Genomic DNA, 115343 nt, shown 5'->3' on the forward strand with positions numbered 1-115343 from the left:
CGAGATCACCACCAGCGACACGATACCCGTTGCCGCTCAACGGCTTACGGGACATCCCTTAGGCGACATCGGCCTGGCTAGGCGGCCGAATCTGTCCGGCGTCGCCTCGACGGCGGGGCGGGTTGTCAGGCGAACACGCGTCGCATACCTGCGGCAGGATGCGTTTTGATCGGTGGACACCACGCCGGTGAGATCGTCTCGGTTGCCCGGATAGTTCACGCTGGCAAGCGCGGGTCCGGTCCCGCGAGCGTCGGCCGCGGTCACGCCGTAGCTGCGACGGCGGAGTTCTCGGACCGTGGCGGCGCCGACTCCGCGGCCACTGCTTATGCGATACATGGGCGGCCTCGCCCGGCCCAGGAGACGGTGCGTGATGCCGCGACGGCACCTAGCTGGTAGACCAGCGCAGCTGCAATCGTCGCGACTACCGTGCCCGAGTGACCCCAACGCTGGCCAGCAAAGCACCAACCGCCCAACCCGCAGCGCAAGAGCCCGAAAACCCAGCCGCGCCAGCGATCTACGCCATATCCGCCCGAAATTCCGCCGATGCTACGGCTACCCCGATTATCCCGAATGCCCGGGCTGAACTCACGTACACAAAATGGTCGGTGGAATGGCAGACTTCCCTGGCATGGCCGATACCCATCCAACGCCCCAACCCTCATCTGTGGTGCTCGTATCCGTACCCAATCCGAAGCCCTACGGCGCGCAGGGCGGCTCGGATCGGCAATCCTTGCCGCTGGAATCGACCGCGGTGACAAATACGTCATCATGGCTCGCAACGACCTCGAGTTTCTCGAAATCTCGGTCGGCATCGCTGCTACGGAGCCAACCCGCTGCCGATCAACACCCGATGGACCGCGAGCGAGGTTGCCTACCGAGATCGTGGCCGCGCGCATCCTGTCCCGTGCCGGCGCGAGCCTCACCGCCGATACGGCGGGCGAAGCGCTCGTCGGCTATCTCGCGGACTACCAAGTGCCCGCCCGCATCGAAGTCGTGGACTCCCTGCCCCGTGACGACAGCGGCAAGGTCTACCAGCTGCAGGTCCGAAACCGTTGCACCGCAGAGGTATCCGTCGAATCCGGCGACGGGGTGCAAGGACGTTCGAAGTCACCGCTTCCCCTGGTCAGGCCCGCGGCAGGCCGAGCACCCGTTGGGCGATGATGTTGCGCTGGATCTCCGAGGTGCCGCCCGCGATGGTCCCGGCGAAACTGCGTAGGTATCGCTCGAACCAACTGCTCGTGAAGCACTCCAGGTTCAGTGGGTTCGGTGGCGCGCTCACCGCGGGATGGGTCAGGCCGTCCGGGCCGACGTTGTCCAGGGCACGTTCGGCGGCCGACTGCACCGCCTCGGAGCCGAGCACCTTGAGTACGGACAGGGTCGGCACATCCTGCTCGCCGCGTGACTCCCTGCCCAACGCGGCCGAGCCGAGCAGCCGTAGCGCGAAACTGTCCATCACCAGTCGGGCGTAACCGTCGTTGTCGAGTGCGGTGCGCGGGTGGAAGTCGACGAGCATGTCTTCGAGGCGGTTGGCGAAACTGAGCCAGAGCAGCGTGCGTTCGTGTCCGAGCGAACCGTTGGCCACCGACCAGCCCTCATTCTCCGGCCCCACCCGGTTGGTCACCGGTACTCGGACGCCCTCGAAGTAGACCTCGTTGAAATCCAGGTCATCAGCTGCGCACGCCGACGCGAACGGCCGCACCGTCACGCCCGGGGTGTCGGTCGGGATCAACAAGACGCTGATCCCCTTGTGCTTGGGTGCGTCCGGATCGGTGCGCACGAACGTGAGCAGTACGTCGGCATCATGGGCACCGGACGTCCAGACCTTCTGACCGTCCACGACATAGTGGTCCCCGTCGCGCACCGCCCGGGTGCGCAGCCCTGCGAGATCGGACCCCGCTCCGGGTTCGCTCATTCCCAGTGCCGCGGTGAGCTCGGCGCGCAGGATCGGCACGGCCCAGTCCCGCTGCTGTTCTTCGGTACCGAACGACAGCAGCGAGGCGGCGATGATCCCAACGCCCTGTGGATTGAAACTGTGGTAGATCCGCCGCTTCGACAGCTCCTCGAGATAGACGTATTGCTGCAGGACCGAGGCGTTGCGACCACCGAACTCCGGTGGGTTGGTCGGCAGCAGCCAACCGCTGTCGAACAGCAGCCGTTGCCAGCGCCGCGCCCACTCCGGGACGTGCGCGCTGGATTCGGACCGCTGGGTCGCCTCCGCCTCGCTCGGCAGGTGCTCGGTGAGGAACCCGACGAACTCGGCTCGGAATTCCTCGACATCCGGATCAAAGGTGAGTTGCACGGTACTCCTCCGCCACGATGGCCCGATGCTCGGCCGCGCCGCCGAGCATCAATTCGCCGGCCTTGGCGCGCTTGAGCGCGAATTGTAGGTCGTTCTCCCAGGTGAAACCCATGGCTCCGAACAGCTGGACGCCGTGCTTGAAGACGAGCGACTGGCACTCTCCCGCAGCGGCTTTGGCCATGGACGCGGCCAGCTGCCGCCGGGGGTCGTCGGCGGCCAGGCACAGCGCGGCGAAGAAGCCGAGCGCTCGCGCCCGTTCGATCGCGACGTGCATGTCGGCCGCCTTGTGCTGCACCGCCTGGAACGAGCCGATCGGTACACCGAACTGGCTGCGGCCGCGCACGTGCTCGAGCACCAGGTCCAGGATCCGTCGACAGGCGCCGACGGTGGTCAGCGCCATGCCGGTGATCGCGCACTGGCGAGCGCGCGCCACGTCGGTGTGAACCCGGTCCGACGCTGCCACCGCCACGGCGTCGAACGTCACGTCGGCCAGGTGCAACACCGGGTCGAAAACCGGTGTGCGGCGGGCACTTACCGCGTCGGCATCGACAACGAACACACCGGCGTCGGTGACCACCGCGAGTCGCGCGGCACGGTCGCCGTCGAGCACATGCTGCGCGGTGCCGTGCAGGCGCCAGCCCGCGCCATCGTGCGCGGCAGAAATCCCGCTGTAGATGGCCGCGCCCGGGCGATCCACCCGGCCTGCTTCCGCGATCAGCGGGGCGAACTGCGACATCGTCGCCAGAAACGGGGTGGGGTCGGTCGCCCTGCCCAGTTCCTCGAACACGATGCCCAGCTCGACCGCCGCGGCAGGCTCGGCGAGTTCGGTCCAGCCGAGGCTGACGTAGGTCTGCCACAGCGTGGCGGGATCGGTGCCTTTGTCGACGACGTCCCTGATCAGCGGTGGTGCGCACTCCTTGGCGGTGACGTCACGGACGATCTCGCGCAACAGCCGCTGATCGGAATCGAACTCGAACAGCATCCCGGCCTCCGCGCTACTTGAGCATGCTGCCGGCGTCGACCGGCAGCGATACGCCGGTGACGAATCGGGCCTCGTCGGAAACCAGGTAGAGCACGGCATTGCTGACATCCACCGGGTCCACCCACGGTGTGGGCAGGGTGTGGAACATCCGGCAGATCGGCTCGAGGTCGGCCGGGCCCGGGTTCTCCAGGTCGGGGCGGAACAGCTTGTAGGTGCCCTCGTTGAGCAACATGGAGGTGCTCACGTGCGTGGGATGCACCGCGTTCACCCGGATGGACTGATGCCCGTGTTCCACTGCGAACGTGCGCATCAATCCGACTACTCCGTGCTTGGCAGCGACATAGTGCCCGACGTTCGGGTAGGCCTTGAGCCCACCTACCGAACCGGTCAAAACGATCGCGCCGCCACCGGCGGAGACCAGATGCGGCACACCGGCTTTCACGCTCTTCCAGACTCCGCCGAGATTGACGGCGATCATGTCGTCCCAGAGCGTCTCGTCGAGGTCGACCAGTGCACCGCCCTCGTTGCCGATTCCGGCGTTCGCGACGATGATGTCGAGCTTGCCCAGCTGCTCCACACCGCTGTCCACGGCCTGCTTCAGCGCGTCGAAGTCGCGCACGTCGACCTCAGCGGTCACGACCCGCCGGCCCTCGGCCTTCACCAGTTCCGCGGTTTCGGCCAGGTCCTCGGGGGTGGACATCGGAAAAGGAACATTGTCGAGCTGCTTGCAGACATCGATGGCGATGATGTCGGCGCCCTCCTGAGCCAGCCGTACCGCGTGGCTGCGACCCTGGCCGCGCGCCGCACCGGTGATGAAGGCGACCTTGCCGTCGACCCGTCCGGTCATTGTGAACCTCTTCTCGTTCGTGGGAATTCAGGGATTGGGAGTGAAGGTGATGTGCAGATCGCTGAGCCCGCGCAGGATGAACGTCGGCTCGTAGCGGTAGGTCCGGTCATCGGGCGCGCCGTGGTGGGCTTCGTCGATGCCGATGTCGAGCATCCGGTCCAGAATCCGCTCGATCGACACCCGGCCCTCGACGCGCGCCAGCGGGCCGCCGGGGCAGGAGTGCACGCCGCGCCCGAACGCCATGTGCTCACGGAAGTTGGCGCGGTCGAGGCGGAACTCGTGCGGGTCGTCGAATCGGCGCGGATCCCGATTCGCCGCGCCGGGGCAGAACATCACCGTCGAACCGACCGGGATATCCACGTCGCCGACGGTGGTGGCGCGCGTGGCCAGCCGGAATCCGGACTTGACGGGCGAGTCCATCCGCAGTGTCTCTTCGATGAAGGTAGGGATCAGGCTCCGGTCATCGCGCAGCGCCTGTTGCACTTCGGGATGGTCGGCGAGTACCCGCATCGCGGCGCTGAGCAGTTTGGCGGTGGTCTCCTGCCCGGCGGCGAAAAGGAAGGTGGCCGAACGCACTACGTCGATCACCTCGGGGGTGGAGCCGTCCGGGTATTTCGCCAGCGCGAGTGACGTCAGCACATCGTCGCGCGGATTGTCGCGACGTTCGGAGATGTAGCCGACGAACTTGTCGTCGAGCCATGCGAGGGGGTTGGTGGCCAGGGATTCGCTGTCGAGCGCGCCGACTCGCTGGCCGGGTTGCGCCGCACCGAGCACGATCCGGAACTGCTGATGGTCTTCCTCCGGCACGCCGAGCATGTCGGCCACCACCAGCAGCGAGAACGGTTTGGCGTACTCGGACAGGAATTCCGACTTGCCCGCCGCGAGGAACTCGTCGAGCTGGCGGTCGGCCAGCCGCCACATGAAGTCCTCGTTCTCCTTCAGTCGCGCCGGGGTGAGCAGCCGGTTCAGTACGGACCGCGCGAAGGTGTGTCGCGGCGGATCCATGGTCACCATGTGTTCGAACATCGGTAGTTGCGCGCGATGCTGCTCGATGAGATCGGTGATGTCGTCACCCTCGATCGCGAAAGGCAACGGCGGGAATGGACCGCCGACCGCAACGGCCGAAGAGAACAGGTTCGCGTCGCGCAGAACCTCCACCGACTCGTCGTAGCCGGTGACCGCGTAGACCCCGTAGTGCGATTCCTTCTTGACTGGACACTGGGCCCGCAGGTGGTCGAAATAGGGGTGCGGATCCGGCACCAGGTCTGGATCGGCGAAATAGTCGACGGTGTCGAAATCGGTCATTCGGATCCTCCTTGAAAACTGCATTGTCTATACATGAGAATAGCATTCTCATATGGTTATGGCAGGGCGCGGGCAAAATGAATGCCCATCAATTCAGGGCAGGTAGACCCGGCTCGCCAACCAGCGTCCATCGATGAGCTGCATCGTCATCAAGACACGACTACGATCGACCCGTGGATCGGTGGAGGCGGCGTTGGTGACCGTCTGGTCGATGAAAAGCAGCACCTCGACCTCGGTTTCGGTCGCCGACTTCACCGCCGCGTCCAGGACCGCGCCTTTGCCGGTCGCCTTGTTCTCTTGCAGCAGCTGGCGCAACTGACCACTCGAACGGGTGTACATGTCCCGGAATTCGCCGGTCGACCCGTCCAGCACCGCGGTGAAGTCGCGATCCAGATTGTTGGAATCGACACTGGTCAGGGTTACCGCGTACGCGCGGGCAGCTTGCAGTGCCGCCTCGGCCGCGCTGTCCACCGCCCGCTCCTCGCGCAGTTGCCAGCCCAGGACGCCGACGCCGACGAGCGCGGCGACTGCGACCAGTGCGAGCGCGGGAACGGCCGCGCGACGCGCGACGCGCGCCAGTCGTATTCCGCGAAAGTGCTGTTCGTCCCTGGACTCCAGCCCTGCGGCAGCTGGGGCCGCTTCCGCGGCGGTGGCGTCGCCGGACTGCTTCGACGTGGGCGAATCCTGTTTGTCGGCAGGCTCTTTCACGTCGTCGGTCGGCAGGTCGGCTACAGCAGTCTCGGTATCACTCATGGTGTCGTTCCTCGCAGTAGGGATCGGGCTGGGTTGGCTGTCTTGTCCGGTCATCGGTGCGGCGCGGGAGGCGGGTCCGGCAACGGCGGTCCTGCGAAGGTCAGCGGCAACGACAGCGGTCCGACCGGTGTCTGAATCGTCTGCCGGACCGCGGGCTCGCCGGGCGGCGGGAGCCCGGGGATCGCGGCACCGGGCGGGCGCGGAGCATTGGCGGCGCCACGGATCAGCACCGACGGGTCGGTATTGGGGCAGTACGTGTATCGGTACGGCTCGGGAAAATCGGGCAGCGACGGTGACCGGCGGGGCAGGTCGTAGTCACAGGAGTAGCGGGGATACAGGTTCACCAACCCCCAGACACCACCGTCGTGGAAGGCGACCGCGATCGCGTCGAGGGTGGATCCGCCGCGCTCGGTCGGGAAGAAGAATTCCTGGAAAGCCGGCACGCGGGCGCCGGTGATATCAGCGACGACACCGAGGTTGTCGAGCAGCTTCGTGCCGCGGTCGGCGTTCTGGGCGAGCACGGCGTCCAGCGCGCGCAACGTTCCCGGCGTCGCGTCGAGCAGGGCCGCGTACCCACCGGATTTCGCGCTCACCCCCGCCAGCACCTGGTTCATGCCGGTGGCGAATTCGCCGAGGCCGGGGGCGAAGTCACGCATGGTCCCGAGCACCTGCTTGCTGTCACGCAGCAGGCTCACCGTCTGCGGCAGCACCGCGTCGAGAGTGGAGATCAGGAAGATTCCGCCGTCGATGAGGTCGGCCAACTTCTCAGGTCCCTGCGGTCCGACCCCGAACCCGTCGACGACTGCCGCCAGCTGAGCCGGATCCACTTGGGCCAGAGTGGAATCCATCTGACTGAGGGTTTGCCACAGTGGGGTCGGCGTGCTGGTCCTTTCCACCGCGATCTCCGCGCCGTCGGCCAGGTAGGGACCATCGTCGCCGGTGGGCCGGAAGTCCAGGTACTGCTCCCCCGCCAGCGACAGGCTCGCCACCCGGACCTCGCCGTCGGCGGGCAGCGCGGTATCCGCGTTGATCACCGCTACCGCGACGAGCCCGGTTCCGGTGAGTTCGACCGACTCCACGGTGCCGACCGGAACCCCACGCAGGGCAACGGTCCGGCCGGTCAGGAGCCCGCCCGAATCGGCGAGATGGACGCGAACCCGGTAGGTCGACGCGGCGGGATTCATCCCTAGCGCGCCGAAAGTCAGATAGCCGACACCGATCACCAACGTCACCACCAACGACACTGCCGAGGCCGCTGCCCGCCGTGCGCGGACCGCGCCCACCGCGTTCACCAGCAAGCGCGCCGAGGCCTCACCGACCCCGCCCGTCATCGGCCCGCTCCGGTGATCCGGCCCTGCAGTCGAAGCAAGGTGTAGGTGAGCGTGCCGACGAAGTTCGTCCAGTCCCTGGCGTCCGGCAGCCTGCTCTCCGGATCGCCGGGGTGGTTCACATCAGGCAGCACACCCACTGCCAGGTCCTGGAAATCCGCATCGGTGCTGGCGGCCGTGCTGGTGGTCACCGCGATGACCGGGCCGAGCATCGAATTCATCGCCGCCACACTGGCATTCGGGTCGATCGCCGCGGCGTTGAGCTGCTCGGCGATCCGATTGATATCGGCGATCATGCCGGTGGTCTCGGTGCCGTCGAGACCGGGCAACCGTGCGAGCTGCTCGGAAATTCGACCGACCTCACCGACCAGGGACAGTGCCTGGTCGGAGTTGGCGCGCAAGGTGGTCAACGCGGGTCCAGCGGCGGCGAGAACCTCATCGATCGTGCCGGACTGTGCTTTCACTGTGCGAGCGAGCTGATCGACCTCCGCCAAGGTGATGCGGATGTCGGCCGAGCGGGCGGCGAGCCCTTGCACTACCCGGGTCGACTGCGCGATCAGGTCCGCCATGCGATCACCCCGGTCCCCGACCGCGTGGCCGAGTCCATTGACAATCGTCGTGAGATTGCGGAGGGCACCGCCATTCACCAGCAGCGATGCCGTGGTGAGCAGTTCCTCGACGGTCGCCGCGGCGGCGGTGTGCTCCCGGGCGATGCGGTCACCGTCGGCCAGGGCCGGCGTCGCGGGCGTTGCCTCGGCGGGTGGGGTCAGCGAGACGAAGATGTCGCCGAGTGGGGTGGCCGAGCGTAGTTCGGCGGTGGATCCCAACGGCAGCCGAACCCCACGCCTGATGCTCAATGTCACCACCGCGGTGTAGTCGCGCACCACCATCTCGGTCACTTCGCCGACGTCGGCGCCGGACAGCCGAACCTTGGCTTTGGCGGGCAAGTTCAGCGCATTCTCGAATTCGGCGCGCACCGTGTAGTTTTCGCCGCCGCCGCCGGGAGCGGGCAGTGGCAGGTCGCCGAGCCCGACCGCGCAGCCGGTCCCGAAGGCCGGCGCAGCGAGCGCGAGCGCCGCGATGCGCGACAGACGCCATGCGATCATCGCGGCAACCTCGACATCGCCTCGAGCATGTCGGTGATCCCGAAGTCGGGCCCGAAATCCTGCAATGTCCCTGTCGCGCAGCCGAGTTGGCGCAGACCGAGGATATTGCAGAATTCCTTGACCAGCTGGCCGTCGAAGAAGACCTTGTCCAGCAGTGCGTGCACACGGACACCGCGGTAGTCGAAGTCGACAGCGTTGTAGGCGTTGTTCAGTAGCAGCGGTGTGACGTCGATGAATTCGGCGAGCTCGCTGCGGTAGTCCGCCATTGCCTTGGTCACGGTGGCGCCGTTGGACAGCGTGGCCGACAGGGTGCCCGCGTTGGCGGTGAGCAGCGCGTCGGTCTGGCGCATGATCTCGACGATCTGGGCCCCCGTGTTGCCGGTGCCGATGCCGAGATCGGCCACCACATCGCCGAGTTGCCCTGTCGCGGTGCCGAATTCACGGACGACACGGTCGTTTTCGGCGGCGGCGCGCAGCAGTTCGGCGAGTTGGTTCACCAACTGGGTGATCGTCTCGCGCGTGGCGTCCCCGCCGTCTTCGCCGAGCTTCAGCGCCACCGCGAGCTGATCGAGGGTCTCGCGCAGTGGCGCACCGCTGCCGGTGGCGATCGCCGACGATGCGGTGAGCAACCGCGCGACCGGACCATCACCGGGCCGCTCGCCTTCGAGTTCGCCCGCCATGCGATCGGCGGCACCGAGCAATCGGTCGAACTCCACGGGTGTGCGGGTGCGGTCCAGGCCAAGGCGCGCACCGTCGGACAGCGTGGGCCCACCTCGGTAGACGGGTGTGAGCTCCACGTGGCGGTCGGTGAGCACGGAAGTCGACAGGGTGACCGCCCTGACATCGGCGGGGATCGAGACCTCACGGTCGAGGGCCAAGGTGACCTCCACCTGGGAGCCCCGCGGCTCGACCGAGGTGACCTCCCCCACCGGCATGCCGAGCACGGCAACGGCATTGCCCACATACAGGCCGGCGGCGTTGTCGAACATCGCGGTGACGGTGGCCCTGCGCTCGCCCCGGATCGGGCTGTCCGCGTATCCGGCCGCGACCCCGATCCCCAACACCACTGCGGCGGTCAGCAGCGCACGTCCGGCTCTCATTGACAATCCTTGAAGTAGGGGGGCAGGTTGGCGATCTCCGCGCGCCCGCTCAGCGCGCACATCCATGAATCGATCAGCGGCCCGGCGGGCGCGGTGAAGTCGACTTCGTTGGCGGTGCCGGAGGCATTGGCGAAGTTGCGCACCGGAATCGGCAGGATCTCGAGCGTGCTTCGCAGGAGCGCTTCGTTGCGCGCGAGACTGCCGAGCAGTCCTTCGAGACCGTTCAGCAGGGTGTCGACGGCCGGGCGGTCGTGCACCACCAGGGTGCGCACCTGATCGGCCAGGTCGCGGGTCGCGGTCATCAACTGCACCACCGCGTCGCGACGAGCCACGATCTCGTTGAGCAGGTCGCTGCCCTGGGTCATCACGGCCGCGAGATCGGCTTGCTGGCCGTGGATCACCGAGGTGAGTGTCGCGGTACTGGCCAGCAGTGCGCTGGTCTCTCCGCGCCGTTCACCGATAACGGCGGCCAGCGCGCGCACGTTGGCCAGCATGGCAGGAAGTACCGACGGCATTCCCTCCAACTGCCCGGCCAGGGTGGTCAGCGAGTCACCGATCTGGGCGGTGTCGATCCGTTCGAAGGTGACGGTGGCGTTGTCCAGCGCGGTCTGTAGGTCGTAGGGAACCTCGGTGTGCTCCAGGGTGATTCGCCGGCCGGGTAGCGCGCCCTCGCCTGCGGGGCGAAGCTCCACATATCGTGCACCGAGCAGGGTGGTCAGCTTGATCGCCGCCCCGGTCCCGGAGCCGAGCGGCACCGCGGAATCGATGTTCAGCGAGACCAGCACTCGATCGCCGACCAACCGCGACCCGCCCACCGTGCCGACCGCGACTCCCGCGATGGTCACCGCGTCCCCGCTGCTGACCCCGGCCGCCTGGGCGAACTCCGCCTCGTAGCGCACCGTGCCGACGCCGAACGCGCTGACGCCGACAGCACCGACGGTCGCCGCGAGCAGAATCACAACCGCGATCAGCCCGAGCAGCCCACGAGGATGCTCCTCGATCGGCTGCTGCGCCAATCGGATCCACTGTCGTACAGATCGTTTCATCGTCGCCTCACCGGCAGATCGGGGAATACTCGGGTTGCCCGCTCGGCGAGGCGAGGCCGACGATTGTCGGAACCAGCGCCTTCAGCGATGGCAGCATGGTGATGTTGAAGTTGCACAGATAGGTGCTCAGGTACGCGCCTTCCTGGCTGACCCTGGCCAGCCCTTTCATCAACGCGGGCAGGTTGAAACCGAGGTAGGCGAAGTTCTCCTTGTTCTCCTCGAAGTGCCGGGTGAAGCCGGGCTCGCGGTAGAGCATGGCGTTCAGTTCCGGCTCCACATCGCGGAGCAGTCCGGCCATCCGGTTGGTGACCAGCGCCGTCGAATCCAGCGTTGCCAGCAGTTCGTCGCGGTGCTCGGCCAGCCCGCCGATGATCACCCGCGACTGGGTGATGAGTCCGCTCACCTCACCGCTGTGGCGCGCCAGGTCGCCGACCACCGAATTCAGATTCCCGATCACCGCGCCGAGCACCTGGTCGGGTCCGGCGAGCGACTGCGCCAGTTCCGATACCTGCTCGATCAGCAGCACCAACGAGGTCTGATCACCTTGCAACGCCTTGATCAACGCGCCGGTGACGTTGTCCACCTGGGCGGGATCCAGGCCGCCGAACAACGGCTCGAAGCCGTTGAGCAGCGCGGAGATGTCGAAGGATGGTTCGGTGTGTTCCACCGGAATCTCCGCACCCGCAGCTAGTGGCGTTCGAGCACCGAACTCGGCGAGCGCGAGACCGAGGTAGCGCTGCCCGATGACATTCTGGTAGGTGATCGAGGCTTTGGTGTCGCCGTAGAGCACTTGATCGTCTTCCACCCGGAACCGCACCCTGGCCTGGATTCCGGCCAGCTCGATTCCGTCCACCCGCCCGACCCTGACCCCGGCCATCCTTACGTCATCGCCGACCCGCAAACCGCTGACATCGGTGAAAACCGCCGAATACCGATGCGTTTGCCCATTGATGTCACGGTCGAGGGTCACGTAGGTCACCCAGATCAGCGCCATCGCGACCGTCACGAACAGACAGACCCCGATCAGCGAACGGCGGTAGCTCATCGGGTACCCCCCATGGGAAATGGGCCGTCGGCCAACAGCGGCACGAGCACGGACTCGGCACCGTTCTGGTTCCCGCGCAGAGCTCGCTCGATCAGTGCGGTGATCTCGGGCGGCAAACCGGCGGCGACCCCGGGGTCCGACGGGTACGTTCGCGGGTCCATGACCGGCGGTATCTCCTCGATCGGCACCGACGTGGGTGCCGTCGAGCAGCTCGGGCCTGCCAGCTCGCCGTAGCGCGGGCAGTCGGCGCGGGTGTAGGGCGTGTGCGGGGTCATCCGGAACTGGAACTTGCCCCGCCCGCGCGGGCTGTCGGCGTTCCAGAATTCCTGGTACCACAGATCCGACAGCTTCCGGATGCTCACCACGATCTGGCTGAATGCCGGTGAGCCTGCCGCGAACACGTCGAGGACCGGACCCATGTTGTCAGTGATGTCAACGGCCTGGTCTGTTCGGCGGTCCAGAGTGGCGCCGACCGTGCCGATCGTGGTGCCACCGGCGGTGAGCAGTCCCGCCAGCTGGCCGTTCTGTTCGGCGAAGGTCCGCATCGGGAGCACCGAGTGGTGCAGCGCGTCGAGCAGTTCCGGGGCCGCGGCGGTCAGGCCACGGATCGACTCGGCGAGCATCGTCAGGGTGGGTGGGGCGCCGTCGGGGGTGAGCAACGCGTCGAACTCCTCGGTGATGCGTTCGAGTCGAGCACCGGCACCGACCAGGTCTGTTCCGCGCCGGTCGGTCGCCTCGGCGACCGCGGCGAGCACACCCACCGTGTCGGCGGTCCCGATCCGCGCGGTGGCGGCGATGATCTCGCGCAGTTTTGTCAGCGCGGTCTGCAGCTGAACCGTGGACAGGCTGGTGTCCTGCCGGATCTCGGAGTTCGCCGTGAGTGCCGGGCCTGGACCGTTGTCGACCAGCTGCACCGAGGAGACCGCGAACACATTGCTGGGGACGACCCGCGCCGTGACAGTACGCGGAATACGTTCGGCGACAACAGGATCGAGCAACAATCGGACTCGGTTGGCCGAGCCCCCGCCAGTCGTGGACACCCCGGCGACGATGCCGACCAACATCCCACGGAACTTCACGTCGGAACGGGCGGGTAGGCCGTCGCCGAGTTGTTCCAGAACCGCTGTCACCTCGACCTTCTCGTCGAATCGCCCGATCGACTTCATCAACAGCAAGGTGATCCCCAACGTCACCACCACGATCACCACGACTCCGCGCAGGAGCAATATCCATCCGGCGGGACCACGGCCGTCCTTCTCGAAGAGCACAGACATCGGCTCAGCCCCCCAGCCTGGCACTGGCACCGATACCCCAGAGCGCGACCGTGAGCAGCAGATTGACCACAATCATCAGCGAGATCGCAGCGCGCATCGCGCGTCCTGCGGCAACGCCGACGCCCTGGGGCCCACCCGCGGCGTAGTAGCCGTAATAGCACTGCACGGTCGAGGTGATGATCACGAAGAGAACAGCCTTGCCCAGCGAGTACGCGATATCGGGCCCGTTGAGTACCAGTTGGAAATAGTGCTGGTAGGTGCCCGCGGAGAGTCCGCCCGACATCCCGACGACCGCCTCGACCGCGAGATAGTTGGCGGCCAGGCAGACGAGGTAGAGCGGGATCATCGCCACGATCGACGCCAGCAATCTGGTGCTGACGAGGTAGGGCACCGAACGAATGGCCATCGATTCCATAGCGTCGATCTCCTCGGCGATGCCCATCGCGCCCAGCTGGGCGGTGAACCGGCAGCCGGCCTGCGCCGCGAATGCCAGCGAGGCCATGATCGGTGCCAGTTCCCTGGTCGAGGCGGTCGAGGCGATCAGGCCGATGGTCGGTTCCATCCCGAGCAGGTGCAGGGCGTTGTAGCCCTCCAGCCCGACAATCGCCCCACCTGCCGCGCCGAGCACGATGATCACTCCCGCGGTGCCACCGCCCACGACAATCGAACCGTTGCCCCAGGTGATGTCGGACAGGATGCGCAGGAATTCGCCGCGGTAGTGCCGCAGCATCACCGGGATCGAGTACAGCGCGCGGAACAGGAAGGAGAACATGTGCCCGATGCGCATGATCGACACACCGGCATGCCGCGAGACCCGGATGACGGTGCGCGTGCCGCGCGGACGGTATGGGGTCGCCATCACAGTCCCTGCCGTGGGAACAGAATCATGGCCAGCTGGGTGAACACGACGTTCACGAGCATCAGCAGCAGGATCGAGGAGACCACCGTCGAGTTGACGGAATTCGCGACGCCGGCAGGCCCGCCTTCGGTGTGCAGGCCCTTCTCGCAGGCCACGACGGCGACGATCATTCCGTAGATCACGGCTTTGACCAGGGTCAACCACAGATCACCGACGGTGGCGAACGAGGCGAATGTGGTGACGAAACTGCCCGGGGCACCGTTCTGCGCGAAGACGTTGAACAGGTAGCCGGCCAGAAATCCCACGAAGCACACCACACCGGTGAGCGAGACACCGACCAGCACGGCCGCCGCCACGCGCGGCACCACGAGGCGCCGCACGATCGAGACGCCCATGACTTCCATCGCGTCCAGCTCGTCACGGATCTTGCGGGAGCCCAGGTCGGCACAGATCGCCGAGCCCACCGCCGATGCCATCAACAGCGCGGCCACCATGGGCGCGCCCTGGCGAATCACCGCGAGCCCGCTGGCGGCACCGGCCAGCGAGGTCGCGCCGACCTGACCGGCCAGCAGGCCGAACTGGATGGACAGGGTGACCCCGATCGGGAGTGAGACGAAGATGGTCGGCAACACCGCCGCCGAAGACATGAACGCCGACTGCCTGACGAACTCCCCGAACGCGAAACGTTTCGTGACGATGTCGGTGACGAGGTATTGGACCGCGCGGACACCGAGGATGAACTGCCCACCCACCGTCTCCAGTGCGGCGACCGGATGACGCTTCAGGTAGCCGTGCCACCACGCGACGATCGCCCGGGTCGCAGGCTTTGCCTGCGGAGTCCGGGCATCGCCTTCCGGGGTTTCCCGGGCCGCGGCTTCGCGGTGGATCGTCATCGCTGGTCTTTCGGGTCGGTCGGTCCGCGCGATACAGCGCGGCGAGAAGGAGCGGACATCCGCTGCACCACTACCAGGGAAACATGCTTCTCCATTGTGACCATCATTACTAGCGTCAGTCAAGAGTATGTTCTGCCCTATCGGAGAATGCCATTCTCGCAAGGTGTTGACCGGCCGTGGACAGCAGCGAGTGCCGACCCGCCCACAGATGGCCGGATACGCACCGACGCGCCAACCTTGCCGCACTACCGCACGTTGCCGCTTTTCGACGCGGCCGAAACAACTCCCGCCGACATCAGTCGGCGGCAGTGATCGCAGCCCGAGCCGTCAGGGCCCGGCCGCAGAAACTCTCGCTACCCAGGCGGCACGAGGTCGCGCATCTTCTCCCGGAAGGAGGGGGGAAGCAGAGTACCGGACTGGAAGGACTCGATCGGCGACACCGCCTCACCAGGGGACCCGGCGGCAGCCAGAGCGCACGACTTGAAAGCCTGCGCGGCCACACTCACGCGATGACAGGACGCGCCCACCCGCGCTGCCAATTCGTCGGGAAGGTCCTCACCCCAGATCGCGACCTCCGTCAAACCGTTGTCCAGGCAGTCGAGCACGCCCTCGCGCACCGCGCGTTCGGCCAGGTAGCTACGCACGGATACCGCGACGGCTGTGGGCCACAGGTCGTGGTTCGAATCCATCAGCGACGGTCGCAGATCCAGCACAGTGGCACCGAGAATCTGCAACGCGCCCACATTGTCGAGATCGGAGACGAGAACGGTGACCTCCCACCCCGCCGCGGACCGATCGAACAGCCAGCCACCCGCGTGCCGAACGACGTCGGCGGCGTCGGGCCCCACGACCGCCAATCGGTGACGCAGGGGGTGCCGGTGCGCATGCGCGCGCCACCGAATCGCGGAATCGACGGACCGTGTAGCCATATCTTCCATCCCGTTATCGCATACAGAAAGCCGAACCGGTCGCCTGGCGAGTGATCTGGCAGCGCCCAGCCTGGGCGGCACCGCGCTACCAGTCTCGCGGAACGCGACTGCTGCCCACAGTAATTTGATTCTCCTCGGCGCGATGAACATTCTCCAAGAACGTCAAAATGTGACCCAGACCACTTTTCCGATGCGACCGCCACACGCCGCGCTGCCGCGCCTCCAGACCTTGTTCACTTCTAGGTAATATAATTCTCTGTTTAGGAGAACCGTGAAATCGGGGTCACCCCACCTGCCGGAGATGGAGTTCGACGATGCGCACGATCCCACCAGACCTGGTCCGTCACTACCGGGAACAGGGCTGGTGGACCTCGGAGACACTCGGCGACCTGCTGACGAGCGGGCTCCGCACCGCCCCCGATACCGCTTTCCGAGTGCATTCCGCAACCCGGCCGTGGTCGGGCACCTTCGCCGACGTCGAACAGAACGCCCGACAGCTCGCGGCGGGCTTGCACCGCCGCGGCGTCGGACCCGGCGATGTCGTCGCCTTCCAGCTACCGAATTGGATGGAGGCCGCGGCGACCTTCTGGGCGTCGGCGTTCCTCGGTGCCACCGTGGTTCCAGTGGTCCACTTCTACGGCAGGCGAGAACTGACCCACATTCTCGAGACCGTTGCGCCCAAGGTCTTTGTCACCGCCGACCGGTTCGGCAGTCAGGATTTCCCACCGGAGGTCTATCGCGATGTCCCCATCGTCGGCGTTGTCGGCCGCGATTTCGACGAACTGCTCGACGACGAGGCGCTGCCGGGCACGCTGCCGGTGGAACCGGACCGCGCGGCGCTGATCGCGTTCACCTCCGGCACGACACGAGCCCCGAAGGGTGTCGTGCACAGCCATCACACTCTTGGGCACGAGACACGGCAACTGGCCGGGATCTATCCCGACGATCGCGGCGATCAGGTCACCGCCGCCCCGGTCGGTCATTTCATCGGCATGATCAACGCCTTTCTGATCCCGGTGCTCGATGGACAGCCGATCAACCTGGTCGACGTGTGGGATCCGGCCGGCATCCTGCGCCTGATGACCGCCGAAGGACTCTCCGTCGGTGGCGGCGTTCCGTACTACGTCACCAGCCTGCTCGACCATCCCGGCTGGACCGACGCACACCTGCCGTACCTGCGCTACGCCGGACTCGGCGGTGCCGCCGTGCCCGCCGCGCTCACCACCCGCCTGGCCGACGCCGGTGTCACCGTCTACCGCTCCTACGGCAGCACCGAGCACCCGTCGATCACCGGCTCGCGACATACCGCACCGGCGGACAAGCGATTGTTCACCGACGGCGAGGCACTGCCCGGCGTGCAGATCCGACTGGCCGAGGACGGAGAAATTCTGAGCCGTGGACCGGATCTCTGCCTGGGCTACACCGACCCCGAGCTCACCGCCGCGGCCTTCGACGCCGACGGCTGGTACCACACCGGCGACATCGGCGTACTCGACGACGACGGCTACCTGACGATCACCGATCGCAAGTCGGACATGATCATCCGAGGCGGCGAGAACATCAGCGCGCTCGAGGTCGAGGAAATACTGCTGACGATGCCAGGGGTCGCCGAAGCAGTCGCGGTCGCGGTGCCCGATCCACGACTCGGCGAGCGGACGGCCGCGGTCCTGCGCCTGCTACCCGGACATTCCGTACCCACACTCGAAGAACTGCGCGCGCACTTCGCCACGGCGGGCATGGCCAAGCAGAAGTGGCCCGAGCAGGTCCACGCCGTCGCCGATTTCCCGCGCACCGCCAGCGGCAAAATCCAGAAGTTCGTGGTGCGCGCAGACCTGGCCATACGTGACGAGAGCATTGCGGTCGCGCCATGAAGAGAATACGATTCTCTCAAGCGAATAAGGAGGATTCCATGACGAAGATCGAGCTTCCGTACCAGCTCTTCGATGCCGACAACCATCTCTACGAGACCAAGGAAGCACTCACCAGGCATCTGCCCAAGGAGTACGCGGGAGCCATCCAGTACGTGGAGATCAACGGCCGAACCAAGATCGCGGTGCTCGGCCAGATCAGCGAGTACATCCCCAACCCCACCTTCGACGTGGTGGCCCGCCCTGGAGCCATGGAGGACTACTTCAAAAACGGCAACCCCGAGGGCAAGAGCAAGCGCGAGATCTTCGGCAAGTCGATGAAGGCCATCGACGCTTTCCGCGACCCGCAAGCCCGCCTGAAGGTCATGGACGACCTCCAACTGGAACGCGCGTTGATGTTCCCGACGCTCGCCAGCCTGGTCGAGGAACGGCTGCGCCACCATCCCGAGCTGATCCACGCGGTGGTCCACTCGCTGAATCGGTGGATGCTCGAGGAGTGGGGCCAGGACGGCAACTTCGTCCACTCCGATCGGATCTTCACCATCCCAGTGATCACCCTGCCGATCGTCGAGAAGGCAATCGAGGAACTGAACTGGGCGGTAGTCGAGCACGGCGCGAAGGCGATCCTTGTTCGCCCTGCCCCGGTGCCCGGGTTCAAGGGGATGCGCTCGTTCGCGCTGCCCGAGTTCGATCCGTTCTGGAAGCGGGTCGTCGAACTCGACGTACTGGTCACCATGCACTCCTCCGACAGCGGCTACTCGCGCTTCGACGCCGAGTGGGACGGCAACCAACTGGAGATGCTGCCGTTCAAAACCAACACCTTCGCCATGACGAACCAGTGGCGCCCGGTCACCGACGCGGTCGCATCCTGGGTGTGCCACGGCGCGCTCAACCGATTCCCGGATCTGAAGATCGCGGTCATCGAGAACGGCTCCGCGTGGCTCGAGCCGCTGCTGCAGCAGTTGACCGACGTCTACAAGAAGGCACCGGAGGGTTTCGGTTTCCGCAACCCGGTGGAGGCCATCAAGCAGAGCCTCTACGTCAGCCCGTTCTGGGAGGAGGATCTGCAACGACTCTCCGATGTCATCGGTGTCGATCACGTGCTGTTCGGTTCCGATTGGCCGCACCCGGAGGGTCTGGCCGAGCCCGCGCGCTATATCCACGAGATCAAGGAGATGCCGCTCGCGAACCAGGCGAAGATCATGGGCGGCAACCTGGCACGGCTGCTGAACGTATGAGCTGGGAATCCATCCCGCAGATGGTCCTGAGCGCGGCGGACCGCTTCGGCGATGCCGAAGCGGTCGTCGACGGCGATCTGCGGTTGAGCTTCACCGAACTGGCGGCCCGGATTCGCCAGGCCGCGGGGGCGTTCGCCGAGGCGGGCATCGACACAGGCGACCGGGTCGCGCTGTGGGCGCCCAACTCCGCGGAGTGGATCATCACGGCGTTCGGCCTGCTCACCGCGGGCGGCGTTCTGGTTCCGGTGAACACCCGGTTCAAAGCCGAGGAAGCCGGAGACATCATCGGCCGCAGTGGTGCCAAGGCGGTGGTCGTGGAACAAGGCTTCCTCGGCACCGACTACACCGGCGTCACCGATGTGCCGATGATCGACCTGAAATCCGGTTTCCTCGACAGCGGGCAGCCGCTCGAACGCAGGGTCGCCGGCACCGAGATCGCCGACATCATCTTCACCTCGGGTACTACCGGCCGTCCCAAGGGCGTCATGATGAACCACCAGCAGACGCTGCGGCTGTACACGGAGTGGTGCGACCTGGCGGATCTGCGGGAGGGCGACCGTTATCTGATCGTCAATCCCTTCTTTCACATCTTCGGGTACAAAGCTGGGCTGGTGGCCTCGCTCATTCGAGGCGCGACCATCCTCCCGGTCCGGGTCTTCGATGCCGACACGGTCATGGACATCGTGGAACGTGAGCGCGTGACGATGCTGCCGGGGCCACCCACCCTGTACCACTCGCTGCTGGAGGCGAAGAGCACACGGGACCTGTCCTCGCTGCGGGCGGCGGTCACCGGTTCCGCCGACATCCCGGTGGAACTCATCCGCAGGATCGCCGAAGAACTACCGTTCCAGTCGATCATGACCGGCTACGGCCTCTCGGAAGCGGGCACGGTCACCGCCTCGCGGCCCGGCGACAGTTTCGAACAGATCGCGACCACCGTGGGTAGTCCGTGCGCGGGGGTCGAGGTCAGCATCGCCGACGACGGCGAGGTGCTGGTCCGCGGCTACTCGGTCATGCTGGGCTATCTGGACGACCCCGACGCGACAGCCGCCGCGATCGGTCACGACGGTTGGCTGCGTACCGGCGATCTCGGTGAGCTGGACCCCGACGGCAGGCTGCGCATCGTCGGACGCAAGAAGGACATGTTCATCGTCGGCGGATTCAACGCCTACCCGGCCGAGATCGAAGGCTTTCTGCTCGAACATCCCGCGGTAGCCCAAGCCGCGGTCGTCGGCGTGCCGGACGAGCGACTCGGCCAGGTCGGCCGCGCATACGTGGTGGTCAAGGCTGAAATCACCGAGGATGAGCTCATCACCTGGAGCCGTGATCGGATGGCGGGATTCAAGGTGCCCCGGTCGGTGCGCTTCCTGGACGCCTTGCCGCTCAACGCGACCGGCAAGGTGATAAAAGACCAACTGCGCTGAAAGGCGACGTGATGACCGACTTCCCCGATTTCACCGCGCTTCGAGCCGCAGTCGGCACGGAGATCGGGGTGAGTAACTGGATCGAGATCGACCAGTCCCGCATCGACCGGTTCGCCGAGTCGACCGGCGACGCCCAGTGGATTCACGTCGACCCTGTGCGGGCGGCCATCGGCCCCTACGGGCGCACCATCGCGCACGGCTTCTTGACCCTGGCCTTACTGGCACCGATCGCGCAGCAGGTGATGACCGTCCGCTCGGCGCGGATGGCGATCAACTACGGCTTGGACAAAGTGCGTTTCCCGACCCCGGTGTCCGTCGGTAGCCGGGTGCGCGGCACGCTCATCCTCGCCGATGTCACCGACATCCTCGGCGGGGTGCAGGCCATGCGCGATATCACCATAACCGCAGAGGGATCGACCAAACCGGCCTGTGTCGCACGCCATCTCGTGCGATATCTGAACTGAGCGAGCGGCGGTGAATCGTCCCGGAGCACGTCGAGGACTGATCCGCGGCGCCACCGTCTTCGGCCGCTCGTGCACCGATGTGCGCTGGTCGGACGGGCGCGTCACCGCCTGTGGTACCGGTTTGCGCGCCGAGCGGGGTGAACCGGTGATCGAGGCAGGTGGCGGCTGGCTGCTGCCAGGTCTGCACGATCATCACATCCACCTGCGCGCCCTCGCGGCCAGGGGCGGGTCGGTCCCGCTGGGGCCGCCGCAGATTCGCGGCCGGGAGGGATTCGAGGCGGCGATACACCGGGCTTGTGCGCGTCTCCCTCTGGACGGCTGGCTGCGCGGTGTCGGATACCACGAGAGCGTTGCCGGACCGCTGGACCGCGATGTTCTGGACCGGCTGGCACCGGACCGCGCGGTGCGCGTACAGCATCGTTCGGGGGCGCTGTGGGTTCTGAACTCGGCGGGCTGCCGGGCTGCCGGGGTGGACTCGTGCTCGTTGCCCGGCATCGAACGCGATACTTCTGGACGAGCCACCGGACGACTATGGCGGTTGGACAGCTGGCTCGGCGCCAGAGTGGACGGGGGGCCGGTCGATCTTGGCACGCTCGGGGCGGATGCGGCAGCCGCCGGCATCACCGGATTCACCGATGCCACACCGGATCTCACGGTCGATGCGATCGACACCATGGCCACCGAAATCACAGCCGGTGCACTTTTGCAGCGCGTGCACTGCATGGCACCGCCGCAGACTCTGCACCGAACCGCGCCCCGATTCACCCTCGGCCCCACCAAGATCTTGCTGGATGACACCGACCTGCCCACGCTGCCCGACTTCACCGCACGCATCCGGGCCGCGCATGCCGCCGGGCGGCCGGTGGCCGTGCACTGTGTCACTCCAGTGCAACTGGTGCTCACCATCGCCGCCATCGACGAGGCCGGGGCACTGCCGGGCGATCGCGTCGAGCACGGCGCCCTGGTCCCCGCCGACACCCTGCCCTGGTTGCGTCGCACCGCGATCACGGTCGTCACCCAGCCGCACTTCCCGGTGGAACGGGCCGCGCAGTACGCCGCCGAGGTCGATCCCACCGACCGCGCAGACCTGTGGCGGCTCGGCTCACTGATCGCCGCCGGGGTCGGCGTCGCCGCCGGAACCGACGCACCGTTCGGCGATGCCGACCCATGGGCAGTGATCCGTGCCGCCACGGAACGCGCGGAGCCGGAGCGGATTTCGCTGACCGCAGCCGTGGGTCTCTTTCTCGGCGAGCCGAAGCACCCGGCTCGCCCACGCCGGATCACCGTGGGTGCGCCGGCCTACCTCACGTTGCTGCGACTGCCACCACAGGACATCACCATTCCGAACCGGGACCTCGTCGGCGCCACGGTGATCGATGGAGATGTCGTCTTCACCGCGTAACGCTGACGACTACGGAGCCGCTCTGGTCGCCTCGAACGGCGGCGAGGTCCTTGCACCGGCGCCTACTCCGACCGCTCCAGAACCACCGGAGTCACTGTGCCGATTCCGCGAATCTCCGTGAGATTCATCGGTATCAGTCGGAATCCGGGCGTGCCGGACAGCGCAGCCGCGAGTCCGGGGGCGACGACAATCGTGCCGGGCGCGGCGAGGCCGGTGAGCCTGCTGGCGAGGTTGACCGTGGTGCCGAACACGTCACCGAGTTGACGGATCAACGGACCCCACGCGGCGCCCACGCGAACACCGGGAATGTCGGGATCGGCGGCGAAGGCATGCACCAACCCGACGCCGATCTCCGCGAGCGAGGTGGCGGAGTCCGTGGTGAACAGGATTTCGTCGCCGAGCAGTTTCACCACACTGCCGCCATGCGCGGCGACCACATCGATGGAACGGTGTTCGAAACGCGCCACCACGCGCAGCAGATCAGCGGCGCGGCGGTCACGACTCAGCTCGGTGAACCCGACGATATCGGCGAACCCGACGCCGCTGTCCCGCACGCCAGGCGCGTCGTCCGACGGATCGAACAGGTACAGCGTGTCCTCCAGTTTGCGCCGCCACACCTGACCGAGCAGCCACTGAACTTCCGGTAGCCGCATCGCCAATGCCGTGACGGTGTCCATGGATTCCGGCGCCCGATGCAGCTGTCCCGCCACGATGTCGACCTGCAATCGGGCGAGCTGCGCGATCGCCCTGGCGAGGACGCCGAGCAGGTGCAGCGCCGCCGATTCATCGATCATGCCCTCGTCGACATACCCGGTGAGCAAGCGAAGCAACCGGACATCGGAGTCAGCGAAGTCCACGGCTCTGTCGTCGACCTCCGGGTAGCCCAGCGCGCGCCAGAACCGCCGTGCCCTGGCCGGGACGATCCCGGCCGCGTGTGCCGCCTCGTCGCCGGTGAGCCGACGCGGCTCGCCGAAAGCGACAGGATCCGCGGCCTCCCGGCCCGCGATGCGCGCCAGTGCCTCGGCCACCGTGTGCACCGCGTCCGTCTCGCGGGCTATCACCGGCGGCACGTTGTCCGCGGAGGCGGTCGACGATTCATCGTTGTGTCGGCGACCGATCGGGTGGGTCGAATTCGCCGAGCTGGAACGCCCGTCATCGGTGTCTTCTGGTCGCATAGCCGCGCCGCGCTCAGTCGGGGCGCGCGACCGCCGGTGCCGCTGGGCATCCGGCGGCGCGTACGTGGTCGAGCGACGGGGAATGCCGCCAGATCTCGATGAATCCACCCTCATCGCGCACGGTGCCGACCGGCGGCACCATGCGCGCCATCGGGCAGGCGTACACCTCGCCGAACGCGTCGATCAGGCAGATGTCGGCTCCCCCGCCGCAGTTCTCGGCGAGGTCACCGGTCGGGTGGATACCGAGCATCACCTCGTCATGGTGCTTGTCCAGCCAATCCGCCAGTGCGCGGCGCTGACTCACGTCGGGCGCGACTTCGGGCGGTCGATCACCGGTGAGGCGCAAGCGGACGCCGAACAGGCCGGCGACCGCCAGGAGCCCATCGAGGCGGTCGGCACTGTGTCTTGTCAGCGGCACCGAGACCTCGAATTCGTAATCACCGGTGGAGGCGAGCAACTCCATGGCTCGAAGGCTCGCGCGGAACGCGCCGCGGCCACGCACGGCATCGTCATCGGCCTCGGTAGCCGCGGCCAGCCGGACCCTGGCTGTCAGTCGGTGGTCACCGGCGAGCCTGCGGGCCACCGCCGGGGTCATCCTGGTGCCGTCGGTGTCGAAGGCGAGGGAAATCCCGCGCTCACGCACCCGGTCGGCGATGTCCCAGAAGTCGGCGCGTGCGGTGGGTTCGCCCCCGCCGATCTCCACACCGAGTACCCCGAACCGTGCGAGGTCGTCGATCACCGCAAGACACTCGTCGGTACCGAGCCGGTGCCGTGGACTCGGCCTCCGATGCCGAACCTGGCCGCCGGGCCAGGCGGTGTCGAGCTCCCAGAAGACAGCGGTCGGCGGCGAGGCGGCGATCGAGTCTGTCCCGGACAGACACAGCTGAGCATCCATTCGACCTCCATAGGAGAATCTAATTCTTATAGAAGGCTAGGCTATACAACCCGCACTGAACAGCATTTAGATCGAATCGGCAGACAGATCCACCAACGAACAAGGCGAGACTCTTGCGCTACCATTACCTCATTGAGAGAATTTGATTCTCGTCAGGATTATCGCGCAGACCGATCGCGCGGCCGCCGCGCAGCACATGACAGACCGAGGAGTCCAGTGAAGACCGACGACCTGATACTCGTGAGCATCGACGACCACGTGGTCGAGCCACTCGACATGTTCGACCAGCACGTCCCCCGCAAGTGGGCCGACTATGCGCCCAAGGTGGTCGCCGACGACAAAGGCGTGGACCACTGGATCTACCGCGACCGCCCGACCGGTGTCGCCGGGCTCAATGCCGTGGTCACCTGGCCGGCGGAGGAATGGGGCCGTGACCCGGCCGGCTACGCGGAGATGCGCCCCGCGGTCTACAACGTGCACGACCGCGTACGCGACATGGACGTCAACGGCGTGCTCGCGTCCATGTGCTTTCCCACCTTCACCGGCTTCAGCGCGGGGCATCTGAGCCGCGGCGGTCAGGACGAGATCACCGTCGCCATGATCGCGGCGTACAACGACTGGCACATCGAAGACTGGGCAGGCGCATACCCCGGCCGCTTCATCCCGATCGGCATTCTGCCCATGTGGGATCCGCAACTGGCGGTTGCCGAGATCGAGCGACTGGCCGCCCGTGGCTGCCACTCGGTGACCATGCCGGAACTGCCCCACATCGACGGCCTTCCCAGCTATCACGACATCGACTACTGGGCACCGGTGTTCCAGGCACTGCAGGACAACGAGATGGTGATGAACCTGCACATCGGGCAGGGCTTCGGCGTGCTGCGGCTCGCGCCGGACGCGCCGATCGACAACCTCATGGTGCTGGCGCCGAGCATTTCGCTGATCGCGGCGCAGGATCTGTTGTGGGGACCGGCATTCCGGCGTTTCCCTGGTCTGAAGGTCGCGCTGTCCGAGGGCGGTGTCGGATGGATTCCGTTCTTCCTCGACCGCTCGGACCGGCATTACACCAACCAGCGCTGGCTCCGCCGCGACTTCGGCGGCAAGCTGCCCAGCGAGGTGTTCCGGGAGCATGTGCTTGCGTGCTACGTGACCGACCGGACCTCACTGAAACTGCGCCACGACATCGGCATCGACAACATCGCGTGGGAATGCGACTACCCGCACTCGGACTCGATCTGGCCCAATGCCCCCGAGTTCGTGCTCGAGGAACTCGAGTCCGCCGGCGCGTCCGATGCCGACATTCACAAGATCACGTGGGAGAACGCCTGCCGACACTTCGGCTGGGATCCATTCCAGCACATCCCCCGTGCGCAGGCGACGGTCGGCGCGCTCCGGGCGACCGCCACCGACGTAGATATCTCCACCCGATCCAGGGCCGACTACGCGGCCGCTTACACCCGACAGGAAGTCTGATCGACGATGACAGCTCGACTCATGGTTTTCGCCACCCCGCACGACGGGATGGACGAGGAGTACAACCGCTGGTACACCGATGTGCACATCCCGGAGGTCCTCACCATCCCCGGGGTCGTCTCCTGCGAGCGGCACCGGCTGGTACGCGGCGGACCGGACGAACAGCAATACCTGGCCGTGTTCGCCCTCGACGGTGACCCGGCAACCATCCTGGCCGAGCTTCGCGCACGGTCGATGGACGGCCGCATGACGATGTCGACGGCATCGGACCCCGCGCGGACACGAGTCACTGTGTGGAGCCCCCTCTGACGCACGGCAGCGAGCCCGGTACCTGATCGGTACCGGGCTCTCACGCGTGCTCAGCGGCCGGGGCCCTCGAGAATGGTGATCGCGGAGACGGCGGTGGGCCCACCCAGGTTGTGCGCCAACCCGATCCGCGCACCGTCGACCTGATTCACCGCGGTGCCGCGCAACTGCTCGAACAGCTCGACGCACTGGGCGATGCCGGTGGCACCCGGCGGGTGCCCCTTGGTCTTGAGGCCACCACTGGGATTGACCGGCAGCGCACCCCCAACCGCGGTCGACCCGGTCTCGAGGAGTTTGTAGCCCTCGAATCGTTCGGCGAACCCGAGATCCTCGTAGCTCATCAGCTCGATGCCGGTGAAGTAGTCGTGCACCTCGGCCACGTCGATGTCGCCGGGGCTAAGCCCTGCCATGGTGAAGGCGCGCCGTGCCGCGCGCAATGTCGCCGGGAAGGTGGTCAGATCCGGCCGATGTTGCAGCATGACCGAGTCCAGTCCCAACCCGACCCCGCGCACCCAGACCGGGGCGTCGGTGTAGCGGTCCACTACTTCCTCGGCGGCGAGCACCAATGCTGCGGCCCCGTCGCTCTGGGGTGCGCAGTCGTAGACCCGGAACGGGTCGGCCACGATCGGGGCTTGCAGCGCCTGCTCCATGGTGATCTCGAAAGGCAGCCGCACCTTTGGATTTCGCGCGCCGTGCCGGTGGTTCTTCACCGCCACCATCGCCAAGTGCTCACGCGTGGCGTGCGACTCGTGCAGGTAGCGGTTCACATGCAGGGCGTAACCGGCGGGCGCGAACAGTCCGAGCTCGTAGTCCCAGGCTCGATGCCTGGTCATCGACTCCCATTCGCGCAACATGTCCTTCTGGGCGGTCTCGCGCAGTTTGTCCGCACCGATCACCAATGCCACGTCCACCGCACCGGAAGCGATGGCATACAAGGCATTACGGACCGCGTCGTTGCCCGTGGCACAGGAATTCTCTATGTGGGTGACCGGCAGCTCGGCAAGCCCTAGCGATTCCGCGAGTATCCCGGACCCGAACCCGTCGGTGGTCCGTAGCGCACCGAACCACGCGGCCTGGATATCGGCCACCCACAGTCCCTTGTCGACGGAAGCCGCGCATTCGGCGAAGGCCATCGGCAGCAGGTCACCGATACCCAAGGCGAAGTGTTCGGCGAACGATGTCATCCCCGCGCCGACGACAGCGACTCTTCTCATGGTAATTCCCTTTCCTGCCGCGCGACCTCGGTCTCGGGTTCGAACGCGTATCCGTAGTCCGGGACGCCCGAACGGGTCGCCATCCGGCGCAACACCATTCGGCCGCGCACGCCGATGCCCGCAGTACCGGCGTCACAACCGGTCACCTTCGCCAGCGCCCGCACCCCGACATCGTCTAGGTCGACGATGACCAGCGAGTACGGGCTCTCGAGACCCGCCACTGGCATGCGCACGGTGGTCTCGGCATAGACGGTTCCGGTGCGCGGCAAGGGCACCAGGGTGTAGTCGGTGGCCAGTGTTCCGTCCTCGCCCAGCCGGTAGCGCGGGGGAAAGTCCAGCGTGTCGCTGCCGTCGTACCGACCCGCTTCCCAGCGCACCTTGGCCTCGAATGCCCGCTCGTAGGCTGCCAGCGAGATCGGCCGATCGGTCGCGGGTTCGACGACACCGTCGAGCGGCGGGCGCGCCTGCGGTTCGTTGCGCCGCAACGACACCGGTCCCGGCACGACAGCGACACCCGACAGGCCCGCCTGCTCCACACCCACCAGCAGCCCGGCGGCGGCCGATTCGGCCATGGCGGCCAGCGCGAACAGCGCCGATGACGCCCCCGAGGTCGGCAGCCGTGGCGGCGCCTGGCACAACGCGACAGCCTGCTTGTGGTCCACCCCCGCCACCGCGACCGGGGTGTCCAGCCAGGCCGCCGACAGTGATGCCACCACTCCCCGTTCACGCAGCAGCCGGGGATCTCCGTAGTCGTTGACCCCGTTGGCGTTTCGCGTGCGCACCGGCAGGCTGCGCGCCACCCTCGCCGTGGTACGGATCTGTGCACCACCATGGTCGGAGATCCAAGCGGCCGCGGCGCCTGCGGGCTCGACATCCACGCCGATCACCAGGGTGCGCGGTCTGGCCGAACTCAGCGCGTCCAGCGTGGCGGGGGCACCACCGAGGCGCTCGATCACTTCGAGCTCGGGATCGAGTCCGAGCCCGGCGAGCAGGACCGCGGTGTTGCTGCTCTCCACCAGGGGCAGATCGCGGCTGACCACCACCACCCGCTCCACCGTCTCGCCCTCGGCGAGCGCGGAGCGACCTGCCGCCACCGCGAGGGTGACCGCGTCCTCGTCGCCGCCCACGACCCGGCGGTGCTGGTCTCCCCAGCACGGCAGATACGTCCCTATCGATGCGACATGCGGCATGTCCGCTCCTTCCGGACGCTCAGGTGACCGCACCCGCGGTCTTGAGCGTGATGATGCGATCCCAGTCGAGTCCGAGTTCGAGCAGGATCTCTTCGGTCTGTGCGGCGAACTCCGGTCCCGGCCGCACCTGCGGCGGCTCGACATCGAACTGCACCGGGCTGGCGACCAGCTCGAGCTCGCCCGCTCGCAGCACATAGTCGTTCGCTCTGATCTGCGCGTCGGAGAGCAGCTGCAGCGAATCCTGCACCGGCGCCCACGGACCGGCCAGCGTCGCGAATCGCTGCGTCCACTCGGCCAGAGTGCGTCCGCCGATCACCTCGCGCAGGATCGCCACCGCCGCCGCGGTGTGTTCGGCGATCGAGGCCGCATCGCGAAACCGCGGGTCCTCGGCCAGTTCCGGACGGTCGATATGCCGACACACATCACCCCAGAACTTGGCGGGCTGCAGCATCACGAACGACAGGTACCGGTGGTCGGAGGTTGCGTAGAGGCCCGACAGTGGGTTCGCCGGCGCGCCGTGCACGCCCGGTTGGGGCGCCACCATCGGCTGCTGCTGATGTGCCGACAGCGCGATGGTGTGGCCCAGTGCCCACAGCCCGCTGCCGAGCAGGGACACGTCGACGACCGACGTTTCCCCGGTACGTTCCCGTTTCAGCAGCGCCGCGGCGATACCCCCCGCCAGATTGGTGCCGGAAATGGTGTCGCCGAACGCCGGACCAGGCGGCGGGATCAGCCCCTCCACCCCGGCTGGGGTGATACTCGCGGCGATCCCTGCCCGGCACCAGAAGGCAGTCATGTCGTATCCGCCGCGTCCGGCTTCGGCGCCACGTGGGCCGAGTGCGCTGCCGCGGGCGTAGATGATGTTGGGATTCACCGCACGGATGTCATCGAGGTCGATGCCGAACTTGGCCCGAGCCGACGGCAGGAAGCTGGTGAGGAAGACATCCGCGTCACGGGCGAGCGACTGGACCACCGCACGTCCTTCCGGCACCGACATATCGATGCCGATACTGCGCTTGCCCCGGTTCGCGTGCTCCACATTCGGATTCGGTTCGCCCTCGACGGTGAAGTTGCCGACCCGGCGCAACCCACGCTGCGGATCTCCCCCACTCGCGTGCTCCACCTTCACCACGTCGGCACCCCAGTCCGACAGCACCGCGCCGGCCGACGGCACGAACCCGTACATCGCGACCTCGAGCACCTTGATACCCGTCAACGGCCCGCTCATGCGACGACTTCCGCGAGAGTCTTGCGCTCCAGGAACTCTTCGAGCCCGTCGGTACCCATCTCCCGGCCGATCCCCGACTGTTTGTAGCCGCCGAACGGAGCATCCGGATGGAAGTAGTTGCCACCGTTGATGCTGAAAGTTCCAGTGCGCACGCGACGCGCCACTGCCTTGGCCCGCTCCGCGTCGGCGCTGAACACGGCACCGGACAATCCATAGATCGAGTTGTTGGCGATGCGGACCGCGTCGTCGTCATCGGTGTAGGAGATGAGCGCCAGGACCGGACCGAACACCTCCTCCTGCGCTATCTCGCTGTCGGGGTCCACATTCGCGAGCAACGTGGGGGCATAGAAGAAGCCGGGGTCGAGCTTCTGTCCACCCGTGACCAAAGTGGCCCCTGCGGCGACCGCGCGCTGCACCATGGCGTGCACCTTGTCGCGCTGCTTTTCGCTGATGAGCGGTCCCATATAGGTTTTCGGGTCGTTCGGGTCACCGTGGTGGACATGGGCGAAGTTCGCCGCAACCAGTTCGGCGACCTGATCGTGGGCCTGCGCGGGAACCAACAGCCGGGTGGTGAGCGCGCAGCCCTGCCCCGCGTGGGTGACCACGCTGAACGCCGCGAACGTCGCCGCCGTGGTGTAGTCCGCGTCATCGAGCAGGATCATCGCCGATTTGCCGCCCAGTTCGAGGAACACCTTCTTGAGGGTGGCGCTCGCCGCGGCCATGATCTCGCGGCCAACCGGTGTCGACCCGGTGAAGGTGACCACATCCACGTCGGGATGGGTGGTCATCCGCTTCCCCACCTCGATGTCGGAGGACGCCAGGACGTTCACGACGCCGGCCGGGATCTCGGTGTGGTTGGCGATGATCTCGCCCAGCGACAGTGTGGACAGCGGCGTGTCCGGCGCGCCCTTGAGCACCACGGTGCAACCGGCCGCCAGTGCGGGCGCCAGCTTGGCCAGCGCGAGCTGGTGCGGATAGTTGTATGCGGCGATCGCGGCGACTACGCCTGCCGCTTCCTTCTCGACCCACCGATGATGCTGCTGCCCCCGGATCTCCACATTGCCGAGGTCCTCGGTCCACTCGAAATCACCGAGCAGGTCGGCGTAGAAGCGAACGATCTCGAACGGTGACTCGAGCTGATTGCCTTGCGTGAGCGCCCGGGTGGCCCCGACCTCAGCGATCGTCAGCGCGCGCAGGTCCTCGACATTGTCGCGCAGTGCGCGATACAGCTGGTTGAGGCAGCGTCGACGGAAGCGTGGGTTGGTCGCCCAGTTGGTGTCGTCGAAGGCGCGGCGCGCGGCGGCGACGGCCTCGTCGACGTCGGCGACGCCGGCTTCCGGCGCGTAGCCGTACACCTCACCGGTAGCCGGATCGAGCGAAGCGAGCGTCTGGCCGGTTTCCCGGAGTAGCCCGTCGACAAGCAATCGACGTGTCACCGTCCCCGCCACTTCCTGCGTTGACATCCCGCCTCCTCGCTGGGGACACCTCCCCATGAAAATCTAATTCTCCTGCAGAGAGAATGGTAATGCCATCGAGTGGATCGCGGCAAGGATCGGCCAACATGGCTCGGTCGGGCCCGAACTCCGAACGTCCTGACAACGCCGAATTCCGCCCAACTCTTGCGAACCACGACTTCATGAGAGTACGGTTCTCGCATTCGGGAGGGGCATTCTTGTGTTCCGCATTACACCGGCGACGAAGGCCGGAACGGAGGGTCGCGCGTGAAGACAGCGGTAGTCACCGGAGGCGCGTCCGGCATCGGGCTCGGGATCGCCGAACGCCTACGCAACGACGGATTCCATGTCGCCACACTGGATCTCAATCCGCCCGAGGATGACGACTTCGCCTATCGAGCCGATGTCACCGACCCGGCTCAGGTCGCGGCTGCACTCGACGCGGTCCGAGCAAAACTCGGCCCGATCACCGTTCTGGTGAACTCGGCGGGACTCGACGGATTCCAGCGTTTCAAGAAGATGTCGTTCGAGCAATGGCAACGGGTCATCGACGTGAACCTGCACGGCGTCTTCCACACGATCCAGGCCGTGCTTCCCGACATGCTCGACGCCGGCTGGGGCCGCATCGTCAACATCTCCTCGTCGAGCACCCACTCGGGCCAGCCGTTCATGGCGCACTATGTCGCGGCCAAGTCGGCCGTCAACGGCCTCACCAAAGCGCTTGCGCTGGAACTGGGTCCGTCCGGCATCACCGTGAACGCGGTGCCACCCGGTTTCATCGACACCCCGATGCTGCGCAAGAACGAGCAGGCTGGGCGGCTCGGCGGGACTGTCGAGGACCACATCCAGCGCACGCCCGTCCGCAGGATCGGCACACCGGCCGATATCGCTGCCACATGCGCGTTTCTGATTTCTGACGAAGCCTCCTACGTCACCGGACAGATCTTCGGTGTCAACGGCGGTCGCAACACATGAGCATCGGCCATTTCGAACGAGAGGAAGTCCTGTGGGACGCGTAGAGGGCAAGGTCGCCTTTGTCACCGGAGCGGCGCGCGGCCAAGGCCGTAGTCACGCAGTCCGGCTGGCCGAAGAAGGCGCCGACATCGTTGCCGTGGACATCTGCCGCGATGTCGATTCCATCGGCTACGCGCTGTCCCGGCCCGAAGATCTGGAGGAGACGGCGCGCCTGGTCGAGAAGGCCGGGCGTCGCATCGTCGCCGAGCAAGCCGACGTTCGCGACGTGGCCCAGCTGCGGACGGTCCTGGACCGGGGCGTGGCCGAATTCGGCCGCCTCGACATCGTCATCGCCCAGGCCGGAATCGCCGGCATGAAGGGCACGCCGCAGTGGCAGGCGTGGTCGGACGTGATCGACACCAATCTGATCGGTGTCATCAACAGCATCCAGGTGTCACTGCCGCACTTGAAGGCGGGCGCCTCCATCATCGCCACCGGTTCTGTCGCGGCGCTGATGGACATCGCCAAGGTGGATCAGCCCGGCCGCGACCCCGGCGGCGTGGCATACGTGGTTGCCAAGCGCGGCCTGGCCGAGTATGTACACCACCTGGCCCTGCACATCGCGCCACAACAGATCCGCGCCAACGTGATCCACCCGACCAACTGCGACACCCCGATGCTGCAGAGCGAGCCGATGTACCGATCGTTTCGCCCCGACCTCGAGCATCCAACCCGCGCCGATGCCGAGGCCGCGTTCGGTGTCCAGCAGGCCATGCCGATCCCCTTCATCGAAGCCCGTGACATCAGCGAGGCCGTGCTGTTCCTGGCCTCCGACGAGGCGCGCTTCATCACCGGAACGCAGCTGCGCGTCGACGGCGGCGGCTATCTGAAGTGGCACGAATACCACATCTGAGAGGAATCACTGTGAAGGTCCACGTCGATCAGAAGCGCTGCCAGGGGCACACATTGTGCGCCATGATCGCACCGCAGTCGTTCGAACTCAGTGACATCGACGGCCACTCCTCGCCGCTGCGCGAGGCCGTGCCGTCCGATCAGCAGGAACAGGTGCGCGAGGCCGTGCACTCGTGCCCCGAGCGCGCGATCACCCTGGCGGAATAGAGGTACATGACATGACCGTCGACGACCTCGGCCACGACGCCGAGCGTAAACAGCCCACATTCCACTTCGACCGCTACGCACCGGAATACCGCGAAAAGTTCTCCGACATCACCGAGACGATGCAGCGCGAGTGCCCGATCGCCTGGACTGACACCTACGACGGGCACTGGGTCGCAGCGGGCAACCGCGAGGTCTTCGAACTCGCCCGATGCCCACACGTGTCCAACGACCACGACACCCAGGGCGTCCGCAAGGGCTACCGCGGCATCTCGATCCCACCCGCTCCACGCGCCAGGGGTATCCGCGGGGGCATCCTGGAAATGGACGAACCCGAGCATCGGGAGTTGCGTTCGGTGCTCAACCCCTATCTCTCCCCCGCCGCCGTCAAGCGCTGGGTGCCGTTCGTGGACGAGGTGGTGCGGGCCGCGATCGACGAGCACATCGAGAACGGGCGCATCGATTTCGTCGACGACCTGGCCAATGTCGTGCCCGCCGTGCTCACCCTGGGCATGCTCGGCATTCCGCTGGCCAAGTGGACCATCTACAACGAGCCGGTGCACGCGGCGGTGTACACCCCGCCGGACTCCCCGGACTACCCCCGCGTCGCGGAAATGCACCGGACGCTGGGCATCGACCTGCTCACCAATATGGCCGAGATCCGGGCCACCCCACGTCCCGGCCTGATTCACGCGGTCGCCGGCGCCACGGTGAACGGTGAGCCCCTGCCGGACATGGAGATCCTGGGCATGCTCAGCCTGCTCATCGGTGGCGGGTTCGACACCACCACCGCGCTTACCGCCCATGCGCTGGAATGGCTGTCGGAGAATCCGACCGAGCGCGAGATGCTCAGCCGCGAACGCGATGTGCTGCTCGACCCGGCCACCGAGGAGTTCCTGCGCTACTACACGCCGGCACCGGGCGACGCCCGAACCGTCGCGGCCGACTGTGAGGTGGCGGGCGCGTCGTTCAAGGAAGGCGATCGACTGTGGCTGTCGTGGGCGATGGCCAACCGCGACCCCGCCGCGTTCGAGGACCCTGAGAAGGTCGTGCTCGATCGGAAAGGCAACCGGCACTACAGTTTCGGACTCGGCATCCACCGATGCATCGGCTCCAATGTGGCGCGCGTGGTGTTCAAGCGGATGCTCGTTGCGGTACTCGACCGGATGCCCGACTACCAGGCTGTCGCGGCGGAGACCGTCCACTACGACACCATCGCGGTGATCCAGGGCATGCGGCATCTGCCCGCCACGTTCACACCCGGCAAGCGGCTCGGGCCAGGACTGGACGAGACCCTCGCGAAATTGCAGAAGGTCGTCGACGAACAGCGGCTCGCCGAGCCGGTCACGGTCAACCGCGCCAGCGCGCAGATCTGACCACACCCCTCGCGCGGCGCGCGGAAAAGACAAGGAGACGCCCGTGGCGGCGGACAGCACCGCAGGACGCGGGAAGGACACGGCCACACCCGCGTCCGGGCGGCCCCTACCCCTGCTCGGCTTGGACACCGAATTCTTCTGGACCTCGGGCGCCGACGGCGTACTGCGTATCCAGGAGTGCCTCGGCTGCTCCGCGCTACTTCATCCCCCACAACCACTGTGCCGCTACTGCCGCAGCCACAAGCTCGGCATCCGCGCGGTATCCGGCCTCGCGACGCTCATCGGATTCACCGTGAACCACCGATTCGCCGTACCGGGCCTCGATCCGCCGTACGTGGTGGCCACCGTCGCGCTGACCGAGGATCCCCGGGTCCGGCTGACCACCAATATCGTCGAGACCGCCCCGTCCGCACTCGAGCTCGGGATGCGGGTCGAGGTGGTCTTCCAGCCGGACGGCGATGTGTGGCTGCCCCTGTTTCGGCCGGTCGCCGACCAGACGGAAATGGCCGAACTTCCCACCGACGAGATCGCGCCCGACACCTTCGCGCAGCGAGTGCGGCCGATGCTGCGCGGCAACAAGTTCGAGGACGAGGTCGCGCTCACCGGCATCGGGATGTCGGAGATCGGTCGCCGACTCATGGTGCCAGCCCTGTCGCTGACCGTGGCGGCCTGCGAGCGCGCGGTGGCCGATGCCGGACTCACCTTCGACGACATCGACGGGTTGTCGTCCTATCCCGGCGGCGGCAATCTCGGCGGTTTCGCCGAGGGCGGCGTGACGGCACTCGAGGCCGCCCTCGGCATCCGGCCGACCTGGCACAACGGCGGAATCGAAACTTTCGGCCCCGGCGGCGCTGTGATCGCCGCCATGACCGCGGTGGCCGCGGGACTGGCCCGGCACGTCCTGTGCTTCCGCACGGTGTGGGAATCCACCTTCAGCGAGCTGATGAAAGCGGGCCGGATCAGCTCCACGGGTGGCCGGACCACCAGTTGGCTGACTCCGTTCGGCGCCACCTCCGCGGCACACACGCTGGCACAGAAGGCGCAGCGGCACTTTCACGAGTACGGCACAACCAGGGAAACGCTCGGCTGGATCGCGCTGAACCAGCGCGTCAATGCCGCACTCGACCCCAGCGCGGTCTATCGCGACCCGATGACGATGGACGACTATCTGAATGCGCGACCCGTCACCAGCCCGTTCGGGCTCTACGACTGCGACGTGCCGTGTGACGGTGCGGTAGCCGTCATCGTATCCGCCGCCGACACCGTCGCCGACCTGCCGAGCACGCCGGTGTTCGTGGAAGCGGTCGGCACCCAGATCCTCGAGCGCATCGAATGGGACCAGAGCACACTCACCCATGAACCGCAGGTCCTCGGCCCGGCCGCGCATCTGTGGACCCGCACCGATCTCCGTCCAGACGACGTGGACGTGGCCGAACTCTACGACGGTTTCACCTTCAACTGCCTGTCCTGGATCGAGGCTCTCGGATTCTGCGGAATCGGTGAGGCCAAAGACTTCCTCGACGGCGGCAAGAACATCGCCCGCGACGGGCTGATCCCGGTGAACACCCACGGCGGACAGCTCTCCCACGGCCGCACCCACGGGATGGGACTGATCCACGAGGCGGTGGCGCAGTTGCGTCGGGAGGCCGGGCCGCGGCAGGTGGCCGGTGCCAGGGTCGCGGTGGTTTCCAGCGGCGGGCTCACCCCTGGTGGCGCGATGCTGCTGCGCACCGAATCGTGATGGCCAGAAAGCGAGACACCGTGACGCTCATCCACTCCGAACTCCGTGACCTCGGTGACGATGCACCGGAATCCGTGGTCACCGAGGTCGGTGGCGTCCCGGTCTCCGGGCTGCTGGCCGAGACACCGGCCCCGCGTGCGGTGCTCGTCGCACTGCACGGCGGCTCGACCACCTCGGCATACTTCGACTGTCCCGGATATCCGGAGCTGTCGCTGATCCGGCTGGCTCACCGGCTCGGCTACACGGTGCTCGCGCCGGACCGCCCTGGATACGGGCGATCGGCACCGCACGCCGATCGTCTGGTTCCGTCGGATGTCCGCGTGGACATGATGTTCGAGGCGATCAGCGCGTTCCTGCGCAACCGCCCGCGCGGCGCCGGCGTATTCCTCACGGCCCACTCGGCCGGATCCGAACTGGCGATGCGGATGGCAGGCGATTCACGATTCACCGACCTGCTCGGCGTGGAACTGGCCGGTACCGGCTGCCGCTACCACCCGGACGGCGAAGGCATTCTGCGGACCGTCGGCCCCGATACCCCACGACCACCCGGCGTCGGTGATCTCATCTGGAAACCGGCGCGGCTCTATCCTTCGGGCACCCGCCGTGGCGCGTCGATCGCGGCGCCTGCCCCACCGGCGGAAACCGAGGCCGTCGTGAATTGGGGTTCGAAGGTCTTTCCCGAGCTGGCGGCGGGGATTCGGGTGCCGGTGCGTTTCACCGCAGGCGATCACGAGCGGGTCTGGTGCAACGACGAGCCGGCGCTGGCAGAGGTGGGAGCGCTGTTCACCGCCGCACCTCGCGTTGTCCTCAACCGCCAGCCCAACACCGGACACAACATCAGCGTGGGACATACCGCCGTCGCCTATCACCTGGGCATGCTCGCCTTCGCCGAGGAGTGCATAGTCGCAGCAGAGCACGGTGAATTCTCCAGTTCCACAACACAATTCGACGGCGGCTCCGTGCCGCCGAGGAAGTGAATGCCATGGACGCGACCGATGTCGCACTATTGCTGTTGCGAGTAGTCCTGGGCGGCACGATGATCGCGCACGGAGTCAACCATTGGCTCGGTGGCGGTGGGATAGCCGGTACCGCGGGATGGTTCACCGGACTCGGCCTGCGCAACGGCCCATTGCAGGCGTGGCTGAGCGTGATCACCGAGATCGGTGCCGGCGCACTGCTGGTCCTCGGACTGTGCACGCCGCTGGGCGCCGGCGCGGTGGTGGGCGTGATGCTCGTGGCCGGACTTCTCGCCCACCGCACGCACGGATTCTTCGTCTTCAAGGAGGGCTACGAGTATGTTCTCGTGCTCGCGGTCGTCGCGGTCGCTCTGGGCATCCTCGGGCCAGGCCGCTCCTCTCTGGATCACGCCTTCGACATCACGGTCACCGGATGGCCGGGCGGCGCAATCGTCCTCGGCCTGGGGGTGGCGTCGACAACCGGTCTGATCGCGGCGTTCTATCGCCCGGCGACCGCTCGCACCGGACAGGGGGCGCACTGATGCGCGTCGGATTCATCGGGTTGGGTAGTCAGGGCGGACCGATGGCCCGCCGCATCATCGACGCCGGGTTCACGACCACACTGTGGGCGCGCAGGACTGCCACGCTGGAGCCCTATGCCGATACCGCGGCACGCACCGCGCGATCCCCCGCCGAGCTGGCCGCGGTCAGTGACCTGGTGTGTGTCTGTGTGGTCGGCGACGCCGACGTTCGTGAGGTGGTAACCGGGGATGAGGGGGTACTGGCGACGATGGCGCCCGGCACGGTGCTTTCCATCCACTCCACGGTGCACCCGCGTACCTGCCGGGAGCTCGCCGATATCGCTGCGCCCCTTGGTATCTCGATCCTGGACGCACCGGTGAGCGGTGGTGGGCCCGCGGCCGCCGATGGCAGGTTGCTGGTGATGGTCGGCGGCGCCGACGAAGCGGTCGAGGCAGCGAGGCCGGTATTCGCGACCTACGCCGATCCGATCGTGCACCTCGGCGGGGTAGGCGCCGGGCAGTTCGCCAAGCTGCTGAACAACCTGCTGTTCACCGCGAATCTGGCTACCGCGCAAGGGACTTTGCGTCTCGGAGCCGAACTCGGCGTTGACCCTGGCCGGCTCGGGGAAGTCATCACGCACGGCACCGCCGACAGTTTCGCGCTGGGCCGAGTCGTCGCCGCGGGCGGCACCCTCGACGCGCTGGCCACCCGTGCCGGAGACCTACTGTGCAAGGATGTCGGCCTGCTCGCCGATCTGGCCGCCGCGGCGGGCGCTTCACCGGGTATCGAACTCGGCGCTGCCGACGCTGCGCTGACGCTGATGAACCGCGAGCGCGCGACGCTGCCGAGCCGGTAGGACTCGGCATGAACGTGGGATTCGTCGGCGCAGGGCGGATGGGCCGCCCGATGGTCGCACGCCTGGTCGCGGCCGGACACACGGTGTGCGCTCTGGCCCGTACGGACCAGGCACACACGGAGTTGGCGGCGATCGGCGCCATCACCGCGACCTCGGTGATCGAGGTGGCGTGGGCCGCGGAAGTGGTGCTCGTCTGCGTGTTCACCGACGAGCAGGTTCGTGAGATATGTCTGGACGGACCGCTTCTCGAGGAACTACCGCGCGGTGCGCTGATCGTCGTCCACACCACCGGCAGCCCCGCTACGGCCACTGCCGTCGCCGCCACGGCGCGCGACCGGGGCATCGGCGTGGTCGATGCCCCGGTCAGCGGCGGCCCGCACGATATCGCCGCGGGCACGCTGACCGTTTTCCTGGGTGGCGCCGAATCCGACGTCGCCACTGCCCGGGCGGTGGTGCGCGCGTATGCCGATCCGGTGCTGCACGTCGGTCCACTCGGTGCCGGCCAGCGAGTCAAACTGGTGAACAACATCCTGTTCGCAGCGCAGATCGGCTTGGTCGCCGATGCGGTGCGCCTCGGCGCGCAGCTCGGTCTGCCCGAGCCCGCTCTGCTCGCCGCGCTTCCCCATGCCAGCAGTGGCGGGCGGGCGATCGCGAGCATCGCGGCCCGCGGGTCAGTCGATGAATTTCGGTCCACCGTCGGTGAATTCCTGCGCAAGGACATAGCGGTAGCGAACGAGCTCACCGCGGCGCTCGGCGCGGACCTCGGCTTGCTCGGCCCCGCGGTCCGAGCAGGGGTTGCCCCGATCGTGCCCGCGGATCCGATCGCCTAGGCTCCGAACCGCTCAGTCCCATCGGCCGGGTGGATCACGCTGCGCTACAGCGTGATCCACCCGGCCGTTTCTCGGGGTCTCTCACTCGACGACAATCGCACTCTCCGGACACGCGGATGTGGCGTCGTCCACCGCGTCCTCGAGATGTTCGGGCACCGCACCGGAGATCGCCTCGGCGTATCCGCTGTCGGTCAGGGAGAAGACTTCCGGGCACAGCCCAAGGCAGGCGCCGTGGCCACGGCAGCGATCCGCGTCGACAGTCACCTTCATCGGGCGTCCTCGGCCACATCCACTTCCAGATGCAGTGAGGTGAGGCCCCGAAGGATGAAAGTGGGCAGATACTGATATTCGCGCGCGTCCGCCGGTCCGTGCACACCCGCGTCGATCCGTAGATCGGTGGTGCGATCCAGCAATCGCTCGATGGCGATCCTGGCCTCCGCGCGAGCCAGCGGCGCGCCGGGGCAGGTGTGCGCACCACGCCCGAACGCGATGTGCTGGCGGGCATTGGACCGCGCCGGATCGAAGGTCGACGGGTCGTCGAAGCGGCGCGGGTCACGGTTGGCGGCACCGTTGACGACCATGAGCACCGTCCCGACCGGCACGTCGGTTCCACCGACCGTCGTGGTCGACTTCGCGAGCCGGAAGTCGCCCTTCACCGGGCTTTCCATCCGCAACGCCTCCTCGATGAAATTCTGGATTCGGCTCTTGTCCTCGCGCAGGTGCGCCTGGATGTCGGGGCGTTCGGCGATCAATTTCATTGCCGCGCTCAGCAGTCGGACCGTGGTCTCCTGGCCCGCTGAGAAAACGTTGGCGGCCACGCGCACGACATCGAGGACCTCCGGCTGAGAACCATCCGGGAACGTCGCGGTGGCCAGGCTGGTGAGTACATCGTTGCGCGGGCTACGCCTGCGATCCTCGATATAGGCCGAGAACCTGTCGTACAGGAACTCGATCGGGTTGTGGGACATGCCCTCCCCCTCGGTGCTGCCGACATTGCCACCTTCACGGTGAGGGTCGCGCTGCAGCGCGTGCAGGAACTCCTCCTGGTCGTCGGAGGGCACGCCGAGCAGATCCGCGATCACGTACAGCGTGAAGGGACCGGCGAACTCCCGCATGTAGTCACCGCCGTTGGCCAGGTAGTGGTCGAGCATGCGATCGGCCATGGACCACATCGCCTCCTCGTTCTCCTTCAGCCGCTTCGGTGTGATCAGCCGCATGAGCAGCGCACGGTGCTCGGAGTGCATGGGCGGGTCCATTGTCGGCAGCTGATCGCTCATCGGGAGGCTGTCGCGATGTTCGGCGATCAACGCACCGACATCGCTGTTCTCGTCCAGCGGGACCGGGAACCCGGGAAAGGGGCCGGTCACGGCGTTGCACGACGAGAACCGTTCGACGTCGTTGTAGACCTCGAGCGCCTCGTCGTAGCCGGTCACCATCATCACCTGGTGGTGCGGCTCCCGCATCACCGGGCACTGTTCCCGCAGCGCATCGAAGTAGGGGTAGGGATCTGCGACCAATTCCTGTCCGAGGAAGAAGTCCAGATCCTGGAAGTTGTTCACCACGCGACGGTCCCTTCGAAATTCCGGCCGACGCCACCCAGAGGCTGTCAGTGCCGGTTGACTTCCGTGATTGAGAATAAGCCTCTCACATGTGAGTATGAGATTTCCACAATGGCAGCTTCGCGTCAACCGGAGGACCGACCACATGCCCCACGATCCCACCGCGGACCAGCGGTTTTTCCAGCTGACCACCCGTGATTTCCTCGCCGAAACAGTTCCTATCGCCACGGTGCGCGCACTCGCCGAAGCCGGTACCGGCTTCGGCCGGGACTGGTGGCGGCGGGGAGCCGAGCTCGGCTGGACCGCCATGTTGGTGCCCGAGCGGCTCGGCGGCGGCTCGGTCTCGGGCCACCCGATGACCGAACTCGCCCTGGTGGCCGAGGAACTCGGACGCGGCGCGGCGCCCGGACCGTTTGTCACCACCAGCGCGGCCCTGGCGGGGCTGGCCGGCGCCGACGACCGCTTCGCCGAGATTGTGGGCGCCATCGTGACCGGCGAAACCATCGCGACCTGGGCGGTATACGAGCCGGGGATGGGTTTCGCCCCGATCACCGGCAGCGTCACCGGCACCCGTGCGGTGTCGTCCGGTGACGGCTTTCGGGTTGACGGCGTCAAGGATCGAGTGGAGGCGGCCGATCAGGCGGACCTCTTTCTTGTCACGGCGACCAGCGATGACGGCCCGATACAGCTGCTGGTGCCCGCCGATGCGCCGGGTGTCACCGTCAGCCCCAGCTGGACTGTCGATCTCACCCGGCGCACCGCGCGAGTCGAGTTCGACGACGTCATCGTCGGAGCCGACGCGGTGACCCACACCGGAGCCGATGCCGTCACCGCCATGCGCGCTCAGGCAGGAGCCGCCGCGCTGCTCACCGCGGCGGAATCGGCCGGTGCCGCCGACCGAGCGCTCACCAGCACGCTGACCTGGCTGTTCGAGCGCTACACCTTCGGTAGACCGTTGGCCTCGTATCAGGCGCTCAAGCATCGGATGGCCGACAACAAGACCTGGCTGGAGGCCTGCCGGGCCACCGCGTTCGCGGGCGCGGCGGCCTGGGACGCCGGTGCGCCCGAAACCGCGGAGTACATCAGCATCGCGAAATCCTATGTCGGTGCCAAAGCACCGGTGATCGCCCAGGACTGCGTGCAGTTGCACGGCGGCATCGGCGTCACCTGGGAACACGATCTGCACCTGTTCCTCCGCCGGATCACCCTCGGCCGCGCACTGTACGGCACGCCGGAGGAGCATCGCCGCCACATCACCGATCTGCTCGACACCGCAGCATGACCGCACCGTCCATCGAGGAAGGCATCGCAGTATGACCACCGATATCGAGCCCGTCGAGAAATTCCGCACCAGAGCGCGGAATTGGCTGCGGGCGAACATGCCCCCGGCACCGTCGGTGGCGCCCCCGTCCGACACCGAGGTGGCGTGGGATCGCGCTCGCCAGTTGCAGCGGATGCTCCACGACGGCGGCTTCGCCGGCATCTGCTTCCCCGCCGAGTACGGCGGGCTCGGACTGACCGCAGACCATCAGGACGCGTTCACCGACGAGTCCATCCCCTACGAGATGCCGCTGCTGCTGAATGTGCCGACCCTGGCCATCTGCGCTGCCAGCTTGCTCGACCTCGGTACCGAGGAACAGAAGCGAACTCACCTGCCTGCCGTGTTGCGCGGTGACGAGATCCTGGTGCAGTTCCTCTCCGAGCCGCGCGGCGGTTCGGATCTGGCTGGCCTCACCTCCCGCGCCGACCGCGACGGTGATCGCTGGATCCTCAACGGTTCCAAGATCTGGAGCTCCGGCGCCTACGCCGCCGACTACGCCCTGTGCCTGGCCCGCACCGACTGGTCGGTGCCCAAACATCATGGCCTGACGCTGTTCCTGGTACCTGTGCATGCCGAGGGCGTCACGGTGCGGCGGATCAAGCAGGTCACCGGTTCGACCGAGTTCTGCCAGGAGTTCTTCGACGATGTCGAGCTACCGGCGGACGCCGTGGTCGGTCGGGTCGGCGCAGGCTGGGAAGCCGCCTCGCGCCTGCTCGTCCACGAACGGGCCGCGCTCGGCGGCACCTCGCCCTACACCAGTGGCGCGCGGCCGCACCTCGGCGGCGAAGCGGACCAGCTGCTGCGCCTCGCGAAAGCGACCGGCCAATGGGACAATTCGCGAGTACGCGAGGACATCGGCGAGGCACGGGCGATGAATGTCGTTCGCGACCAGCTCATCTCGCACGTGACCAAGGCGATCACAACGGGCGCGCTACCACCGGCGGCCGGCGCCATCCCCCGGCTCTTCTCCGCCGAGAACGCGTGGCTGCAAACCGATACGGCGGTGCGCATCGCCGGGCCGATGGCCGCCACGCACACCCGAGGAGACGGCGCCGACACCGAAACCGTCGGACTCGACTATCTGTTCCGCGCGGCGTGGAGCCTGGCCGGTGGGAGCACCGAGATGGCGCGCAACGTGATCAGCGAGCGAGTACTCGGAATGCCAAGGGAGTCGGCCGCCGATCGCGACGTGCCCTTCAGCGAGGTTCCGCACGGACGGTGAGTTGACGGTGGGCGGCTCCTCGTTCGGTGTGACGACGAGCCGCCCGCTCGAGCTGCGCTGAACTCCGCGTGCGGTGGAATGAGCCCGATCACTCGTATTCGATGGTGAGTGTTTCGCTGCGCGGCTCGGACTGACAGGTGAGCACATAGCCCTGCGCGACGTCGTCATCGGTGAGCGCGTCGTTGACTCGCATGTCGACCCTGCCATCCACCAACCGGGCCATGCAGGTGCCGCAATTGCCCGCTTCGCAAGCGAACGGCGGGTTGAGACCGGCCCGGCGGGCGGCTTCGAGCACCGTATCGTCGGCGGCGATCCGCACGGTCCGAGTTGTTCCGTCGAGTCGGATGGTGGCGTCCGTCTCGACGCCGACCGCTGCCAGTTTACCGCCGGATCGCGCGGGATCGTTGACAGTTTCTGTCATGAGAAAGCTCCCCTTTCAAAGAAATTCGGGCGGTGGTTCGCGCTCAAGTACCGGTCCATCGGGGTGCGCGCTTGTCTGCGAACGCGAGTGGACCTTCCTGCGCGTCCGAGCTCCGGTAGCAATGCGTCGAGGCATGCCGCGCCGCCTGCAAGGCTGCCGATCGACCCATCTCGGTGGCGAGCATGACCGTCTCCCTGGCGGCGCGCACCGACAGCGGGGCCCCGGCCGAGACCTCCCTCGCCAGGTCGAGCGCGGCAGGAAGCAGGTCTTCCGGCTCGGCGAGGCGGTTCACCAGACCTATCTCGTAGGCACGCCGCGCGTCGATCGGCTTGCCGGTCAACAAGATCTCCATCATGATTCGCTGCGGGATCATGTGGATCAGCGGCGCGGCCCACGGCGAACTGCGCCCCACCTTGACCTCGGTGATCGCGAAGGACGCGGTGGTCGAGGCGACACACAGATCACACGCCTGGGCGATCATCCAGCCGCCGGCGAAGGCGACGCCGTTGACGGCGGCGATCGTCGGTTTACTCAGTGCCACAGTGTCATACGGCACCGGGAACATGTCTCGTGGCGGAACCGACATCCCGGTCTCCACCATCTCCTTCAGATCGCCGCCCGCGCAGAAGGCCTGTCCCGTGCCGGTGAGCACGGCGACCCGCAGGGCCGGATCATCCTCGAACCGCGCCCACGCGTCGAACAGCCCAGCCCGCACATCGCGCGCCAGACAGTTGCGGGTGTCGGGGCGGTTCAAGGTGATGACCGCGATCCCGTCCGGGCGAGCGTCGAACAGCACAGGTTCTTCGAACATCAGAATCCTCTCCGCTGGATCTCGCACGCCGCGCGGTCCAGGTCGTCGCGAAAATCGGGGTGTGCGATCGCGATCAGTGCGCGCGCACGTTCGGCAAGCGTCCGGCCCACGAGTTCGGCGGCACCGAATTCGGTGACGATCACGTCCACCTCGGTGCGTGCGGTGGTCACCGGGCCCGACAATGTAGCCGCGATGCGGCTCACCGTTCCGCCCCGCGCGGTGGACTGCAGGGCGATCACCGACCGCCCACCCCGCGACCGCATACCTGCGCGCACGAAATCGACCTGTCCGCCGGTGCCACCGAAATAGGCCGTACCGCTCTGCTCGGCGTTGACCTGGCCGGTGAGGTCTACCTCCACGGCCGAGTTGACGGTGACCAGCCCACTGAGCCGGGCAAGGACGGCGGGATCGTGGGTGTAGGCGGTGCTACACATCCGGATCAGCGGGTTGCCGTCGGCGAATCGGTAGAGCCGCTCGGTGCCGATCAGCGCGCCGGTGATCGACACTCCACAGTCGATCTCCTTGCGCGCGTTGGTCACCACGCCCGCCTCCACCAAGTCGACCAGACTGTCGCCGATCATGCCGGAATGCACGCCGAGATGGGTACGGTCGCGCAGCAGGCGCAGCACGGCGTCGGGCACCGCGCCGATGCCGACCTGCAGCACCGCTCCGTCATCGATGAATTCGGCTACGTGCCGGGCGATTGCGTCGTCCGCGGCCCCGATGGTCGCGGGCGCGACACACACCGGGTCACGGGAGACCTGGACGGCGTAATCGATATCGTCGGAGTGGATGCGCTCTCCCATCGTGCGAGGCACCCGGTCGTTCACCTCGGCCACGACTACCCGGGCCGCCTTCACTGCCGCGCGAACATGATCACTGATCAAGCCCAGGCTGTGCGTCCCGTCCGCGGCGGCGGGAGCGACCTGGACGAAGGCGATATCACAGCCGAGATCGCCCGCCTCGATCATCGGCCCGACGCGGCTGACGTGGCACGGCACCACGCTGAGCCGGTGCACCGCGGACAGCGCTCGCAGCGCACCGATGGCGCCCATGCTTACCGGCTCGAACACGTTCGCGGCGGCCGGTGTGAGGATGCCGGAGAAGCTGGTCGCGATGAACAGCGAGAGGTCGGCGATCGCACCGCCCTGCGCGATGAGTGCCTCGATCAAGGTGGTCGGCTCGCCACAGGCCTGGCCCGCGACGATGCGGTCACCGGGGCGCAGGATCGCGCGCAGGTCGAGGTCGTCGGCGGACAAGATGGCGGTCACCGGGCTGCCTTCGGCGGTGTGGCCGCCCGAAGGCGATCCAGTACTTCGGCGGTGTCGGCACCGAGGCGGGGCGCCGGGCCCGCGACCCGGCCCGGGGTCCGTGAGAACCAGGCGGGTGGACCGGGAAAGCGGACCGGTCCGTGGGGGGTGTCGACGGTCTGGAAGAAGCCGACCGCGGCGAGGTGGTCGTTGTCGAACAACTCGTCGAGGGAGCGCACTGGTGCGGCCGGAATGTCCAGGGAGCGCAGCAGTGTCAGCCATTGCTCGGTGGTCCGCTGGAGGAAGATCTCGCTGAGCCCGGCGTAGACGGTATCGATCCGCGCCGCGCGTTGGGCCAGTGTGGCGAACTCGGGCCCCGCCCAAGGCGGGCGCACCGCGTCGACGAACGCCGCCCAATGCTTGTCGTTGTAGACCAGTGCCGCCAGGTAGCCGTCGGCAGTGCGGTAGGGCCTGCGGTCGGGTGTAACCGCCCGCGGATAGGTCGCGGGGCCCAGCGGCGGGTCGAACATGGCACCGTTGGCGTGCTCGACCAGCATGAACGCCGCCATGGTCTCGAACATGGCGACCTCGACTTCTTGGCCATCGCCGGTGCGCTCGCGATGCAGCAATGCCATCGTGGTGGCGTACACAGCGGTCAGTCCGGCGACCTTGTCTGCGATGACACTGCCCACATAACCCGGTGTGCCGGTGAGCATTTCCTGTGCGTAGGGCAGTCCGCACTCGGCCTGGACAGTGTCGTCGTAGGCGGGAAGGTCGGAGTCCGGCCCACCGCGGCCATAGCCGTAGCAGTTGGTGTAGACGATGTTCGGGTTCACCATCGCCACGTCCTGGTATCCGAAGCCAAGGCGCTCGATCGCCGAGGCTCGCATGGAATGGACGAACACATCGGCTCCGGCGATCAGTTCACGCAGCGCGGTGGCGTCCGCCTCGGTGCGCAGGTCGAGGACCACGCTGCGCTTACCCCGGTTGACATTGACGAACACCCCGCTCATGCCCGGCTCGGGACCCACCGAGATATAGCGAGTGTCGTCACCGCGTGGCGGTTCGACCTTGATCACGTCGGCCCCCATGTCGGCCATGATCTGAGTGCAGTAGGGGCCCATCACCATCGCCGTCAGGTCGATGACCCGAATCCCTGAGAGCGGACCTGTGTGTTCCATCGTGTCCCCTTCGCGCGTCGCACCCGATCTGCCTAACTAGTGAATCCTTGCAAGGATAGTGCTATTAAGGAAGATGTGGACAGTAACATCGGCAATCCCCGAGCTCCGCGACCAATCGCGACTGTGCTCGACACAGCCCTGCGCAGTCGCCCCGACGCCACCGCACTGATCGCCGCGTCGGGCGCTTGGAGTTACGCCGAACTCGACGAGCAGGCTGGGCGGGCAGCGGGAGCACTGTGGTCGCTCGGTGTCCGACCCGGCGACCGGGTCGCGGCCTGCCTGCCCAACGATCTCGGCATCGTCGCCGCGTTCCACGGCGTGCAGCGCATCGGCGCGATCTGGGCGGGCATCGGTGAGGCGAACGCACCGGCCGAACAGCAATACCTGCACGATCTCTGCGATCCCGCCGTGGTGCTGGCCGGCCCACACTGGCGCGCCGCGTCACCGCAGGCAGTGCACCCGGACCGCTGGGCGGAGAAGTTCGCCCGCGCCGAACCCGCTCCCGACATCACCCAGGACGTCGACGCCGCCGCGGGCATCGCGTTCACCAGCGGCACCTCCGGGCGACCGAAAGCGGTGGTACACAGCCAGCGCAACCTGATGCTGCCCGGCGCAGTCGTGCTCGCCACCCGCGGCTGGGGTCCTGATCTGCGCCGGGGCGACAGCTTCCCGCTCACGATCCTGAACATGATGGTGTTGTCCACCCTCACCACGGCCCAGGCCGGCGGTTGCGCGGTGATCATGGACCGTCGCGACGTGGCCGGAGTGGCCGAGTGGATCGCCGAACATCGGGTGACGGTGTGGAACGGCGCCCCGGCCCAGCTCTACGACCTGGCCCGCCGACCTGGCACGGACCTCGGTTCGCTGCGCGAGATCTGGAGCGGCGGCAGCGACACCCCGGACGCCGTGCGCACTACGTTCGCCGATGCCCATCACGGGCTTGTGCCACGAACGACCTACGGACTCACCGAGGCCCCCACGGTGGTCGCCATCGACCCGCCCGGTACTGCCTGGATGCCAGGAAGCAGCGGCCGGGTACTCCCCCACCTCGATGTGGCGGCCTACGACGACGGGGGCCACCGGTTGCCACCGGGTTCCCTGGGCGAGCTCTGCCTGGCCGCCGCGAGCGAAGGCCCGTGGGCGGGACTCTGGCGACCTCCGCTCGGCTACTGGTCCGACGGCGAGGTGCGCCCGCCACCGCCGGGCCCCTTCGCCACCGGCGATATCGGCACCGTCGACCGGGCCGGACAGCTCGCGGTGCTGGACCGGAAGAAGATGGTGATCATCCGCGGTGGCGCGAATGTCTACCCACTGGAAGTGGAGCGGGTGCTGGCGATCCATCCGGACGTGACCAGGGTGGCAATATGCCCTGTGCCGGACGAAAGACTCGGACAGAAGGTCGCCGCCGTTGTCGAAAGCAGCTGTGCCACTATCAATTTCGACGAGTTGGCGGCGCTGTGCCGGCGCGAACTCGCCGGTTACAAGGTGCCCGAGATCTGGGCCAGGGTGGATGTGCTGCCGATGAACGCCATGGGCAAGGTCGAGCGCACCGGGCTCACCGCACTCGCCGTCACCGCGCTGCGGCAGCAGCGATGAGCGCCGATCGCGACACCGCACTGCGGTTGTTCGATCTGACCGGCCGGGTCGCGGTGGTGACCGGCGCGTCGTCGGGGCTCGGCGCAGCGGTAGCCGAGGCGCTGGCAGGGCTCGGCGCCCGGGTCGCGGTGCTCGCCCGCCGCGCCGACCGGCTGACCGAGCTCGCCGCCCGGGTGGATGGACTCGCGGTTGTCTGCGATCTGGCCGACCCCGAGCAGATCGCCATCGTGGCACCGACGGTCGCCGAACAACTCGGCCCGCCGACGATCCTGGTGAACGCGGCAGGCAACCGGTTCACCACCGAGCGCGCCGAGGACGAACCACTCGACGCCGTCCAGCGCACCCTCGGCCTCAATCTGCTGGCGCCGCTCCTCCTGGCACAGGCGGTGTTCCCGCATATGCGCGCCGCCGGGGGCGGTTCGGTGGTCAATGTTTCCTCGATCAGCGGCCGCGTGGGAATCCCGGGTATCCCTCAGGCTTCGTACGCGGCGAGCAAAGCCGGATTGTCCGGGCTCACCACCGAACTCGCGGTGCAGTGGGCCCGGCACTCGATTCGGGTGAACACCGTCGCGCCCGGCTTCTTCCGCAGCGAGATCACCGACAGCCTCTACGACAGCCCCCGCGGCGTCGAGTACCTGCGCCGCAACACCCCGCTGCCCAGCGAAGGCACGGCGCGGGACATGGTCGGCGCCATCACCTGGTTGTCCGGCGACGCCGCTCGCTACGTGACAGGGCAAACCATCGTGGTGGACGGCGGCTGGACCGCTCGCTGACACCACGCCCGCCCCGCGGCGGGTTGACACTGACCAACCCCGAAAGCATGATTATACCTGTCGGAGAATGGCATTCTCCCCATAGAGGAAGGGTCCTCCCTGATGTTCTCGGCAATACTTCTCGAGAAGAGCGGTACGGGATCGAAGGTCGCATTGACCCGTGTGTCCGACGACGAGCTCCCCGACGGTGATGTCACCGTCGACGTCTCCTACTCCACTCTCAACTACAAAGACGCGCTCGCCATCACCGGAAAGTCGCCGGTGGTCCGTTCGTTTCCCATGGTGCCGGGAATCGACCTGGCAGGCGTTGTCGCCCAGAGCAGCCACCCCAGCTGGTCTACCGGCGACGAGGTCGTACTCAACGGCTGGGGCGTCGGCGAAACCCACTGGGGTGGTCTCGCTCAACGCGCCCGACTGCGCGGCGACTGGCTGATCCCACTGCCGGACGCGTTCACCGCACGCCAAGCGATGGCGATCGGCACCGCCGGATATACCGCGAGTCTGTGCGTCGAAGCGCTGGTGTGGCACGGCGTGTCCCCCGACGACGGCGAGATTCTGGTAACCGGGGCTACCGGCGGTGTCGGCAGCGTCGCCATCGCCCTACTCACCACGATCGGCTACACCGTGGCCGCGGCAACCGGCAAGCCTGCCGAGGCCGGCTATCTGAAGGATCTCGGCGCGAGCACCATCGTCAACCGAGCCGAACTCGCCGAGCGCGGAAAGCCACTGCAGAAGGAGCGCTGGGCGGGCGTCGTCGAGACAGCCGGCAGCCACACGCTGGTCAATGCGAGCGCGCAGACCCGCTACGGCGGCGCCGTCGCCGCATGCGGTCTCGCCCAGGGCATGGATCTGCCGGGCACCGTCGCCCCGTTCATCCTGCGCGGGGTGGCCCTCTACGGCATCGACAGCGTGCAGGCACCAACGCCGCTCCGCATGCAGGCGTGGGCGCGGCTGGCCCGCGACCTCGATCCGGCCGCACTCGAATCCATCGCCACCGAATTGCCGCTGGGTGAGGCGATCACCGCCGCGAACCAATTCTTCGACGGCACCGTGCGTGGCCGTCTCGTCGTCGACGTCAACCGCTGAACTGGAGAATCCTGTGGCCACGAACACGCGCACCGCGGATATCGAACTCGATCTCACCGATGTGGACCACCGCGTCGGCAAGCCCGTCGGTGGCGGGCAGCTGTGGGATCCGTGCAGCACCTCCGACATTCGCCGCTGGGTGATGGCGATGGACTACCCGAACCCGCTGCACTGGGATCACGAGTTCGCGGGCAACTCCCGCTACGGCGGGCTCGTCGCGCCCCAATCCATCGCGGTAGCACTGGATTACGGGCACGGTGCGCAGCCGGCTTGTGTCGGGCGCATCCCGGGCAGCCACCTGATCTTCGGTGGCGAGGAGTGGTGGTTCTACGGCGCGGCGGTACGCCCCGGCGACACCTTGTTCCAGGAGCGACGTTTCCACGACTACTCGGTGGCTGAAACGAAGTTCGCCGGACCCACCATGTTCTCCCGCGGCGACACCACCCACCGCAATCAGCACGGTGTGCTCGTCGCCAGGGAGCGATCCACCGCCATCCGATATCTCGCCGCCGAGGCCACGAAGCGGGGCATGTACAACAATCAGTTGGGTGCGGTGAAGCGGTGGACTCAGGACGAGCTCGTCGATGTCAACCGCTTGCGCCACGAGTGGATCCTGTCCAACCGCGACGGGACGTCACCGTGTTTCGACGAGGTGAAGGTGGGCGACAGACTCCCCCGCCGAGTGATCGGTCCGCACAGCATCGCCAGTTTCACCACCGAGTATCGGGCGTTCCTGTTCAACATCTGGGGCACCTTCGGCTGGACAGCGCCCGAGGGGATCGACGACCCGTGGATCAATCAGGATCCCGGGTGGACAGACGGATTCGGGTTCGACGAGGAAGGCGCGCGGATCGACCCGCGCAAGCGCGACGGACTCTACGTCGGGCCGTCCCGTGGCCACATCGACGCCGACAAGGCCGGTGAGGTCGGGATGGCCCGGGCCTATGGCTACGGCGCGACGATGGGTGCCTGGTGCACCGACTATCTCGCGTACTGGGCGGGCAACGACGGTCTGGTGCGGCACACGAAGGCCGACTTCCGCGGTCCGGCGTTCGAAGGTGACGTGACCTATTTCGACGCCGAGATTATCGGCAAGGAGCCCGATTCGGCGTGGGGCGTTCCCCTTGTTCAGGTGCGGCTGAAGCTCACCAACCAGGACGACACCACTCTGGTGGCCTGCACCGCCGAGATCGAACTGCCATGCTGAATTCGCCCACCGCCGGCTCGGCGATCGCGGTCGGCCCGCCGCTGTCCGACGAACCCGGACTCGGGGCGCTCACCCTGCCCGGTTTCCTGCGTGAGGTGACCGAGCGCTACGGCGACCGGGAGGCGCTGCGCGCGCACGACGGCACCGGTGTGACCAGCTGGACCTACCGCGACCTGTGGAACCACTCGGTCGAAGTGGCGCGCGCCCTGCGTGCCTGCGGCGTCGGCAAGGACACCCGCGTCGGCGTATTGATGACGAACCGGCCCGAGTGGCTGGCCGCGGTCTTCGGCACCTCCCTAGCAGGCGGGGTGGCCGTCGCATTGAGTACATTCTCCACTCCTGCCGAACTCGACCACTTGTTGCGGGTGTCCGACATATCGGTACTCCTGTTCGAACGGCAGGTCGCACGAACCGATTTCCTGTCGGTGCTCACCGAACTCGAACCGGCACTAGCTGATTCGTCGCCGACCGGACTCAGGTCCATGACATACCCGTTCCTGCGCCACCTGGCCGTAGTCGGCGAGTCGGCACCGGACACCGCGATCGAGGCGTGGGCTGACTTCCTGGCTCGAGGTGCAGACGAACCGGCCGAGCTGATCGCGGCCACATCAGCTTCGGTCCAGCCGAGCGACACCGCAGTGATCTTCTTCTCCTCCGGCACCACCAGCAAACCCAAGGGCATCCGCAACGCGCATCGCGGTGTCGCGGTGCAGATGTGGCGATTCGGGCGAATGTTCGCCTTCGACAGCCATGACACCGTGCGCTGTTGGGCGGCCAACGGCTTCTTCTGGTCGGGCAATTTCGGGCAGGCGCTGGGCACGACGCTGGCTGTGGGCGGGACTCTGGTGCTGCAGCGCTTGTTCGACGCCACCGAGGCGGTCGCCCTGTTCGAATCGGAGCAGGTCACCTTCCCGGTGGCCTGGCCACACCAGTGGGCGCAGCTGGCCGCCGCGCCGAACTGGCCGGACGCGGATCTGAGCAGCCTGACCTTCGTGGATCGCGGCACTCCGGCCGGTAGGCACCCCACGGTGCGGACGGACTGGACCGAGTGCGGCCACGCCTACGGCAACACCGAGACATTCACGATCTCCACCTGTTATCCGGCGTGCACACCCGAACACGTGCATGCGGGCAGCAGTGGGATACCGCTGCCGGGGGTGCGGGTGAAGATCGCCGACCCGCTCACCGGGACGGTCCTCGATCGCGGTGACAGCGGTGAGATCTGCGTCAAAGGGCCCACACTCATGCTCGGCTACCTCGGTACCCCGCTGGACGAAACCCTCGACACCGAGGGTTATTTCCACACCGGCGACGGCGGCTATCTCGATGACGAGGACCGGCTGTACTGGACGGGCCGACTCACCGACATCATCAAGACTGGTGGGGCCAATGTCTCTCCGCTCGAGGTGGACGAACAACTGGCGCGGTATCCCGGGGTGAAGATCGGCCGCACCGTCGGTGTTCCGCACGACACACTGGGTGAGGTGGTCGTCGCCTGTGTGGTGCCGCAACCGGACGCCCACCTCGACAGTGAGATGCTGCGCGGATTTCTGCGTGAACGTCTTGCCAGCTACAAGGTGCCCCGGTATGTCCTGCTCTTCGCCGAGGACGACTTCTCGCTCACCGGCAGCGCCAAGATCAAGTCGGCCGACTTGCGGCAGCTCGCCGCCGCGCGGCTGGCGCACTAGCCCGGCACAGTCACCGTGCAGCACTCGCGGCGCCGACGACGTCGCCGCGTTACCACGCAGTGATTGTGCACGCGAGGGGTTCCGCACGCCGACAACGGAGTCGGGGTTCGGAGCCTCTCGCACTTCGGTCTCCGGCTACGCTGCCCGACGACCTACGGCGCCACCTACGCGTAGCGGGCGGCCAGCGCCTTCCGGTGCGTCGCCGGTGTACCGAAGAGCGCACGGTTCAGCGTTGCACGCTTGAGGTGGACATGCACGCCGCTGTCCCAGGTGTACCCGTATCCGCCGTGCAATTGCATTGCCGCACCAGCCACCCGCACCGCCACGCCGGTGGTGTACGCTTTCGCCTTCGCCGCGGCGACAGTCGCGTCCGCCGCGCCCTCGGCGATCGCGCGGACGCCGGCGTCCACCAGCTGCCTCGCGACGGTCACCTGTACCAATAGGTCCGCGCACGCGTGCTTTACCGCTTGAAACGAGCCAACCGGTCTACCGAATTGCTCTCGGACGCGGACATAGTCGACCGTTGCCGCCAGCATGGCGTCAGCCGAACCGAGGGAGTCACAAGCGATGGCCACAGCGGCCCGCGCCCGCAAGCCCGCCGGTACATCGGAGCCTCGGAAACGCCATACGGCGCGCACCGCGGCTTGGTCGGCGATCACCGTCGCCGCCGACCGGGTGGCGTCGACCAGCGGCACCGCAGTGATCGACAGGCCGCGAGTATCGGGAGCCACCGCGACGAGCAGCCAGTTCCCCGAACTCTCCCGCACAGGTACGAGCAGGAGGTCGGCCGCCGTCGCGTCGAGCACGAACCCGGCGTTGCCGCACAACCGAGGTCCGTCGGAGGTGGATTCGAGAACGAACGCAGGGTCCGCGTCACTGCCCGCGTCGAGTGTCAGAACAGGCAGCACGAGTCCGGCGATCGTCTCGCGCAATACTTTGTCGCGTAGCGCATCCGCTGCCACATCGACCAGTGCGGGAACCGACAGCGCCAGCACGTTGGGCAGCGCGGTACCGGCTGCGGCGCGCCCCACCTCACCGAGCAGCACCGCCACTTCGGCGAAAGTAGCTCCCGCGCCGTCGAATTCGACCGGCGCCGCCAAGCCGGGCCACCCGGCACTGGTGATGGTGGCCCATGGCACCGGATCGGGCCCCGCCTTCTCCAGTAATTCCCGTGCGAGAGTGCGCAATTGGTCATGAAACTCGGCGAACTCGTCGTTCATCGGCCCCCCACTGCTGGTTCCCGAGGCAGCCCGAGGCCGCGCTCGGCGATGATGGTGCGCTGGATCTCACTGGTGCCACCAGGAATGGTCCATTCCCAGGAGCTGACGAAGTCCAGCACCCAGGCGCCGGACTCCCAGCCACCGGACATGGGCTTGCTCAGCACTGCATGCGCGCCGACCCCGCCCAGCTCGGCACCGAAATCGGTCATTCGTTGCAGCAGTTCGCTGTAGTACAGCTTCACGATGGAAGCATCGGCCGGACCGACCGTGTTCGTTTCGTGCCGCTGCACCAGGTCACGGCACATCGCGCGCAGTCCGGTGAGCTCGATCTCCAGCTCGGCAAGGCGATCGCCGACCACCGGATCGTCCAGCGCCCGCCCACCCGGGCCGATACGCGCGGCATCCGCGACCAGCCGCCGGAAGCCCGCGTTGCCGAGTCTTTCGGCCAGTTCGAGCATGGTCAGCCCGCGCTCGGCGCCGAGGGTGCGCTGGGCCACCTGCCACCCGGCATTCTCCGCACCGATCATCGCGCTCGCCGGGACCCGCACCTGGTCCAGAAAGATCTCGCAGAAATGGGACTCGCCGGTGGCCTGCCGAATCGGTCGCACCTCGATTCCGGGGCTGCGCATATCGACCAGAAAATACGAAATTCCTTGTCGTGCAGGCGCAGACGGATCGGAGCGCGCGAGCAGCAGGCACCAGTGCGCGTACTGTGCTCCGCTGGCCCACACCTTCTGCCCGGTGATCACCCAGTCGCCACTGTCGCGGCAGGCCGTGGTGCGCAGCGCGGCCAGGTCCGAGCCTGCGTCGGGCTCTGAGAAGCCCTGCACCCAGATCTCCCCGTCGAGAATGGCGGGCAGATGCCGCGCCCGCTGTTCGGCGGTGCCTGCCGCGAGCAGCGTGGCGGCCGCGTGATGGATAGCGACGAACGCGAGCACCAGGCGCGGCGCGTCGTGCGCGGCCAGTTCCTGGTACAGCACAATCTGGTGCGAAACCGTCATGCCGCCGCCGAATTCGGCAGGCCAGTGCGGAACCGCGAACCCCGCCGAGCGCAAGCGCTGGAACCAATCCTGTTGGAACCGCTGGAATTCCGCGTCGGAGGCACCGGTCTGGGTCTGCCGCCAATCAGCGGGAATCCACTGCCTGCACCACCGGCGGACGTGCTCGCGGAACTCATCGAGATCCTCAGGCCATGGCGGGATCGCGTGGTGTTCTGGCCCCACCATTCCGGTCCGCGTCATCGTGCGGGCCGCCGCAGCCCGCGCAGGCGCTCACGGTGTTCATCGGTCTGCATCGACACCACCTCGGCGGCGAATCCGGCTTGCAGCGGACCGGCCAGCGCCTGGGTGAGATACATGTTCACCACCCGCTTGGTGCCGCGCAATGCCTCGACCGGCTGGGCCGCCAGTCGGTGTGCGAGCGAGTGCGCCTCGTCCAACAGCGCGTCCGGGGGTGTGGTTCGACTCGCCAGACCCACTGACACCGCGGTGGCGGCGTCGATCCGGTCACCGGTGTAGAGGAACTCGCGGGTGCGCAGAATCGGGGTGAGTAACGGCCAGAAGGCGGCGCCACCGTCACCCGCGACCAGCCCGACCGCGACATGCGGATCGGCCAGGTACGCCGACTCCGACATCAACACCACATCGCAGAGCACCGCGATGCTCGCGCCGAGACCGACAGCCGCGCCGTTCACCGCGGCGATGACCGGAAGCGGGAAGCGCAGCAGCTCCTCGATGATCTCCGCGCCTTCGCGAATACTCTCGTCCCTGGCCACCGGATCGTCGAGGAAGGAAGTGATCCACTCCAGGTCTCCACCGGCGCTGAAGGCACGGCCCGCCCCGGTCAGGATGACCACCCTGGCCTCGGCGTCGGCGTCCAGGTGGCGCCAGACCCGCGCCAGCGCGCGATGCAGGTCGGCGTTCACCGCGTTGAGTTCGTCAGGACGGTCGATCAGCACAGTGCGCACCGGGCCGTCCGCGCTCACGGTGAGTCCGGGCGGAAGTGGTTCGATCACTGTCACGCTCCTTGCGGGTCGGAGAACAGACCGGCCAGTCCGCGGGTGCCGATCCGTCGGACGAGCAAGTCCTCGGTGCCGGTGACCCCCAGCGGCAACCGGCGTAGCGGCAGGCTGTGCCGTGACAGCCACGACAACGGGGCCTCATCACAGAATCCGAGCGCGCCGTGCAGTTGATGCGCGACGCGGAAGACGATGTCGGCGGCTTCCAGTGCGGCCAGCCGCAGCGCAAGCGCGTCGGCCACAGCATCGGGCCGCCCAGCCTGAATACTCCACAGTGCGTAGCGGGCCAGCATCTCGACGCCCTTGCGTTCCACTTCGGCGTCGGTCAGCTGGAACTGCACAGATTGGAACTCCGCCAGGCGCCTGCCGAATTGTTCGCGCACAAGCACATGGTCCCTGGCCAATTCGAGCGCACGGTCCAGCATGCCGAGCAATGTCCAGCACGGCAGTGTCACGGCTAGAGCCAGGTCGTCCAGACCGTCGGGGCCAGTGGGCCGCACAGCGATCGGGGTGACGAACGCGGTCTCCCGTGCCGTGCCCCTGGCGGGCAACGCGGTGACCGAGCCACGCTGCCCGGCGGGATCGATCGCCACGATCCGCAGCGTGAGGCCACCGATCGCGGCGGCGGGTTGCGGCCCTGCCACGACGACGAGAGCGTCGGCACCGTCTGGGCGGGCGAGCCGCTCCGCCACCGGATAGGGAGTAGCCCAGTAGCCCGCACTGCGGCACAACGCCGCGGCCGCCTCCAGTTCCACCGGATCCCGGCGCGGCGCCAGCTCCCACGCACCGAGGCGCGACAGCACCGGGTCCACCAGTGCGCTCCGGTTCGCTGGTTCGATCTCCGCGGCACAGACGATGTCGTCACCACCCGCGGCACCCAGCGCGCGCAGCGCCTGCGAACCGAATTCGATTGCCTCATCGGCTAATTCGAGGTGCATAACACCCTCGCCCCGCGGCGGCGGTGCGACCGTACTCACGCCGGGACCCCGCTCTCCCTGCGGCGGCAGTGCCGCCGTCTCACGCGGGGACCCCGGCTCGCCGAGTGCCGAACAGCAACGCGCGTGCCAGCAGTATCTGCTGCATCTCGATACTGCCCGAGGCCACGGTCGCCGCGTTGGCATACCGCCAGTGATCGTCGACCGCCCGGCGGAAATGTCGCCGCGCGCCCTGTTCGTCGGGCACATCAGCGGCGAGTTCGGACAGCAGGGCTGCACTCTCCTGATCAAGCCGGGTGACCGCGATGCGGTAGGCGGCGACGTCACCGGGCGCGACCGCGCCCGCACTCTGAGTGGCCAGCACCTGGTAGGCGAGCAGTCGGGCCCGCCGCGCCCGGATGAGCATGCGTGCCCACCGGCTGCGCAGGGCCGCGGGCATTGTTTCCCAGCGTTCACCGATCACCGTGGGAGCCAGTTGCAACAGACGTTCACACCGTGCGTACCGCGCGATCCCGACCCGTTCGAAGGCCAGCACCTCCCGCACCACCGACCAGCCTTCGTCCACCCGGCCGAGCACATCGGCTGCCTCGGCGGGCACGTCGTCGAAGAACACCTCGTTGAGGTGGTGCGGTCCGAGCATGGAACGAATCGGGCGCACCTCGATGCCCGGCGCCGACATCGGCAGCAGAAACACTGTGAGCCCCTGCTGCTTACGATCGCGATCGGAGGTGCGGGCCAGCAGGAAGCACCACTGCGCCATCGTGGCGTAGGAGGTCCAGATCTTCTGCCCGCTGATGCGCCAGCCGTCTCCGACACGGCGCGCCGAGGTGCGTAGCGAAGCCAGGTCCGAGCCTGCGTCCGGCTCGGAAAACCCTTGGCACCAGATCACTTCACCGCCTGCGATCGGCGGCAGATGCTCGCGCTGCTGTTCGGCGCTGCCGTGCCGCATGATCGCAGGGCCCACCCAGTTGACGCCCATGTACTGGGCGCCGCGCGGTTCGTGATGGGCCCACATTTCCTCGCGGACTACGGTCTGCTCCCACACCGAACTGCCACGCCCGCCGTGGCGTTGCGGCCATGCCGCGCAGAGCAACCCGCGTTCGGCGAGCACGCCACAGAACCGCTGCGCTGTCGCGAGGTCGGCGGGCTCGTCGGTGAACGCGCCGAGGAAACCGTCGGGAACCTGTGCGCCGATCAACTCGCGGAGCTCACCGCGGAGACCGGCGGCGGCATCACCCATGGTGAAGTCCATGCCACGCACGGTAACCAATCCTCATAAGGATAGCAATATTTGTGGGGTCATCGGCACCGCGACTAGACTCCCCACCATGGCGGATGCGACGATTCGGGGAGCGGCACGCACTGGACGGGCCGCATGACGGGCGCACGCCGCACCAGGATCCCGCAACGGCGAATCGCCGAGACGGTCGCCGACGAACTCCGCGCCCGCATCCTCACCGGAGACACCGACTACCGGCTGCCGACCCAGGACCAGCTGGTCCAGGATTTCGGCGTCAGCTACCCGTCGATCCGTGAGGCACTGCGCATTCTCGAGACCGAGGGCCTGGTCACCGTCCGCCGCGGCAATGTCGGCGGCGCCGAGGTACACCGGCCCGACGAGACTTCGGCGGCTTACCATTTGGGCCTTGCCCTGCAGGGCGCCCGGGTGACACTCGGCGACCTGGCCGCCGGACTACGGATGCTCGAACCGTTGTGCGCGGCTGCTTGCGCCGGTCGCGCCGACCGCGCCACCACCGTGGTGCCCGCGCTGCTCGAGAACGTCGAAAAGTCTTCGGCACTGCTCGGCAACGGCGTCGAATTCACCCACACCGCCCGCGAATTCCACGATCTGATCGTGGCCCACACGCCCAATCTCACCGTGCGCAACATGGTCAGCGCACTGGTCACGCTGTGGTCCTCGCAGGAGGAGGCCTGGGCGCTCGAGCTCACCCAGCAGGGCGAGTACCCGTCGCACGATGAGGCGGACGCAGCCGTACGCACCCACCGGCGCATCGCAGGCGAGATCGAGGCGGGTCGCGCCGCCGAGGCCGAGCGGCTCTACCGCAGCCATCTCGCGGCCACCCAGAGCCTGGTGCTCGATCGGTTCGACTCCGACATGATCACCGCGTCCAAGCAGGGCGCGCGGCCACGGTCGAACACTCGGCCATGAGCCACCACATCACCCACACCAGGCGATTCGCTGATATTCGCACGCCCCGTTCTGACCGTTCGATAATCTGATTCTCCCGTTCTCGCATACACTGTTCTTGTGACTTCGATCCGCGTGGCGGTGTCGGTCCAGGTCAGCGCGCCCCCAGCACGTCACCCGCCGGGAGGCGTCTCGGCACATATCCCCTGAGCAGCACGTTCGGGAGCAGAATCCGACATTGCAATCCTTATGAGGATTGCCGTACTGTGGCCCGCAACACATCTGATCCGACTGTATGGGAGGGCCCCGTAGTGACCCGAGGGGCGCGCTACAGCAGCGAAACACCGTTGACCGTCGCCGAAGGCTGGCGCCTGCAACGACTCACACCGCCGAGCCGACTCTTCGGTGCCAACGGACTGCGCACCGGCGCCGACGACCGCATCTATGTGGCGCAGGTGGCGGGCAGCCAGATCAGCGCACTCGACGTCGCCAGCGGCAGCCTCGAGACCATCAGCGCCAAGGGTGGGGACATCGTCGCCCCCGACGATCTCGTCTTCGACACCGAGGGCAATCTCATCGCCACCGAGTACATGGACGCCCGCGTCAGTGTGCGGCACCCCGACGGCACCACCCGAGTCCTGCGTGACGATCTGCCCGGCGCGAACGGCATCACCTTCCACGAGGGCCGGCTGTTCGTCAACGAGTGCCGGATCGGCGGGCGGCTCATGGAACTGCCGCTCGACGGCAGCATTCCGCGAGTACTGGTCGACAACCTGCCGATGCCCAACGCGATGGAATTCGGCCCCGACGGACTCCTCTACTACCCCGTCATGGGGACCAACGACATCTGGCGCGTCGACCCGAACGGCGGCGAGCCCGAACGTGTCGTCGGCGACCTCGGCGTCCCCGACTCGGTCAAGTTCGACGCCGCGGGCTTCATCGTGTCCACCCAGGTCGGCACCGGTGAGGTGCTCCGCATCGACCCACGCACCGGCGACCGTCGAGTACTGGCGAATCTCGCTCCCGGACTGGACAATTGCACGTTCGTGGGGAACCGGCTGTTCGTGTCGAGCTTCACCGGCGAGATCACCGAGATCCTCGGCGACGGCGCGACTGCACCGATCCTGGCGGGCGGGCTGATGTGGCCGCTCGATCTCACCTTCGGCCACGACGGCAACCTCTACGTCGCCGACGGTACGTATTTCTACGTCCTGCGTGCGGGCCAGCTCGAACCGGTCGCCTCGCTGTTCAGCGTCAACACCCCCGGTTACGTGCGCGGCGCCACCTCGGTCGGCCCTGGCGAGTTCCTCGTTTCGACCTCCTCGGGCGAGATCGCCTACTACCGGCTGGGTCCCGAGCCGGACACCGAGATCGTGGCGAAGGGCTACGACCAGCTCTATGGCATCGCCGCTACCGTCGACCACTGCATCGTCGTCGCCGAGTTCGGCGCGGGCCGGGTGATGTTGTTGCACGGCGGCCGGGCCGAGGCCATCGCGACCGGGCTCGCGGGTCCGCTTGGCGTGGCTTTCGGGCCGAACGAATCCGTACTTGTCTCCGAATCCGTTGCGGGGCGCGTCGTTTCGATCAAGGACGGCAGCGTCGACGTCGTGGTCGACGATCTCGACACACCACACGGCATCCTGGTGCGCGGCACGCAACTGTTCGTCGTCGACGTCGGTCTCAAGGCCGTCATCGTTGTCGACCTGGAGACCAAAGCGCGCCGGACTCTCGCCGCGGGTCTGCCGGTCGGCGTGCCCGAAGGGGTGGTCGCCAAGCCGCTGCTCGGCACCCCGCCGTTCTCCGGCCCGATGGGCCCGTTCGCAGGCATCACCGCGAGCCCGGGCGGCGTCCTCTACCTCTCGGCCGACGCCGAGGGCAGCATCCTCACCCTGAATCAGGAAGCGTGACAACGGATATGGCGTACGACGGTCTGGGGCTCGACGGACGCATCGTCATCGTGTCCGGTGCGGGCGGCGGCGGCATCGGCACCGCCGTCACCGCGATGGCGGCCCGCGCAGGCGCGACCGTCATCGCGGTGAGCAGATCGGCAGAGAACCTCGACACCCACATCGCGCCCCTGGTCGCCGAGGGGCTCCCGGTGATCCCGGTCGCCGCCGACGCGGGCACCGACGAAGGAATCGCGACCGTGCTCGACCAGGTCGGCGCGGTCCCCGGCACTCTGCACGGACTGGTGAACGTGGCCGGTGGCGCGGACCCATCCCAGTGGATGCCCGCCGTCCGGATCACCCGATCCGACTGGCACGACCTGTTCGCGCGCAACCTGGACACGATGTTCTTTATGAGCCAGGCGGTCGCCCGAGAGCTGCGAGCACGCGAATCGACCGGTTCCATCGTGTCGATCTCCTCGATCAGCGGCATGAATTCCGCACCGTTCCACCTCGCCTACGGCACCGCCAAAGCCGCACTGGTCGCCGCGACCAGGACGCTCGCGGTGGAACTCGCGCAGGACGGGATCCGGGTCAACGCGGTGGCGCCCGGCGTCACCGAGACACCGGCCTCCCGAGCCTACGTCGGTGACGACCCCGACCGCGATCGCCGGGCCATCACGATGGGCAGGCGCGGGCAGCCGCAGGAGCAGGCGGGCCCGATCCTGTTCCTGCTCTCCGATCTGTCCACCTACATCACCGGCCAGACGCTGCTCGTGGACGGCGGCCTGAACCTGCGCTGGACCCATCTGGGCGAGGACCACACCTCGCTGTTCCTCGAGAACGAGGACTTCCGCGCCGCCATCACCCGCTGACAAGCCCACGGTTTCCTCCAGGAGGACATCATGACCGAAACCGCCGAGAACACCGGCGATCCCGCCGCGGATCCGCTGTCGACCCCGATGATGATCGGTGTCGAGGCCTACATTTCCCCGGAGTACGCCAAGGCCGAGGGCGACCGTCTGTGGGCCAAGGTGTGGCAGCAGGTCTGCCGGGTGGAGGAGATCCCGCGGGTCGGCGACTACCTGACCTACGAGATCGCCGCCGACTCGATCATCGTGGTCCGCACCGCGCCCGACACCCTGCGCGCCTACCACAATGTGTGCGCGCACCGAGGCCGCCGGCTGGTGGACACTCCCCCGGGCGCGCACGACGGCCGCGGCCAGACCCGCCAGTTCACCTGTAGCTTCCACGGCTGGCGCTACGACCTCGACGGCCGCAACACCTTCGTCGCCGAACGCGACGACTGGCCGTGCGGTCTCACCGAGCGCAACGACGGACTCGCGAAGGTGCAGATCGACACCTGGGGCGGCTGGGTCTGGATCAATATGGACCCCGAGTGCGAGCCGCTGCGCGACTACCTCGAACCCGCCGCGGGCCTGCTCGAACATTTCGAGCTGGAGAAAATGCGCTACCGGTGGCGCAAATGGCTGACCTTCGACTGTAATTGGAAGGTCGCCTTCGAGGCGTTCATGGAGACTTACCACGTCCCCTACACACACCCCGAGTTCTCGAATTTCGGCTCCTTCCTCGGCTGGGCCCGTGCGCAGGGCAAGCACAGCAATATCGGCTACGACGCGCCCAAGGGCATGGAGGAGAACCAGGCGAAGTTGCGGGTGGGTGGCGGTGCCGACGCCCGAATCTCCACCGCCCAGTTGCAGAACTTCACCTGGGAGAACGCCAATACCAACACCACTCGCACGCTGGTGGACGTGGCCAACCGGCTCGTCGACGAGCTGCCCGAGGGCACCCCGTCCGACCAGGTGCTGCGATACTGGCTCGAAACGGCCAGGGCCGAGGACCAGGCACGTGGCGTCGACTGGCCAAAGGTCGAGCCCGACATCGTCGCCCAGAGTGGCACCGCCTGGCAGATCTTCCCGAACTTCCAGATCGGGCACGCGGTCAACAACATGCTCTGCTACCGGTTCCGCCCCTACGGCACCGATCCGGACAAGTGCATCTTCGAGGCCGCTGTGTTCGAGCTGTTCCCGGAAGGGCAAGAGCCGCAGACCGAATGGGAGTACACACCGGTCGGTGACCCCGGCTGGCGCACCGTGCTGCCGCAGGACTTCGACAATATGGCCGCCGTACAGCAGGGCATGAAATCGCGGGGCTTCTCCGGCCCCAAGCCCAACCCGTATCGCGAGCGCAGCGTGGTGAACCTGCACCACAACCTCGCCCGGTACATGGACACCGGCGCGCCGCGTGATCTCACCTGAATCACCCACCCCAGCAAGGAAATCCGCATGAGCGACTGCGCACCCACGCAGACCCCCGACGTCGATGTCGAGGCACTCCGGGCCCGCTATCTCACCGAACGCGACAAGCGCGTGCGCACGGAGGGCCAGGGCCAGTACCTGGTGACCGATGACGACTTCACCGACTTCTACGAGGGTGACCCGTACACGGCGGTGGTGCCGCGAGAACCCATCACCGACGAGATCGGCATCGCGATCCTCGGCGGCGGCTGGGCGGGCCTGCTCGCCGCCGCCCGGCTCGAGGAAGCCGGGGTAACCGACTTCCGGATCATCGAGCTGGCAGGTGATTTCGGTGGCGCGTGGTACTGGAATCGGTACCCCGGCATCCAGTGTGACACCGACAGCTACGCCTACCTGCCGCTGCTCGAGGAAACCGGCTACATGCCGACCGAGAAGTACGCGCGCGGTGACGAGTGTTTCGAACACGCGCAGCGCATCGGCAAGCACTACAACCTCTACGAGCGGTCGATCTTCAGCACGCTGGTGAAGTCGCTGCAATGGGACGACGAGCTCGACCGCTGGCGCATCGGCACCAACCGTGGCGACGACCTGCGCGCCCGCTTCGTGATCATGGCGCAGGGCCCGTTCAACAAGCCCAAACTCCCTGGCATCCTCGGGATCTCGGAGTTCACCGGTCACACCTTCCACAGCGCCCGCTGGGATTACGAGTACACCGGCGGCACGATGCAGGGCGGCCTGGACAAGCTCGCGGGCAAGAAGGTCGCGGTGATCGGCACCGGCGCCAGCGGCATCCAGATCGTGCCGCACCTCGCCGAGACCGCCGAGCACCTCTACGTTTTCCAGCGCACCCCGTCCTATGTCTACGAGCGCGGTGACGTGCCGACCGATCCGGAATGGGCCGCCTCGGTGCAGCCGGGCTGGACCCGCGAGCGCAAGCGCAACTTCCACACCGCCGCGTTCGAGGCGTTCGCCCCCGGCCAGCCCGACCTGATCTGCGACGGCTGGACCGAGGTCAGCCGCAACCTCGAGGCGCACCTCAGCGCCAGCGGCGGGTGGGCGACGCTCACGCCGGAGAAGTTCATGGAATTGCGCGAGATCGAGGACTACAAGGCGATGGAGCGCGTGCGCACGCGCGTCGACGAGATCGTCAACGATCCGGCCACCGCGGCCGCGCTCAAGCCGTACTACCGATTCCTGTGCAAGCGACCGTGTTTCAACGACCAGTACCTGCCTACCTTCAACCGCGACAACGTGACGCTGGTCGACGTGGCGAAAACCAAAGGCGTGGAACGCATCACGGCCACCGGCATCGTCGCCGACGGCACCGAACACGAGGTCGACTGCATCATCTTCGCCAGCGGCTTCGAGATCACCACCGACCTGGACCGCCGCTTCGGCATCGCGCCGTTCGCCGGCCGCGACGGGCTCTCGCTCTACGAGCACTGGGGGGAGGGCTACCAGACCCTGCACGGGCTCACCACCACCGGATTTCCGAATCTCTTCTTCACCGGGTTCCTCCAGGGCGGGGTCACCGCGAGCACCACCGACATGTTCGACCAGCAGGCCGAGCACATCGCCTACATCCTGAAGCAGGCCACCGACACCGGCGCGACCACGGTCGAGCCCACGGTCGAGGCCGTACGCGACTGGGTACGCACGGTGCGCGAAACAGCCGTCGACAACAGCACTTTCCAGCGCGAGTGCACACCCGGCTACTACAACAACGAGGGCGAGAAGCAGATCCGCTCGCACCTCGGCGAACCGTACTGGCCCGGCTTCTACGCCTTCGGCGACCTCCTGCAGGCGTGGCGCGACGGCGGCGATCTGCGGGGTCTGGAGCTGAGCAGATGACCTTGCGCTTCGACGGTCGCGTCGCCGTGATCACCGGTGCGGGACGCGGTCTCGGCCGCGCCTACGCGCTGCTGCTGGCCGCGCGGGGCGCCAAGGTCGTGGTCAACGATCTGGGCAGCAGTGTGCGTGGCGACAGTGTCGAGGGCGATCCCGCCGCCGAGGTCGTGGCCGAGATCCGTGCGGCCGGCGGCGAAGCCGTCGCGTGCGGTGAATCGGTCGCTACGCCCGAGGGCGGGCAAGCGATCGTCGACGTCGCGCTGACGAACTTCGGGCGGCTCGACATCCTCGTGCACAATGCGGGCAATGTCCGCTACGGCTCCCTGCGCGAGCTGAGCTACGACGACTTCGAGTCGGTGCTCGACGTGCACCTGCGCGGAGCTTTCCACGTGGTGCGCCCGGCATTTCCGGTCATGGCCGACGCCAGGTACGGCCGCGTCGTCCTCACCTCCTCGATCGGCGGGCTCTACGGCAACAAAGGCGTCGCCAATTACGCTGTCGCCAAGGCGGGGATGATCGGGCTGTCCAACGTGATCGCGCTCGAGGGCGCGGAGTCCGGGATCACGAGCAATGTCATCGTGCCCGCCGCGGTGACCCGCCTGGCCGACGGTCTCGACACCTCCGCCTATCCGCCGATGGGACCCGAACTCACGGCCCCGGCGGTCGGCTGGCTCGCCCACGAATCCTGCTCGATCACCGGCGAGATGCTGGTGGCCGTCGCCGGACGGGTGGGCCGGGCCTATATCGCCGAAACCCCGGGGGTCCATCGGCCCGCGTGGACGATCGAGCAGATCGGCGAGCAGATCGACGCCATCCGCGACACCGCGGATTCATGGATCCTGCCGCCGGTTCCGGCCGGTCACACAGAACACCTCAGGAAGAGTTTCGCGCTAGTCACGAAAGGCTAACCGGCATGTCGGTCAAGGTCTATGAAAGGATCCTTCAGCTGTTCGAAGCCGAAGGCATCAACACGATTTTCGGTATCCCCGATCCGAATTTCGTGCACATGTTCCATCTCGCGGAGGAGCGCGGCTGGAACGTCATCGCACCCCACCACGAGGAGTCGGCCGGTTTCATGGCCGAGGCGGTCTCGCGGATGACCGGCACGGCGGCGGTGTGCATCGGCACGCTGGGGCCCGGTGTCGCCAATCTCGCCGGCGCGATGATGTGCGCGATGGTGGAGCATTCGCCGGTGATCTTCCTCGGCGGTCAGCGCGCCAGGATCACCGAGCAGCGGGTCCGCCGCGGCCGGATCCAATTCGTGAAACAGGCGGCGCTGTTCGAGAACTCGGTGAAGTACAGCGCGAGTATCGAATACGCCGATCAGACCGACGAGATCATCCACGAGGGCCTGCGCAAGGCACTCAGCGGAACCCCCGGCCCGGTCTATATCGAATATCCCTCGCATGTCATCCAGGAAGAACTCGAGGTGCCCGAGCCGCTGCCGCCGGCGAGCTATCGCCTGGTGGGCCAGACCGCGGGCGCGGACAAGGTCGCCGAGGCGGTCGAATTGTTGCGTGCGGCGAAGCAGCCGATCCTGCTGGTCGGCCACGGCGTGCACACCTCGCGCGCCGGTGCGGCGGTCCGGGAACTGGCCGAGCTGCTGGCGGTTCCGGTGATCCAGACCTCCGGCGGTACGTCCTACATCAAGGGGCTCGAGGAGCGCACCTTCCCCTACGGCTTCTCCCCGTCGGCGGTCGAGGCCGTGGTGGGGTCGGATCTGTGCCTGGCGATCGGCACCGAGCTGGGTGAACCCGTGCACTACGGGTGTGGCAGACACTGGGTGGCGGGCGAGGCGAACCGGAAATGGATTCTGATCGAACAGGATCCGGCCGCGATCGGGGTGAATCGACCGATCGATGTACCACTGGTCGGCGACCTGCGCGCGATTGTGCCCCAGCTGGTGGCGGCACTACGCGACACCCCGCGCACGGCCACCCCGGAACTGGCGGGCTGGATCCAGCAGGACGCCGCGCGGCTGGCCGAACTCGCCGAGACCGCGCCGTCCGGGCGCAGCCCGGTGCATCCGGCACGGCTGATCGTGGAGGCCACCAAGGCTTTTCCCGCCGACGGCATCATGGTGCGCGACGGCGGCGCCACCACCATCTTCGGCTGGACCTACTCCCAGGCCAAGCCGCACGATGTGATCTGGAACCAGAACTTCGGCCACCTCGGCACCGGGCTGCCCTATGCGGTCGGCGCCTCGGTCGCCCAGGGCCGCACCCGCCCGGTGATGTTGATCTCCGGCGACTCCTCGTTCCAGTTCCAGATCGCCGAGCTGGAAACCGCTGTCCGACTGAATCTTCCGCTGGTTGCTGTGGTCGCGGTCGACTACGCGTGGGGTCTCGAGGTCGGCGTCTACAAACGCACCTTCGGTCAGGGATCGCTCGAGACCGGGGTGCATTGGAGCACCGAGACCCGACTCGACAAAGTCGCGGAGGGCTTCGGCTGCTACGGCGAATACGTCGACCGCGAAGAGGACATCGCACCGGCGATCAAGCGGGCCTACGCCAGTGGCAAGCCGGGTGTGATCCACGTAGCGGTCGATCCGAAGGCGAACTCCGAGGAGATGCCCTCATACGACGAGTTCCGCACCTGGTACGCGGAAGGAACCCAGTAGCCATGCCCGTCATTTCCACGTTCTTCATCGGCGGCAAGTGGATCGAGCCCGTCGGCGCGTCGACTTTCGACGTCGTCGACCCGGCCACCGAGCAGGTCTATGGCACTGTCGTCGCGGGCACTGCGGCCGACGTCGACCGGGCCGTGTTCGCCGCGCGCGGCGCGTTCGCGAGCTGGTCGGCCACCTCGGTCATGGAACGTCTCGACGTGCTGGCCGCGATCGGTGTCGAGTTCGAGCGCCGCCGCGGTGACCTCGCGGCCGCGCTGACCGCCGAGATGGGTGCTCCTGCCTCGCTGGCCAGCGGTTTCCAGCTGGATTTGGTTGCCGGACATCTCGATACCGCGATCGAGGTACTGCGCGACTACGCGTTCACCGAGCAGCGCGGGGCCACCCTGATCGCCCGCGAGCCCATCGGCGTCGCGGGGCTGATCACTCCGTGGAACTGGCCCCTGAGCCTGATCGCGGTGAAGGTGTTCCCCGCGTTGGCCGCAGGGTGCACCGTCGTGCTCAAGCCCTCGGAGCAAGCGCCGTTCAGCGCGCAGATCTTCGCTGAGGTACTCGACGCCGCCGGAGTTCCGGCGGGGGTGTTCAACCTGGTCCACGGCGACGGGCCCGGTGTCGGCGCGGCCTTGGCCGCGCACCCCGATGTCGACGTCATCTCGTTCACCGGCTCCACCCGTGCGGGCATCGAGGTAGCCCGCAATGCCGCGCCCAGCGTCAAGCGGGTCACCCAGGAACTCGGCGGCAAGAGCCCCAACATCGTGCTCGACGACGAGCGGTTCGCGGCGAACGTCGAGGCGGGCATCGGCCCGCTGATGATGAACTCCGGGCAGACCTGCAGCGCGCTGACCAGGATGCTGGTGCCGCGTGCTCGCATGGACGAGGCGATCGCGGCGGCGAAGTCGGCCGCCGAGCAGCTGACCGTCGGCGATCCGAACACCGAGGTCGCGCTCGGCCCGGTGGTGTCGAAGGCTCAGTTCGAGAAGGTTCAAGGGCTCATCCAGCGCGGCATCGACGAGGGGGCGACCCTGGTTGTGGGCGGCACCGGCCGCCCGGATGGTCTGGCGAAGGGCTTCTACGTCAAGCCGACGGTGTTCGCGAATGTCACCAACGACATGACCATCGCGCGCGAGGAGATCTTCGGCCCGGTGCTGACGATCCTGGCCTACGACAGCATCGATCACGCGGTGGAGATCGCCAACGACACCGAGTACGGGCTCGCCGGCAATGTCGCGGGTGCCGACCTCGACCAGGCGCGGGCGGTGGCGCATCGCATCCGGGCCGGGTACGTCTCGATCAACGACGGGTTCGACTTCCATTGCCCGTTCGGCGGATTCCGCAAGAGTGGCAACGGCCGCGAATGGGGTGCGTTCGGTTTCGACGACTACCTCGAGATCAAGGGCATCCTCGGATACGCGCCCGCGGAGTGAGCGAACGCGACAAGCGCCGGAATCGTAAAGATCCCGGCGCTTTCGCGCTGCGTCAGGACAATCCGAGGTCCCTGGCGACGATCATCTTCATCACTTCGCTGGTCCCCGCGTAGATCCGCGCCACCCGCGCATCGGTGTAGAGCCGGGCGATCGGGTATTCCATCATGTAGCCGTAGCCGCCGAACAGCTGTAGGCAGCGATCGACCGCCCGTGCTTGCACCTCGGTGCAGAACAGCTTCACGCGGGCGGCGTCGGCGCCGGAGAGCACACCGTCCACCAGATCCGACACTGCCCGGTCGATCATGGTCTGTGCGGCCTCGACCTCGGCCGACAGTGCGGCCAGTTCGAACTTGGTGTTCTGAAACGAGGCGATGGGTGTACCGAAAGCCTTACGCTCCCTGGTGTATTCGGCTGTGGCGGTGATCGCCGCGCGCGCCTGGGCGACCGAACCGACGGCGACGGTGAGCCGTTCCTGCGGCAGGTTGTTGCCGAGATATCCGAATGCGGCGCCCTCTGCTCCCAGCCGGTTGGCCACCGGCACCCGCACGTCGGTGAACGACAGCTCCATCGTGTCCTGCACTCGGCAGCCCATTTTCTCCAGCATCCGGCCCCGCTCGAATCCGGGCATCCCCTCCTCGACCACCAGCAGCGTGAGTCCCGCCCGTCGATTCCCGGGATCGGTGGCGGTGCGAGCCACCACGATCACCAGATCGGCGAGCAGACCACCGGTGATGAAGGTCTTCGCGCCGTTGAGGACGTAATGGTCGCCGTCACGAACAGCGCTGGTACGCATACCCGCCAGATCGGAGCCGGTGCCCGGCTCGGTCATGGCGATGGCGGTGAGCAGTGTCCCGTCGGCCAGGCCACGGAACCAGCGTCGTCGCTGCGCGGGGTCGGCGTACTCCAGGAAGTACGGCAGGATCACGTCGAGTTGGGTGCGAACCGTGCCAAGGGTCACCAGAGCGCGGGCCGCCTCTTCCTGCAGGATCACGTTGTAGCGGTAATCGCGCAGACCCATGCCGCCGAACTCCTCCGGCAGCGTGATGCCCAGCATTCCGAGTTCGCCCATCTCGGCGAAGATCTCGCGCGGCATCTGCCCGGCGCGCTCCCATTGCGCATAATTCGGCGAGATTCGCTTGTCGACGAAATCTCGCACCAACTCCCGGAACACCTCGTGATCGGGCGTGAACAGTTCGCGACGCACAGTCCTCCTCCTCAGACGAGTTCGACGACGGTGGCGTTGGCGGTGCCACCGCCCTCGCACATGGTTTGCAAGCCGAAGCGAATGCTGTTGTCGCGCATGTGATGCAGCATCCGGGTCAGCAGGATCGCGCCCGAGCCGCCGAGCGGATGCCCCAGCGCGATCGCGCCACCCACCGGGTTGAGCAGCGCCGGGTCGGCGCCGGTCTCGGCCAGCCAGGCCAGTGGCACCGACGCGAAGGCCTCGTTCACCTCGAACACCCCGATCTCGGACGGCGTGAGCCCGGCTTTACGCAACACCTTCTCGGTGGCCGGGATCGGGCCGGTCAGCATGAGGACCGGGTCCGATCCGGCTACCGCGCCGGCCCGGTAGCGCGCCAGCGGGACCAGTCCCAGTTCGCGCGCCTTCTGCGGGGTCGTGAGCAGAAGCGCGGCGGCTCCGTCGGAGATCTGCGAGGAATTGCCCGCGTGGATCACCCCGTCGCTGCGGAACGCCGGTTTCAGCCCCGCCAGCCGCTCCACGGTGCTCCCGCGCCGGATACCCTCGTCGACGCTGACGACGCCGTTGTCGGTCTGCACCGGCACGATCTGCTCGACGAAGGCGCCCGCGTCCTGCGCGGCAGCGGCCCGCTCGTGCGAGAGCACCGCGAACTCGTCGAGGCGGGTCCGGTTCAGACCCCATTTCTCGGCAATGAGTTCGGCCGACAATCCTTGGTCGAAAGTGAATCCGTCATAGCGGCCCAGTGCCTTCGGACCGTACGGTGCGCCACCGGATCTGGCCGACCCCAACGGAACCCGGCTCATCACCTCGACTCCGCCTGCGACGACGACGTCGTACTGACCCGAGAGCACGGCCTGGGCGGCGAAGTCGACAGCCTGCTGGCTGGAACCGCACGCCCGGTTCACCGTCGTGCCCGGAATGCTCTCCGGCCAGCCTGCGGCCAGCACCGCGTAGCGGCCGACATTGGCCGATTGATCACCGACCTGAGCGACGCAACCCCAGATCACATCGTCGATGACGACCGGATCGATACCGGTGCGCTCGGCCAGCGCGGTGAGCACCAGTGCGGACAGATCCGCTGGATGCACCCCGGCCAGACCGCCGTTGCGTTTGCCGACGGCGGTACGGACCGCGCCGACGATGACTACCTCGGGCATGGTTCAACTCCCCTTCTCGGAACTGGTGGGACGGATCGGTGGACGATGCACCGTCCATCTGCCGGTGAACTGCGGCTCGCGACGTTCGGCGAACGCGGCGAAGGCTTCCGGCGCATCCGCGGTAGCGAAGTTCAAGCCCTGCGCGCGGGCTTCCGCGGCGAGCGCTTGGCGCAGGGTGGTATCAGCGCCTTCGTGCAGCAGCGACTTGGTCTGCGCGAGCGCCACCGGCGGCCCCGCGGCCAGGCGGGCGGCGAGACCGTCGGTGAACGCGTTGATCTCGTCCGCGGGCCGTACCCAGGTGACCAAACCCATCTCGTGTGCCTGTTCCGCACCGATCGTCTCGGCAAGGAAGGTCAGGCGCTTGGCCTGCTGCAGGCCGACGAGCCGGGGCAACAGCCAGGACCCGCCCAGATCGAGAGTGAGTCCGCGTGCGGTGAACACCTGCGCGAAGGTCGATTCCGCAGTGGCGATCACCAGATCGCAGCCGAGCGCCAGGTTCCACCCCGCCCCGATCGCGGGGCCGGCGACCTTGGCGATCGTGGGCAGCGGCAGTTCGTGGAGCAGCATCGCGATGTCGGTGAGCGCGCGCATGCGATAGAGCGGATGCGCGTTGTCCGGCACCGAGATGTCGGCGCCGGAGCAGAATGCACTACCCGCACCGGTGAGGACCAGCGCGCGCACGGTGCGGTCGGTCGCGACGGCACGCAGCGCGTCCGCCAGAGCGGCGAAGAGCTCGGCGTCGATGGCGTTGCGGCGGTGCGGACGGTTCAGCGTCAGCGTCCGCACGCCCTCGCGATCGGTCCTCAGCAGGACCGCGGCGCCGTCACCGGTCACGTCCCCACCTCGGTTTCGGCTGGGCGACCGATCACGCCCGATTCCCGCAACTGCCCGACTTCGCTGACGGTGCAACCTATTTCAGCCAGCACCCGCTCGGTATCCGCGCCCAGATCCGGCACCGGACCCATGGGCGGCTCGTACCCGGTGACCACGGCGGGCGGCAGCAGCGAAGGGATAGGCCCGGCCGGGGTGTCGATCTCACGCCACCGTCCACGCTGCACGAGCTGCGGGTGTGCCACAACCTCGCTGGGACGGTTGTAGCGGGAATTGCCGATTCCGGCCGCGTCGGCGACCCGCTGGATCTCGGCCAGGTCGTGCCGGGAACACCACAGCGCGATAACTTCGTCGAGTTCCGCGCGGTGCCCGGTCCGGCCCGTATTGGTAGCGAACCGATCATCGGCGGCGAGATCCGGGCGGCCCAGGATCATCGTGGCCAGGCGTTGCCACTCGCGGTCGTTGGTGGTGCCGAGCACCACGGTATGCCCGTCCGCGGTCGGGTACGCGCCGTACGGCGCGACCGCGGGCGAACTCATTCCCAGGGGCTGCTGGTCCACCCCGGCGTGCCGGGCGTAGGTGAGGTGGTAGCCCATCATCTCGGCCATGGTGTCGAACAGACTGATACCGATACTCGTGCCGTCGCCTGCCGGTCCTCCCCATCCCCGAACACCGTCGCGGCGGTACAGCGCCGTCACGATCGAGAACGCGGCGTACAGCCCGGTCGTCACATCCGCCACGGGCGGACCGGGTTTGGCGGGCGCGCCGACCGTTCCGGTGACCGCGCACACCCCTGCCTCTGCCTGCACCAGCAGGTCGTACGCGCGTTTGTGCGACAGTGGCCCGCCACGGCCGAACCCGTCGATCTCGACGGCGACAAGCGCCGGATAGCGGGTAGCCAGCTCCGCCGACGACAAGCCGAGCCGGTCGCACGCGCCGGGCGCGAGATTGGACACCAGCACGTCGGCGCGGCTCAGCAGACGATGCAGAATATCCACGCCCGCTTCGGATTTCAGGTCGAGTGCGACCGACTCCTTGCCACGGTTGACCCAGACGAAGTGGGCGGCCTGCCCGAGCACCACATCGTCGTAGTGCCGGGCGAAATCGCCACCATCCGGATGCTCGATCTTGATCACCCGCGCACCGAAATCGGCCAGTGCGCGCGTGCACATCGGCGCCGAGACAGCCTGCTCCAGCGCGATCACGGTGATCCCGGCCAGCGGTGCGGCCGCGGGCCGGTCTGCCGCTGCCATCAGATCACCGTGCCGCCGTCCACCGGCAGCACCTGCCCGGTGATGAAGGAAGCGGCGTCGGAAGCGAGGAACACGAATGCGCCGGCCACCTCGTCGGGTTCGGCCCAGCGGCGCAACAGGATCCGGTCCAGCATCTGTGGTGCGAAACGATCGTCGGTGCGGATGGCGTGCGTCATCGGCGTCGCCGCCAGCGGAGCAAGGGCATTCACCAGGATCTGCTTGCGGGCCAGTTCTTTCGCCAACGACTTGGTGATACCGATGATGGCGGCCTTGGCCGCGGAGTAGTTCACCTGTCCGAGCGTGCCGACGATGCCCGCCGCCGAGGTCACGTTGATGATCCGCCCGGTGCCGTCCGTCGCCAGAAACGGCAGCGCCGCCTGCGAGCACCCGATGGTGCCCACCGCGTGGATGTCGAACAGGCGCCGCACCGACTCCACGGTGGTCCGCTCGAACATCGCGGGCGCGGTCACCCCGGCGTTGTTCACCACGATGTTCAACGCACCGCCGGTGAGGCCGGCCGCCCGCTCGGCAGCTTCGGCCGCTGCGTCGAGATCGGTGACATCGAACGCGAAACTCTGTGCGGTACCGCCGTTCCCGATGATCTTGTCCGCTACCGCAGTGGCCGCCGCGCCATCGAGATCGGTGACCAGCACCGCGGCACCCGCCGTCGCCAGCGCCTGCGCCACGGCTGCGCCGATACCTCCAGCCGCACCGGTCACCAGCGCCGAGCGGCCGGTCAGATCGAACAATGCCCGCTGTGTCATCAGTAGCTCCTCGGCAGTCCCAGGGCGTGCGTGCCCAGATAGTTCAAGATCATTTCCTGGCTGACGGGTGCGATCCGCATGACTCGCGACTCCCGGAAATAGCGGGCCACGTGGTATTCCTCCGCATACCCCATACCGCCATGGGTCTGCAGGGCGCGATCGGCCGCGGTGAATCCGGCGTCGGCGCACAGGTACTTCGCCGTATTCGCCTCGCGCCCAGAAGGTTTGCCGTTGTCGTAGAGCCAGGTGGCCTTGCGCAGCATCAGTTCGGCGGCGTCGAGTTGGGCGAGCGAGTCGGCCAGCGGGAACTGAATGCCCTGGTTGCGGCCGATCGGCCGGTCGAAGACCACGCGCTCCTTGGCATAACGCACCGCCCGGTCCAGCGCCACCCTGCCCAGCCCCAGCGCCTCGGCGGCGATCAGCATGCGCTCGGGATTGAGCCCGTCGAGCAGGTAGCGAAAACCCTTCCCCTCCTCCCCGACTCGGTCCTCGACCGGAATCCGCAGGTCGTCGATGAATACCTCGTTCGAACTCACCGCGTTGCGGCCCATCTTGGCGATCGGGCGGATATCGATGTGCGCGCGGTCCAAGTCGGTCAGGAACAAGGTCATGCCGTCGGTCTTGCGGTCGACATCGTCATAGGGCGTGGTCCGGGTGAGGAGCAGGATCTTCTCCGACTCGAGCGCCTTGGATATCCACACCTTGCGGCCGTTCACCACATAGTGATCGCCGTCGCGCCGCGCCGAGGTGGTGATCCGCGGAGTATCCAGTCCCGCACCGGGTTCGGTGACACCGAAACACACATGCAGGTCGCCGGCGGCGATGCGCGGCAAGGTGCGTCGTTTGAGTTCTTCGGAACCGTGCAACACCACGGGCTGCATTCCGAAGATGGACATGTGGATGCTGCTGGCGGCGTTCATCCCGCCACCGGAGCGCGACACCTCCGCCGCCAGCAGCGTGGCTTCGGTGATGCCGAGTCCGTGCCCACCGTACTCCTCGGGAATGGTAATGCCGAGCCAGCCACCGTCGGCGATCGCCCGGTAGAACTCCGTCGGGAATTCGTGCGCCTGATCCTTCTCCATCCAGTACTGGTCGTCGAACTTGCGGCACAGCTGCGCCACCGAGGACCGGATCAGCTCCTGATCTTCGGACAGATCGAAATGCATGCCTTCGGGCACTATGTGCGCCTCCACTTTCTGTTACTCGGCTACCAGTGACGGGGAGGGCTGCGCGATCGTGTGCTGCGCCGACTCGTAGAACTGCCTGGCCAGCCAGAACCGCAGGAAGTTGGTCAGCGAATAGCGCAGGAACACAGCCGAACCGGCGACGGTGAGGGCCACCGCACCCAGCGCGATGACGATGGCGTCGCGCTGGGCCAGCGGATCGGTGGTGCCATGCGCGAGCAGATAGGCGAGCACCGCGAGCACCGGCCCTGCCACCATGAGCGCGACGCCGGTACGCAACCACAGCCCGGAACGGCCTGCCGCCGGGTCGGGAATCTTCAGTTCAGCCAGTTCACGGGCGAAACGTTGGGCACGGGATTCGGTCATGACGGGTCACTTCCTAGATAGAGGGCGGCCAATTCGTTACGGATTCCGCTGTCCGGATGTCCCTGGCGCACAACACGACCGCGCACCAGCACCGCCGCGTGATCGGTGATGTCGAGTACGGCCGCGGCGAATTGCTCGACCACCAGCACCGCCACACCCCGCCCGGCGATTTCGGCGACCTGTTCGTAGAGCCGCCCGACGACCAGCGGGGCCAGGCCCATGGACAGTTCGTCGAGCAACAGCACCGCGGGATCGGTAGCCAATCCCCTGGCCAGCGCCAGCATCTGTTGCTCACCGCCGGACATGGTGCCTGCGACTTGATCGGCGCGAGCGGCCAGCTTCGGGAAACGATCGAAGGCGATCCCCTCGATGTCCGCACGAGATCTGCCGGTGAAGGTCATCATCCACAGGTTCTCGCGCACAGTGAGATTCGGGAAGACACCGCGTCCTTCCGGAATCAGGCAGACCCCGGCACGCGCCAGATCGCGCGGCGCGGCGCCGGTGACCTCACGCCCGCCGAGCAGCACATTGCCTGCCGCTACCGGGTGATTTCCCGCGATCACGTTCAGCGCGGTGGTCTTTCCCGCACCGTTGGGCCCGAGTAGTGCGACGACCTGGCCTGCCGCGACCTCGAGGTCGACTCCGTGTAGCACCGTGATAGCTCCGTACGCGGCGCGAACACCCTGTAGAGCCAGCAGAGGTACCGGTCGGATCTTCTCGGTGGACGCCGACACAGCGGACGGACTGACGGTGGTCACAGGTCCCCCAGGTAGGCGGCGAGAACGGCCTCGTTCGAACGGATGACCGAGGGCGGACCGGAGGCGATCATGCGGCCGAGATCGAGCACATACACCTCGTCGCAGACATTCATCACCAAGCCCATGTCGTGTTCCACCAGCAACACCGCGGTTCCCTCGTCGGCAAGCGCGCGCAGCAGTTCGCCGAAGCGCTCGGTTTCGGTGTTGTCCTGACCCGCCGCGGGTTCGTCCAGCAGCACCACACTCGGCCGCGCCGCGACCACCCGGCCGACTTCCACCAAACGTCCGGTGCCGGTGGGCAATTCGTCGGCGCTGGTATCGGCCACGTGTTGCAGGCCGAGTCGGTCGATGATCTCGGCGACGACCTGCTCGGCGCGTCGCCGTTGCGGCCCGAGTTCGGCGGCGACGAGTAGGTTGTCGCGCACGCTCAGCCCACCGAACAGTTCGAGCCGCTGGAACGTGCGGGCCAGGCCGTGCCGGGCTCGGCGGGCGGGACCGAACCGGGTGACATCGCGGCCACCGATGGCCACCCGCCCTCCGGCCGGGTTGCGCAGGCCGCAGATCACGTCGAACAGCGTGCTCTTGCCCGCCCCATTAGGACCGATCAAGCCGGTGATCGCGCCCGCTTCGGCGCGCAGCGTGGCGCCGTCCAGCGCCCGATGACCGCCGAATACGACGGTCACATCGTCAACTTCCAGTAGCGACCCCACGATCGAGCACCTCCTTGTCGTCCGGGCTCCATGGCCGCCGGATGCCCCACCACTCGACCGGCACCACCGACGGATCGGGTTCGGGTCGAGTTCTGGCGGAGTTCCAGATCCGCGCCACCACGATCACGAACACGACACCACCGGTGAATCCCCAGCCATCGATCGCGTCGAGCAGGCGCAACCCCCACAGTCCGAGTACGGCGACCAGCAGCAGGGGCGCCACCACGCGGTCGCGCAGCATGGGGAACCACTCCTGGCGCAGCGGCGCGACGGCCCCATCTCTGAGCACGCCACCGCCGAAGAGGATGCCGCCCAATGCGGGCAGTACCTGCGACAGATTGAGCAGAGCGGGCCACAGCACGGGTATCACATTCAACGGGCCTGCGAACACCAGGCCGGTGAACATACCCGCCCCGACCACACCGAGCCCGGCGATCGTGACGATCAGGAAGATCGGCAGTCCGGCCACCAGGTTGAACTGGTCCGGCGCCACGGCTCGGACCTGCATGCCGTACAGCGCTCCGCCCAACCCGGCGATGGCCGCCGACAGCGCGAACACCGCGACCCGCGCCACCAGCAAATTGCCGCCGAGGGTCGCGTAGGCAGCCTCACTGTCGCGCAGGGCGATCAGGCGTCGGCCGAATCGGCTGCGTCGCAACAGCGCTACCCCGAATCCGGCCAGCGCGAGGCAGACCGCTGCGAACACCGTGATGCCGGCGGTGGTGTCCACTTTCAGTCCGAACAGATCCGGTCCGGTGATCGACACCGAGCCCTGATCGAACAATGCCACATTCACCCCTAGAACCTCGAAGGATGGCAGCGTGAAGATCCAGCGGTCGAGGACGACCGCGAACGCGGCAGTCGCCAACGCCAGGTAGACACCCGAAAGGCGCAGTGCCGGAATCGCGATCACCGCACCGACGAGCCCGGCGATGCCCATGGCGGCGAGCAACGCCCACCATTGGCCCTGCGGCCCCAGGTGCCCGTAGGCCACCGCACCGATACCGGCGAGGCCGAGCTGGCACAACGAGATCTGCCCCGCGAATCCGAGCAAAGGCACGTAGGACAACGCGATGACACCCCAGGCGAACATGGCGCCATAGGTGATCAGGTCCGACTCGGTGAGCATGGTGGCCAGCATCAACCCCAGCGTCACGATCACCGCCGCGAAGGCCGCCGAGCCACCGAGGGTGGGTAACGGCACCGCTCCTACCCGGCGGTCACGCCCGCGCAACCGGCCGTGCGGAAACACCAGCAGCGCGACGAACAGCAACAACGCGGGCGCCGCGAGTCGCAAGCCCGGCAGGTACTCGTTCTGTGGGAGGTAGCCGGTCAGGTAACTCTCCAGTAGGCCGACGACCACCGCGCCCACGAACACCATCGGCAGATTGCGCAGTCGGCCGAAAATCGCCGCGGTGTAGGCACTCACGATGAGCAGCGACAGTTGCGCCGCGTCCAGCGTGACCAGCGGCGCGATCAGAATGCCGCCGATCGCGGCCAGTTCGATGCCCAGAATCCAGGCGATCCGGTTCGCCCGGCGCGGATCGGCACCGGTGAGACCGACCAAAGCGCGATCGTCGACCGTGGCCCGCATCTCGACGCCGGTTCTGGTGCGGTACAACAGGATCCGCAGGCCGACCGCCACCGCCACCGCCACCGCGATGGTCAGTGCCTGGTGCCAGGTCAGCGTCACCACGCCCAGGTCGATCGCCGGTTTGTCCACGAAGAACCGGGGCAGCGAACGCGACGCGTTCGGATCCCAGATCCACCGAGCCGCCACGATCAGTCCGCTGAGCAACGCGATCGTCATCACCAGTTTTTCGGCGTCACCCAAGCCCTGCGTCGGGGCCAGCGTCTTACCGAACATCAACCCGAAAGCAGGGGCGAAGACCAGCAGGACCGCGGCAAGGGCCAGCGGGACCGGCCAGCTCCAGCCGACCGACAGCTGCCAATAGACGAAGGCCGAGACCATGCCCGCCGCCCCGTGGGCGAAGTTGAACACACCGGTCGTGGTGTAGGTGAGCACCAGGCCGCTGCCGATCACGGCATAGATCGCGGCGGTGCTCAGGCCGACGATTCCGAAAGCGAGGAATTGCTCCATCGGTGGGCGTACTCCGTCACTTCACATCGTTGATGCTCTTGCCGACATCGGCCAGGGTCATCGGCCCACCGAAATCGCCGCGATACCGGTACGGGGTGAAGCCGCACCGGAACAGCCCCTCGGTGTTCGGGGTGAACTGCGCGGATTCCCACCCGCCGGGCCTGGCCTGCTGCACGTTGAAGCAGCGTGGCTGGTCGGCCATCGACTTGGACAGATCCACCGGAGCCTGCAGTCCCCCCGCGGTCCACGAGGTCTCCTTACCCGCGGCCTGGTAGACACAGGCTCGAGTCAGTTCGTCACCGCAGCTGGTGGCGGCCTTCGCGAACAACAGCCAGGACTGGAACGCGCGCAAGACCTGGAACGTGATGCCGCTGCCGGGTGAGTACTGCTCGAAGAGGTCCTCCACCTGTTTCACCGCCGGCACGCGAGCGGCTGCGTCCAGTGGTGCGGTGCCGCTCATGTCGAGCACATTGTTCTGGAACCCCAGCGAGCCCTTCGCCGCATCCAGGAAGACCTGGTTGTAGGAGTTGGAATTGGCGTCGATCCAGTCCAGCTTGTAGTTCATGCTGGTGAGCACGTCCTGCAGTTTCGCCAGGTAGCGGAAGTCACCGTAGAAGATGAGACCCTTCACCCCAGCCGCCTTGATAGCCTGGGCGTAGGGGGTCCAGTCCGACACACCCGAGATCGGGTACAGGTCGTTGTAGGCGATCCTCGCACCCGCGGCGGTCAGCGATTCGGAGAGCTTCTCCCCCATGACCTTGGTGATCGGGGAATCCCCGTTGATCATGCCGATCGCGCCTTTGGAGCCCGGGTAGGCCTCGTTGATGAGCCAGTCCTGGAATCCGGTGTAGGGATTCACATTCTCCGACACAGCGGAGCCGGCCCCCCGTTGCAGATCCGAGCCGGTGTTCGCGGCTTGGGAGACCTGCGCGGGGAACTCGGGCAACAGGCACTGCAGTCGGTCTTTGACCCCGAGTCCATCCAGTGCCGCACTACCGCCGACCAGGACGAAGTCCTCGCGGCAGGCCTCGAGCATGCGCTGGCGGACCTCCATCAGTTTGGTATCGCGCAGGTTGGTGACGATCTTGCGGCCGTTGATGCCGCCTGCCGCGTTACACCAGGACGTGAAAACCTTTGCCGCGTCGACGAAGTCGGGATTCTTCGTGAAGCCGATATCGGAGAAGACGCCGACCTCGATCTCGGTCGCCGTGACGCCCTGCGACTGGGCGCCCCCGGGTGTGCCCGGCTTGCAAACATCGGTCAACGTCCCGAAGTCGCCGGCGACGGCCGGTGCGGTACCGCCGGTTCCGTCCTCGCGTGCCCCGCTGTCCCTGCCACAGCCCGCCACCAGAAGCGCGAGGGCCATCAGGGCGACAACTGTTCGCTGTGGTTTCACGGTCTTTCCTCCTCTATGAGCGGCGGCACGCCGATCGACTCCTGCCGCGCACCCGATGCAACGGAAACTATCTTCTCAGCATCTGATAATCAATATGCAGATTTGAGAGAATATAGATCTGGCCACCGAAGGCACGCTGCCTGACGTCTGCGGCCGCGAGCGATCGCCCCCCGCGTTGACAGCACGTCAACGGCATGGAAATCTGGTAGTCAGTTTTTGAGAATGCTATTCTCTCAACCATCGGACCGAGCAAAGGGAATCCCTTGGCACACTTCACGAAACCAGCGGCAGGGAGCTGGACGCAGAACTATCCCGAGCTGGGCACCGCCCCGGTGGACTACACGGACTCGATCGACCCCGCGTTCTACGAGGACGAGCGCCAGGCGATCTTTCGCAAGAGCTGGCTCAATGTCGGTCGGGTGAACCGGTTGCCCAAGGTGGGCAACTACTTCACCAAGGAACTCGCCTGCGTCGGCACCTCACTGATCATCGTGCGCGGTGCCGATCAGACCATCCGGGCGTTCCACAACGTCTGCCGTCATCGCGGCAACAAGCTGGTCTGGGACGACTACCCCAACGAGGAGACCTCGGGTACCTGCAGGCAGTTCACCTGCAAGTACCACGCGTGGCGCTACGGCCTCGACGGCGAACTGACCTTCGTGCAGCAGGAGGGCGAGTTCTTCGACCTGGACAAGCAGCAGTTCGGCCTCAAGAACGTGCGCTGCGAGGTCTGGCAGGGCTTCATCTTCGTCAACCTTGACGAGAACGCCCGCCCGCTCGACGAGTACCTCGGCCCGCTGGCCAAGGGCCTGGAGGGCTACCCGTTCGAGCAGATGACCGAGGTCTACAGCTACAAGGCCGAGATCGGCGCCAACTGGAAACTGTTCATCGACGCCTTCGCCGAGTTCTACCACGCACCGGTGCTGCATCAGAAGCAGGCGGTCAAGGACGAAGCCGACAAGCTGGCCGGTTACGGCTACGAGGCGCTGCACTACGAGATCGCCGCGCCGCACTCGATGATCTCTTCCTGGGGTGGCATGGCGCCGCCGAAGGATCCGTCGGTGGTGAAGCCGATCGAACGCGAACTGCGCAGCGGCCTGTTCGGGCCGTGGGACCGGCCCGACATCGAGGGCCTGGACCCGCTACCTGAGGGCCTCAATCCGGCGCGCCACAAGGCATGGGGCATCGACGAATTCGAGTTCTTCCCCAACTTCTCGCTGCTGTTCTGGGCGCCCGGCTGGTACCTCACCTACCACTACTGGCCGACCGCGGTGAACCGGCACATCTTCGAGGCCAGCCTCTATTTCGTGCCCGCGAAGAACGCGCGCGAACGGCTCGCGCAGGAACTCGCCGCGGTGACGTTCAAGGAGTACGCGCTGCAGGACGCGAACACCCTCGAGGCCACCCAGACCATGATCGCCACCAGGGAGGTCACCGATTTCCCGCTCAACGATCAGGAGATTCTGCTGCGCCACCTGCACAAGACCACCCAGAAGATCGTCGAGGAGTACCGCAATGACCGCGCCGGCTGAATCGCACACCACCCCGCTGCCCACCGAGTTCGCCGACCTGGCGCGCTTCTCGGACTGGATCCTGGCCACCGAGCCGGAGCGCTACGCCAAGCGCCTCGCGTCGACCATGGACGAGATGCAGGACCTGTATGACACGGTCTTTCCCCGTCTGCAGACCGCGCTCGATTTGATCGACAAGCACGACTGGCACGACCTGCCCGACGAAGCACGCCACCTGTTCCACCTGCTCCAGTCGCTGGTGATGGTGTCGTTCCCGATCGAGGTCTGGAAGCAGCCGCGCGTCCCCGATGCCGGTGCCGCCTACCTCGACATCGTGCGCGAACCGGTGGTCTGAGGCGGTGGCTACGCGCACCCTGCGAGCGGCCGGTCTGCTCGATGTCGACACCGGAGAGATCATCCGGCCCGGCATCCTTCGGATCGAGGACGACCGGATCGTCGGTGTCGGCGGTGCCGTCGAGGGCGAGGTCGTCGATCTCGGCGACCTCGTCCTGCTGCCCGGGCTGATGGACATGGAAGTCAATCTGCTGATGGGGGGACGCGGGGAGACCGGACTTGCTTCCAGCGTCACCGACGATCCGGCACTGCGGGTGTTGCGCGCGGTGGGCAACGCCCGGCGCACGCTGCGGGCCGGTTTCACCACCGTGCGCAACCTCGGTCTTTTCGTCAAAACGGGTGGTTACCTGCTCGATGTCGCGCTGGGCAAAGCCATCGACGCAGGCTGGATAGACGGCCCCCGCATCGTGCCCGCCGGGCATGCGATCACCCCGACCGGCGGGCACCTCGACCCGACCATGTTCGCCGCCTTCGCCCCGGACGTACTGCACCTGACGATCGAGGAAGGGATCGCCAACGGCGTCGACGAGGTGCGCAAAGCGGTGCGCTACCAGATCAAACACGGCGCGCAACTGATCAAGATCTGCGTTTCCGGCGGCGTCATGTCGCTCACCGGAGCACCTGGCGCACAACACTATTCGGACGAAGAACTCCGCGCGATCGTGGACGAGGCACATCGCCGTGGACTGCGGGTGGCCGCGCACACCCACGGCGCCGACGCGGTCAAGCACGCGGTGGCGGCCGGCATCGACTGCATCGAGCACGGCTTCCTCATCGACGACGAGGCCATCGCGCTGATGGTCGAGCACGGCACCTGGCTCGTGCCGACCACCCGATTGGCAGACGCCATGGACGTCTCCAAGGCCGACCCGGCGTTGCAGGCCAAGGCGGCCGAGATGTTCCCCAAGGCCCGCACCTCGGTGCTCGCCGCCTACCGAGCCGGAGTCAAGATTGCCGTCGGCACCGACGCGCCCGCGATTCCGCACGGCCGCAACGCCGACGAGCTGGTCGCCCTGGTCGAGCGCGGCATGACACCCCTGGACGTGCTGCGCGCGGCCACCGTGCACGGCGCGGAACTGATCGGCGTCACCGACCGCGGACGACTCGCCGAAGGGCAGCTCGCCGACATCATCGGCGTCCCCGGCGACCCACTGGGCGACATCACCCACACCCGAAACGTGCAGTTCGTGATGAAAGGCGGAAAGATCCATGTCCACAACTGACGACCTGCTCGAGATCCAGCAGGTACTCGCTCGATACGCGGTAACCATCACCAAGGGCGACATCGACGGTGTGATCGCGGTGTTCACCCCCGACGGTACCTACAGCGCCTTCGGCGACACCTACACCCTCGACCTGTTCCCCGAACTCGTCGCCGCCGCGCCGAAAGGACTCTTCCTCACCGGCACGCCGGCGCTGGATATCGACGGCGACACCGCGACCGGCACGCAGCCGTTGTGTTTCATCGAGCACAGCACGCACGACATGCGGATCGGGTACTACACCGACACGCTCGTTCGTGGTGAACAAGGGTGGCGGCTACAGACCCGGCGAATGACGTTCATCCGTCGCAACGGCGAGCACGATTCGGGGATTCCGCACGCGTTCGAGCGTTCCAAGGCATGACAGTGGGCACCGGCTCGCCCGCGACACCACCTGTGCTGCACGGCATCTCAGATTTCCGCACGGGCCTGCACGCCTGGCTCGACGCCAACGATCTGACCCCGGCACCGGACCATTCGCTCGACGGCCAAGTGGCACAACTGCTGCGGGTCCGGCGCGCGCTCTTCGACGCGGACTGGATGCGCTACGGCTGGCCCACCGAGATCGGCGGGCTGGGCGGCCCTGCCGCGCTGCGTGCCGTCCTCGGCGAGGAGGTTGCCACCCGCGACCTCGCCGAGCCGGGCATCTGGTCGATGATCGAAGTCCTCGCACCGACCATGATCTCCTACGCTCGCCCCGAGCTGGCCGCTGCGATGGTGCCGCTGCTGCTGTCGGGTCGTGAACAATGGTGCCAAGGCTTTTCCGAACCTGGCTCCGGCAGCGACCTGGCTTCACTCAGCACGAAGGCCACGCGGCACGGCGACGAGTGGGTGATCTCCGGGCAGAAGGTATGGACGAGCCTGGCACAGTACGCGGCCCGCTGTGTACTGCTCGCGCGGACCGGGCCCGGCCACGACGGAATCAGCGCGTTCTTCGTCGATATGGATTCACCGGGGATCACCGTGCGCCCGCTGCGGACCATGCACGGCGTGGACGAGTTCGCCGAGGTGTTCTTCGATGACGTGGCTGTTCCCGCGGACCGTTTGCTCGGTACCCCCGGCGACGGCTGGCGGATCGCGATGGACCTGCTGCCCTATGAGCGCTCTACCTGCTTCTGGCACCGGATCGCTTACCTGTTCACCCGACTCGACCAGGTTCTCGCGCAGACCGACAACGGCGAGGACGCCACACTCGGCGCCGCCTACCTCGCCCTGCACACCGTGCGGTGCCGATCGCTGGGCACCCAACGCCGACTGGCGGCAGGTGCGCGGCTCGGGCCCGAGACCTCGATCGACAAGGTGCTGCTCGCCACCGCCGAACAGCAGCTGTTCGACATCGCCAGGGATCTGCTGCCGGGTGTCGTCGAACTCGACGACGGCCCGTGGCGCACCGAGTTCCTCTACTCCAGAGCGGCCACGATCTACGGCGGCACCGCCGAGATCCAGCGCAACATCATCGCCCGCAGACTGCTCGATCTCGGGAAGGAGTGACCGTGACCGAACACTCCGGCCTCGATTCGGCCGAACGCGCGTTGTTCACGGAGACGATCCGCCGCGCGATGTCCGCCGCCACCGGCCAAGCCTTGGACATCGCCCTGCCCGAGCTCGGCTGGCCCGACCTACTGGACGCGGCCCCCGAACTCGTAGGACCTGTGATGTTTCGGCTGCTCGGCGAAACCGGAGCGCACGCACCACTGTTGCTCGATGTGCTCGGACACGCCGGCGCCGACCCCTGCGCGCTGCCCTTCACCGGCGGGCACTGGGTGCGGTGGGAGCGTCACGAATCCGGCGGCGACGAACAGACGACCCGCTCGCCAGGCGACACGATCGACGCGGAACTGCCGCTGCGCCGGGTTCCCGACGGCGCGGTGCTCACAGCTCGAGCGCTGTCCGAGGGCAGGCGCGCGCTGGGCTGGTGGTTGCTCGGCACCGGCCATGCCATGCTCGGGCTGGCACGGGCGCATGCGCTCGAACGGGTTCAGTTCGGGCGCCCACTGGCGTCGTTCCAGGCAGTACGGCACCGCCTGGCCGAGACCCTGGTCGCCCTCGACGGCGCCGAGGCGGCGCTGCTGGTCGCCGACGAGGTCGCACTCGATCGCGTCCCCGGCAACCCCGCCTCGGCCGCGCTACTCGCCAAAGCCGCGGCGGGCCACGCCGCACTCACCGCCTCGCGGCACTGTCAACAGGTACTCGGTGGGATCGGCTTCACCGCTGAGCACCCACACCATCGGCACGTGCGCCGAACCCTCGTGCTGGACGGACTTCTCGGCAGCGCACGAGACCTCACCAGGGAAGCAGGCGCCGCGATTCGCGCATCGGGCACGGCCGCCCGGATCGCCCACCTCTGATCATCGAGTACACAAACGATCGCCCGGCACCGGAAAATTCCGGTGCCGGGCGATCACTCGGTGCGCTCAACAAGCTGTGGACGTGCCTCCCTGAATGGCCAGCAGCGCGCAGAACGTTGCCGCGGCGACCTTCCATGTGCCGTTCTGATTCACTGCCTGCCCGGTCTGATCCGGCAACACCGGATTGCCGCCCATGAGTAGCGTGTAACTCACGTCGGCGCTGTTCGCACCGGTGGATTTCACCGCGGCCACGGTCACCGTGGTGCCAGAGGACTGCGGATTCTGCGATTGCGCCTGCAGGATCGGCAGGAAGATGTCACCGCTCTCGACCAGCGCGGCGCGTTTGTCGGGCGGCACCGAGCCGTCGAAGAAGGTCGTGTAGGCCTGGGTGATTGCCTGGGTGGCGGCCGCGTCGACTCTCGGGGATGCCGCGCTGGTAGTCGCCCGAGCGGTGGTGGTCGAGGCCGCGTCTTGATCGTCGTCGGAACCGCACCCGACGAGAACGGAGACCGCGACGACGGCGAGACTGCAACAGGCTGCGGTGGTGCGGAGCAGAGATGTGCGCATGAAACTTCCTTTATTTGATGTTCGCCTTCATTTCGTCCATACCGACCAAGATCGGGTACCCGGTGACGCTGAGCGCGTTTCCGTGTCCCGTCTGGTGGATGTCGAACACCGACTGGATAGCGGCGAAGAAGCCCTGCACATCCAGCGTCTGATTGACGGCCCGCTTCGCCTGACGCAAACCGAACGCCGGCATGGCGGCGATTCGAGCGGCCAGTTCCCTGGTGCGATCGTCGAGTTCGGCTCTGGGCACCACCGTGTTCACCATGCCGACCTGCTGCGCTTCCTCAGCCGTCACCGCGCGCCCGGTGAACAGGATCTCTTTCGCCTTGCGAGCGCCGAGTTCCCAAGTGTGGCCGTGATATTCGACGCCGCCGATGCCCATCAGCACCACCGGATCGGAGAAGAGTGCGTCCTCGGCGGCGACGATGAGATCGCACGGCCAGCACAACAACAACCCGCCCGCGATACACCGACCCTGCACGGCGGCGATGGAAGGCTTCGGGATATTGCGCCACCGCAGCGAATACTCCAGGTACCGGCGCGACTCCAGGCTGTATATCCGGTCGAGGGTGATCGAGCGCGGGTCCGGCCAGGACTTGTCGTTCAGATCGTGACCAGCAGAAAAATGCTTGCCCTCCGCCCGGAGCACGATCACCGCGACATCGTCGGACTCGGCGGCACGAACCCACGCGGCGTCCAGCTCGTCGAGCAGTTCACCGTTCTGCGCGTTGGCGGCCTCCGGCCGGTCCAGGGTGATGGTCGCGATGCGGTCCGCGACTTCGTAACGGATATACAAATCGATGCTCCTTGCCGGGCGGGGGTGCAGTCTGACGAGAATACCATTCTCGCTCCAAGGAAGTAACAGTCTCGTGACTGGCGCGACATCCGTCGCATGGCTACACAGTTAAACGACGTTCTCCGGTACAGTGCATCCATGTTCTCTTCGCATGTCCGGGGATCGAGGCGCCCGTGACCAGCCCGAGCGAGAAACCCGCCTGGAAGCAGCGCGCGGTCGAACGATCGCTACGTACGGCGACGCTGCGTGCAGAAGAGCGGGTGCAGCGGTTCCTCGATGCCGCCCAGGCCATCATCACGGAGAAGGGCAGTACCGACTTCACCGTGCAGGAGGTCGTCGACCGCTCCCGCCAGTCGCTGCGCAGCTTCTATCTGCAGTTCGACGGTAAACACGAACTGCTGCTCGCCCTGTTCGAAGATGCGCTGGCTCGCACGTCGGAACAGTTGCGCGCCGCGGCCGACGGTCAGACCGACCCGATGGACAAGCTTCAGGTCACCGTCGAATTGCTGTTCGAGTTGTGCCGACCCGATCCTGCCGCCCAGCGGCCACTGTTCACCGATTTCGCACCGCAACTACTGGTTTCGCACCCAGGACATGTCAAAGTCGCACACGCGCCCGTCCTTGCCTTGTTCACCGAATTGATGGAGCTCGCCAAGGAAGCAGGCGAGATCGGTACCGACATGAACACCCGCCGAGCCGCGGCCATGGTGATGCAGACCGTCATGTTCACCGCTCAGTCGACCGGCGCGGTCGACGAGGAGACCCAGCATCCGATCACGGCCGCCGAAGTCTGGAACTTCTGCGCACACGGGTTCGCCCGCTCCTGAGGCCGAAAGCCCGGCAGGTCGGTGAACCGGCCTGCCGGGCACCAGCTATCACTACTCAGACCGCAGGCACCTCGATCACCGTCGCCGATCCCATGCCGCCACCGGCGCACATCGCCGCGATGCCGAGTCCACCACCGCGACGCCGCAGTTCGTGGACCAGGGTGACGATCATCCTGGCTCCGGTCGCCGCCACCGGGTGGCCCAGCGAGCACCCGCTGCCGCTGTAGTTCACGATCTCCGGATCCAGGTCCAGCGCTCGGATGGCCGCGAGCGGCACCGAGGTGAACGCCTCGTTGATCTCGATCAACCGAACCGACCCCAGCGAGATCCCGCTCCGGCGAACCGCCTTCGTGATCGCGTCGATCGACGCCAGACCGGTGAACGCGGGGTCGACCCCGACTGATGCCCACCCCCGGATATAGGCGAGTACAGGCAGACCGAGCCGATCGGAAGCGATCGCCAGTGCGGCCGCGCCGTCGTTGGCCCCCGACGCGTTGCCTGCGGTGATCGAGAAGCCGTCTATTTCCGGGTGCAGCACTTTCAGCGACGACAGTCGCTCCAGACTGGTGTCGCGGCGCGGATGCTCATCGGTGTCGAAGACTCCGTGCGGCGTCTCGACGGCGATGATCTCGTCCTTGAAAAGGCCTGCGTCGATGGCGGCGGTCGCGTTGCGATGAGAGCGCAACGCCCAACGGTCCATGTCGTCACGGGTGAGCCCCGCCCGCACCGCAGTGTTCCAGCCGACAGTGATGGACATGTCCATGGCCGGAGCATCCGGACGGTCCGGGTGACTGGGCGAGACCCACGGGTCGACCCATTCGTCGGGTCCGACCCTGAATCGCGCTCGGGGCGCGGTCGATTCGCTGTTCACGCCACCAGCGATCACCAGCTCGTCCATGCCCGCCCTGATATTCGCCGCCGCCGTCTGCACGGCGGCCATACCCGCTGCGCAGTGCCGGTTCTGCGCCAGGCCCGGCGCTGCCGTGAGACCCGCGGTGACGGCCGCGTGCCGCGCGAGCACCCCGCCGCCGTAGCGCCCCTCGCCGAGGATGACATCGTCGATTCGGTCGGCTTCGAGATCTTCGGCCACCGCACCGACGACGTGGTGGGCGAGGTCGAACGCGGAGGTGTCGCGCAGCGTCCCCTTTCGGGCGGTGCCGATGGGCGTCCGCAGCGCGGAGACGATGACAGCTTCGGGCATGGGGGCCTCCTGGGTGGATTGCCGGCAAAGGGCTGACTGCTCGGTCTGAGAATAGTATTCTCTCTCATTGAGATTGATATTCACAAGGAGGGATCGCTACATGCAGATCAGTGGAAGTTCCGCGCTCGTGGTGGGCGGCACCGGCGGCCTCGGCGAGGCGACGGTACGGCGGCTACACGCCGCGGGCGCGAAGGTCGTCGTCGCCGATGTCGCCGACGACAAGGGCAAGGAGTTGGTCGACGAGCTCGGAATCCGCTACGTCCATACCGATGCCACCCAAGAGGACTCGGTGCGCGCAGCGGTCGCCGAAGCCCAATCGCTTGGCCCGCTGCGCATCTCGGTCGACACCCACGGTGGCCCCGCGACCGGCGGTCGACTGATCGGCAAGGACGGCTCAGCCCTCGACCTCGCGGGCTTCCGCACCACTATCGAGTACTATCTGACCGCCGTATTCAACGTACTGCGACTGTCCGCCGAGGCGATGGCCACGACCGAACCGCTGGCCGAAGGCGCTCGCGGCGTGATCGTGAACACGGCCTCCATCGCAGCCTACGAAGGCCAGATCGGCCAACTCCCCTACGCCGCCGCGAAGGGTGGGGTCGCCGCCATGACCCTGGTCGCCGCCCGCGACCTCTCGCCCCTTGGCATCCGGGTGGTCACCATCGCCCCCGGCACCGTCAACACGCCCGCCTACGGTAAGTCCGCCGACAAGCTCGAAGGCTATTGGGGTCCGCAGGTGCCGTTCCCCAAGCGGATGGGACGCTCCGACGAGTACGCCCAACTGGCGACCGCGATCGTCGAGAACGACTATCTCAACGGCGAAGTCATCCGCCTCGACGGTGCTCTGCGTTTTCCGCCGAAGTAGGTCAGCCGAGAACCACGCCGCCTCGACAACTCGCGCACCGCACCGGAGGAGACCGGATCGGTCCCGGCCCCTCCGGTGAACGGTCCCGCGCTACTTCCCGGCGGTGAGGCGGCCGATGATCGTACGGAACTCCGCCGTCTGGAACGAAAGGTCCTCGGCCGTGTTCGCATAGTCGAGCGTGGCGAGCACGGCGCGCTCGAGATGCAGGTTCAGAAGTCGCTTGGTACTCTCCACGGCCTGCCTCGGCAGCTCCAGAACGCGTTTCGCGCAGGCCAGCGCCTCGCTCAGTGGGTCGGCCACGACGTGGTTCACCAAACCCATCTCGCGAGCCCGTTCGGCGGGGATCTTGGCACCGGTCAGGGCATACTCCTTGGCCAGCATCAGACTGGTGTGCAGCGGCCAGGTGAGCGGACCACCATCAGCCGCCACCAGACCGACCTGCACATGCGGGTCTTTGAGGTAGGCATCCTCGGCGATGTAGGCCATGTCGCTCAACGCCACCAGACTGCAGCCGAGCCCGACCGCCGGACCGTTTACCGCGGCGATCACCGGCACCCGGCAGCGAACCATTCCGAGCACTATCTCGCGGCCGTGCGCGATGGTCTCGGCGCGCAGCTCGGTATCGCGGGACAGTTCGGCGAGATAGGCGAAGTCCCCACCGGCGGAGAACGCCTGACCGGCACCGGTGAGTACTGCGGCCCTGGCCTCGCGGTCGGCACCGAGCTGTGGCCACAGCGCGGCCAGGCCCGAGTGCAGCGCGTTGTTGACGGCGTTGAGCGCGTCGGGTCGGTTGAGCGTGATGATCCGCAGCGGGCCATCGGCCTCGACGCTGATCTCGGTGGGCAGGTCGTACATGTCAGGCTCCTAGGTCGAGGATGCGCGTGGCGATGATGTTCTTCTGGATCTGCGACGTTCCGCCCATGACACTTTGGGCGCGGCTGTAGAGGTAGCTGCCGAACATGTCGTCGTCGGTGCCCGCGACCGCGAGTGCCGCGTGGCCGACGGATTGCTCGACCCAGGTCATCAGCAGCTTGTCGAGCGAACCGTCCGGGCCGTGCACGAGACCGTCGAGCTGCTCGGAGAGCCGGCGCCGAACGTGCAGCCGTAGCATCTCCGATTGAACTGCGGCCCAAGCGAGTTCGCCGGGCACGGGGCCGGCCACTCGGGACTCGAGCTGCCGTACCGTCTTCGCGTAACGAGCAGCGAAACCCAGTGTGGCGGGTTCACGTTCGTGCCCGACCACCGTCATGGCGAGCTTCCAGCCGTCTCCGGGCGCACCGACCATCCGGTCGGCGGGCACCCGGGCACCGTCGAACCGCACCTGGCCGAACTCGCGGGTGACGCCGCTGATCATCCGCAACGGCTGCTGCTGCACCCCTGGCTGATGCATCGAGACGATGAAACCCGAAATGCCCTTGTGCCGAGGAGCGCTCGGATCGGTGCGCGCGAGCAGCAGGCACCAATCGGCGACATCAGAGTAGCTGGTCCAGACCTTGTGCCCGTCCAGGACATAGTCGTCGCCGTCGCGGGTAGCCGTCGTGCGCAGCGAGGCCAGATCCGATCCCGCGTCCGGCTCACTGAAACCCTGACACCAGCGCTGCGAGCCGTCGATCATGCCGGGCAGGAAACGCTGCTGCAGTTCGGGACTCGCGTGTCTGCCCAGCCCGTGCACCAGATACCCGAGACTGGGCCGTTGCGGCGCACCGGCTGTGGTCAGTTCCTCGTCCAGGATGACGTCGTAAACCGGCGGCAGCCCATGACCACCGAATTCCTTCGGCCAGGAGAGTCCGAAGAAGCCCGCGCCGTATAGCGCCCGGTGCCAGTCACCCGCCTTTGCCCAGTACTCGTCGCCGGAGGAGGGAAAGGATGCGGCGTTACCGGCCACCCACTCCCGCAGCCGAGCACGAAACGCTGCTTCCTCGGGCGAATCACGATAGTCCACAGTCGATCTCCTCCAGACGGGTGGCGAACAATTCGGTCGAGGTCAGCACCCGGCGCAGGTACACATGGGCCAGACACTCCCAGGTATTGCCGATGCCGCCGTGTACCTGAATCGAGGTCTCGCACACCGTGCGAGCGGCGCGGGAGGTGTAGACCTTGGCGATCCGCGCGGCGCGCAACGCATCGGCGGGCGGCAGTTCGTCGACCGCCCACGCGGCGTACCGCAATACGCTGATCGCGCCCTCGATCAGCGCCAGGCTCTCGGCGAGCAGATGCGCCACCGCTTGATAGGAGCCGATGGAGTGGCCGTATTGCTCGCGGACTTTGGCGTAGTCCACCGCCAACTGCTGTGCTCCGCGGGCTGCACCGAGCAGATCCGCGGTCGTCATGGTGACGGCCAGCGCCTGCCAGTGGATCAGCTGCTCCAGCGACAGCTCGCCGAGCAGTTCCGGTGGGCCGGTGAGTTCGGCTGTGCCCCTGGTGAGATCGGCACCGGGCAACGCCTGCCCGACCGCGCGGGCGAACAGCTGCCTGTCGTCGATGAGCAACGCCCGATCACGGTCTGCGGTGTCGACCGCGCGTGTGCCCACGCCGATAGTCCATCGACCGTCGACGCCCCCGCGCAGGTCGTCGGCCAAGACCGGTCCCAGGAAGGCGACATCGACCAGGCCGCGCGCGAATTCCTCTGTGACGAGGGCTACTTCGACCCCAGAAGCACCGTCGGACCGCAGGCTTCGCCACCCCGCGGTCTCCACCGCCTTCTCGAGCCGGGCGATCCTGGTCGCATTGTCGAGCTCGGCGACCGAGCTCGGACCGAGTTCGTCGGCCAGCCTCGCGGCGGCCTCACACAGCTGGCGCTGCTCACTGGTCAGTCGGACGTCCATGACGCTCCTCGAGGACTCGTCGGAGCACCTTGCCCGAAGGCAGGCGCGGGATTTCGGGTACGAACACGATGCGACGGGGCCGCTTGTAGGAAGCCAGCCGTTCGCCGACCAGCGTGATCAGCTCGTCGGCGGAGACGCCGTCGAGCACGGCGACCGCGGCCACCACAGCTTCACCGTCGCGTGGGTCGGGGGTCCCGAACACCGCGCAGTCGATAACCTTGGGGTGCCCGTGCAGAATCGCCTCGATCTCGGCGGGTGCGACCTGGAAACCGCGCACCTTGATCATCTCCTTCGCCCGGTCGGTGATCCGTACCCAGCCCTCGGCATCGACGTGCCCGACATCGCCGGTCCGATACCACGCGCCGTCGAATGCCTCCGCGGTCGCCTCGGTCGGCAGATAGCCCGCCATCAACGACCGCGACCGGCATTGGATCTCCCCGGTCTCCCCCGCCCCCACCGGTTTTCCGGTCTCGAGGTCCACCACCCGGATGCGGACTCCGGGAGCCGCCTTACCGACAGAATCCAGCCTCGCTCCGTCGAGCGGATTGCAGGCGATGACCGGTAGCTCGCTGGCACCGTAGGCGGGCAGCCAGCGCACCCCGCTGCGTGCGGTCACCGTTTCAGCGACACTCGCCGTCACCGGAGTGGCGCCCCACATGATGTAGCGCAACGAACTCAGGTCGTAGCGTTCGAGTTCGGGGTGGGACGCGAGGGCGATCGCGATCGGCGCCACGGCCATCTCGATGGTGATGCGGTCATCCTGGATGCAGGACAGCATCGTGTTCAGATCGAAGCGCCGGTGCAACCTCATCCAGGCCCCGGCCCGCAGCGCGGTGAGAATGTTGAGCAAGCCCAGGATGTGCGAGGGCGGGGTCGCGACTTGGATCCGATCGGTGCCGGACAGGCCGAGCACCTCGGTCCACTGCCGCACGGCCACGGCCACCGAATCGTGGGTGTGCCGCACCGCCTTCGGCATCCCCGTGGTGCCGGAGCTGAATACGAGCACCGCCTCGGACGTCGGATCTGATTGGACCGCAGTATGTTTCGCCGGTGTGATCGGGTCGCCCAGGTACCGCATCGGCAGCAACTCGCCGAGCACGGCGCAGTCACCGAGGGCGTGGACAGCACCCGTCACAGCGAGCGCGTGCGCGACCTCGTCCCGCTTCCAGGCGGGGCTGATCAGGGCGACGCAGGCGCCGAGTCGCCACACCGCGAGGACCGCGACGACGAACTCGGGCCGGTTGGACGACATGAGCGCCACCCGCTGTCCCACCAGCACCCCGCGGCCTGCCAGCTCGTCGGCCAATCCGGCGGCCAGCTCGTCGAGTTCGACCCTGGTGTAGACCCGCCCCTCGAACACGAGCGCGCTCGGCACAGTGTCAGACATCTTGGAAGGTTCCCGTCTCATGAGAGAGAATACTATTCTCATTTCGATAGAATCTTAATACCAGGAGGAGGTGGACCATGGCGACACTCTCGTCATTTCTGCGCGCGACAGTGACCAGGGTCGTGACCGAGAGCGCGGACGCGCGGACATTCGTGCTCGACCCGCACGACGGGCCACTGCACTACCGAGCCGGACAGTTCTGCACCTTCCGGGTCACCGTGGGCGGCACCGTGCGCTTTCGGTCCTACTCGATGTCGAGCGCACCGGAGACCGACGGCGAGATCATGACCACGGTCAAACGCGTGCCCGGCGGCGCCGTGTCCAACTGGATGCTCGACACCCTCACCGCGGGCGACGAGGTGGAGCTGTCCAAAGCCGCGGGCCGTTTCTGCCTGCGCGACTCCGACGTCCCAGTACTAGGCTTCAGCGGTGGCAGCGGCATCACGCCGATCCTGTCCCTCACCAAAGCAGCGCTGGCGGGAACCACCCGCCGGGTCCGGCTCCTGTGCGCGGACCGCGACCGAGCGTCCATGCTGTTCGACGACGCGCTCACCGGTCTCGTCGCCCGCTATCCGGAGCGACTCCGGGTGGTCAGGCACCTCGACAGCGAGCGCGGGTATCTCGACCGCGCGGCCGTCCGTGCGTTCGTGGACGCCGATGCGCACGGCGACCACTACGTCTGCGGACCCGAGGCATTCATGGACCTGGTGGAACAGTCGCTCCCCGGCCCTGGCCTCGTATTCAGCGAGCGGTTCGGCACGCCCGCGAACCCGACGGCCCCACCCGCGGACAGCTCGGCATCAGCGAACGTCGTCGATCACGGGGCGGATTCCGACGGCACGGTCACGGTGATCCTGAACGGCAAGAAGAAGTCTGTGCCCCGGAAGGCCGGTGAGACGCTGCTGGAGAGCGCCCGACGCGGCGGCCTCGCCCCGCCGTTCTCCTGCGAGCAGGGAAATTGCGCAACCTGCCTGGCGAAAGTGACCTCGGGCCACGCGACTATGCGGCACAACAACGCTTTGACCGACGACGAGGTCGCCGAGGGCTATGTGCTGACCTGCCAGGCTGTCCCGGACTCCGACGGCGCCATCGTCGAATACGAGTGAACTCGGCGACCGCACCCCATCAGGCTCCGACGGGGTGCGGCCGTCAGCGCAGCCGACGCGCCAGGTCGGCGACCATCTCCCTGGTTCGCCGCTTGGAGGCGACCAGCGCGTCTCGATCGTCCCCGATCGGAAGCAGCCGCACCGAGATATCGGTGGCACCGGCATCGGCGTACCTGCGAAGTCCCGCCGCAATGGCCTCCTCGTCCCCCGCGATACACAGATCCCCGATCGTGCGTGCGTCGCCTTGTTCGAGCAGCCGCTGATAATTGGGCGAGACCTCCGCTTCGCCGAGAATTCGGTTCGCCCGCGCCCGCGCCTCGTCCACCTGCCCTGCCGAGCACAGACATACCGGCAACCCGACAACCACGCGCGGCGCAGACCTGCCCGCGTCGGCGGCCGCCTTGTTGATCTTCGGCACCACATGCTCGGCGACGGCGCGTTCGTCCGCCATCCAGAGCACGGTGCCGTCGGCCCGCTCCCCGGCGATTCGCAGCATCACCGGACCCAGCGCGGCGACCAAAACCGGAACCGGGGCGACCGGGCCGAGATCGAGTGGATTGTGCACCGTGAAGGTGCTGTTCTCCACGTCCACCGAGCCGGTGCCCGCGAGTCCGGCGGCCAGTACCTCGAGATAGTCGCGGGTGTAGGCCGCCGGCTTCTCGTACGGCAGACCGAGCATGTCGCGGATGATCCAGTGATGCGACGGCCCGACACCGAGCGCGAGCCTGCCGCCTGCCGCCGCGTGCGCCGAGAGCGCCTGTCGCGCCAGCGCGATCGGATGCTGAGCCTGCAGCGGTACCACGGCGGTGCCCAGTTCGATCCGCGAGGTGGCCAGTCCCATCGCCGTCACGGTGACGAGCGCGTCGAAGTCGTTGGGTACCTGCGGAATCCAAGCGGTATCGAGCCCTGCCGACTCTGCCCACGCGATGTCTCGCAGCATGCGTTCGAGCTTGCGGCCCGAATCGCCCTTCTCCGGGCCGATCATCACGCCGATGCGCACGGTTCCTCCAAGTAATTCGAAGTCGGATTCGGATATGCTACTTGCGTGGGATGAGAACGCCAATACCATCCTGCGAGAATGACATATTGCCGCCCGGGCGGCACGTGAGGAGCACCATGCCCGACCAGGACCACCCGCTGCGCGATCGCACCGTCCTCATTTCCGGAGCCAGCCGGGGTATCGGCGCGGCGATCGCCGTAGCCGCCGCCGAGCAGGGCGCCAATATCGTCCTGCTGGCCAAGACGTCCGAACCACATCCCCGGCTCCCCGGCACCGTGCATACCGTCGCCGACGCGGTCGAGGCCGCGGGTGGCCGGGCCGCCGCGGCCGTCGGCGACGTACGCAAGGAGGACGACGTCGCGCGGGCCGTGGCGATCGCGATCGAGCGGTTCGGCGGGATCGACGTGTGCGTCAACAACGCAGGCGCCATCGCCACCGATCCCACCGAGAAACTCGGTGCCAAACGCTTCGACCTGATGCAGGACATCAACATTCGCGGGACGTTCCTGCTCACCGCAGCGTGCGTGCCGCACCTGCGCGACTCCCCCAACCCGCATGTGCTCACCATCTCGCCACCGATCAACCTCGATCCCCGCTGGCTCGGCGCCCATCCGGCCTACACCCAGTCCAAATACGGGATGACCATGCTCAGCCAGGGCTGGGCAGCCGAATTCGCCGATGCCGGAATCGGATTCAACTGTCTGTGGCCACAGACCTACATCGCCACCTCAGCCGTCGCCGCCCTGCTCGACGGCGACAACCAACTCGCGACTGCGCGCAGCCCCCGGATCATGGCCGACGCGGCCGTCGCGATCACCGCCCAGCCGGCCCGCAGGGTGACCGGCAATTGCTTCCTCGACGCGGACGCCGTCTCGAGGTTCGCCGGGATCGACGACCTCTCCCGGTACGGCGGTGGCGACAACCCGACCCGGGACCTCTTCCTGGACTGACCCGCCCGCTGCCCCACTCACCTTCCGAGACAAGGACCGACCGCCATGGCCTACGTCATTACGCAGCGGTGCTGCAACGACGCCAGCTGCATCTCCGAATGCCCGGTCGACTGCATCCGACCGATACCCGGTCAGCCGGAGTTCGACACCGCCGAGATGCTGCATATCGATCCCGAAACCTGTATCGACTGCGGCGCGTGCGTCGATGCCTGTCCTGTGGGCGCCGTGTTCTCCATCGAAGATCTCAGCGCTTCCCTGCAACGCTATAGCGACATCAACGCCGACTATTTCCAGCGCCACCCGCTCGAGCCGGAGTTCGCCGCGCCAGTCGTGACGCCGCGCATCCCGAAAGAACTCGGCACCTTGCGGGTGGCGATCGTCGGTGCGGGCCCCGCTGCTTGCTACGCGGCGGACGCATTACTGCGCCGCGGTGACACCCAGGTGGAGCTGTTCGACCGGCTGCCGACGCCATGGGGTCTAGTGCGCGCGGGAGTGGCACCGGATCACGCGGAGACCAAGTCGGTGACATCGATGTTCGAGACCGCGTTCCGTCGCGACACCCTGCAGTACTACCTGAATGTCGAAATCGGCAACCACCTCACCCACGACGAGCTACTGCGCCATCACCACGCGGTGATCTACGCGGTGGGCGCCTCAGCCGACCGGCGCATGGACATCCCCGGCGAGGATCTGCCGGGCAGTCATTCGGCGACGGAGTTCGTGGCCTGGTACAACGGGCACCCTGACTTCGCTGACCGAGACTTCGATCTGTCCGGCGAGCGCGCAGTCATCGTCGGCAACGGCAACGTGGCACTGGACGTCGCTCGCGTACTCACCATGGATCCGGACGAGCTGGCCCGCACCGACATCGCCGATCACGCGCTGAATGCCCTGCGCGACAGCAGAATTCGCGAGGTAGTCGTCCTGGGCCGGCGCGGGCCTCTTCAGGCGGCGTATACCTCGCCGGAGTTCCTCGCCCTCGGGCACCTCGACGGCGTGGACGTGGTCGTGGAGTCGGCGGACATCGAACTCGACGACATCGGCAGCGCCGTATTGGCGGACCCGGCCATCGAGCCGTCCGTTCGGCTGAAATACACGCTCGCTCAGGAATTCGCCTCGGCACCACGGCGACCGGGCAACAAACGGATCGTCTTCCGATTTCTCGTCTCGCCGACCCAGGTACTCGGGGAGCAGCGCGTCACCGGCCTGCGATTCGCGCACAACGTACTCACCGACTCAGATGGTCGGGTCAGCGCCGAAGCTACCGAGCGCACGGGCGATATCGCCGCGGGGCTGGTGCTGCGGTCGGTCGGCTACCGGGGTGAGCCGGTCCCGGCACTGCCATTCGACGAGCAACGAGGTGTGGTCCCGAATCATGAAGGTCGGGTGATCGACACCGCCGGTGCGCCGGTCACCGGGGTCTACGTCAGCGGCTGGATCAAACGTGGTGCGCGAGGGGTGATCGGATCGAATCGAGTCGATGCGGAGGAGACGGTGGAACACCTGATAGCCGACTACGTCGAGGGCGAACTGGCCACGCCACCGGCGGGCCGAGACGCCCTACGCGAGCTGGTCGCATCGCGCCAGCCCCAGGTGGTGGACCGAATCGGGTGGAAGGCCATCGACACCGCCGAGAAGGCGGCCAGCGATTCCACCGGTCGCCCGCGGGTCAAACTCACCACCCACGACGAACTGACCGCCGCGGCACAGGGGATCGATCTCGTGGTGCGCTGAGCACGTCTCGCTGCGAGCGCACAGAGCCGTCGACACCGGAGCGGCGGCGGACACCCGAAAGGTTCGCCGCCGCTCCTGGATTGCTCAGAGCTGAGCCCAGACCGACTTCGTCTTCATATACGCCTCGACGCCTTCGCGTCCGAACTCGTGGCCCCAACCGGACTGCTTGTAGCCGCCGAAGGGCACCCCGTGGTCGAATACCAACTGGCAGTTCAGTGTCACCGTCCCGGCCTGCAACCGCTTCGCGAGTCGGTGCCCACGGCTGAGGTTGGTTGTCCACACGGTGGCGGCCAGGCCGTAGGAGGTGTCATTGGCCATCGCGATCGCCTCGTCCTCGTCGTCGAACGGCAGCACGGTCACGACCGGGCCGAAGATTTCCTCCCGGTAGAGTCTGCTGGTCGCGGGATCCACATTGGTGAGCACCGTGGGGTGGACGAAGTACCCGCTACGGTCGAGACGGTGCCCGCCGGTGACGACCTCGGCACCGTCGGACTTGCCCTCGTCGAGGTAGCCCATCACCCGCGTCAGCTGTTTGGCGCTGATCAGCGGGCCGATCATGGTTCCTTCTTCCTTCGGCCCACCGAGCTTGAGGTTGTTGGCCACCGTCGCGATGCCCTCCACGACCCGCTCGTACACGCCACGCTGCACGAAGATCCGGGAGCCGCAGACGCAGCCCTGCCCGGAGTGCACGAAGATTCCCATCGACGCCATCATCACTGCCATGTCCAGGTCGGCGTCGTCGAAGATCAGCACCGGCGACTTGCCGCCGAGTTCGAGCATAACCTTCTTGAGGTTGCCCGCGGAGGCCGCCACGATCTGTTTGCCGACCTCGGTGGAACCGGTGAACGCCACCTTGTCGACGTCCGGGTGGGAGGTGATCGCGGCACCCGCGGTGTGTCCGTAGCCGGTCAGCAAGTTCACGACGCCTTCCGGCACGCCGGCCTCGGCGATGAGCCGCGCAAGCAGCAGCGCCGACAGCGGTGTCTCCTCGGCGGGTTTCACCACGGTGCTGCACCCGGCGGCGAGCGCGGGGGCCAGCTTGGCACAGGCGTTGAACACCGGCCCGTTCCACGGGAAGATCAGGCCGACTACCCCGTAGGGCTCCTTGAGGGTGTAGGCGTGCATATCGGCGTAAGCGCCGGAGACGCCGCCGGTCATCTGCACCTCGTACGCCGAGCCGTTGAGTTTGGTACACCAACCCGCGTAGTAGCGGAAGAACTCGGCGCACGTTGGAATGATCATCTTCGCCTGCACGAGTGGCATTCCCGTATTGAGCGAGTCCAACTCGGCGAGCTCATCCGTGTGCGCGTCCATAAGGTCCGCGATCCGCCACATGATCTTGGCGCGCTCCCGCCCGGGAAGACCCTGCCAGACACCCGACTCGAACGAGGCCCTCGCCCGGGCCACCGCCTCGTCGACAGCCTCGGGTCCACAGTCGGTGAACTCGGTGATCTGCTCTTCGGTCACCGGGTCGATGATCGGGATGACCTCGCCTTTTCCGGGTCGTTCACGGATTTCGTCCAGAATAGATTGCAGCGTCATCGCGCATCCCCTTCAAGCGTCAAGGTCTTCATGCCTACCAGTCCTCGACCTGCTTAGCACCGGAGTCGACCAGCGGTCAAGAGTTTCATTCCAATTTACGGCAATGTCATTCTCGCATACGAGAACGTAGAATTTGCCCGATCAGTCCGGTCTCTCGCCGCCGCCTCCTAGCCGCAAAGCTTCGGCAACTTCGCCGCGCGTCGGACGCAGTTGTAGTAGGACTGCGGATAGCGCTTCGATCTCTCGGAATGGACACCTCGTGAATGTTGCCCAGGACGCCGGTCTGGTCACCAACTGGTGGACCTACGCACATCAACACCCGTTGCGATATCGGTTGGCAGTCCTGGCCACCAACGCACGCGACGTGGTCGAGCACGCCGGCGGCTGGTTGTTCGACCGCTCGATGGCCGGATGGGACGTGAACGTCGTCCTGGCCGATGTCACCGACCTGGCGCCCCTGCAGATCCTCGGCGTGACCGTACTCGAGCTCGAGGGACCCCTCGCGGTTCCGGTCCACCACACCTGGCCCGACGCCCTGGCGGTCGCACCCGATCTACTGCTGTCCGACAGCCGAGTACGCGACGGCGTCCTCAACTGCCTCGAGAACGATCTGATCGAAGTCGTCGTGTGGGGCAACCCGCTCCCTGCGGAATTCGAGTGTCGGGTCGACGGCATGGACCATCGCCTCAGTGCCGCGGCGCACGCGTTCAAATCACGCGCGCTGGCCGCGACCGACGCCACACCCCAACCTGTACCTCTGATCGAAGGTTTCCGCTGCAACGCCAGATCCCTGGCAGCAGCCGGCCGCGAGGTGAATCTGTCACACAGACGGTGAATGCGGGGTCGCGTTCCGTTCCAGCCATTGGGTGAGCGAGCGACCCGCGTCCAGCACATGCCGCTCGCCGATCTCGCGGGCCACCAGGGCGTCACGCTCGGCCAATGCGTCGATGAGCTGGTCATGATCGTCGAGCGAGTGTTGCTCGTGTTCGGGAAACAGCCGCAGGAAATTCGACGGGACCACCCGGACCGCCTGCTTGATCTGGGTCAGCAATCGCGGTGAGTGCGCGGCCCGATGGACTTCCTGGTGAAACCGCCAGTTGGCCTCACCGATGGAGTCGTCACCGGATCGCGAGGCGACCTCGGCGGCGAGTTCGCGCAACTGCTGCAGCTCAGGACTGCTGGCCCGCTGCGCGGCCCAGGCAGCGGCCTGCCCGGTGAGGACTCCGAGGATGGTGAAGCTGTCCATGATGTCGGCGGGGCTGATCCCGATCACCGTGATCCCGCTGCGTGGCGCAACCCTGACCAGTCCTTCGTAGGACAGCTCCAGCAATGCCTCGCGCACGGGAGTGCGACTGGTGGCGAACTCGTCGGTGATCACGTCCAGGTCGATGCGCGCGCCCGCGGGCAACGCCCCAGTAAGGATGCGATCGCGCAGTTCGCGTGCCGCCCGTTCGCGAACGGTGCCCGCGACGTCGACCGAGTTGGTTGCCATCGGGGAAGCTTAGCAGGCTAGAGGTACCAGGTTTGAAATCTGATATGCCAGATGCTAGATTCCAATCATGGCGATGAGGAACAGCGACCGAATGACGTTGGTCGCATTCATGCAAGCGGGCAACACCTCGGTCTACTCGGGTTCCTGGCGACACCCGGCCACCGAGCACGGATATCTCGACGCGTCGTACTACGCGAAAGTCGGGCGGCAACTGGAGGATGGCTGCTTCGACCTGATGTTCTTCGACGACCGACTGGCCATGCCCGGCATCTATGGCGGCTCCGTCGCCGAGGCAGTGCGCCACGGCGCCCGGCCGGTGAAGCTCGACTTGGGGGTAGTCCTGGGCGTCCTCGCGCAGGCCACCTCACGCATCGGTCTCGGCGCGACCTACTCCACGACGTATTACGCGCCGTTCCATGTCGCGCGCACATTCGCCACCCTCGATCACCTGTCCGCAGGCCGGGCCGCCTGGAACGTGGTGACCTCGGTCAACGACAGCGAGGCACAGAACTTCGGGATGGACGCCCACCTCGGGCACGACGAACGCTACGACCGCGCCGACGAATTCCTCGATGTGGTCAGCGGCCTCTGGGACACCTGGGACGACGACGCCATCCTGCACGACCGCGCTGCCGGCCTGTTCGCCGATCCTGACAAGGTGCACGAACTGCGCCACTCGGGCCGCTTCTTCTCCGCCCGCGGACCGTTGACAGTACCGCGGACCCCCCAGGGCAGACCGGTGATCATTCAGGCAGGCTCCTCCGGCCGAGGACGCGAATTCGCCTCGCGCTGGGCGGAATTGATCTTCACCGGCGACCCCGGCCTGGAAGTGGCCCGCAATCACTACGCCGACCAGAAGGCCCGCATCTCCGACGCCGGCCGCGATCCAGCCTCGGTCCGCATCTGCCCCATGGCCTACGCGGTCGTCGGCGAATCCGAGCAGCACGCCAAGGAGCGTGAAGCGATGCTGCTCGAGGACCTGGTGCATCCGATGGCGTCGCTGACATTGCTCTCGGAGTTGATGAACTACGACTTTGCACAGCACGATCTCGACGACCCGGTCACCGACGAACTGATCGCCTCGGTGTCGGGTATCCGCGGTCTGGTCCAGAACCTTCGCACCCACATCGGCGGAAACGTCACGGTACGGGACCTGGCAGGCCACCGCGCCACCCTGCTACAGGGTCCGCGGTTCGTCGGCACCGGCGACCAGGTCGCCGACCAGATGGCCGAATGGTTCCACGCCGATGCCTGCGACGGATTCGTCCTGGCCGCCACTCACATGCCCGGCTCCTTCGAGGACGTCGTCAGGATGGTGGTGCCGCGGTTGCAGCAGCGTGGGCTGTTCCGCACGGCCTACGAGGGCACGACGCTGCGCGAGCATCTCGGCCTTTCCCGGCCGTCCGTGGACCACGCCGCGCACACGAGCACCGTGGTGTGACATGAGCCGAGCCATGCTCGAGGGCCTACGGGTACTCGACTTCGCCACGCTCGCGGCGGCGCCCCTGGCCGCCACCTATCTCGGTGAGTTCGGTGCCGAGGTGATCAAGATCGAGCAGCCCAACGGTGGTGATCCGATCCGTACCTGGGGCGCGCAGCGCAACGATGTGGGCCTGATGTGGAAGTCGGTGTCGCGCAACAAGCGTTCGGTCACCCTGGATCTGCGCGTCGCCGAGGGCCAGGAGCTGCTACGCCGGCTCGCGGCGACAGCGGATGTAGTCGTGACCAACACCAGGCCACAGACATTGCGAAAATGGGGCCTGGACTACGCGAGCCTGCGCGCGGTCAACGAGCAAATGGTGATGTTGCACATCACCGGCTTCGGGTTGACCGGCCCCAAGAGCGAACGCCCCGGTTTCGGCACGCTGGGTGAGGCGATGAGCGGATTCGCCCACATCACCGGCGAGGCGCACGGTCCACCGACACTGCCGCCTTTCATGTTGGCCGACGGTGTCGCTTCCCTCAATGCCGCCTACGCCGTGATGATGGCGCTCTACCACCGCGATGTGCACGGCGGCCCCGGCCAGCTGATCGACATCAACCTGGTCGACCCCCTCACCCGACTGCTCGAACAGACGCTGCTCAGCTACGACCAGCTCGGCACCGTCGCTCAGCGGGCGGGCAACCGCTGGGACATCTCTGCCCCCCGCAACACCTATCGCACCGCCGACGACAAGTGGCTGGCCATGTCGGGCAGCTCGCCCGCGCTTGCGCTGCGCGTCTTCCGCGCGATCGGCCGCAACGATCTGATCTCCGACGCCGAGTTCTCCGATCCGCAGCGCCGTCTGGCGCGGGCTGCCGAAGTCGACGACGTTGTCGCGGCGTGGGTGTCGAAGCAGACCCTCGCCGAGGCGATGGCGGTGTTCGACGCAGAACAGGTCGCCGCGGCCCCTGTCTACGACATCACCGACCTGCTCCAGGACGAGCAGCTGCGCCACCGCGAGGTGTTCGTCCCGGTCGCCGACGACGACCTGGGCACGATGACGGTGCAGGCACCAGTGCCTCGCTTCTCCGAGGCGCAGGGCCGCGTGTCCCACCTCGGCCCCCGCCTCGGCGAGCACAACGCAGAGGTCTACGGCCGGCTACTCGGCCTGAGCGACAACGACATCGATGACCTGCACAGCCGCGGCGTGCTGTGAACTTCCGACCACAGAAGGACTTTCGACGATGACCCTGCTGATCCGGCGCTCCGAGCTCGCTCTGCCCGCATGCAACGACCACATGTTCGCCAAAGCCCTTGCCAGCGGCGCAGATCTGGTGTTTCTCGATCTCGAAGACGCAACCCCGGACGCCCTCAAAGAGCAGTCGCGGGAGAAGGTGATCGCCGCACTGACCGCGATGGACTGGGGAAACACCGTCCCCGCGATCCGGATCAACGGGCTCGACACCCGCTGGTGCCACGACGACATCATCGAAGTAGTCACCCACGCCGGGTCGCACCTGCACACGATCGTGGTCCCCAAAGCACGCACCGCGCGCGACGTGTGGTGGGTCGACGTGCTGCTGACACAACTCGAGGAGAAACTCGGCCTGACCCACCGCATTCGTCTCGAGGTGCTGATCGAAGAGGTGGAGGGACTCGCCAACGCCGAAGCGATCGCCGTCGCCAGTTCGCGGGTGGACGCGCTCATCTTCGGTGTCGGCGACTTCTCACTCTCCCAGGGCGCCAGGGTGGACACCAACTTCGAACCACTCGGCGACTACCCCGGTGACTTCTGGCACTACGCCCGCAACAAGGTACTGGTCGCCGCTCGTATCGCGGGCATCGACGCGATCGACGCCCCGTTCCCCGACTACGGCAACCTCACCGGCTACGAACGCGACGCGCGGCGCTCCTCACTGCTCGGCTACACCGGCAAGTGGGCGATCCACCCGAACCAGGTTGCGATCGCCAACACTGTCTATTCCCCCACCCCCGAGGAAATCGCGCTCGCGGAACGCAATATCGCCGCATACCGCGACGCCGAGGCCAACGGCCGCGGTGCCGTCGGCGTCGACGGAGTACTCGTCGACGCCGCCCATATCAAGATGGCTCAGGCGACGCTCGCTCGCGCCGCCGCAATCGACCCGCACCGTCGCGCAGACCGCGCGATACCTGCCCGGAGCTGATCGGCTATGACGCTGTCCGCATCTACGCAAGGATTCACCGAGGTCCCCACCGATCCGCCGTCGCTTCGGCAGGCGTTCGCCACCTTCCCCAGCGCCGTCGTCGCAGTCTGCGCACAGGTCGGCGACACAGCACACGGGATGGCAGTCAGCACCTTTGTCCCCGTCTCCTTGACTCCTCCCATCGTCTCCTTCTGCGTGCAACGAACCTCGCAAACCTGGCCGCCGTTGAGCAGAGCGACCCGACTGGGGTTGAGCCTGCTCGGCGTCGACCAGACCAGCGCCGCCAGGTCCCTCGGAACCAAGCACGGCGATCGCTTCCGAGACCTGACGATGTTTCCAGGGACCGACGGGGCCCTCCTGGTCGGCGGGGCTTCCGCATGGCTGGAGGCGACACCGTCGGCCAGCATTCCCGCCGGGGACCACCTGGTAGTGCTGGTTCACCTCACCCGGGTCGCGGTCGGAACCGAGGCCGAGCCCCTAGTCTTTCACGACAGCCGCTTCCGCCGCCTGCACGACGCAAAATGAGGGACCGGCGGTAGACCGCGCCCTCGCGCTACGACATTCGAAACCAGGCTGAAATCAGCGAAGCGATCAGTCCGGACACGTCCGTGGTGGCTGCGAAACAAACGCCCGCATCGAATATCGACAGGTCCGCCCTAAACTACTGCCGATCAGCTGGTGGGATTTCCTGAAGTTCTCACACGCAGTACGCGCGAGGTGGGCAATGCGGTCGGACCAAGGGTGAGTCGATGACTAACGGCAAGACGCTGCGGGCCTGGTGGAAGGACCCTGTGGACTACCGATGGCTGGTCCGCACCCTCGCGGATCGATCGGCGCTGATCCCGCTGAAGGTGCTGATCGGCTTCGCGGGAGCGGCGATCGCGGTGATGGGCGCGGTGATCGCGGGAACGCCAGTAGGCCCGCCCGGCGACCCCGGCGTCGCTTCGACGATCGGAGTGATGTCCGGGACTTTGTGGGCACTTCGCTGGTGGCTGCTGCCCTGGCCGAACAAGACCGAGTCGCTGGTGCTGATCGCCTGTGCCGATGTGCTGTTCACAATGGAGTTCCTCCAATTGCAAGATCGGCTGTTCGGGGCGATGGGCACAGTGCTGCTCCTTGGCACCGGCAGTTACCTGAGCTTCTTCCACAACGCGCGGGCTCTGGCTGTGCATTCGGCCTGGTCGCTGCTGTCGGTGGTGGTGTTGTCCGTGCGGATCGCCACCGGCGGTGGGGACATCCACCTGGCCCTCGCGGTCGCGCTGCTACTCGCGTCGGTGGTCAGCACGGTTCCTGCATTCCAGTTCCTCTATTGGCTGCTGCGCACCGCATCGCTGTCGGATCCGCTGACCGAACTACTGAACCGCCGGGGTCTCGAGAACCAGCTGCCGCAAATGATGGACCGCAATTCCGCGATCTGTGTCATCTGCTTCGATCTCGACCAGTTCAAGAGCGTCAACGACACCTGGGGTCACCGCATCGGTGACCTCGTCCTGGTGCGGACCGCCCGGCGCTTGCGCGACACCGCCGGGGAGATGGCGGTGGTCGCACGTACCGGCGGGGAGGAGTTCGTGGTGGCCGCTCCGGTCACCACAGCCGCCGCGCGCAGCGAGGCCGAGCGGTTGTGCCAGGTGGTCGCCGAACCGTCGGAGACCGAGGTGGTGGTTACCGCGAGCGTCGGGGTGGCGGTGTTCGACGCGACGGTCTGTCAGCAATGTCCCCGGCCGACTCCGGACCGACTGCTGCAATCCGCCGACGCGGCGATGTACCGGGCCAAACAGTCCGGCGGAAACCTGGTCGTAGTCGACGAACTGACCCCGCCACTGGACCATCACCACCCAACCGCCCCCGGATGACCGATACGAAAAACAACGGGAACACCGAAACCAACACCACCGAACTGCGCGACAGGGGTGGGGACCGCGCATAGTGAGACCGAGATCTGGCCATGCATCACCTCCGACAACCGAGCGAAGGGCGCTCGCGCCGCGACTGCGCGCTGTGCGTGTCGGTCCTGCGGTTCTACGATCGCGACGGGTGACGTGAGATCTCGCCGATCACCCTGATTCCTGATCAGGTTTCTGCTGGCCGTGATTCCCACGGTCGTCGTCACTGCGGCCGCGATGGCCGCCGTGGGAGTCATCGCGACGAGCCAACGCAGTCCGGCTTGTCCGCGAAAGATGGTGGCTGACGTTGCAGAACCCGCGAGCGATCCGGCGTAGGTGCTCGAGGCGCCCGCATAGGTGGGGCGGTTTCGAGATCCGGACACAACGGTGTCCGCGTTCGCGACCGAGTCCAGCTATGCGGCCGGCTCGACCAGTACACCCATGGCCTGGTCGAGTAGTTCGGACAACGGTATTGCCCCGCCGACGGCGGTCCAGGCGTCGGTCGCGGCGTCCAGACAGGAAATCGCCGAGCCTACGAGGGCATGGGCGCGCAGGTCGCTCGTGGATTTCGGGTCACCGGCGAGACGACGAGTGATCTCGGGCACCAGGAGGCTGTGCCAGCCCTGCGTCTTCTCCCACTGACGGGTCATCAGGGCGCAGGCGTCGTTGAGCAGTCGCATCAGGTTCAGGAACGGCTGTGGCTCGTCGGCCGTCGGCTCGGTGATCACGTCGAAAGAACGTCGCAGCGCTTCCCAAGACCGCTCCTCGGCGGGGCGCGCGGCAAGCGCCGCGGCGATCTGGGGACCGAACTCACTCATTTTGCCGAGGACGAGCTCCTCTTTGGTGCCGAAGTACCGGAAGAAAGTAGTCCGCGACAACCCGGCCTCGGCGGCGATCTGTTCGACCGTCGTCTTGTCGAAACCCTGTTCGGCGAAGAGTCTGAACGCGATCCCGCTGACCTCTTCGCGCATGGCGGCTCGTGTCCGCTCCCGCAGCGTGGAGCGCCCGGTCCTGGATGTTTCGGCCATGGGGGGAGTGTGGTACATCGACCCTTAGTGGTACTAAGTCCCATATTGGGATATAGTCTCCTGCGTTGTCTCAGTATCCCTATCGAGGAGTTCTTCCCATGAGCAAGATCTGGTTCATCACTGGTTCCTCGCGCGGCTTGGGCCGCCGGTTCACCGAGGCCGCGCTCTCGCGCGGCGACAAGGTCGCGGCGACCGCCCGCAACACCGACGCACTCGCCGATCTGGTCGCAGCCCATGGCGACGCGATCTTGCCGTTGGCCCTGGACGTCACGGACAAAACCGCTGTGACCGATTCCGTCCGGCGCGCCTATGAGCACTTCGGACGCGTGGACGTCGTCGTCAACAACGCCGGCTACGGCCTGTTCGGCATGGTCGAAGAGCTAACCGAAGACGACCTCCGCGCACAGTTCGAGACGAACGTCTTCGGCACCCTCTGGGTCGTGCAGGCGGCACTGCCCTACCTGCGTGCTCAGGGCAGCGGCCACATCATCAACGTGACCAGCCTGCTCGCCCTTGCCGCTTTCCCCACCACGGGCGGCTACACCGCCACCAAGGCTGCGGTCGAGGGTCTCTCGGACTCGCTGGCCCAGGAAGTCGCCGGCTTCGGCATCAAGGTCACAGTCCTCGAACCCGGCCCCTTCGGCACCGAGTTCAACACGTCCTCCGCCCATTCCGCACCGCTATCCGCCTACGACAGCTTCCGGGAAACGGTCAACGCCAGCTTCGCCACCATCCCGAACCCCGACCCTGCGGGCGTCGGCCCCGCACTGCTGAAGGTCGTCGACGCCGACACCCCACCCTCCCGGATCTTCTTCGGCACCTTCCCCCTCCAGATCGTCCCGCAGCTCTACGCTGACCGGGTCAAGGGCTGGCAGGAGTGGGCCGAGCTGTCCGCCGAGGCCGAGGCCGGCCTGCCGTGACGTGCGCGGAGAGACCGGACGGGTGACTACCTACCCGAAAGGTCGATGGCTGCCGCCGAATCCGACCGGCCGAGCGCATCGGCTGGCGCCGGATTTCGGGGGCGGCTCGTCGCGATGACTCCCACAGCAGTGATCGCGGCCGCAGCCAGGTCCGTGGGAATCATGCCGCCAGCAGCGCCCCACCGAACGACGGTCCGACCACCTGCCGGTATCTGACCGATCCGGACTACGGACGCAAGCCCTCACGTCGACAATCGACGACGATGTACTCGCCCACATCAGCCCGGCACACAGCGAGAAGATCAACTTGTTCGGTGCTATCGAGGTCGGCATCGACGCCGAACTCGCCGCTCGGCCCACCAGCTACCGCCCCTATGCGCGCGACCACTCCGAACGCATAGTGTCCGATCCCGCTAACCTACGGGGCGGCGACGGACACGGATCCTCGATGAGTCGAGTCAGGAATCAAAGGAGACGCGGATGGCTGCGACGGACGGCTTGTCGGCACGTGAGGCGAAGCGTCTCCAGACCAGGGAACGCCTCATGGGTGCGGCGATCGGGGAATTCAAGCGGACCGGGATGGCCGACGCCGATGTCGGTGCCATCGTTGCGGCCGCAGGGGTCGCGCACGGCACGTTCTTCTTCCACTTCCCGACCAAGCAGCACGTCCTGCTGGAGCTCGAGCTGCGCGAAGAGCAGCGCATGGTCAAGCAGCTCGGCCGTTTCCTGCGTGGCGACCGCGACCTGGCGGAGCTGCTGAACGAGGCAATTCGCCTGATCTTGGATCTCGAGCATCGCCTGGGCGTGCTGCTGTTCAAGGACTTTCTGGCGGCGCACTTCTCGCAGACGCGCCCGCCCGACGACGGTAGGGAGCATCCGCTCATCGACCTGGTGGCCCAGCGGATCGAACTCGCGCGCGACAACGGGGCGATCGACCCGGAGGTCACTCCGATCAACAGTGCGGTGTTCTTCCTGCTCGGCCTCTACGCGCTGCTGATCACCACCAGCGGATGGCCGAACCGACGAGTGCTGGTCGAGGACTACCTCATCCGAACGATGCGCAGCCTCGCACCGGCCGAATGAACACCCACAGGCTGCCGCAATCGCCATCTTGTTGACTTCAGTCAGTTTTGATACCTTTGCGAGTGCCCAGATCGGCCTTCGCGCGCCGACCCTCGTTCACAGGGGAGATCGATGTCGATTCCCGGCAAACCCACCGAGCGCCTCGTTGCCCGTGCCGACGCGGATTCAGCGAGCGCGGGACTGTCCCTCGATGAGCACGCCAGGCGATCGCGACTGGCGCAGCGTCGCGCCGACAAGTGGTTGATCAGCGGCAGTATTCTGATCGGCACTGCCGCCCTGGGGGTCTTCGGCCTTCCGCTGTTCCTGTATGGCATCCGGCTCCTGCGACGCGCCCAGCGCGACGGGCTGACGGTTCGGCCGATGCTGGTCACGCTGCTGGGCTATCTGGTTATCGTCGACGCCGCGCTCAATACGGTCGGCTGGGCGTTGGACCTGGTCGCCCATCACACATTGCTGGCCCGTGTGCTGTTGAACGGGTGGGGCAACATGTTCGACGCGGGATACTTCTGGCACTACAACGAACTCTGGGTCGGCGGCGCGGCGGGCCCCGGCGAGAAGGCGTGGGAAGTCGGATTGATCCTGACGGTGTTCTCCATGCGCATCGCCGCAGCGATCGGATTTCTCCAGATGAAGCGCTGGGGCCAGCAATGGATGATCATCACCTGCTGGCTGGGCGTGGTCATCTGGGTCGGATATGTGTTCAACATGACCATGTATGCCGATGTCCGCTACGCCGGAACCGTCTTCCCCGTCATCGGCTGGTGGCTCTACGACATCTTCTACATCAGCCCATTCCTCGCCATCCCCTACCTGCACACCGTCAACCGCGAAATCTTCTCCGACTGAACGGCTGTCGAGCATGGCCGACCGTGCGTGACATCCGGGCGCGAGCCCCTATCGTGGGCACCGGGCTCGCGTGGCCGCGTCCTGACGTGCCACATTTCAGACTGACTCAACTCAGCTAATCCTGTTCAGATCAGACCTTCCAGCGACAAAGTCTGGCCTTTGACCGTGCGTTCTAGCGATTCTACTGACCGTAGACAGCAGAACTCACGCCCACTATGCTGACTACAGTCAGCAAATTGCGCGGATGGGAGGCCTGGTGATTGCGACGGCCGGTCTCGAATCTCTGCGCCTATCTCCCGCGCCGCGGGGTGCATCCCGCCGAGTACCGGTACGGCGGCAGGGTTCGCTGACATTTGGTCATCCAATCGAGGTCAGGAGCTGGGGCCATGGGCTATCTGTGGGAAATCGCGCGCTACGCGGCGGCGTGGGGCGGCACGGTCGGGATCATCGCGTTCTGGTACTGGATGTTCTCCAACATCGGCACGTTCTGAGTGCCGCGCGCGTGAGTCATCGCGCGTCAGTAGGTGCGCGATGACCCGACTTTCGGATACGCACTCGCTGATGGTCGAGCGCAGCTGCGCGCTGACCGCGGTCGCGTTGAGCGACCGCCGCCGTGACGGTGTCGTACTCGTCACCGGTGAGCATCGTGTGTTCGGGCTGAACCCGAGCATGAAGACCGTCCAGGTGCCCTATCCGCCGCTCGCGCGGGACTGGTCTCGGCGCACCCTGACATGCGGGATCGCCTTGCAGTGCGCACCGTCGAAGGAACGGCTCACCGAATATCGGCTCAACGAGCTCAGTGGCGGTGAACTTCGCGCACTCACCATCATCGAGGCCGAGGTCGCGTTCGGCTGGATCGGGATCAGATGGCCCGGGCTGGTACCCGAAATCCTGCGCGTTGTCCCCGATCTGGAGATGGCGGCGGCGGACATGGCGGCATCGGCGATGGTTGAACGGGCCGTGACCATGGCGGCGACGGAGCGTACTCGGACACCGCACCCTCTGCTGGGACTGCTGCCGACCGCATATACGCGCCCGCTGACCGTGGCCGAGAGGTTGCGTCGCAGCTTCGGGAGGATGCCGTGGACCACCACGCAGAAGCGGCTGCCCCGACCGTATTCGACGCCCGTGGGCGGTGACGGCGGCGTACGCAATCTCAACCTCCCGCCCCCGAGCCGACCACACGACAACGATCTCGACCGCACCCCCGAGCATCGTCCTGGCATCCCGTATCCCGAATGGAACATGTGGACGCGGCGCTTCATGCCCGATCACGTGGCGGTGCTCGAACTGGCCCACATCGCCCGCGGCCCGCAGGCGGTTACCGTCACCGCGGATCTGCGCAAGTGGTTCGAGCAACACACCCATCGTGGAATGACCGACCGGCTCGAGGACGGCTCGATTCTCGATGTCGACCGATATATCGGCCACTACACCGATCTGGCGACCGGCAGAGCGGCCGAGCCCCGGATCTTCCGCGAATTGATGCCGCGCAGCCGCGATGTCGCCACCGCACTCCTGCTGGACGGGAGCTCGTCACTCGGCGTGCACGGCGGGCAGATCTTCCGCCTCGAACTCGCTTGCGCCGATGCCCTGTCCGACTCCATGCGCCGCGCACATCAACGTCACGGGATCTTCGTGTTCACAGGCAATACCCGGCATCGCGTAGAAGTGCGGCGCCTGAAGAACTTCGACGACGCGCGGTTCACACCGCCAGGCGGGCTCGGACTGCAGACCGGCGGCTACACCCGCCTCGGGGCACCGCTGCGGCACCTGACCGCACGACTGCTCGACCAGCCCGCTGAGCACCGCCTGCTGATCGTCATCGGCGACGGCCTGATCTCCGACGAGGGCTACGAGGGCCGCTACGCCTGGGCAGACGCCGCGCACGCGGTGCAGGAGGCCGACGAGGCAGGAGTGACCGTTTACTACATCGGCATCGGACCGGTGCGTGTCGACCCGCTGCCGGAGGTCTTCGGCCCACGCCGCTCCCAGCGCATCGGGCGAGTGGAGGACCTGCCACGGGTCCTGGGCCACGTCCATCGCGCACTCGTCGCCGCCTGAGATCACAACAGATCGGAAGAAACGATGACCATCGACACCTATTTCGCCGCCGGTAACGAAGTCCAGATGTTCGAGCTGGCTTTCGGCCGTCACGCTCCTGTCATGCTCACCGGCCCGACCGGCTGTGGAAAAACGCGTTTCGTCGAGCACATGGGCCTGCTGCTGGGCAGGCCCGTGGTCACGATCAGCTGCCACGACGACCTCACCAGCTCCGATCTGGTCGGTCGGTTCATGGTCGCCGGTGGTGACGTCGAGTGGCTCGACGGGCCACTGACGCGCGCGGTCAAAGCGGGTGCGATCTGCTACCTCGACGAGGTGGTCGAAGCCCGCCACGACTCGCTGGCCATCCTGCACTCGCTGACCGACCACCGCCGCACGCTCTATCTCGACCGGACGCAGGAAGTAGTGCAAGCACCGCCGACCTTCATGCTCGTGTGCTCCTACAATCCCGGCTACCGCAGTTCACTCAAAGAAC

The 115343-nt window shown here is 66.9% G+C and carries 107 protein-coding genes (1 of these 107 running past the window's edge); 54 read left to right on the plus strand and 53 right to left on the minus strand.

Going from position 1 to position 115343, the window contains the following annotated elements; all coding sequences use genetic code 11:
* Positions 1-768: 768 nt before the first annotated feature.
* Positions 769-1161 carry a hypothetical protein gene (locus IEY60_RS31350; RefSeq protein WP_189034149.1) on the plus strand — a complete coding sequence of 131 codons (393 nt, stop codon included), beginning with the start codon at positions 769-771 and terminating at the stop codon, positions 1159-1161.
* On the opposite strand, the gene IEY60_RS31355 is transcribed toward IEY60_RS31350, so the two are convergent.
* The 14 genes from IEY60_RS31355 to IEY60_RS31420 form a co-directional block, all read right to left on the minus strand.
* Positions 1124-2299 (minus strand): acyl-CoA dehydrogenase family protein, encoded by a 1176-nt coding sequence (locus tag IEY60_RS31355; RefSeq protein ID WP_189034150.1) that lies wholly within the window; start codon positions 2297-2299, stop codon positions 1124-1126. The genes IEY60_RS31350 and IEY60_RS31355 overlap by 38 nt on opposite strands.
* Entirely contained in the window at positions 2283-3281 is a 999-nt protein-coding gene (locus IEY60_RS31360) for an acyl-CoA dehydrogenase family protein (protein WP_189034151.1), read from the minus strand. The genes IEY60_RS31355 and IEY60_RS31360 overlap by 17 nt, the downstream gene beginning before the upstream one ends.
* A gap of 13 nt (positions 3282-3294) precedes the next feature.
* Positions 3295-4128, minus strand: a complete 834-nt coding sequence (locus IEY60_RS31365) for a mycofactocin-coupled SDR family oxidoreductase (RefSeq protein ID WP_189034152.1) — start codon at positions 4126-4128, stop codon at positions 3295-3297.
* 27 nt (positions 4129-4155) lie between these two features.
* Complete coding sequence (locus IEY60_RS31370) at positions 4156-5433, minus strand: cytochrome P450 (RefSeq protein WP_189034153.1); 1278 nt, start codon at positions 5431-5433, stop codon at positions 4156-4158.
* Between the two features lie 93 nt (positions 5434-5526).
* On the minus strand, positions 5527-6186 hold the full coding sequence (locus IEY60_RS31375; protein ID WP_189034154.1) for an Rv1363c family protein: 660 nt from the start codon (positions 6184-6186) through the stop codon (positions 5527-5529).
* Between the two features lie 50 nt (positions 6187-6236).
* On the minus strand, positions 6237-7517 hold the full coding sequence (locus IEY60_RS31380) for an MlaD family protein (RefSeq protein WP_189034155.1): 1281 nt from the start codon (positions 7515-7517) through the stop codon (positions 6237-6239).
* Complete coding sequence (locus IEY60_RS31385; protein WP_189034156.1) at positions 7514-8620, minus strand: MlaD family protein; 1107 nt, start codon at positions 8618-8620, stop codon at positions 7514-7516. Before IEY60_RS31385 ends, IEY60_RS31380 begins: the two co-directional genes overlap by 4 nt.
* Positions 8617-9720 carry an MCE family protein gene (locus IEY60_RS31390; RefSeq protein ID WP_189034157.1) on the minus strand — a complete coding sequence of 368 codons (1104 nt, stop codon included), beginning with the start codon at positions 9718-9720 and terminating at the stop codon, positions 8617-8619. Before IEY60_RS31390 ends, IEY60_RS31385 begins: the two co-directional genes overlap by 4 nt.
* Positions 9717-10766, minus strand: a complete 1050-nt coding sequence (locus IEY60_RS31395) for an MCE family protein (RefSeq protein ID WP_189034158.1) — start codon at positions 10764-10766, stop codon at positions 9717-9719. The genes IEY60_RS31390 and IEY60_RS31395 overlap by 4 nt, the downstream gene beginning before the upstream one ends.
* 7 nt (positions 10767-10773) lie before the next feature.
* A complete protein-coding gene (locus IEY60_RS31400) occupies positions 10774-11811 on the minus strand; it encodes an MlaD family protein (RefSeq protein WP_189034159.1) in 1038 nt (345 codons plus the stop codon).
* The gene (locus tag IEY60_RS31405) at positions 11808-13085 is read right to left on the minus strand and encodes an MlaD family protein (RefSeq protein WP_189034160.1); all 1278 of its coding nucleotides are present in this window, start codon (positions 13083-13085) and stop codon (positions 11808-11810) included. The genes IEY60_RS31400 and IEY60_RS31405 overlap by 4 nt, the downstream gene beginning before the upstream one ends.
* Before the next feature lie 4 nt (positions 13086-13089).
* Positions 13090-13944, minus strand: coding sequence for an ABC transporter permease (locus IEY60_RS31410; protein ID WP_189034161.1), 855 nt, complete (start codon positions 13942-13944; stop codon positions 13090-13092).
* Positions 13944-14837 (minus strand): MlaE family ABC transporter permease, encoded by an 894-nt coding sequence (locus tag IEY60_RS31415; RefSeq protein WP_189034162.1) that lies wholly within the window; start codon positions 14835-14837, stop codon positions 13944-13946. Before IEY60_RS31415 ends, IEY60_RS31410 begins: the two co-directional genes overlap by 1 nt.
* Before the next feature lie 353 nt (positions 14838-15190).
* Positions 15191-15766: a hypothetical protein gene (locus tag IEY60_RS31420; RefSeq protein WP_229740296.1), complete on the minus strand. Its 576-nt coding sequence runs from the start codon at positions 15764-15766 to the stop codon at positions 15191-15193.
* A 314-nt stretch (positions 15767-16080) separates the two neighbouring features.
* On the opposite strand from IEY60_RS31420, the gene IEY60_RS31425 reads away from it, so the two are divergent.
* The 5 genes from IEY60_RS31425 to IEY60_RS31445 are packed head-to-tail and all read left to right on the plus strand — an operon-like array spanning position 16081 to position 22162.
* Positions 16081-17637 carry an AMP-binding protein gene (locus IEY60_RS31425; RefSeq protein ID WP_189034163.1) on the plus strand — a complete coding sequence of 519 codons (1557 nt, stop codon included), beginning with the start codon at positions 16081-16083 and terminating at the stop codon, positions 17635-17637.
* A 38-nt stretch (positions 17638-17675) separates the two neighbouring features.
* Positions 17676-18872, plus strand: a complete 1197-nt coding sequence (locus IEY60_RS31430; RefSeq protein WP_189034164.1) for an amidohydrolase family protein — start codon at positions 17676-17678, stop codon at positions 18870-18872.
* The gene (locus tag IEY60_RS31435) at positions 18869-20296 is read left to right on the plus strand and encodes a FadD3 family acyl-CoA ligase (protein WP_189034165.1); all 1428 of its coding nucleotides are present in this window, start codon (positions 18869-18871) and stop codon (positions 20294-20296) included. Before IEY60_RS31430 ends, IEY60_RS31435 begins: the two co-directional genes overlap by 4 nt.
* An 11-nt stretch (positions 20297-20307) precedes the next feature.
* Positions 20308-20760: a MaoC family dehydratase gene (locus IEY60_RS31440; RefSeq protein ID WP_189034166.1), complete on the plus strand. Its 453-nt coding sequence runs from the start codon at positions 20308-20310 to the stop codon at positions 20758-20760.
* Positions 20761-20770: 10 nt separating this feature from the next.
* Entirely contained in the window at positions 20771-22162 is a 1392-nt protein-coding gene (locus IEY60_RS31445) for an amidohydrolase family protein (protein WP_229740297.1), read from the plus strand.
* A gap of 62 nt (positions 22163-22224) precedes the next feature.
* Here the strand turns inward: IEY60_RS31445 and IEY60_RS31450 are convergent, their stop codons facing one another.
* Complete coding sequence (locus IEY60_RS31450; RefSeq protein WP_189034167.1) at positions 22225-23223, minus strand: adenylate/guanylate cyclase domain-containing protein; 999 nt, start codon at positions 23221-23223, stop codon at positions 22225-22227.
* Between the two features lie 127 nt (positions 23224-23350).
* Positions 23351-24232, minus strand: coding sequence for a radical SAM/SPASM domain-containing protein (locus tag IEY60_RS31455; protein ID WP_189034168.1), 882 nt, complete (start codon positions 24230-24232; stop codon positions 23351-23353).
* Positions 24233-24448: 216 nt separating this feature from the next.
* Between IEY60_RS31455 and IEY60_RS31460 the strand changes: the two genes are divergently transcribed.
* Together IEY60_RS31460 and IEY60_RS31465 are read left to right on the plus strand one after the other, a co-directional pair.
* Positions 24449-25705, plus strand: coding sequence for an amidohydrolase family protein (locus IEY60_RS31460; protein ID WP_189034169.1), 1257 nt, complete (start codon positions 24449-24451; stop codon positions 25703-25705).
* 6 nt (positions 25706-25711) lie between these two features.
* Complete coding sequence (locus IEY60_RS31465; RefSeq protein ID WP_189034170.1) at positions 25712-26014, plus strand: DUF4286 family protein; 303 nt, start codon at positions 25712-25714, stop codon at positions 26012-26014.
* A 50-nt stretch (positions 26015-26064) separates the two neighbouring features.
* Here the strand turns inward: IEY60_RS31465 and IEY60_RS31470 are convergent, their stop codons facing one another.
* Genes IEY60_RS31470 through IEY60_RS31485 form a run of 4 tightly spaced genes read right to left on the minus strand, consistent with a single transcriptional unit; the run spans position 26065 to position 31106 of the window.
* Complete coding sequence (locus IEY60_RS31470; RefSeq protein WP_189034171.1) at positions 26065-27225, minus strand: thiolase C-terminal domain-containing protein; 1161 nt, start codon at positions 27223-27225, stop codon at positions 26065-26067.
* On the minus strand, positions 27222-28415 hold the full coding sequence (locus IEY60_RS31475; RefSeq protein WP_189034172.1) for an OB-fold domain-containing protein: 1194 nt from the start codon (positions 28413-28415) through the stop codon (positions 27222-27224). The genes IEY60_RS31470 and IEY60_RS31475 overlap by 4 nt, the downstream gene beginning before the upstream one ends.
* A 19-nt stretch (positions 28416-28434) precedes the next feature.
* Positions 28435-29643, minus strand: coding sequence for a CaiB/BaiF CoA transferase family protein (locus tag IEY60_RS31480; protein WP_189034173.1), 1209 nt, complete (start codon positions 29641-29643; stop codon positions 28435-28437).
* On the minus strand, positions 29640-31106 hold the full coding sequence (locus IEY60_RS31485) for an aldehyde dehydrogenase family protein (RefSeq protein ID WP_229740298.1): 1467 nt from the start codon (positions 31104-31106) through the stop codon (positions 29640-29642). Before IEY60_RS31485 ends, IEY60_RS31480 begins: the two co-directional genes overlap by 4 nt.
* Before the next feature lie 258 nt (positions 31107-31364).
* On the opposite strand from IEY60_RS31485, the gene IEY60_RS31490 reads away from it, so the two are divergent.
* From IEY60_RS31490 to IEY60_RS31530, 9 genes are read left to right on the plus strand one after another with little or no spacing between them, the layout of a single operon-like run.
* A complete protein-coding gene (locus IEY60_RS31490) occupies positions 31365-32072 on the plus strand; it encodes an SDR family NAD(P)-dependent oxidoreductase (protein WP_189034175.1) in 708 nt (235 codons plus the stop codon).
* 31 nt (positions 32073-32103) lie between these two features.
* Positions 32104-32964 carry a mycofactocin-coupled SDR family oxidoreductase gene (locus IEY60_RS31495; RefSeq protein WP_189034176.1) on the plus strand — a complete coding sequence of 287 codons (861 nt, stop codon included), beginning with the start codon at positions 32104-32106 and terminating at the stop codon, positions 32962-32964.
* Positions 32965-32975: 11 nt separating this feature from the next.
* Positions 32976-33170, plus strand: coding sequence for a ferredoxin (locus IEY60_RS31500; RefSeq protein ID WP_189034177.1), 195 nt, complete (start codon positions 32976-32978; stop codon positions 33168-33170).
* 11 nt (positions 33171-33181) lie between these two features.
* Positions 33182-34543 (plus strand): cytochrome P450, encoded by a 1362-nt coding sequence (locus IEY60_RS31505; protein ID WP_189034178.1) that lies wholly within the window; start codon positions 33182-33184, stop codon positions 34541-34543.
* Positions 34544-34586: 43 nt separating this feature from the next.
* Complete coding sequence (locus IEY60_RS31510; protein ID WP_189034179.1) at positions 34587-36284, plus strand: thiolase C-terminal domain-containing protein; 1698 nt, start codon at positions 34587-34589, stop codon at positions 36282-36284.
* Complete coding sequence (locus tag IEY60_RS31515; RefSeq protein WP_189034180.1) at positions 36284-37261, plus strand: alpha/beta hydrolase; 978 nt, start codon at positions 36284-36286, stop codon at positions 37259-37261. The genes IEY60_RS31510 and IEY60_RS31515 overlap by 1 nt, the downstream gene beginning before the upstream one ends.
* 5 nt (positions 37262-37266) lie before the next feature.
* Positions 37267-37782 carry a DoxX family protein gene (locus IEY60_RS31520; RefSeq protein ID WP_189034181.1) on the plus strand — a complete coding sequence of 172 codons (516 nt, stop codon included), beginning with the start codon at positions 37267-37269 and terminating at the stop codon, positions 37780-37782.
* Entirely contained in the window at positions 37782-38618 is an 837-nt protein-coding gene (locus tag IEY60_RS31525) for an NAD(P)-dependent oxidoreductase (protein WP_189034182.1), read from the plus strand. The genes IEY60_RS31520 and IEY60_RS31525 overlap by 1 nt, the downstream gene beginning before the upstream one ends.
* Positions 38619-38626: 8 nt before the next feature.
* The gene (locus tag IEY60_RS31530; protein WP_189034183.1) at positions 38627-39448 is read left to right on the plus strand and encodes an NAD(P)-dependent oxidoreductase; all 822 of its coding nucleotides are present in this window, start codon (positions 38627-38629) and stop codon (positions 39446-39448) included.
* 81 nt (positions 39449-39529) lie between these two features.
* On the opposite strand, the gene IEY60_RS31535 is transcribed toward IEY60_RS31530, so the two are convergent.
* Positions 39530-39718 carry a ferredoxin gene (locus IEY60_RS31535; protein WP_189034184.1) on the minus strand — a complete coding sequence of 63 codons (189 nt, stop codon included), beginning with the start codon at positions 39716-39718 and terminating at the stop codon, positions 39530-39532.
* Positions 39715-41010, minus strand: a complete 1296-nt coding sequence (locus IEY60_RS31540) for a cytochrome P450 (RefSeq protein ID WP_229740299.1) — start codon at positions 41008-41010, stop codon at positions 39715-39717. Before IEY60_RS31540 ends, IEY60_RS31535 begins: the two co-directional genes overlap by 4 nt.
* 142 nt (positions 41011-41152) lie before the next feature.
* On the opposite strand from IEY60_RS31540, the gene IEY60_RS31545 reads away from it, so the two are divergent.
* Positions 41153-42289, plus strand: coding sequence for an acyl-CoA dehydrogenase family protein (locus IEY60_RS31545; protein WP_189034186.1), 1137 nt, complete (start codon positions 41153-41155; stop codon positions 42287-42289).
* Between the two features lie 31 nt (positions 42290-42320).
* A complete protein-coding gene (locus tag IEY60_RS31550) occupies positions 42321-43550 on the plus strand; it encodes an acyl-CoA dehydrogenase family protein (RefSeq protein ID WP_189034187.1) in 1230 nt (409 codons plus the stop codon).
* Between the two features lie 88 nt (positions 43551-43638).
* Here IEY60_RS31550 and IEY60_RS31555 read toward each other — a convergent pair whose 3' ends face one another.
* Genes IEY60_RS31555 through IEY60_RS31570 form a run of 4 tightly spaced genes read right to left on the minus strand, consistent with a single transcriptional unit; the run spans position 43639 to position 47213 of the window.
* Positions 43639-43971, minus strand: coding sequence for a 2Fe-2S iron-sulfur cluster-binding protein (locus IEY60_RS31555; RefSeq protein ID WP_189034188.1), 333 nt, complete (start codon positions 43969-43971; stop codon positions 43639-43641).
* A 43-nt stretch (positions 43972-44014) separates the two neighbouring features.
* Entirely contained in the window at positions 44015-44782 is a 768-nt protein-coding gene (locus IEY60_RS31560) for an enoyl-CoA hydratase/isomerase family protein (protein ID WP_189034189.1), read from the minus strand.
* Positions 44782-46053, minus strand: coding sequence for an acetyl-CoA hydrolase/transferase family protein (locus IEY60_RS31565; protein ID WP_189034190.1), 1272 nt, complete (start codon positions 46051-46053; stop codon positions 44782-44784). The genes IEY60_RS31560 and IEY60_RS31565 overlap by 1 nt, the downstream gene beginning before the upstream one ends.
* Positions 46050-47213: a CaiB/BaiF CoA transferase family protein gene (locus tag IEY60_RS31570; RefSeq protein ID WP_189034191.1), complete on the minus strand. Its 1164-nt coding sequence runs from the start codon at positions 47211-47213 to the stop codon at positions 46050-46052. The genes IEY60_RS31565 and IEY60_RS31570 overlap by 4 nt, the downstream gene beginning before the upstream one ends.
* A 123-nt stretch (positions 47214-47336) precedes the next feature.
* Here IEY60_RS31570 and IEY60_RS31575 point away from each other — a divergent pair, with 123 nt between their 5' ends.
* The 5 genes from IEY60_RS31575 (at position 47337) to IEY60_RS31595 (ending at position 53563) form a co-directional block, all read left to right on the plus strand.
* Entirely contained in the window at positions 47337-48809 is a 1473-nt protein-coding gene (locus IEY60_RS31575; protein ID WP_189034192.1) for a class I adenylate-forming enzyme family protein, read from the plus strand.
* Positions 48806-49582: an SDR family NAD(P)-dependent oxidoreductase gene (locus tag IEY60_RS31580; RefSeq protein WP_189034193.1), complete on the plus strand. Its 777-nt coding sequence runs from the start codon at positions 48806-48808 to the stop codon at positions 49580-49582. The genes IEY60_RS31575 and IEY60_RS31580 overlap by 4 nt, the downstream gene beginning before the upstream one ends.
* A gap of 102 nt (positions 49583-49684) precedes the next feature.
* A complete protein-coding gene (acuI, locus tag IEY60_RS31585) occupies positions 49685-50668 on the plus strand; it encodes an acrylyl-CoA reductase (NADPH) (RefSeq protein WP_189034194.1) in 984 nt (327 codons plus the stop codon).
* Between the two features lie 13 nt (positions 50669-50681).
* Positions 50682-51875, plus strand: a complete 1194-nt coding sequence (locus IEY60_RS31590) for a MaoC family dehydratase (protein ID WP_189034195.1) — start codon at positions 50682-50684, stop codon at positions 51873-51875.
* Entirely contained in the window at positions 51869-53563 is a 1695-nt protein-coding gene (locus IEY60_RS31595; protein WP_189034196.1) for a class I adenylate-forming enzyme family protein, read from the plus strand. The genes IEY60_RS31590 and IEY60_RS31595 overlap by 7 nt, the downstream gene beginning before the upstream one ends.
* Before the next feature lie 164 nt (positions 53564-53727).
* On the opposite strand, the gene IEY60_RS31600 is transcribed toward IEY60_RS31595, so the two are convergent.
* The 5 genes from IEY60_RS31600 to IEY60_RS31620 all read right to left on the minus strand — a co-directional run bounded on the left by IEY60_RS31600 (position 53728) and on the right by IEY60_RS31620 (position 58987).
* On the minus strand, positions 53728-54783 hold the full coding sequence (locus IEY60_RS31600) for an acyl-CoA dehydrogenase family protein (protein WP_189034197.1): 1056 nt from the start codon (positions 54781-54783) through the stop codon (positions 53728-53730).
* Positions 54780-56009, minus strand: coding sequence for an acyl-CoA dehydrogenase family protein (locus IEY60_RS31605; protein ID WP_189034198.1), 1230 nt, complete (start codon positions 56007-56009; stop codon positions 54780-54782). The genes IEY60_RS31600 and IEY60_RS31605 overlap by 4 nt, the downstream gene beginning before the upstream one ends.
* Before the next feature lie 11 nt (positions 56010-56020).
* Complete coding sequence (locus IEY60_RS31610; RefSeq protein WP_189034199.1) at positions 56021-56797, minus strand: enoyl-CoA hydratase/isomerase family protein; 777 nt, start codon at positions 56795-56797, stop codon at positions 56021-56023.
* Positions 56798-56799: 2 nt separating this feature from the next.
* Positions 56800-57738, minus strand: a complete 939-nt coding sequence (locus IEY60_RS31615) for an acyl-CoA dehydrogenase family protein (protein WP_189034200.1) — start codon at positions 57736-57738, stop codon at positions 56800-56802.
* A gap of 79 nt (positions 57739-57817) precedes the next feature.
* Positions 57818-58987 (minus strand): acyl-CoA dehydrogenase family protein, encoded by a 1170-nt coding sequence (locus tag IEY60_RS31620; RefSeq protein WP_189034201.1) that lies wholly within the window; start codon positions 58985-58987, stop codon positions 57818-57820.
* Positions 58988-59110: 123 nt separating this feature from the next.
* Here IEY60_RS31620 and IEY60_RS31625 point away from each other — a divergent pair, with 123 nt between their 5' ends.
* From IEY60_RS31625 to IEY60_RS31660, 8 genes are all read left to right on the plus strand, one after another.
* Positions 59111-59905 carry a FadR/GntR family transcriptional regulator gene (locus tag IEY60_RS31625; RefSeq protein ID WP_189034202.1) on the plus strand — a complete coding sequence of 265 codons (795 nt, stop codon included), beginning with the start codon at positions 59111-59113 and terminating at the stop codon, positions 59903-59905.
* Positions 59906-60195: 290 nt separating this feature from the next.
* Entirely contained in the window at positions 60196-61791 is a 1596-nt protein-coding gene (locus tag IEY60_RS31630) for an SMP-30/gluconolactonase/LRE family protein (protein WP_229740300.1), read from the plus strand.
* Positions 61792-61799: 8 nt separating this feature from the next.
* Positions 61800-62645: an SDR family NAD(P)-dependent oxidoreductase gene (locus IEY60_RS31635; protein WP_189034319.1), complete on the plus strand. Its 846-nt coding sequence runs from the start codon at positions 61800-61802 to the stop codon at positions 62643-62645.
* 30 nt (positions 62646-62675) lie between these two features.
* The gene (locus IEY60_RS31640; RefSeq protein WP_189034203.1) at positions 62676-64049 is read left to right on the plus strand and encodes an aromatic ring-hydroxylating oxygenase subunit alpha; all 1374 of its coding nucleotides are present in this window, start codon (positions 62676-62678) and stop codon (positions 64047-64049) included.
* 27 nt (positions 64050-64076) lie between these two features.
* A complete protein-coding gene (locus tag IEY60_RS31645) occupies positions 64077-65900 on the plus strand; it encodes a flavin-containing monooxygenase (RefSeq protein ID WP_189034204.1) in 1824 nt (607 codons plus the stop codon).
* Positions 65897-66805, plus strand: a complete 909-nt coding sequence (locus IEY60_RS31650) for an SDR family NAD(P)-dependent oxidoreductase (RefSeq protein WP_189034205.1) — start codon at positions 65897-65899, stop codon at positions 66803-66805. Before IEY60_RS31645 ends, IEY60_RS31650 begins: the two co-directional genes overlap by 4 nt.
* Positions 66806-66810: 5 nt before the next feature.
* Complete coding sequence (locus tag IEY60_RS31655; RefSeq protein WP_189034206.1) at positions 66811-68517, plus strand: thiamine pyrophosphate-binding protein; 1707 nt, start codon at positions 66811-66813, stop codon at positions 68515-68517.
* Positions 68518-68519: 2 nt separating this feature from the next.
* A complete protein-coding gene (locus IEY60_RS31660) occupies positions 68520-69947 on the plus strand; it encodes an aldehyde dehydrogenase family protein (protein ID WP_189034207.1) in 1428 nt (475 codons plus the stop codon).
* Between the two features lie 52 nt (positions 69948-69999).
* Here IEY60_RS31660 and IEY60_RS31665 read toward each other — a convergent pair whose 3' ends face one another.
* From IEY60_RS31665 to IEY60_RS31715, 11 genes are all read right to left on the minus strand, one after another.
* Positions 70000-71151, minus strand: a complete 1152-nt coding sequence (locus IEY60_RS31665; protein ID WP_189034208.1) for an acyl-CoA dehydrogenase family protein — start codon at positions 71149-71151, stop codon at positions 70000-70002.
* An 11-nt stretch (positions 71152-71162) separates the two neighbouring features.
* The gene (locus tag IEY60_RS31670) at positions 71163-72305 is read right to left on the minus strand and encodes a thiolase family protein (protein ID WP_189034209.1); all 1143 of its coding nucleotides are present in this window, start codon (positions 72303-72305) and stop codon (positions 71163-71165) included.
* A gap of 3 nt (positions 72306-72308) precedes the next feature.
* Entirely contained in the window at positions 72309-73139 is an 831-nt protein-coding gene (locus IEY60_RS31675; RefSeq protein ID WP_189034210.1) for an enoyl-CoA hydratase/isomerase family protein, read from the minus strand.
* Positions 73136-74389, minus strand: a complete 1254-nt coding sequence (locus IEY60_RS31680; RefSeq protein ID WP_189034211.1) for a CaiB/BaiF CoA transferase family protein — start codon at positions 74387-74389, stop codon at positions 73136-73138. The genes IEY60_RS31675 and IEY60_RS31680 overlap by 4 nt, the downstream gene beginning before the upstream one ends.
* Positions 74389-75153 carry an SDR family NAD(P)-dependent oxidoreductase gene (locus IEY60_RS31685; RefSeq protein WP_189034212.1) on the minus strand — a complete coding sequence of 255 codons (765 nt, stop codon included), beginning with the start codon at positions 75151-75153 and terminating at the stop codon, positions 74389-74391. The genes IEY60_RS31680 and IEY60_RS31685 overlap by 1 nt, the downstream gene beginning before the upstream one ends.
* The gene (locus tag IEY60_RS31690) at positions 75153-76319 is read right to left on the minus strand and encodes an acyl-CoA dehydrogenase family protein (protein WP_189034213.1); all 1167 of its coding nucleotides are present in this window, start codon (positions 76317-76319) and stop codon (positions 75153-75155) included. Before IEY60_RS31690 ends, IEY60_RS31685 begins: the two co-directional genes overlap by 1 nt.
* A gap of 33 nt (positions 76320-76352) precedes the next feature.
* Positions 76353-76703 carry a hypothetical protein gene (locus IEY60_RS31695; protein WP_189034214.1) on the minus strand — a complete coding sequence of 117 codons (351 nt, stop codon included), beginning with the start codon at positions 76701-76703 and terminating at the stop codon, positions 76353-76355.
* Positions 76700-77356: an ABC transporter ATP-binding protein gene (locus tag IEY60_RS31700; RefSeq protein ID WP_229740301.1), complete on the minus strand. Its 657-nt coding sequence runs from the start codon at positions 77354-77356 to the stop codon at positions 76700-76702. The genes IEY60_RS31695 and IEY60_RS31700 overlap by 4 nt, the downstream gene beginning before the upstream one ends.
* A 101-nt stretch (positions 77357-77457) precedes the next feature.
* Positions 77458-78171, minus strand: coding sequence for an ABC transporter ATP-binding protein (locus IEY60_RS31705; protein WP_229740302.1), 714 nt, complete (start codon positions 78169-78171; stop codon positions 77458-77460).
* Entirely contained in the window at positions 78149-80272 is a 2124-nt protein-coding gene (locus tag IEY60_RS31710; protein WP_189034217.1) for a branched-chain amino acid ABC transporter permease, read from the minus strand. Before IEY60_RS31710 ends, IEY60_RS31705 begins: the two co-directional genes overlap by 23 nt.
* Positions 80273-80288: 16 nt before the next feature.
* Complete coding sequence (locus IEY60_RS31715; RefSeq protein ID WP_229740303.1) at positions 80289-81668, minus strand: ABC transporter substrate-binding protein; 1380 nt, start codon at positions 81666-81668, stop codon at positions 80289-80291.
* A gap of 263 nt (positions 81669-81931) precedes the next feature.
* Here IEY60_RS31715 and IEY60_RS31720 point away from each other — a divergent pair, with 263 nt between their 5' ends.
* Genes IEY60_RS31720 through IEY60_RS31745 form a run of 6 tightly spaced genes read left to right on the plus strand, consistent with a single transcriptional unit; the run spans position 81932 to position 87143 of the window.
* Positions 81932-83200, plus strand: a complete 1269-nt coding sequence (locus IEY60_RS31720; RefSeq protein WP_189034218.1) for an aromatic ring-hydroxylating oxygenase subunit alpha — start codon at positions 81932-81934, stop codon at positions 83198-83200.
* Complete coding sequence (locus tag IEY60_RS31725) at positions 83184-83534, plus strand: hypothetical protein (RefSeq protein WP_189034219.1); 351 nt, start codon at positions 83184-83186, stop codon at positions 83532-83534. The genes IEY60_RS31720 and IEY60_RS31725 overlap by 17 nt, the downstream gene beginning before the upstream one ends.
* A gap of 4 nt (positions 83535-83538) precedes the next feature.
* Complete coding sequence (locus tag IEY60_RS31730; RefSeq protein WP_229740304.1) at positions 83539-84756, plus strand: metal-dependent hydrolase family protein; 1218 nt, start codon at positions 83539-83541, stop codon at positions 84754-84756.
* Positions 84743-85159 carry a nuclear transport factor 2 family protein gene (locus tag IEY60_RS31735; protein WP_189034221.1) on the plus strand — a complete coding sequence of 139 codons (417 nt, stop codon included), beginning with the start codon at positions 84743-84745 and terminating at the stop codon, positions 85157-85159. Before IEY60_RS31730 ends, IEY60_RS31735 begins: the two co-directional genes overlap by 14 nt.
* Entirely contained in the window at positions 85156-86286 is a 1131-nt protein-coding gene (locus IEY60_RS31740) for an acyl-CoA dehydrogenase family protein (protein WP_189034222.1), read from the plus strand. Before IEY60_RS31735 ends, IEY60_RS31740 begins: the two co-directional genes overlap by 4 nt.
* On the plus strand, positions 86283-87143 hold the full coding sequence (locus IEY60_RS31745) for an acyl-CoA dehydrogenase family protein (RefSeq protein WP_373291793.1): 861 nt from the start codon (positions 86283-86285) through the stop codon (positions 87141-87143). Before IEY60_RS31740 ends, IEY60_RS31745 begins: the two co-directional genes overlap by 4 nt.
* Positions 87144-87209: 66 nt before the next feature.
* Here the strand turns inward: IEY60_RS31745 and IEY60_RS31750 are convergent, their stop codons facing one another.
* Positions 87210-87710, minus strand: coding sequence for an MTB12 C-terminal domain-containing protein (locus IEY60_RS31750; RefSeq protein WP_189034223.1), 501 nt, complete (start codon positions 87708-87710; stop codon positions 87210-87212).
* Positions 87711-87720: 10 nt separating this feature from the next.
* A complete protein-coding gene (locus IEY60_RS31755) occupies positions 87721-88506 on the minus strand; it encodes an enoyl-CoA hydratase (RefSeq protein WP_189034224.1) in 786 nt (261 codons plus the stop codon).
* Between the two features lie 173 nt (positions 88507-88679).
* Between IEY60_RS31755 and IEY60_RS31760 the strand changes: the two genes are divergently transcribed.
* Positions 88680-89333, plus strand: a complete 654-nt coding sequence (locus tag IEY60_RS31760) for a TetR/AcrR family transcriptional regulator (RefSeq protein WP_189034225.1) — start codon at positions 88680-88682, stop codon at positions 89331-89333.
* Positions 89334-89388: 55 nt separating this feature from the next.
* Here IEY60_RS31760 and IEY60_RS31765 read toward each other — a convergent pair whose 3' ends face one another.
* Entirely contained in the window at positions 89389-90534 is a 1146-nt protein-coding gene (locus IEY60_RS31765) for a thiolase family protein (RefSeq protein ID WP_189034226.1), read from the minus strand.
* Between the two features lie 100 nt (positions 90535-90634).
* Here IEY60_RS31765 and IEY60_RS31770 point away from each other — a divergent pair, with 100 nt between their 5' ends.
* Positions 90635-91399, plus strand: coding sequence for an SDR family NAD(P)-dependent oxidoreductase (locus tag IEY60_RS31770; protein WP_189034227.1), 765 nt, complete (start codon positions 90635-90637; stop codon positions 91397-91399).
* A gap of 90 nt (positions 91400-91489) precedes the next feature.
* Here IEY60_RS31770 and IEY60_RS31775 read toward each other — a convergent pair whose 3' ends face one another.
* From IEY60_RS31775 to IEY60_RS31790, 4 genes are read right to left on the minus strand one after another with little or no spacing between them, the layout of a single operon-like run.
* Entirely contained in the window at positions 91490-92254 is a 765-nt protein-coding gene (locus tag IEY60_RS31775; protein WP_189034228.1) for an enoyl-CoA hydratase/isomerase family protein, read from the minus strand.
* Between the two features lies 1 nt (position 92255).
* Positions 92256-93341: an acyl-CoA dehydrogenase family protein gene (locus IEY60_RS31780; protein ID WP_189034229.1), complete on the minus strand. Its 1086-nt coding sequence runs from the start codon at positions 93339-93341 to the stop codon at positions 92256-92258.
* Positions 93328-94224, minus strand: coding sequence for an acyl-CoA dehydrogenase family protein (locus IEY60_RS31785; protein WP_189034230.1), 897 nt, complete (start codon positions 94222-94224; stop codon positions 93328-93330). The genes IEY60_RS31780 and IEY60_RS31785 overlap by 14 nt, the downstream gene beginning before the upstream one ends.
* Positions 94202-95611 (minus strand): class I adenylate-forming enzyme family protein, encoded by a 1410-nt coding sequence (locus IEY60_RS31790; RefSeq protein ID WP_189034231.1) that lies wholly within the window; start codon positions 95609-95611, stop codon positions 94202-94204. Before IEY60_RS31790 ends, IEY60_RS31785 begins: the two co-directional genes overlap by 23 nt.
* Positions 95612-95688: 77 nt before the next feature.
* On the opposite strand from IEY60_RS31790, the gene IEY60_RS31795 reads away from it, so the two are divergent.
* Positions 95689-96717 (plus strand): ferredoxin--NADP reductase, encoded by a 1029-nt coding sequence (locus IEY60_RS31795; RefSeq protein ID WP_189034232.1) that lies wholly within the window; start codon positions 95689-95691, stop codon positions 96715-96717.
* 43 nt (positions 96718-96760) lie between these two features.
* Here the strand turns inward: IEY60_RS31795 and IEY60_RS31800 are convergent, their stop codons facing one another.
* Entirely contained in the window at positions 96761-97717 is a 957-nt protein-coding gene (locus IEY60_RS31800) for an LLM class F420-dependent oxidoreductase (protein WP_189034233.1), read from the minus strand.
* Positions 97718-97833: 116 nt separating this feature from the next.
* On the opposite strand from IEY60_RS31800, the gene IEY60_RS31805 reads away from it, so the two are divergent.
* Positions 97834-98667, plus strand: a complete 834-nt coding sequence (locus tag IEY60_RS31805) for an SDR family oxidoreductase (protein ID WP_189034234.1) — start codon at positions 97834-97836, stop codon at positions 98665-98667.
* A 45-nt stretch (positions 98668-98712) separates the two neighbouring features.
* Positions 98713-100401, plus strand: coding sequence for an FAD-dependent oxidoreductase (locus IEY60_RS31810; RefSeq protein ID WP_189034235.1), 1689 nt, complete (start codon positions 98713-98715; stop codon positions 100399-100401).
* 84 nt (positions 100402-100485) lie between these two features.
* On the opposite strand, the gene IEY60_RS31815 is transcribed toward IEY60_RS31810, so the two are convergent.
* Positions 100486-101943, minus strand: coding sequence for an aldehyde dehydrogenase family protein (locus IEY60_RS31815; RefSeq protein ID WP_189034236.1), 1458 nt, complete (start codon positions 101941-101943; stop codon positions 100486-100488).
* Positions 101944-102202: 259 nt separating this feature from the next.
* Here IEY60_RS31815 and IEY60_RS31820 point away from each other — a divergent pair, with 259 nt between their 5' ends.
* Positions 102203-102778, plus strand: a complete 576-nt coding sequence (locus IEY60_RS31820) for a hypothetical protein (RefSeq protein WP_189034237.1) — start codon at positions 102203-102205, stop codon at positions 102776-102778.
* On the opposite strand, the gene IEY60_RS31825 is transcribed toward IEY60_RS31820, so the two are convergent.
* On the minus strand, positions 102764-103435 hold the full coding sequence (locus IEY60_RS31825; RefSeq protein ID WP_189034238.1) for a GntR family transcriptional regulator: 672 nt from the start codon (positions 103433-103435) through the stop codon (positions 102764-102766). The two genes, IEY60_RS31820 and IEY60_RS31825, sit on opposite strands and share 15 nt — an antisense overlap.
* A 73-nt stretch (positions 103436-103508) precedes the next feature.
* Between IEY60_RS31825 and IEY60_RS31830 the strand changes: the two genes are divergently transcribed.
* From IEY60_RS31830 to IEY60_RS31850, 5 genes are all read left to right on the plus strand, one after another.
* A complete protein-coding gene (locus IEY60_RS31830) occupies positions 103509-104876 on the plus strand; it encodes an LLM class flavin-dependent oxidoreductase (RefSeq protein WP_373291794.1) in 1368 nt (455 codons plus the stop codon).
* A 13-nt stretch (positions 104877-104889) separates the two neighbouring features.
* Positions 104890-106074 (plus strand): CaiB/BaiF CoA transferase family protein, encoded by a 1185-nt coding sequence (locus IEY60_RS31835; protein ID WP_189034322.1) that lies wholly within the window; start codon positions 104890-104892, stop codon positions 106072-106074.
* A gap of 28 nt (positions 106075-106102) precedes the next feature.
* On the plus strand, positions 106103-107044 hold the full coding sequence (locus tag IEY60_RS31840) for an HpcH/HpaI aldolase/citrate lyase family protein (protein ID WP_189034240.1): 942 nt from the start codon (positions 106103-106105) through the stop codon (positions 107042-107044).
* A 6-nt stretch (positions 107045-107050) separates the two neighbouring features.
* A complete protein-coding gene (locus IEY60_RS31845; protein ID WP_189034241.1) occupies positions 107051-107569 on the plus strand; it encodes a flavin reductase family protein in 519 nt (172 codons plus the stop codon).
* Between the two features lie 224 nt (positions 107570-107793).
* Positions 107794-108897: a GGDEF domain-containing protein gene (locus IEY60_RS31850; protein ID WP_189034242.1), complete on the plus strand. Its 1104-nt coding sequence runs from the start codon at positions 107794-107796 to the stop codon at positions 108895-108897.
* Positions 108898-109340: 443 nt separating this feature from the next.
* Here IEY60_RS31850 and IEY60_RS31855 read toward each other — a convergent pair whose 3' ends face one another.
* On the minus strand, positions 109341-109955 hold the full coding sequence (locus IEY60_RS31855) for a TetR family transcriptional regulator (RefSeq protein ID WP_189034243.1): 615 nt from the start codon (positions 109953-109955) through the stop codon (positions 109341-109343).
* Between the two features lie 98 nt (positions 109956-110053).
* Here IEY60_RS31855 and IEY60_RS31860 point away from each other — a divergent pair, with 98 nt between their 5' ends.
* From IEY60_RS31860 to IEY60_RS31880, 5 genes are all read left to right on the plus strand, one after another.
* Complete coding sequence (locus IEY60_RS31860) at positions 110054-110875, plus strand: SDR family NAD(P)-dependent oxidoreductase (protein WP_189034244.1); 822 nt, start codon at positions 110054-110056, stop codon at positions 110873-110875.
* Positions 110876-111355: 480 nt separating this feature from the next.
* Positions 111356-111958 (plus strand): TetR family transcriptional regulator, encoded by a 603-nt coding sequence (locus IEY60_RS31865; protein ID WP_189034245.1) that lies wholly within the window; start codon positions 111356-111358, stop codon positions 111956-111958.
* 111 nt (positions 111959-112069) lie between these two features.
* A complete protein-coding gene (locus tag IEY60_RS31870) occupies positions 112070-112804 on the plus strand; it encodes a hypothetical protein (protein ID WP_189034246.1) in 735 nt (244 codons plus the stop codon).
* Positions 112805-113335: 531 nt separating this feature from the next.
* The gene (locus IEY60_RS31875; protein ID WP_189034247.1) at positions 113336-114868 is read left to right on the plus strand and encodes a nitric oxide reductase activation protein NorD; all 1533 of its coding nucleotides are present in this window, start codon (positions 113336-113338) and stop codon (positions 114866-114868) included.
* Positions 114869-114892: 24 nt separating this feature from the next.
* Positions 114893-115343, plus strand: the 5' portion of a protein-coding gene (locus IEY60_RS31880; RefSeq protein ID WP_189034248.1) for an AAA family ATPase. The gene runs 350 nt beyond the window's last position; only the first 451 of its 801 coding nucleotides appear in the window; its start codon is at positions 114893-114895; its stop codon lies beyond the right edge, outside the window.

Source organism: Nocardia rhizosphaerihabitans, from assembly GCF_014646295.1.
Classification (GTDB): Bacteria; Actinomycetota; Actinomycetes; order Mycobacteriales; family Mycobacteriaceae; genus Nocardia; species Nocardia rhizosphaerihabitans.

Excerpts from the sequence above, each read along its gene's own strand:
- IEY60_RS31350 (WP_189034149.1), top strand. The coding sequence starts at position 769 with ATGGCTCGCAACGACCTCGAGTTTCTCGAAATCTCGGTCGGCATCGCT.
- IEY60_RS31360 (WP_189034151.1), bottom strand. The coding sequence starts at position 3,281 with ATGCTGTTCGAGTTCGATTCCGATCAGCGGCTGTTGCGCGAGATCGTC.
- IEY60_RS31365 (WP_189034152.1), bottom strand. The coding sequence starts at position 4,128 with ATGACCGGACGGGTCGACGGCAAGGTCGCCTTCATCACCGGTGCGGCG.
- IEY60_RS31370 (WP_189034153.1), bottom strand. The coding sequence starts at position 5,433 with ATGACCGATTTCGACACCGTCGACTATTTCGCCGATCCAGACCTGGTG.
- IEY60_RS31375 (WP_189034154.1), bottom strand. The coding sequence starts at position 6,186 with ATGAGTGATACCGAGACTGCTGTAGCCGACCTGCCGACCGACGACGTG.
- IEY60_RS31380 (WP_189034155.1), bottom strand. The coding sequence starts at position 7,517 with ATGACGGGCGGGGTCGGTGAGGCCTCGGCGCGCTTGCTGGTGAACGCG.
- IEY60_RS31385 (WP_189034156.1), bottom strand. The coding sequence starts at position 8,620 with ATGATCGCATGGCGTCTGTCGCGCATCGCGGCGCTCGCGCTCGCTGCG.
- IEY60_RS31390 (WP_189034157.1), bottom strand. The coding sequence starts at position 9,720 with ATGAGAGCCGGACGTGCGCTGCTGACCGCCGCAGTGGTGTTGGGGATC.
- IEY60_RS31395 (WP_189034158.1), bottom strand. The coding sequence starts at position 10,766 with ATGAAACGATCTGTACGACAGTGGATCCGATTGGCGCAGCAGCCGATC.
- IEY60_RS31400 (WP_189034159.1), bottom strand. The coding sequence starts at position 11,811 with ATGAGCTACCGCCGTTCGCTGATCGGGGTCTGTCTGTTCGTGACGGTC.
- IEY60_RS31405 (WP_189034160.1), bottom strand. The coding sequence starts at position 13,085 with ATGTCTGTGCTCTTCGAGAAGGACGGCCGTGGTCCCGCCGGATGGATA.
- IEY60_RS31410 (WP_189034161.1), bottom strand. The coding sequence starts at position 13,944 with ATGGCGACCCCATACCGTCCGCGCGGCACGCGCACCGTCATCCGGGTC.
- IEY60_RS31415 (WP_189034162.1), bottom strand. The coding sequence starts at position 14,837 with ATGACGATCCACCGCGAAGCCGCGGCCCGGGAAACCCCGGAAGGCGAT.
- IEY60_RS31420 (WP_229740296.1), bottom strand. The coding sequence starts at position 15,766 with ATGGCTACACGGTCCGTCGATTCCGCGATTCGGTGGCGCGCGCATGCG.
- IEY60_RS31425 (WP_189034163.1), top strand. The coding sequence starts at position 16,081 with ATGCGCACGATCCCACCAGACCTGGTCCGTCACTACCGGGAACAGGGC.
- IEY60_RS31430 (WP_189034164.1), top strand. The coding sequence starts at position 17,676 with ATGACGAAGATCGAGCTTCCGTACCAGCTCTTCGATGCCGACAACCAT.
- IEY60_RS31435 (WP_189034165.1), top strand. The coding sequence starts at position 18,869 with ATGAGCTGGGAATCCATCCCGCAGATGGTCCTGAGCGCGGCGGACCGC.
- IEY60_RS31440 (WP_189034166.1), top strand. The coding sequence starts at position 20,308 with ATGACCGACTTCCCCGATTTCACCGCGCTTCGAGCCGCAGTCGGCACG.
- IEY60_RS31455 (WP_189034168.1), bottom strand. The coding sequence starts at position 24,232 with ATGGATGCTCAGCTGTGTCTGTCCGGGACAGACTCGATCGCCGCCTCG.
- IEY60_RS31465 (WP_189034170.1), top strand. The coding sequence starts at position 25,712 with ATGACAGCTCGACTCATGGTTTTCGCCACCCCGCACGACGGGATGGAC.
- IEY60_RS31470 (WP_189034171.1), bottom strand. The coding sequence starts at position 27,225 with ATGAGAAGAGTCGCTGTCGTCGGCGCGGGGATGACATCGTTCGCCGAA.
- IEY60_RS31475 (WP_189034172.1), bottom strand. The coding sequence starts at position 28,415 with ATGCCGCATGTCGCATCGATAGGGACGTATCTGCCGTGCTGGGGAGAC.
- IEY60_RS31480 (WP_189034173.1), bottom strand. The coding sequence starts at position 29,643 with ATGAGCGGGCCGTTGACGGGTATCAAGGTGCTCGAGGTCGCGATGTAC.
- IEY60_RS31485 (WP_229740298.1), bottom strand. The coding sequence starts at position 31,106 with ATGTCAACGCAGGAAGTGGCGGGGACGGTGACACGTCGATTGCTTGTC.
- IEY60_RS31505 (WP_189034178.1), top strand. The coding sequence starts at position 33,182 with ATGACCGTCGACGACCTCGGCCACGACGCCGAGCGTAAACAGCCCACA.
- IEY60_RS31515 (WP_189034180.1), top strand. The coding sequence starts at position 36,284 with ATGGCCAGAAAGCGAGACACCGTGACGCTCATCCACTCCGAACTCCGT.
- IEY60_RS31520 (WP_189034181.1), top strand. The coding sequence starts at position 37,267 with ATGGACGCGACCGATGTCGCACTATTGCTGTTGCGAGTAGTCCTGGGC.
- IEY60_RS31525 (WP_189034182.1), top strand. The coding sequence starts at position 37,782 with ATGCGCGTCGGATTCATCGGGTTGGGTAGTCAGGGCGGACCGATGGCC.
- IEY60_RS31530 (WP_189034183.1), top strand. The coding sequence starts at position 38,627 with ATGAACGTGGGATTCGTCGGCGCAGGGCGGATGGGCCGCCCGATGGTC.
- IEY60_RS31535 (WP_189034184.1), bottom strand. The coding sequence starts at position 39,718 with ATGAAGGTGACTGTCGACGCGGATCGCTGCCGTGGCCACGGCGCCTGC.
- IEY60_RS31545 (WP_189034186.1), top strand. The coding sequence starts at position 41,153 with ATGCCCCACGATCCCACCGCGGACCAGCGGTTTTTCCAGCTGACCACC.
- IEY60_RS31550 (WP_189034187.1), top strand. The coding sequence starts at position 42,321 with ATGACCACCGATATCGAGCCCGTCGAGAAATTCCGCACCAGAGCGCGG.
- IEY60_RS31555 (WP_189034188.1), bottom strand. The coding sequence starts at position 43,971 with ATGACAGAAACTGTCAACGATCCCGCGCGATCCGGCGGTAAACTGGCA.
- IEY60_RS31560 (WP_189034189.1), bottom strand. The coding sequence starts at position 44,782 with ATGTTCGAAGAACCTGTGCTGTTCGACGCTCGCCCGGACGGGATCGCG.
- IEY60_RS31570 (WP_189034191.1), bottom strand. The coding sequence starts at position 47,213 with ATGGAACACACAGGTCCGCTCTCAGGGATTCGGGTCATCGACCTGACG.
- IEY60_RS31580 (WP_189034193.1), top strand. The coding sequence starts at position 48,806 with ATGAGCGCCGATCGCGACACCGCACTGCGGTTGTTCGATCTGACCGGC.
- acuI (WP_189034194.1), top strand. The coding sequence starts at position 49,685 with ATGTTCTCGGCAATACTTCTCGAGAAGAGCGGTACGGGATCGAAGGTC.
- IEY60_RS31595 (WP_189034196.1), top strand. The coding sequence starts at position 51,869 with ATGCTGAATTCGCCCACCGCCGGCTCGGCGATCGCGGTCGGCCCGCCG.
- IEY60_RS31600 (WP_189034197.1), bottom strand. The coding sequence starts at position 54,783 with ATGAACGACGAGTTCGCCGAGTTTCATGACCAATTGCGCACTCTCGCA.
- IEY60_RS31605 (WP_189034198.1), bottom strand. The coding sequence starts at position 56,009 with ATGGTGGGGCCAGAACACCACGCGATCCCGCCATGGCCTGAGGATCTC.
- IEY60_RS31615 (WP_189034200.1), bottom strand. The coding sequence starts at position 57,738 with ATGCACCTCGAATTAGCCGATGAGGCAATCGAATTCGGTTCGCAGGCG.
- IEY60_RS31620 (WP_189034201.1), bottom strand. The coding sequence starts at position 58,987 with ATGGACTTCACCATGGGTGATGCCGCCGCCGGTCTCCGCGGTGAGCTC.
- IEY60_RS31625 (WP_189034202.1), top strand. The coding sequence starts at position 59,111 with ATGACGGGCGCACGCCGCACCAGGATCCCGCAACGGCGAATCGCCGAG.
- IEY60_RS31635 (WP_189034319.1), top strand. The coding sequence starts at position 61,800 with ATGGCGTACGACGGTCTGGGGCTCGACGGACGCATCGTCATCGTGTCC.
- IEY60_RS31640 (WP_189034203.1), top strand. The coding sequence starts at position 62,676 with ATGACCGAAACCGCCGAGAACACCGGCGATCCCGCCGCGGATCCGCTG.
- IEY60_RS31645 (WP_189034204.1), top strand. The coding sequence starts at position 64,077 with ATGAGCGACTGCGCACCCACGCAGACCCCCGACGTCGATGTCGAGGCA.
- IEY60_RS31650 (WP_189034205.1), top strand. The coding sequence starts at position 65,897 with ATGACCTTGCGCTTCGACGGTCGCGTCGCCGTGATCACCGGTGCGGGA.
- IEY60_RS31655 (WP_189034206.1), top strand. The coding sequence starts at position 66,811 with ATGTCGGTCAAGGTCTATGAAAGGATCCTTCAGCTGTTCGAAGCCGAA.
- IEY60_RS31660 (WP_189034207.1), top strand. The coding sequence starts at position 68,520 with ATGCCCGTCATTTCCACGTTCTTCATCGGCGGCAAGTGGATCGAGCCC.
- IEY60_RS31670 (WP_189034209.1), bottom strand. The coding sequence starts at position 72,305 with ATGCCCGAGGTAGTCATCGTCGGCGCGGTCCGTACCGCCGTCGGCAAA.
- IEY60_RS31680 (WP_189034211.1), bottom strand. The coding sequence starts at position 74,389 with ATGGCAGCGGCAGACCGGCCCGCGGCCGCACCGCTGGCCGGGATCACC.
- IEY60_RS31685 (WP_189034212.1), bottom strand. The coding sequence starts at position 75,153 with ATGACACAGCGGGCATTGTTCGATCTGACCGGCCGCTCGGCGCTGGTG.
- IEY60_RS31690 (WP_189034213.1), bottom strand. The coding sequence starts at position 76,319 with ATGCATTTCGATCTGTCCGAAGATCAGGAGCTGATCCGGTCCTCGGTG.
- IEY60_RS31695 (WP_189034214.1), bottom strand. The coding sequence starts at position 76,703 with ATGACCGAATCCCGTGCCCAACGTTTCGCCCGTGAACTGGCTGAACTG.
- IEY60_RS31710 (WP_189034217.1), bottom strand. The coding sequence starts at position 80,272 with ATGGAGCAATTCCTCGCTTTCGGAATCGTCGGCCTGAGCACCGCCGCG.
- IEY60_RS31725 (WP_189034219.1), top strand. The coding sequence starts at position 83,184 with ATGACCGCGCCGGCTGAATCGCACACCACCCCGCTGCCCACCGAGTTC.
- IEY60_RS31735 (WP_189034221.1), top strand. The coding sequence starts at position 84,743 with ATGTCCACAACTGACGACCTGCTCGAGATCCAGCAGGTACTCGCTCGA.
- IEY60_RS31740 (WP_189034222.1), top strand. The coding sequence starts at position 85,156 with ATGACAGTGGGCACCGGCTCGCCCGCGACACCACCTGTGCTGCACGGC.
- IEY60_RS31750 (WP_189034223.1), bottom strand. The coding sequence starts at position 87,710 with ATGCGCACATCTCTGCTCCGCACCACCGCAGCCTGTTGCAGTCTCGCC.
- IEY60_RS31765 (WP_189034226.1), bottom strand. The coding sequence starts at position 90,534 with ATGCCCGAAGCTGTCATCGTCTCCGCGCTGCGGACGCCCATCGGCACC.
- IEY60_RS31770 (WP_189034227.1), top strand. The coding sequence starts at position 90,635 with ATGCAGATCAGTGGAAGTTCCGCGCTCGTGGTGGGCGGCACCGGCGGC.
- IEY60_RS31775 (WP_189034228.1), bottom strand. The coding sequence starts at position 92,254 with ATGTACGACCTGCCCACCGAGATCAGCGTCGAGGCCGATGGCCCGCTG.
- IEY60_RS31785 (WP_189034230.1), bottom strand. The coding sequence starts at position 94,224 with ATGGACGTCCGACTGACCAGTGAGCAGCGCCAGCTGTGTGAGGCCGCC.
- IEY60_RS31790 (WP_189034231.1), bottom strand. The coding sequence starts at position 95,611 with ATGTCTGACACTGTGCCGAGCGCGCTCGTGTTCGAGGGGCGGGTCTAC.
- IEY60_RS31795 (WP_189034232.1), top strand. The coding sequence starts at position 95,689 with ATGGCGACACTCTCGTCATTTCTGCGCGCGACAGTGACCAGGGTCGTG.
- IEY60_RS31805 (WP_189034234.1), top strand. The coding sequence starts at position 97,834 with ATGCCCGACCAGGACCACCCGCTGCGCGATCGCACCGTCCTCATTTCC.
- IEY60_RS31810 (WP_189034235.1), top strand. The coding sequence starts at position 98,713 with ATGGCCTACGTCATTACGCAGCGGTGCTGCAACGACGCCAGCTGCATC.
- IEY60_RS31815 (WP_189034236.1), bottom strand. The coding sequence starts at position 101,943 with ATGACGCTGCAATCTATTCTGGACGAAATCCGTGAACGACCCGGAAAA.
- IEY60_RS31825 (WP_189034238.1), bottom strand. The coding sequence starts at position 103,435 with ATGGCAACCAACTCGGTCGACGTCGCGGGCACCGTTCGCGAACGGGCG.
- IEY60_RS31830 (WP_373291794.1), top strand. The coding sequence starts at position 103,509 with ATGAGGAACAGCGACCGAATGACGTTGGTCGCATTCATGCAAGCGGGC.
- IEY60_RS31835 (WP_189034322.1), top strand. The coding sequence starts at position 104,890 with ATGCTCGAGGGCCTACGGGTACTCGACTTCGCCACGCTCGCGGCGGCG.
- IEY60_RS31840 (WP_189034240.1), top strand. The coding sequence starts at position 106,103 with ATGACCCTGCTGATCCGGCGCTCCGAGCTCGCTCTGCCCGCATGCAAC.
- IEY60_RS31845 (WP_189034241.1), top strand. The coding sequence starts at position 107,051 with ATGACGCTGTCCGCATCTACGCAAGGATTCACCGAGGTCCCCACCGAT.
- IEY60_RS31850 (WP_189034242.1), top strand. The coding sequence starts at position 107,794 with ATGACTAACGGCAAGACGCTGCGGGCCTGGTGGAAGGACCCTGTGGAC.
- IEY60_RS31855 (WP_189034243.1), bottom strand. The coding sequence starts at position 109,955 with ATGGCCGAAACATCCAGGACCGGGCGCTCCACGCTGCGGGAGCGGACA.
- IEY60_RS31860 (WP_189034244.1), top strand. The coding sequence starts at position 110,054 with ATGAGCAAGATCTGGTTCATCACTGGTTCCTCGCGCGGCTTGGGCCGC.
- IEY60_RS31865 (WP_189034245.1), top strand. The coding sequence starts at position 111,356 with ATGGCTGCGACGGACGGCTTGTCGGCACGTGAGGCGAAGCGTCTCCAG.
- IEY60_RS31870 (WP_189034246.1), top strand. The coding sequence starts at position 112,070 with ATGTCGATTCCCGGCAAACCCACCGAGCGCCTCGTTGCCCGTGCCGAC.
- IEY60_RS31875 (WP_189034247.1), top strand. The coding sequence starts at position 113,336 with ATGACCCGACTTTCGGATACGCACTCGCTGATGGTCGAGCGCAGCTGC.